Origin of the sequence: Planobacterium oryzisoli, assembly GCF_015354315.1 — a bacterium.
In the GTDB taxonomy this organism is placed as follows: domain Bacteria; phylum Bacteroidota; class Bacteroidia; order Flavobacteriales; family Weeksellaceae; genus Planobacterium_A; species Planobacterium_A oryzisoli.
Genome location: NZ_JADKYY010000002.1, coordinates 115343 through 230685, shown reverse-complemented (window position 1 = coordinate 230685; position 115343 = coordinate 115343). Strand labels below are relative to the sequence as shown.

Annotated in this window: 99 protein-coding genes, 1 tRNA gene and 1 pseudogene (2 of these 101 running past the window's edge); 27 read left to right on the top strand and 74 right to left on the bottom strand. The window is 41.1% G+C overall.

Features of this window, described 5'->3' with window-relative positions:
* The 3 genes in view from IC612_RS02635 to IC612_RS02625 are tightly spaced (at most 36 nt apart) and all read right to left on the bottom strand, a layout consistent with a single transcriptional unit that may run on beyond the window.
* Positions 1 to 1293: the 5' portion of a recombinase gene (locus IC612_RS02635; protein ID WP_194738619.1), read on the bottom strand. It extends 741 nt beyond the left edge of the window; the window shows 1293 of its 2034 coding nt (coding positions 1-1293); it begins with the start codon at positions 1291 to 1293; its stop codon lies off the left edge, out of view.
* Between the two features lie 10 nt (positions 1294 to 1303).
* Positions 1304 to 1948, bottom strand: a complete 645-nt coding sequence (mtgA, locus tag IC612_RS02630; RefSeq protein ID WP_194738618.1) for a monofunctional biosynthetic peptidoglycan transglycosylase — start codon at positions 1946 to 1948, stop codon at positions 1304 to 1306.
* Positions 1949 to 1984: 36 nt separating this feature from the next.
* A complete protein-coding gene (locus IC612_RS02625) occupies positions 1985 to 2815 on the bottom strand; it encodes an ABC transporter substrate-binding protein (protein WP_194738617.1) in 831 nt (276 codons plus the stop codon).
* A gap of 261 nt (positions 2816 to 3076) precedes the next feature.
* On the opposite strand from IC612_RS02625, the gene IC612_RS02620 reads away from it, so the two are divergent.
* Positions 3077 to 3150: transfer RNA gene (locus IC612_RS02620), tRNA-Arg, on the top strand.
* A 232-nt stretch (positions 3151 to 3382) separates the two neighbouring features.
* On the opposite strand, the gene IC612_RS02615 is transcribed toward IC612_RS02620, so the two are convergent.
* From IC612_RS02615 to IC612_RS02535, 17 genes are all read right to left on the bottom strand, one after another.
* Complete coding sequence (locus tag IC612_RS02615; protein WP_194738616.1) at positions 3383 to 3568, bottom strand: GyrI-like domain-containing protein; 186 nt, start codon at positions 3566 to 3568, stop codon at positions 3383 to 3385.
* Between the two features lie 682 nt (positions 3569 to 4250).
* Complete coding sequence (locus IC612_RS02610) at positions 4251 to 6353, bottom strand: heavy metal translocating P-type ATPase (protein ID WP_194738615.1); 2103 nt, start codon at positions 6351 to 6353, stop codon at positions 4251 to 4253.
* A 49-nt stretch (positions 6354 to 6402) separates the two neighbouring features.
* The gene (locus tag IC612_RS02605; protein ID WP_194738614.1) at positions 6403 to 7638 is read right to left on the bottom strand and encodes an efflux RND transporter periplasmic adaptor subunit; all 1236 of its coding nucleotides are present in this window, start codon (positions 7636 to 7638) and stop codon (positions 6403 to 6405) included.
* 20 nt (positions 7639 to 7658) lie between these two features.
* Positions 7659 to 11987, bottom strand: a complete 4329-nt coding sequence (locus IC612_RS02600) for a CusA/CzcA family heavy metal efflux RND transporter (RefSeq protein WP_194738613.1) — start codon at positions 11985 to 11987, stop codon at positions 7659 to 7661.
* A gap of 112 nt (positions 11988 to 12099) precedes the next feature.
* Positions 12100 to 12420: a DUF6660 family protein gene (locus IC612_RS02595; protein ID WP_194738612.1), complete on the bottom strand. Its 321-nt coding sequence runs from the start codon at positions 12418 to 12420 to the stop codon at positions 12100 to 12102.
* A 273-nt stretch (positions 12421 to 12693) separates the two neighbouring features.
* Positions 12694 to 15570, bottom strand: a complete 2877-nt coding sequence (locus IC612_RS02590) for a multicopper oxidase domain-containing protein (protein WP_262892248.1) — start codon at positions 15568 to 15570, stop codon at positions 12694 to 12696.
* A gap of 43 nt (positions 15571 to 15613) precedes the next feature.
* A complete protein-coding gene (locus IC612_RS02585) occupies positions 15614 to 17740 on the bottom strand; it encodes a heavy metal translocating P-type ATPase (protein ID WP_194738611.1) in 2127 nt (708 codons plus the stop codon).
* A gap of 37 nt (positions 17741 to 17777) precedes the next feature.
* Positions 17778 to 18350: a DUF305 domain-containing protein gene (locus IC612_RS02580; RefSeq protein WP_228512839.1), complete on the bottom strand. Its 573-nt coding sequence runs from the start codon at positions 18348 to 18350 to the stop codon at positions 17778 to 17780.
* A gap of 46 nt (positions 18351 to 18396) precedes the next feature.
* Positions 18397 to 18957 (bottom strand): AAA family ATPase, encoded by a 561-nt coding sequence (locus IC612_RS02575; RefSeq protein ID WP_194738610.1) that lies wholly within the window; start codon positions 18955 to 18957, stop codon positions 18397 to 18399.
* A gap of 9 nt (positions 18958 to 18966) precedes the next feature.
* On the bottom strand, positions 18967 to 20340 hold the full coding sequence (locus tag IC612_RS02570; protein ID WP_194738609.1) for an MBL fold metallo-hydrolase RNA specificity domain-containing protein: 1374 nt from the start codon (positions 20338 to 20340) through the stop codon (positions 18967 to 18969).
* Positions 20341 to 20353: 13 nt separating this feature from the next.
* Positions 20354 to 21196 (bottom strand): ATP cone domain-containing protein, encoded by an 843-nt coding sequence (locus IC612_RS02565; protein WP_194738608.1) that lies wholly within the window; start codon positions 21194 to 21196, stop codon positions 20354 to 20356.
* Positions 21197 to 21222: 26 nt separating this feature from the next.
* Positions 21223 to 22278, bottom strand: a complete 1056-nt coding sequence (locus IC612_RS02560) for a class I fructose-bisphosphate aldolase (RefSeq protein ID WP_194738607.1) — start codon at positions 22276 to 22278, stop codon at positions 21223 to 21225.
* 146 nt (positions 22279 to 22424) lie between these two features.
* A complete protein-coding gene (locus IC612_RS02555; RefSeq protein ID WP_194738606.1) occupies positions 22425 to 23456 on the bottom strand; it encodes a type II glyceraldehyde-3-phosphate dehydrogenase in 1032 nt (343 codons plus the stop codon).
* A gap of 69 nt (positions 23457 to 23525) precedes the next feature.
* Complete coding sequence (locus IC612_RS02550; protein ID WP_228512838.1) at positions 23526 to 24032, bottom strand: YncE family protein; 507 nt, start codon at positions 24030 to 24032, stop codon at positions 23526 to 23528.
* 74 nt (positions 24033 to 24106) lie between these two features.
* The gene (locus IC612_RS02545; RefSeq protein WP_228512837.1) at positions 24107 to 24562 is read right to left on the bottom strand and encodes a YncE family protein; all 456 of its coding nucleotides are present in this window, start codon (positions 24560 to 24562) and stop codon (positions 24107 to 24109) included.
* Positions 24563 to 24691: 129 nt separating this feature from the next.
* Positions 24692 to 25033 carry a four-helix bundle copper-binding protein gene (locus IC612_RS02540; RefSeq protein ID WP_059333872.1) on the bottom strand — a complete coding sequence of 114 codons (342 nt, stop codon included), beginning with the start codon at positions 25031 to 25033 and terminating at the stop codon, positions 24692 to 24694.
* Between the two features lie 230 nt (positions 25034 to 25263).
* On the bottom strand, positions 25264 to 25449 hold the full coding sequence (locus tag IC612_RS02535) for a hypothetical protein (RefSeq protein WP_194738603.1): 186 nt from the start codon (positions 25447 to 25449) through the stop codon (positions 25264 to 25266).
* Between the two features lie 724 nt (positions 25450 to 26173).
* Between IC612_RS02535 and IC612_RS02530 the strand changes: the two genes are divergently transcribed.
* Positions 26174 to 26317 (top strand): hypothetical protein, encoded by a 144-nt coding sequence (locus IC612_RS02530; protein WP_194738602.1) that lies wholly within the window; start codon positions 26174 to 26176, stop codon positions 26315 to 26317.
* 205 nt (positions 26318 to 26522) lie between these two features.
* Here the strand turns inward: IC612_RS02530 and IC612_RS02525 are convergent, their stop codons facing one another.
* The 9 genes and pseudogenes from IC612_RS02525 to IC612_RS02485 form a co-directional block, all read right to left on the bottom strand.
* Entirely contained in the window at positions 26523 to 26969 is a 447-nt protein-coding gene (locus tag IC612_RS02525; RefSeq protein WP_228512836.1) for a heme-binding domain-containing protein, read from the bottom strand.
* Between the two features lie 16 nt (positions 26970 to 26985).
* Positions 26986 to 28191 (bottom strand): efflux RND transporter periplasmic adaptor subunit, encoded by a 1206-nt coding sequence (locus IC612_RS02520; protein ID WP_194738600.1) that lies wholly within the window; start codon positions 28189 to 28191, stop codon positions 26986 to 26988.
* Between the two features lie 11 nt (positions 28192 to 28202).
* The gene (locus IC612_RS02515; RefSeq protein ID WP_228512835.1) at positions 28203 to 29453 is read right to left on the bottom strand and encodes an efflux RND transporter periplasmic adaptor subunit; all 1251 of its coding nucleotides are present in this window, start codon (positions 29451 to 29453) and stop codon (positions 28203 to 28205) included.
* The gene (locus tag IC612_RS02510) at positions 29450 to 30697 is read right to left on the bottom strand and encodes a TolC family protein (RefSeq protein ID WP_194738599.1); all 1248 of its coding nucleotides are present in this window, start codon (positions 30695 to 30697) and stop codon (positions 29450 to 29452) included. The genes IC612_RS02515 and IC612_RS02510 overlap by 4 nt, the downstream gene beginning before the upstream one ends.
* Positions 30698 to 30714: 17 nt before the next feature.
* On the bottom strand, positions 30715 to 32673 hold the full coding sequence (locus IC612_RS10060) for an efflux RND transporter permease subunit (protein WP_194738598.1): 1959 nt from the start codon (positions 32671 to 32673) through the stop codon (positions 30715 to 30717).
* Positions 32674 to 32675: 2 nt separating this feature from the next.
* Positions 32676 to 33959: an efflux RND transporter permease subunit gene (locus IC612_RS10055; RefSeq protein WP_194738597.1), complete on the bottom strand. Its 1284-nt coding sequence runs from the start codon at positions 33957 to 33959 to the stop codon at positions 32676 to 32678.
* A gap of 14 nt (positions 33960 to 33973) precedes the next feature.
* Entirely contained in the window at positions 33974 to 34597 is a 624-nt protein-coding gene (locus IC612_RS02495; protein ID WP_194738596.1) for a DUF3347 domain-containing protein, read from the bottom strand.
* Positions 34598 to 34622: 25 nt separating this feature from the next.
* Positions 34623 to 35006, bottom strand: a complete 384-nt coding sequence (locus IC612_RS02490; protein ID WP_194738595.1) for a hypothetical protein — start codon at positions 35004 to 35006, stop codon at positions 34623 to 34625.
* A 703-nt stretch (positions 35007 to 35709) separates the two neighbouring features.
* Positions 35710 to 36322 (bottom strand): annotated as a pseudogene (locus tag IC612_RS02485) (site-specific integrase); the annotation flags it as partial.
* Here IC612_RS02485 and IC612_RS02480 point away from each other — a divergent pair.
* Positions 36284 to 36472: a hypothetical protein gene (locus tag IC612_RS02480; RefSeq protein ID WP_194738594.1), complete on the top strand. Its 189-nt coding sequence runs from the start codon at positions 36284 to 36286 to the stop codon at positions 36470 to 36472. The pseudogene IC612_RS02485 and the gene IC612_RS02480 overlap by 39 nt on opposite strands.
* Positions 36473 to 37157: 685 nt before the next feature.
* Here IC612_RS02480 and IC612_RS02475 read toward each other — a convergent pair.
* From IC612_RS02475 to dnaE, 6 genes are all read right to left on the bottom strand, one after another.
* Complete coding sequence (locus IC612_RS02475; protein ID WP_194738593.1) at positions 37158 to 37421, bottom strand: hypothetical protein; 264 nt, start codon at positions 37419 to 37421, stop codon at positions 37158 to 37160.
* Positions 37422 to 37628: 207 nt separating this feature from the next.
* Positions 37629 to 40784 carry an efflux RND transporter permease subunit gene (locus tag IC612_RS02470; protein WP_194738592.1) on the bottom strand — a complete coding sequence of 1052 codons (3156 nt, stop codon included), beginning with the start codon at positions 40782 to 40784 and terminating at the stop codon, positions 37629 to 37631.
* Between the two features lie 22 nt (positions 40785 to 40806).
* Positions 40807 to 41862, bottom strand: a complete 1056-nt coding sequence (locus IC612_RS02465; RefSeq protein WP_194738591.1) for an efflux RND transporter periplasmic adaptor subunit — start codon at positions 41860 to 41862, stop codon at positions 40807 to 40809.
* A gap of 11 nt (positions 41863 to 41873) precedes the next feature.
* Positions 41874 to 43202 carry a TolC family protein gene (locus IC612_RS02460; RefSeq protein ID WP_194738590.1) on the bottom strand — a complete coding sequence of 443 codons (1329 nt, stop codon included), beginning with the start codon at positions 43200 to 43202 and terminating at the stop codon, positions 41874 to 41876.
* Between the two features lie 7 nt (positions 43203 to 43209).
* On the bottom strand, positions 43210 to 43806 hold the full coding sequence (locus IC612_RS02455; RefSeq protein WP_194738589.1) for a TetR/AcrR family transcriptional regulator: 597 nt from the start codon (positions 43804 to 43806) through the stop codon (positions 43210 to 43212).
* A 108-nt stretch (positions 43807 to 43914) separates the two neighbouring features.
* The gene (gene dnaE / locus IC612_RS02450) at positions 43915 to 48495 is read right to left on the bottom strand and encodes a DNA polymerase III subunit alpha (RefSeq protein ID WP_194738588.1); all 4581 of its coding nucleotides are present in this window, start codon (positions 48493 to 48495) and stop codon (positions 43915 to 43917) included.
* Positions 48496 to 48640: 145 nt separating this feature from the next.
* Here dnaE and IC612_RS02445 point away from each other — a divergent pair, with 145 nt between their 5' ends.
* Positions 48641 to 50713, top strand: a complete 2073-nt coding sequence (locus IC612_RS02445; RefSeq protein ID WP_194738587.1) for an alpha-ketoacid dehydrogenase subunit alpha/beta — start codon at positions 48641 to 48643, stop codon at positions 50711 to 50713.
* A 70-nt stretch (positions 50714 to 50783) separates the two neighbouring features.
* Here IC612_RS02445 and IC612_RS02440 read toward each other — a convergent pair whose 3' ends face one another.
* Genes IC612_RS02440 through IC612_RS02425 form a run of 4 tightly spaced genes read right to left on the bottom strand, consistent with a single transcriptional unit; the run spans position 50784 to position 57564 of the window.
* Positions 50784 to 52382 (bottom strand): calcineurin-like phosphoesterase C-terminal domain-containing protein, encoded by a 1599-nt coding sequence (locus IC612_RS02440; RefSeq protein ID WP_194738586.1) that lies wholly within the window; start codon positions 52380 to 52382, stop codon positions 50784 to 50786.
* On the bottom strand, positions 52379 to 53119 hold the full coding sequence (locus tag IC612_RS02435; RefSeq protein ID WP_194738585.1) for a glycerophosphodiester phosphodiesterase: 741 nt from the start codon (positions 53117 to 53119) through the stop codon (positions 52379 to 52381). The genes IC612_RS02440 and IC612_RS02435 overlap by 4 nt, the downstream gene beginning before the upstream one ends.
* Before the next feature lie 4 nt (positions 53120 to 53123).
* Complete coding sequence (locus IC612_RS02430; RefSeq protein ID WP_194738584.1) at positions 53124 to 54575, bottom strand: SusD/RagB family nutrient-binding outer membrane lipoprotein; 1452 nt, start codon at positions 54573 to 54575, stop codon at positions 53124 to 53126.
* 10 nt (positions 54576 to 54585) lie between these two features.
* A complete protein-coding gene (locus IC612_RS02425) occupies positions 54586 to 57564 on the bottom strand; it encodes a SusC/RagA family TonB-linked outer membrane protein (protein WP_194738583.1) in 2979 nt (992 codons plus the stop codon).
* Between the two features lie 231 nt (positions 57565 to 57795).
* On the opposite strand from IC612_RS02425, the gene ligA reads away from it, so the two are divergent.
* Positions 57796 to 59799, top strand: a complete 2004-nt coding sequence (ligA, locus tag IC612_RS02420; protein WP_194738582.1) for an NAD-dependent DNA ligase LigA — start codon at positions 57796 to 57798, stop codon at positions 59797 to 59799.
* Here the strand turns inward: ligA and IC612_RS09970 are convergent.
* Positions 59796 to 59996, bottom strand: coding sequence for a hypothetical protein (locus tag IC612_RS09970; protein WP_228512834.1), 201 nt, complete (start codon positions 59994 to 59996; stop codon positions 59796 to 59798). The two genes, ligA and IC612_RS09970, sit on opposite strands and share 4 nt — an antisense overlap.
* Positions 59997 to 60307: 311 nt before the next feature.
* Between IC612_RS09970 and IC612_RS02410 the strand changes: the two genes are divergently transcribed.
* Together IC612_RS02410 and IC612_RS02405 are read left to right on the top strand one after the other, a co-directional pair.
* A complete protein-coding gene (locus IC612_RS02410; protein ID WP_194738580.1) occupies positions 60308 to 62449 on the top strand; it encodes a S46 family peptidase in 2142 nt (713 codons plus the stop codon).
* 129 nt (positions 62450 to 62578) lie between these two features.
* Positions 62579 to 63151, top strand: a complete 573-nt coding sequence (locus IC612_RS02405) for a hypothetical protein (RefSeq protein ID WP_194738579.1) — start codon at positions 62579 to 62581, stop codon at positions 63149 to 63151.
* 84 nt (positions 63152 to 63235) lie between these two features.
* On the opposite strand, the gene IC612_RS02400 is transcribed toward IC612_RS02405, so the two are convergent.
* The 9 genes from IC612_RS02400 to IC612_RS02360 form a co-directional block, all read right to left on the bottom strand.
* Positions 63236 to 65311 carry a M13 family metallopeptidase gene (locus IC612_RS02400; protein WP_194738578.1) on the bottom strand — a complete coding sequence of 692 codons (2076 nt, stop codon included), beginning with the start codon at positions 65309 to 65311 and terminating at the stop codon, positions 63236 to 63238.
* 113 nt (positions 65312 to 65424) lie between these two features.
* A complete protein-coding gene (feoB, locus tag IC612_RS02395; protein ID WP_194738577.1) occupies positions 65425 to 67599 on the bottom strand; it encodes a ferrous iron transport protein B in 2175 nt (724 codons plus the stop codon).
* Positions 67592 to 67828, bottom strand: a complete 237-nt coding sequence (locus IC612_RS02390) for a FeoA family protein (RefSeq protein ID WP_194738576.1) — start codon at positions 67826 to 67828, stop codon at positions 67592 to 67594. Before IC612_RS02390 ends, feoB begins: the two co-directional genes overlap by 8 nt.
* Positions 67829 to 67916: 88 nt before the next feature.
* On the bottom strand, positions 67917 to 69161 hold the full coding sequence (locus IC612_RS02385; RefSeq protein ID WP_194738575.1) for a CinA family nicotinamide mononucleotide deamidase-related protein: 1245 nt from the start codon (positions 69159 to 69161) through the stop codon (positions 67917 to 67919).
* Between the two features lie 9 nt (positions 69162 to 69170).
* Positions 69171 to 69689, bottom strand: a complete 519-nt coding sequence (locus IC612_RS02380) for a lipocalin family protein (protein WP_194738574.1) — start codon at positions 69687 to 69689, stop codon at positions 69171 to 69173.
* A gap of 26 nt (positions 69690 to 69715) precedes the next feature.
* Positions 69716 to 70549 carry a dienelactone hydrolase family protein gene (locus IC612_RS02375; protein ID WP_194738573.1) on the bottom strand — a complete coding sequence of 278 codons (834 nt, stop codon included), beginning with the start codon at positions 70547 to 70549 and terminating at the stop codon, positions 69716 to 69718.
* A gap of 87 nt (positions 70550 to 70636) precedes the next feature.
* Positions 70637 to 71509, bottom strand: a complete 873-nt coding sequence (lipA, locus tag IC612_RS02370) for a lipoyl synthase (RefSeq protein WP_194738572.1) — start codon at positions 71507 to 71509, stop codon at positions 70637 to 70639.
* 10 nt (positions 71510 to 71519) lie between these two features.
* Positions 71520 to 72068, bottom strand: coding sequence for an RNA polymerase sigma factor (locus IC612_RS02365; RefSeq protein ID WP_194738571.1), 549 nt, complete (start codon positions 72066 to 72068; stop codon positions 71520 to 71522).
* Between the two features lie 91 nt (positions 72069 to 72159).
* Positions 72160 to 72375: a hypothetical protein gene (locus tag IC612_RS02360; protein ID WP_194738570.1), complete on the bottom strand. Its 216-nt coding sequence runs from the start codon at positions 72373 to 72375 to the stop codon at positions 72160 to 72162.
* A gap of 148 nt (positions 72376 to 72523) precedes the next feature.
* Here IC612_RS02360 and tyrS point away from each other — a divergent pair, with 148 nt between their 5' ends.
* From tyrS to IC612_RS02345, 3 genes are all read left to right on the top strand, one after another.
* Positions 72524 to 73819, top strand: a complete 1296-nt coding sequence (tyrS, locus tag IC612_RS02355; RefSeq protein WP_194738569.1) for a tyrosine--tRNA ligase — start codon at positions 72524 to 72526, stop codon at positions 73817 to 73819.
* An 86-nt stretch (positions 73820 to 73905) separates the two neighbouring features.
* Positions 73906 to 74673: an acyl-CoA desaturase gene (locus tag IC612_RS02350; RefSeq protein WP_194738568.1), complete on the top strand. Its 768-nt coding sequence runs from the start codon at positions 73906 to 73908 to the stop codon at positions 74671 to 74673.
* Positions 74674 to 74679: 6 nt separating this feature from the next.
* The gene (locus IC612_RS02345) at positions 74680 to 75327 is read left to right on the top strand and encodes an alpha/beta hydrolase (protein WP_194738567.1); all 648 of its coding nucleotides are present in this window, start codon (positions 74680 to 74682) and stop codon (positions 75325 to 75327) included.
* A 3-nt stretch (positions 75328 to 75330) separates the two neighbouring features.
* Here the strand turns inward: IC612_RS02345 and IC612_RS02340 are convergent, their stop codons facing one another.
* The gene (locus IC612_RS02340) at positions 75331 to 75789 is read right to left on the bottom strand and encodes an Lrp/AsnC family transcriptional regulator (RefSeq protein WP_194738566.1); all 459 of its coding nucleotides are present in this window, start codon (positions 75787 to 75789) and stop codon (positions 75331 to 75333) included.
* Between the two features lie 151 nt (positions 75790 to 75940).
* Between IC612_RS02340 and IC612_RS02335 the strand changes: the two genes are divergently transcribed.
* Both IC612_RS02335 and IC612_RS02330 read left to right on the top strand, forming a co-directional pair.
* Positions 75941 to 77143, top strand: coding sequence for an aminotransferase class I/II-fold pyridoxal phosphate-dependent enzyme (locus IC612_RS02335; protein WP_194738565.1), 1203 nt, complete (start codon positions 75941 to 75943; stop codon positions 77141 to 77143).
* A 22-nt stretch (positions 77144 to 77165) separates the two neighbouring features.
* Complete coding sequence (locus IC612_RS02330; RefSeq protein WP_194738564.1) at positions 77166 to 77990, top strand: alpha/beta hydrolase; 825 nt, start codon at positions 77166 to 77168, stop codon at positions 77988 to 77990.
* On the opposite strand, the gene purE is transcribed toward IC612_RS02330, so the two are convergent.
* Entirely contained in the window at positions 77987 to 78487 is a 501-nt protein-coding gene (gene purE, locus IC612_RS02325; RefSeq protein ID WP_194738563.1) for a 5-(carboxyamino)imidazole ribonucleotide mutase, read from the bottom strand. The genes IC612_RS02330 and purE overlap by 4 nt on opposite strands.
* Positions 78488 to 78629: 142 nt before the next feature.
* Between purE and IC612_RS02320 the strand changes: the two genes are divergently transcribed.
* The gene (locus IC612_RS02320) at positions 78630 to 79535 is read left to right on the top strand and encodes a DMT family transporter (protein WP_194738562.1); all 906 of its coding nucleotides are present in this window, start codon (positions 78630 to 78632) and stop codon (positions 79533 to 79535) included.
* Positions 79536 to 79541: 6 nt separating this feature from the next.
* Here the strand turns inward: IC612_RS02320 and IC612_RS02315 are convergent, their stop codons facing one another.
* The 12 genes from IC612_RS02315 to IC612_RS02265 form a co-directional block, all read right to left on the bottom strand.
* Positions 79542 to 79970 carry a CBS domain-containing protein gene (locus tag IC612_RS02315; RefSeq protein WP_194738561.1) on the bottom strand — a complete coding sequence of 143 codons (429 nt, stop codon included), beginning with the start codon at positions 79968 to 79970 and terminating at the stop codon, positions 79542 to 79544.
* A gap of 43 nt (positions 79971 to 80013) precedes the next feature.
* Positions 80014 to 81120 (bottom strand): 5-(carboxyamino)imidazole ribonucleotide synthase, encoded by a 1107-nt coding sequence (locus tag IC612_RS02310; protein ID WP_194738560.1) that lies wholly within the window; start codon positions 81118 to 81120, stop codon positions 80014 to 80016.
* 18 nt (positions 81121 to 81138) lie between these two features.
* Positions 81139 to 81570: a nuclear transport factor 2 family protein gene (locus IC612_RS02305; protein ID WP_194738559.1), complete on the bottom strand. Its 432-nt coding sequence runs from the start codon at positions 81568 to 81570 to the stop codon at positions 81139 to 81141.
* Between the two features lie 2 nt (positions 81571 to 81572).
* Positions 81573 to 81983: an SMU1112c/YaeR family gloxylase I-like metalloprotein gene (gene gloA2 / locus IC612_RS02300; RefSeq protein ID WP_228512833.1), complete on the bottom strand. Its 411-nt coding sequence runs from the start codon at positions 81981 to 81983 to the stop codon at positions 81573 to 81575.
* Entirely contained in the window at positions 81956 to 82375 is a 420-nt protein-coding gene (locus tag IC612_RS02295; RefSeq protein ID WP_228512832.1) for an LOG family protein, read from the bottom strand. The genes gloA2 and IC612_RS02295 overlap by 28 nt, the downstream gene beginning before the upstream one ends.
* On the bottom strand, positions 82311 to 82460 hold the full coding sequence (locus IC612_RS10050; protein WP_262892247.1) for a hypothetical protein: 150 nt from the start codon (positions 82458 to 82460) through the stop codon (positions 82311 to 82313). Before IC612_RS10050 ends, IC612_RS02295 begins: the two co-directional genes overlap by 65 nt.
* 86 nt (positions 82461 to 82546) lie before the next feature.
* A complete protein-coding gene (locus tag IC612_RS02290; RefSeq protein ID WP_194738558.1) occupies positions 82547 to 83602 on the bottom strand; it encodes a diphosphomevalonate/mevalonate 3,5-bisphosphate decarboxylase family protein in 1056 nt (351 codons plus the stop codon).
* A gap of 5 nt (positions 83603 to 83607) precedes the next feature.
* Complete coding sequence (locus IC612_RS02285; protein WP_194738557.1) at positions 83608 to 85371, bottom strand: AMP-dependent synthetase/ligase; 1764 nt, start codon at positions 85369 to 85371, stop codon at positions 83608 to 83610.
* Entirely contained in the window at positions 85368 to 86384 is a 1017-nt protein-coding gene (locus IC612_RS02280; protein WP_194738556.1) for an SDR family oxidoreductase, read from the bottom strand. The genes IC612_RS02285 and IC612_RS02280 overlap by 4 nt, the downstream gene beginning before the upstream one ends.
* Positions 86385 to 86444: 60 nt before the next feature.
* Positions 86445 to 87233, bottom strand: coding sequence for an alpha/beta fold hydrolase (locus IC612_RS02275; RefSeq protein WP_194738555.1), 789 nt, complete (start codon positions 87231 to 87233; stop codon positions 86445 to 86447).
* Between the two features lie 11 nt (positions 87234 to 87244).
* On the bottom strand, positions 87245 to 87967 hold the full coding sequence (locus IC612_RS02270) for a pyridoxine 5'-phosphate synthase (RefSeq protein ID WP_194738554.1): 723 nt from the start codon (positions 87965 to 87967) through the stop codon (positions 87245 to 87247).
* A 21-nt stretch (positions 87968 to 87988) separates the two neighbouring features.
* Positions 87989 to 89242 (bottom strand): mechanosensitive ion channel family protein, encoded by a 1254-nt coding sequence (locus tag IC612_RS02265; protein ID WP_194738553.1) that lies wholly within the window; start codon positions 89240 to 89242, stop codon positions 87989 to 87991.
* A gap of 70 nt (positions 89243 to 89312) precedes the next feature.
* Between IC612_RS02265 and IC612_RS02260 the strand changes: the two genes are divergently transcribed.
* Positions 89313 to 89801 carry a DUF456 domain-containing protein gene (locus tag IC612_RS02260; RefSeq protein ID WP_194738552.1) on the top strand — a complete coding sequence of 163 codons (489 nt, stop codon included), beginning with the start codon at positions 89313 to 89315 and terminating at the stop codon, positions 89799 to 89801.
* On the opposite strand, the gene IC612_RS02255 is transcribed toward IC612_RS02260, so the two are convergent.
* Complete coding sequence (locus tag IC612_RS02255; protein ID WP_194738551.1) at positions 89790 to 90464, bottom strand: uracil-DNA glycosylase; 675 nt, start codon at positions 90462 to 90464, stop codon at positions 89790 to 89792. The two genes, IC612_RS02260 and IC612_RS02255, sit on opposite strands and share 12 nt — an antisense overlap.
* A 119-nt stretch (positions 90465 to 90583) precedes the next feature.
* Here IC612_RS02255 and IC612_RS02250 point away from each other — a divergent pair, with 119 nt between their 5' ends.
* The 6 genes from IC612_RS02250 (at position 90584) to IC612_RS02225 (ending at position 97225) form a co-directional block, all read left to right on the top strand.
* A complete protein-coding gene (locus IC612_RS02250) occupies positions 90584 to 92731 on the top strand; it encodes an endonuclease MutS2 (protein ID WP_194738550.1) in 2148 nt (715 codons plus the stop codon).
* Positions 92732 to 92958: 227 nt separating this feature from the next.
* Positions 92959 to 93288: a PadR family transcriptional regulator gene (locus IC612_RS02245; protein WP_194738549.1), complete on the top strand. Its 330-nt coding sequence runs from the start codon at positions 92959 to 92961 to the stop codon at positions 93286 to 93288.
* A 5-nt stretch (positions 93289 to 93293) separates the two neighbouring features.
* Entirely contained in the window at positions 93294 to 94976 is a 1683-nt protein-coding gene (locus IC612_RS02240) for a PspC domain-containing protein (RefSeq protein ID WP_194738548.1), read from the top strand.
* Positions 94977 to 95254: 278 nt separating this feature from the next.
* Entirely contained in the window at positions 95255 to 95827 is a 573-nt protein-coding gene (locus tag IC612_RS02235) for a 1-acyl-sn-glycerol-3-phosphate acyltransferase (RefSeq protein WP_194738547.1), read from the top strand.
* A 1-nt stretch (position 95828) separates the two neighbouring features.
* Entirely contained in the window at positions 95829 to 96263 is a 435-nt protein-coding gene (locus tag IC612_RS02230) for a PaaI family thioesterase (RefSeq protein ID WP_194738546.1), read from the top strand.
* Positions 96263 to 97225 carry a chorismate-binding protein gene (locus tag IC612_RS02225; protein ID WP_194738545.1) on the top strand — a complete coding sequence of 321 codons (963 nt, stop codon included), beginning with the start codon at positions 96263 to 96265 and terminating at the stop codon, positions 97223 to 97225. The genes IC612_RS02230 and IC612_RS02225 overlap by 1 nt, the downstream gene beginning before the upstream one ends.
* Positions 97226 to 97433: 208 nt before the next feature.
* Here the strand turns inward: IC612_RS02225 and IC612_RS02220 are convergent, their stop codons facing one another.
* The 8 genes from IC612_RS02220 to IC612_RS02185 all read right to left on the bottom strand — a co-directional run bounded on the left by IC612_RS02220 (position 97434) and on the right by IC612_RS02185 (position 105418).
* Complete coding sequence (locus tag IC612_RS02220; protein ID WP_194738544.1) at positions 97434 to 98036, bottom strand: MarC family protein; 603 nt, start codon at positions 98034 to 98036, stop codon at positions 97434 to 97436.
* Positions 98037 to 98084: 48 nt separating this feature from the next.
* Positions 98085 to 99818, bottom strand: a complete 1734-nt coding sequence (locus IC612_RS02215) for a BatD family protein (protein ID WP_194738543.1) — start codon at positions 99816 to 99818, stop codon at positions 98085 to 98087.
* Positions 99818 to 100537: a tetratricopeptide repeat protein gene (locus IC612_RS02210; RefSeq protein WP_194738542.1), complete on the bottom strand. Its 720-nt coding sequence runs from the start codon at positions 100535 to 100537 to the stop codon at positions 99818 to 99820. The genes IC612_RS02215 and IC612_RS02210 overlap by 1 nt, the downstream gene beginning before the upstream one ends.
* Positions 100538 to 100614: 77 nt before the next feature.
* Positions 100615 to 101625 (bottom strand): VWA domain-containing protein, encoded by a 1011-nt coding sequence (locus IC612_RS02205; RefSeq protein ID WP_228512830.1) that lies wholly within the window; start codon positions 101623 to 101625, stop codon positions 100615 to 100617.
* Between the two features lies 1 nt (position 101626).
* A complete protein-coding gene (locus IC612_RS02200; protein ID WP_194738541.1) occupies positions 101627 to 102622 on the bottom strand; it encodes a vWA domain-containing protein in 996 nt (331 codons plus the stop codon).
* Positions 102615 to 103523 carry a BatD family protein gene (locus IC612_RS02195; RefSeq protein WP_228512829.1) on the bottom strand — a complete coding sequence of 303 codons (909 nt, stop codon included), beginning with the start codon at positions 103521 to 103523 and terminating at the stop codon, positions 102615 to 102617. The genes IC612_RS02200 and IC612_RS02195 overlap by 8 nt, the downstream gene beginning before the upstream one ends.
* An 11-nt stretch (positions 103524 to 103534) precedes the next feature.
* Positions 103535 to 104398 carry a DUF58 domain-containing protein gene (locus IC612_RS02190; RefSeq protein WP_194738540.1) on the bottom strand — a complete coding sequence of 288 codons (864 nt, stop codon included), beginning with the start codon at positions 104396 to 104398 and terminating at the stop codon, positions 103535 to 103537.
* A gap of 15 nt (positions 104399 to 104413) precedes the next feature.
* The gene (locus IC612_RS02185; protein WP_194738539.1) at positions 104414 to 105418 is read right to left on the bottom strand and encodes an AAA family ATPase; all 1005 of its coding nucleotides are present in this window, start codon (positions 105416 to 105418) and stop codon (positions 104414 to 104416) included.
* A 224-nt stretch (positions 105419 to 105642) separates the two neighbouring features.
* Between IC612_RS02185 and IC612_RS02180 the strand changes: the two genes are divergently transcribed.
* From IC612_RS02180 to IC612_RS02155, 6 genes are read left to right on the top strand one after another with little or no spacing between them, the layout of a single operon-like run.
* Positions 105643 to 106113, top strand: a complete 471-nt coding sequence (locus IC612_RS02180; RefSeq protein WP_194738538.1) for a DinB family protein — start codon at positions 105643 to 105645, stop codon at positions 106111 to 106113.
* 3 nt (positions 106114 to 106116) lie between these two features.
* Positions 106117 to 106872: a 23S rRNA (guanosine(2251)-2'-O)-methyltransferase RlmB gene (rlmB, locus tag IC612_RS02175; protein WP_194738537.1), complete on the top strand. Its 756-nt coding sequence runs from the start codon at positions 106117 to 106119 to the stop codon at positions 106870 to 106872.
* Positions 106873 to 106879: 7 nt separating this feature from the next.
* Positions 106880 to 107923: a DUF6263 family protein gene (locus IC612_RS02170; RefSeq protein ID WP_194738536.1), complete on the top strand. Its 1044-nt coding sequence runs from the start codon at positions 106880 to 106882 to the stop codon at positions 107921 to 107923.
* Positions 107924 to 107927: 4 nt separating this feature from the next.
* A complete protein-coding gene (locus IC612_RS02165) occupies positions 107928 to 108140 on the top strand; it encodes a hypothetical protein (protein WP_194738535.1) in 213 nt (70 codons plus the stop codon).
* Positions 108121 to 110655, top strand: coding sequence for a YfhO family protein (locus tag IC612_RS02160; protein ID WP_194738534.1), 2535 nt, complete (start codon positions 108121 to 108123; stop codon positions 110653 to 110655). The genes IC612_RS02165 and IC612_RS02160 overlap by 20 nt, the downstream gene beginning before the upstream one ends.
* Positions 110655 to 111962: a glycosyltransferase gene (locus IC612_RS02155; RefSeq protein ID WP_194738533.1), complete on the top strand. Its 1308-nt coding sequence runs from the start codon at positions 110655 to 110657 to the stop codon at positions 111960 to 111962. Before IC612_RS02160 ends, IC612_RS02155 begins: the two co-directional genes overlap by 1 nt.
* Here IC612_RS02155 and IC612_RS02150 read toward each other — a convergent pair.
* The gene (locus tag IC612_RS02150) at positions 111959 to 112945 is read right to left on the bottom strand and encodes a PLP-dependent cysteine synthase family protein (RefSeq protein ID WP_194738532.1); all 987 of its coding nucleotides are present in this window, start codon (positions 112943 to 112945) and stop codon (positions 111959 to 111961) included. The genes IC612_RS02155 and IC612_RS02150 overlap by 4 nt on opposite strands.
* Before the next feature lie 41 nt (positions 112946 to 112986).
* The gene (locus tag IC612_RS02145) at positions 112987 to 114216 is read right to left on the bottom strand and encodes an ABC transporter permease (protein ID WP_194738531.1); all 1230 of its coding nucleotides are present in this window, start codon (positions 114214 to 114216) and stop codon (positions 112987 to 112989) included.
* Between the two features lie 3 nt (positions 114217 to 114219).
* Here IC612_RS02145 and IC612_RS02140 point away from each other — a divergent pair, with 3 nt between their 5' ends.
* A protein-coding gene (locus IC612_RS02140; RefSeq protein ID WP_194738530.1) for an exo-beta-N-acetylmuramidase NamZ family protein crosses the window boundary here: on the top strand, positions 114220 to 115343 show its 5' portion. It continues 79 nt past the right edge of the window; the window shows 1124 of its 1203 coding nt (coding positions 1-1124); the start codon lies at positions 114220 to 114222; the stop codon falls past the right edge of the window.

Sequence of the window (115343 nt, the reverse complement as noted above, 5' to 3'; positions counted from 1 at the left end):
TTGTGTACGGAAAAGACGTGACACGATGTGCGCAAAGTCCCTGTAGTTCTTTTGGGTATTATGATCCTCACTTAATACTTTTGCCATAGTGGCAGCAGTCATGGCCGGTTGCTTTGTAGCAAGGGTGAAACCCATCAAATAAATCATTATAAATCCCATCGCATAATTAAATGCATACATAAAAGCATGGGAGAACTCAGATCCTGGCGCAAAGCTGTACAGCATCTTTAACACACAGAGGGCTCCTACAATGACCCCACCACCACTTGCATTCCAAAACATCACAGAATATTCCTTGAAAGTGGATGTTATGTAGTGGGCTCCTGTTTCTGCCGTGTGGTTGGTTATCAAATGAGACTTTAATCTAGTGGAATCATTGAAAAGCTCGGAAATATTATTTTTGTGTGATTTGTATTCCAATACATTCATTACCAGCTTCTTAGAATTCCTAAGCACATCCTCCGGTGAATCCATTACCCAAAGGGCGAGTATCTCTGATACCCTGACGATTTGCTGCTTAATTTTTAAGAGAGACTGATTAATTTTTCCAGTGATACCGTAACGTGATGAATTCTTGAAAGCAGTCTCAATAAAAACCAAACACTGCTCTAAATAGATTTTGATCTGCTTATACTGCGGATCCTTTGAAGTGAAATGAAAATCTGGATTTTTTCCAAACTCCACTTTTAATAAGTCCATTTCGTCTTGGAGGGCAAGAAAGGGATTATCATAGTTCCGGTATTCTGGCACCATATTCATCACTCCGGTATCCAGAGCATTTCCTACCGCTCGCCACGCTAAGATATTGGCCGAGAATAAAAGCTCCCGTTTTACACTTCTGGAAAGAATAATACTATCCATGCGCAATAGTCTGAATAATTCATCCAATTGCTCCTGGGGCACTTCTCTCATATAGCGAAAATCACTACCAGGCCGTACAAAGATGTAATCCACCAAGAACCAAACGGAGTTCTCATTACCTACAGGTGGAAGAACAATATCCAAGGCCCGTTTACGAAGTTCTGGAAGAAACGCATTTTCAGATAGAATATTAGCCTCCGTCAAAGAAAGATTAAACGGTTTGTCTTTAAAAAGATTTGTAAGATACGTGCTGAAGTTGTTGGTGATGTCGGGATTTTCCTTAAAGAATGCCAGCACACTACTAAAAGGATATCTTTTGACACTATGGAAAATCTCATAGAGAGGCTCCAGGGATTTAGTCTCATTCTTGAAACTGAAATACTTTTTGAATAAAGTACCAAAATCAACCTTGGTCCTGGTAAATAGTGCCATAGTTTACTTTTTACTTAAGTTGGACGTACTTCATTTGCCTTAATATCCATTGCTGCCTTTTTCTTAAGTAAGAAGAGGGGTTTTTTGGATCGTACTTCTTAGGACTTGGCAGCACCGCGGCAATCATAGCAGCTTGCGCCCGGGTGAGATTTGAAGCCTTCTTACCGTAATAATAATGCGAGGCAGCCTCTATTCCAAAGACCCCCTGCCCCATCTCTATACTATTGAGATAGCGCTCTAGTATTATATTTTTTCCCCAAGCATATTCTATGACAAAGGTATAGAAAGCTTCTAGAACCTTTCTTAGATAACTTCTTTCCTGCCAAAGAAATACATTCTTTGCGGTCTGTTGCGAAATAGTACTACCTCCCCGCAATTTTTTTCCTTTTTCGTTATTCTCCAATGCCTTTTCAATAGCTTGGTAATCAAACCCGTTATGAGAATAAAATTTTTGATCTTCGGCAGCTATTACCGCCTTCTTTATGTGCGTTCCCATCTCTTCACTAGAAATGTAGTCACGGTCTAATTTGCCGTATTCTAAAAACCCCTCGATTTGCGTGATGGTTACCGGGGGGTTAAAAAATCTACCGAGAAGGATACCCAACACATTTGCCCAGAAGATAATCCACAAAAGTTTTTTAAGAAGTTTCCACATAGTTAGCAGCAAAAATACTAAAATACCAAGGAACCTTTATTTAATTTCTTTTAAATAAAACAATTGCCCACCTGGCACAAGGTCGGGATGAAAAATACGAATATAATCCTTTAGGACAATATCAGCTCTGACGACACCGGACTCAAAAAAGTCATTGGATTTACCCTTTATCCTCCCCGTTATAGAGTATATTCGACCATTGTTGAACACATCCAATTTTGAATAGAGCGGATTAAGTGCGAGCATTTGCTTTCGGGATAAATGGTTTCCGGCATTAATCCAGACATTCGCGCCATTGGATTCCACAAGTACCTGTTCAAAACTAAGAGGGACAGCCTGCTCTCCAGGGAGTTTACTAAAAATGTATTTGCCTCCTGCATGGGCAATGAAATTGGCAAGTTGCGATTCATTACCTGGCACGAACCAATGGTTTCCGTACATTTCATTTACAAGCACTTGCGGCATATTCGATTTATCCTGAATCTTGGAACGCATTGTATTATAGGAAGCAGTCACACTTTCTAGAAGCGTCTGTGCCTGCTTCTCTTTGTTAAAAAGTTTTCCAAAAAGCAGTAAATACTTCGTTTTATCCAATGGAACAGATTCTTTATATTCATCAAGAAAAATCACAGTCACTCCATTGTCCCGCAACATTTTATAGGTAGATTCAAAGGAGCTTAGGTAGTTGGTGAACACAGCATCCGGTTGTAAGGAAAGAATTCTTTCTACATCATATTTTTGTTCATTTCCCACATTTTGAATTTGCTGTTTCTCGACTGCTGATCGTAATACAGAAGAATAGATATACTCTGGACTAGAAACACCCACAACCGAGCTTTCCAGATGCAAAGCAGTGATATATCCCAAAAGACTTGCATTTAGAAAAACGGTTCTTTTAAAAGGTAACTTGCTTCTAGGTATTTCAATAGTGTGTTTACCAGAATATACTTCTAAATGAGAATCAAGTTCGCTATACCTTAGAGACTTTGTAATTATTACGGCAGATTCGGATGCAGAATCTGCTTTTTTTGAACATCCCACCAAAAAAATAGTGAGTAAAAAAATAAAAAAATTCGCTCTCATCTTTCAAAGGAAACAAAAAAGTGTTATATTTGCAAACCTAAAAACGGGTGCATAGCTCAATTGGATAGAGCGTCAGATTACGGCTCTGAAGGTTGGGGGTTCGACTCCTCCTGCGCTCACAGTTTTAAAACGCAACAAGCTGAAATAATGCATGTTGCGTTTGTTTTTTTTATTGAACTACTCTAAAAATAATGCTTCTGAAATGGTAGCATTCAACGGACATAATTTAAGCACCACACAAGGTAGAAAACATTAAAAATATAACTTAGTTCACGCTATAAACAACGTGAAATCAAAGAATTATCTTCGGTTCATTTAACATCCAATTCATCAAAAGAAAAAATTTCTACACTAGTTTTTATGCACTGGGATAAAGAAATCGACAATACATTTTTGCTCGGGATGTTCCTTATAGTTGTTGTAAATAATTTCGAAAGGTCTTTGTTCCGTAGAGTGGTATCCATTTGCATTCATCCATTCGTATATGGCAGTCCACGAAATTGCAAAATCCTGTAGAATTATTTCAAATCTTCCCACAGGGAGTTTTTGTTTAAACCAATAAAGCAATGTAGGTCATCATATTGCTCACAATAAGTAAGTTAGATGATTTTATAAAAGTATAAAGCATCGTATAAACCATTAAACAATCCCCGATTTAGTCACTGATTTTAGATGTAGGGACTAAACACACTCAAATCTCAAACCTTCACAACGTTAATTATTACATTTTGTCACCCGCCAGCGGATTTTCGTTTTTAAATGTCAGTTGAGAGAATACGGAAAATTGATGCAGGTCTCCTTAGCAAAGTGACCAACGCGAAATCAGTTTGAAATTGACTCTGGGTAATTTTTTTAGTATAAAACGACATCTTTGTAATGGTATCTTATTCAGAACATTGGAGAACAACTGGTATACAGTTGTCATGGCGGTACGTCCACCGGCACAGACGGAATATTGCTGTGCGCGGTGCTGTAGGTGAATAAAATCACTATATCATTCCGCTGAGACAAGCATTTATTGAATGAATTTACGGGCTCAACTGCCAACTCTCTGACCCTTTTTTCTGCATCCTATAAAAGGGTGTCGGAAACTGCTGGTTTTCTAGAGGGAGACAAACTTTTTAAATTATAACTATCCTAACGGCTGGCTGGGGATTATACGCAACACATTACTGTTTGATCCCAACACGCAAAAAAAACGGACCGAAGCCCGCTTTGTTTAAAATTTCATTTTCTGAATCCTTACTGCATTTAAAATGGCGAGAAGAGCTACGCCTACATCTGCAAAGACGGCTTCCCACATCGTGGCCAAACCTCCCGCCCCCAGTACTAAAACCACGGCTTTTACCCCAAAGGCCAACGCGATGTTCTGCCAAACAATTTTTTTGGTTTGCTTGCCAATATTAATGGCCATAGGGATTTTTGAAGGTTTGTCGTCCTGAATTACTACATCAGCGGTTTCAATGGTGGCATCACTCCCAAGGCCACCCATCGCTATGCCGATATCACTTAAAGCTACAACCGGCGCATCGTTGACTCCGTCGCCAACAAATGCAACCGTTTCATTCCGTGCTTTTATTTCTTTGACTTTATTCACTTTATCTTCCGGCAATAAATCGCCAAAAGCATTAGGTATGCCCAGTTTTCCTGCCACAGCTTTGACCACGGTTGATTTATCACCGCTCAACATGGTAACTTTTACTCCTAAACTTTGAAGTTTCTGTACAGTTTCGGCAGCGTCTTCTTTGATGCTATCCGCAATGGTAAGGTATCCCGCAAATTTGCCTTCATAAGCAACGGCAATCAATGTTTCTACAATATCATTTGGATTTACATCATATGGGATGTTGAATTTATTCATCAGTTTAAAGTTTCCTACGAGTAACTCTTTTCCCTGATATGATCCTTTCAGGCCATGTCCCGCTATTTCCTCTACATTGTCGAGAATAACAGTATGGTCGGGTTCACCGAGGTGTTCATGAATTGCAGTTGCCACCGGATGGGTTGATGAATTTTCGATTACATTCACTAATTTTAGAATTAAATCCCGCTCGAATTCCGGTTTCAGATTTACGGTCTGTACTTTGAATACACCTTCAGTCATGGTTCCGGTTTTATCCATTACCACATTTTTGACCTCTGCTAACGCATCCAAAAAGTTACTACCCTTAAATAAAATTCCATTTCTGCTTGCGGCACCAATTCCACCAAAGTATCCGAGTGGAATACTAATCACTAATGCACATGGACAGGATATTACCAGGAATATAAGGGCGCGATATAACCAGTCCCGGAAAATATATTCATCCACAAAAAAATACGGTACCAGACAAATTGCCACGGCGAGAAACACCACAATTGGGGTATAGATGCGCGCAAATTTCCTGATAAACAATTCAGTGGGTGCTTTCTGGGCAGTCGCATTCTGTACCAATTCCAGAATCTTTGAAAGTTTCGAATCATTGTAGAGGGTATTGACCTGCACTTTTGCTACCGTATTCAGGTTAATCATTCCTGCAAGGACGATATCGTTTTTCTGTTTTGTATCCGGTTTGCTTTCGCCAGTAAGTGCTGAAGTATTGAACGAAGCACTGTCTGAAATTAAAATTCCATCCAGGGCCAGTTTTTCTCCCGGTTTCAACTGAATAACCGAATCCAGTGCAACGTCCGCAGCTTTTACCGTTTGTGGGCGGTTATCAACCAAGATGGTCACTTCATCGGGACGCTGATCTAACAGTTTCGCAATATTACCTTTTGCGCGCTGAACCGCTAGAGTCTGGAATACTTCGCCCACGGAGTAAAACAGCATTACCGCAACCCCTTCCGGATATTCATCAATGGCGAAAGCCCCAATCGTGGCGATGGACATTAGGAAAAACTCCGAAAATACATCTCCCTTCCTGATACTTTCAAACGCTTCTTTCAGAACCGGTAAACCTACCGGCAGATAGGCTGCGGCGTACCAAATAATACGCACCCGATCTTTAAACCAAAATTGAGGAATCAGATGATCCATCGCTAATCCCACCATCAAAATCACGAAGGAAATAATTGCAGGCAGAAACAGCTGAAAAGTTGATTTCCCCGCTATGGAATGGTCGTGACCATCATCCTCCGTATGTTCATCATCCTCGGTCAGTTTCTTAGACCCTGACGGTGATTTTTTTGCGGAACTATATGCTTTGTCAGTGACACTGCAACAGCTGTCCTCGATCAGAACTTTAGCGCCTGCATCTTTGTATATCTTGCCTTCCTGCGGCGTGCAGCACAATTGATTGCCATTTTCGTCGTAGGTATGTATATGTAATTTATTATTTGACATAAGTTATATTTAATAATGTATTGTAGTTTTTATTTTGACGTACTATTTCTTAATGTCCATGACCTTCCTCTCCCTTATTATTCATTTTAGCTAAGATAAAGAAGGCATTTTTAACTACTACTTTAGCATTGCCGGGAATTATTTTTAAAGGTGTAATTTGAGTATAGCCCAAATCTGTAACTCCTTTCGCAACCGGAATTTTCTCAAAGCTTACTTCCTTTTCCTCAGTTGTTTTTTTGTTACTTTCCTTTTTTAAAGCTGATACTTTTTCGTTTTTTCCTTCTTCTTCGGGCTCGTTCTGTATAATAAAGATAAAATCCTGACCCTTATCATTCACTATAGCTTCGGTAGGAACGGATGCAGCAGTTTGATTATCAAGACTTATGACTGCGGCAACATTCATGCCATCAATAAGACCTGTCCGGTCTCCAACGACTTGCGCGTGAACAGGAACAGTTTTACTTTCTCCTTCAAAGGCTGTACCTATTGAAGTTATTTTTGCATCGTACTCCTTTCCTGGACTGTTTGTTAATGTAAAGTGAATGGTTTGCCCCGGTTGTACTTTACCCAGATCTTTTTCATATACATAGATATCCAAATGAAGCGCTGAGTTGCTTACAATTTCGGCAATTGGCGAAGCCATGTCCACATTACTCCCTATTTGCGCTATCACTTTACTTACCGTTCCGCTGATGGGCGCGCGAACAGAAAGGGACGAGCTGTAACCCTGAGCAGCCCCAATGCTGCCCAGCTGTTTCTGCAGTCCGGAGCGCTGGCTTCTTAATGTTGCAAGATCTGTCTGTGCCTGCTGAAATTTCTTTAGCGGCGCGGCATTACCTTTATAAAGCTGCTGGGCACGGGTAACTTCCAGTTCTGCCATTCTGATCTGACCATTAACCTGCTGAAGCTGCTGCTGCATCACAATTAAATCGGGGTTTGAAATGGTTGCTATAACTTTTCCCTTTGATACATAGCTTCCAGGCTGTACGTACAGGGAGCGTACTATACCGCTGTACGAGGGCGTAACAAATGCCTTATTCTGGTTAGGCACCGTCAGCATACCGCTTACTTTTATGGTATTAGAAAGTTCCTTACTTTCGATACTACCCATTTGAATTCCAACAGTCTTTATTTGTTCCTCCGTGAAATGTGCGACGTTCGGATCTTCATGTTCATCAACCTTCTCCACTTCAGGTGTATTTTTGGTTTCAGTAACTTCTGATTCTTTTTTACATCCTGTCAACAAGACAGAGACTGCAAAAATAAGGGTGATATATTTTTTCATGTTATATTCTCTTTTTGAACTTAATTTTTAATGTAATAGTTATATTGAATTACGGCCATGTTGTACTCGTTTAATGCAATCAGATAATTTTTTCTGATGTCTATTGCCTGGGTAAAGAACTGGTGCATTTCAGAAAAACCTATTTCACCTGCTTTGTAACTTAACATTGCCGCATCAAAGATCTGGTCTGCCTGTTTCAAACCTATACTTTCATAATATTTAAGCATTTCAGAAGCTTTTAGAATTTCGGTGTAGCTGGTGCGCGTTTGTGCAGCGAATTGGCTTTCCTGATAGCGCAGCTGCGACTGCTGAATTTCAACTTCTGCTTCGGCAGCCTGCAATTTGGCTTTATAGGCAGTTTTTCCAAAAATGGGAAATTCTACCGCTACAGAAAAGCCGGTTATGGGATCTTTCATTCCGTATAATCTCTGGGAGAATACCCGGCCGGAAAAGTCAGGTTTATTCTGCATTTTCTGAACATCTATATTAGCTCGTGCAATTTCGATATTTTGCTGCTGCAGTGCCAATGAAGGATGCAAACTGTCTGAGGGAAAATCATCCACATCCAGTTTCCGCAAATTGGTGTCTTCCGGTAAGTACAGCACATGAGTATTGAGAAAAAGGCTCAACTGCTGCTGCTGTGCTGAAATATTCTGTTGGTTTTGCTGTCTCTGCGCCTGCAGCTCCTTCATCCGTGCTTCGGCAGCAATGTTTTCTAGTCCTGCAGCTTCGCCAGTTTTGAAACGAAGATTAGCTGCTTTGTACATGGACGTATAATACTCATTCAGTTTTTGGTAGAGTTTACCCACATCCTGAAGGTACCATAGCTGGTAAAAAGCGGTATTTACTTCCCTTTTTATCACCGCGTCCAGCATGTTTTTGTTCAACTGGTGAAATTTCAACTGCTCCTCAAAATATTTTCTTTTAGCTTTATATAACCCGGGCCACTGAATGGACTGCTGGATTCCAATTTTAAAATCGCCGTCCGGATCACTTGGTCTCATATCTTCGTTCTCCACGAAGATGCCGGTCTTAGGGATTTCACGCGCCGTTCTGGTTTCCAGTAAAGCTTTAGTTACCTGCGCCGTGTTTACAGTGTACTGTAGATTGTTTTCTAACGCTATTTTCACTGCGTCATTTGGTGAAATTCTTTCCTGCGCACTGAGTGCACCTACGGAAGAGCACAGTAAAATTATTAGCGTTAAAAACGATTTGTTTTTACTATTTCTCAATTTGTTTTTGATTTGATTCTTAGAATTAAATATGATATACAGCAGAGGCAGGACAAATAAGGTAAGGAAGGTGGCTGTTACGAGACCTCCAATTACCACGGTTGCCAGCGGTCTCTGCACTTCTGCGCCGCTACCATTTGAAAAAGCCATAGGAAAGAATCCGAATGATGCGACTGCCGCCGTCATCAACACAGGACGAAGCCTGGTGGTTGTACCCTGAATGACTCTCCTGATAATATTGTTAACGCCGGATTTCTGTAGATCCTTGAAGGTGCTGACTAAAACAATTCCATTAAGTACTGCCACCCCGAATAGCGCAATGAAGCCGACTCCCGCTGAAATACTGAAAGGCATATCCCTAATGAGCAGAGCAAAGACCCCACCGATAGCACTCATTGGTATTGCGGTAAAAATAAGTATGCCGTCTTTGAAGTTACGGAAGGTGAAGTACAGTAAAAGAAAAATAAGAGCTAGGGCTACCGGGACTGCTATTTGCAATCGGGAAGAGGCCTGCTTCAAATTTTCGAATGTTCCACCATATGTAAAGTAATAGCCGGCGGGTAAGATGTTTGCATCATTAAGTTTACTCTGAATTTCAGTTACTACACTTTCTACATCTCTATCTTTTACATTAAAGCCTACAACAATCCGGCGCTTGCCATCTTCACGACTGATTTGCGCCGGTCCGTCTTTATATTCAACCTTTGCTACCTGAGAAAGAGGGATTTGCACGCCGTTTTCAGTTGGAATAAACAGGTTACTCACATCGTCGATAGAACTTCGGTTAACACTGTCGAGCCGTGCGACCAAATTAAACTTTCTTTCGTCCTCAAATACCACCCCAGCGGTTTCGCCCGCAAAAGCGGTGCTCACTGTATGGTTTATATCCTCAATATTCAATCCATAAGAGGCCAGCCTGGCCCTGTCGTAAGTAATGGTTATCTGGGGTAAACCCACCGTCTGTTCAATTTGTGGTTCGGTGGCACCTTCTACTGTTTGTACTATTTTGGCAACTTCCGGTGCCAGTTTCGCAAGGGTGTCTATGTTTTCACCAAATATTTTAACTGCTACATCCTGCCGAACCCCTGTCATCAATTCGTTGAAGCGCATCTGTATTGGTTGGGATACTTCGAAGAATACTCCCGGAATCATTTCAAGCTTCTCCATCATCTCAGCGCTCAAATCCTCATAAGATTTACCACTGTCCTTCCACTCTTTTTTTGGTTTTAGGGTTACGATAAGGTCAGTTGCTTCGGGCGGCATTGGGTCAGTGGGGACTTCCGCACTACCGGTTTTACCCACCACTGTGTTCACTTCAGAAAAAGATTTCAGAATACGGCTTGCCTGCATAGAGGTCTCAATGCTCTGAGAAAGAGAAGTACCTTGTGGAAGTATACAGTGCACAGCAAAATCACCTTCCTGCAATTGGGGTATAAATTCACCACCCATCCGGGAAAACAGAAACAGCGAAACCGCAAGCAGCGCCACCGCACCGCCAACAACTGCATATTTAAATGCAATAGCTTTCTGCAAAAGGGGCAGATAAAAATTCCTGATCTTCGCCATTATTTTATCTGCGAAAGTTTTTTTGGCGCTTATATTTTTAGACAGAAATAAGGCGGACATCATTGGTATATAGGTCAGCGAGAGTATTAATGCCCCTATAATTGCAAAAGACACCGTCTCTGCCATTGGGCGGAACATTTTACCTTCAATCCCCTGAAGTGAAAGGATAGGGAGATATACAATGAGGATAATGATCTGGCCGAACACCGCCGAACTCATCATCTTTTTTGCACTTGACTGTACAGCCTGGTCCATCGTATGTTGAGACAGTTTCTGGGAACGGTGGTGGACAGCAAGAAAATGCAGGGTAGCTTCAACAATAATTACAGCACCATCTACAATAAGTCCAAAGTCAATTGCACCAAGACTCATCAAATTTGCACTAACGCCAAAGACGTTCATCATCCCGAGTGCAAAAAGAAGCGATAATGGTATTGCCGACGCAACAATAAGCCCTGCCCGAAAATTGCCAAGAAACAGAACCAGCACAAGAACGACTATAAGTGCTCCTTCTACCAAATTTGTTTCTACGGTGCGTATAGCACGGTCAACTAAACTCGTCCGATCCAGAAAAGGTTCCACGATAATATCCGGGGGCAGCGATTTTTGTATGGTGCTCATCTTTTCTTTAACCCGGCTCACCACTTCCGCCGAATTTTCACCTTTCAGCATCATAACAATACCACCTACCGCTTCTTTATCGCCATTATAAGTTAATGCACCATATCTGACAGCACTGCCAATTCGGGTTTCCGCAACATCTTTTATAAGTACCGGAATGCCATTAACAGTTTTAATAACGGTATTGGAAATATCATCTAAAGATGAAATAAGGCCGATTCCCCGAATAAAATATGCATTGGGTTTTTTATCGATGTAAGCACCACCTGTATTTTCGTTATTTTTCTGAAGGGTTGTGAAAATATCGGCAATAGTCACATTCATAGCTTTAAGTCTGTACGGATTGATTGCCACCTCGTACTGCTTAAGTTTACCGCCAAAACTGTTAATTTCAGCTACGCCCGGTGTACCGTAGAGTTGGCGGGCCACAATCCAATCCTGCATGGTTCGCAGATCAGTAGCGGAGTATTTGTCTTCTGACCCTTTTTTAGGGTGAATAACATATTGATAAATCTCTCCTAAGCCTGTGGATACCGGAGACATTTCTGGCGTACCGATACCTTGTGGAATGTTTTCCTCGGCCTCTTTCAGTTTTTCAGTAATCAGTTGACGGGCAAAGTAAATATCCACGCTTTCATCAAAGACTACAGTAACCACGGACAATCCAAATCGTGAAATAGACCTCATTTCGGTAATTCCCGGTATGTTGGCGAGGCTCTGTTCAATTGGATAGGTGACCAACTGTTCTGTTTCCTGTGCGGCTAATGTGGGTGTACTGGTAATGATCTGAACCTGATTATTGGTGATGTCAGGTACAGCATCCAATGGGAGTTTAGTAGCACTATACACGCCCCAGATGATTAGTGCGAAAGTCATGAGCCCAATAATGAGCTTATTCTTTACACTAAACTGTATAATTTTATATAGCATTTGTAAAAATTAAGGTTAATTGAAGGATAAAGCATGTTCCGTATTGTTCACGGAAATGCACGACTATTTAATAGCCGTATAATCCTACGAATATAAATCCGAAGGAAAAGTATTAACCTATTTTGGGGGGTTGCCAGACGCCGGCAGGTTCGGAAATCGTGTAGATGTAATTCTTCTCAGGAAGAATATCTTTAATCAAAACAACAATTTTCTCAGGAAGTAGTTCCGTGATCTGCAAAACGGTCATTGAGATTCCACAACAGTTGCAGACGCAGAAGGGCGTACAAAGATCTGCATGTTGATCCTGATTTTGTTCCAAATGAATATCTTCTGCCAGACACACTTTTTCACCCAGGCCCTTCGCACTATCATTGCATGGCACCACCGTGAGTACCATGAAGAACAAGGAAAGAATAAAGGCGAAGATTTTCACAGGGCTAATTTAGGAAAATATTTTTTGACTGAAGCATTTGAGAAGGATCGGACTGAATTAGGATGTTGTAGGCACGATATAGAACTGTCGTTATGTTACTTGCTGTGGCAAAGCAAGCATTACTATCCGCGTAAGCTTACACGATGTCACTGTACTTTTATTAAAAGAATATTCATTAGTAAACCTAGTTGACCTGATACGCATAAAAAAAGAGTGCAACCGGTCTTTATTTTACCTATTGCACTCCACCAAAAGTTACTAGTCAATAACTGTTTAATAATTCAAAGTAATCCCTGCACCCCAGCTCATATCGCTGTCGTAGTGGGTTGAGATTCCGATATTTTTTGTGACGATATATTTAAGACCTGCCATATATTCTTTGTCGGTATTGACCATGAATGCCCCACGCAAACGCGCAGTCAACGGAATGTCTTCACGTGTCAGCTGGAACCTTACAATTCCGTCTGTAAATATTTCTGCCTGCAGGTCCACCAACATCGGGAGTTTATACATGATACCAGCGCTGAAAGTTTTTCTTTCATCTTTAGTAGATGCCTGTCCAAAAAGGTTTTTTTCAATATTATTCCTGTCAATCTTTCTATAACGATAGTTAAATCCGATAAATGGTTTCAGCCACTGCATACGGTCCACATACCTGCCGAGTTGGGTTTCCACCTCGTAGCCGTGATGGGAATTGTAACCTAAACGCCATTCTGTTCCCAATTCCCAGCGGGCATTTGAAATTCTCGCCATCCCGTCGTTACCATTGGTGGCGAAATCGTTTTCGGCCATCAGGTGCCACATGTTACTTTCGCGCTGAAGCTTTTTGTAAGCTGAAGCTTTATCGGGAAGCAAAGGATTCTGATAATCACCAACAGCAAAAACACGGTTCATCCCCGCCATCATGTGATAGAGGATGTGACAGTGGAAAAACCAGTCCCCATCAGTTTTAGCTTCAAATTCGATGACATTAGTTTCCATCGGCATAATATCCAACACATTTTTGAGGGGTGCCTGAAGGCCATTTTTGTTGAGTACCCGAAAATCAAAACCGTGCAGGTGCATCGGGTGACGCATCATTGAGTTATTGAAAAGGGTAATGCGGAGAATTTCCCCTTTTTTTACCAATATTTTGTCCGATTCTGCCAGGACTCTATCGTCCATGCTCCAAACGTAGCGGTTCATGTTTCCCGTAAGGGTAAACTTGAGCTCGCGCACGGGACTGTCTTTCGGGAGTGAAGTGTCATAAGGCGATTTCATCATCCCATAATTCAATGTGGTAATCCCGGAAGCAGGCATCTGATGCTGTGAGTGATCCATTTGCGCATCGTTGTTGTCCATCTTGTCCATCGGCATTGCTGCATTATTTTCAGCACTAATTTCAGGATACATCACCTGATTCATATCCATCGTCTGATAACTCATCTTCATGCCCATATCTTTCATGTCACCATTCATCTTCATCATGTCGTTCATCATCTTCATCCCTTCAAAGTATTTGAGTTTGGGTAATGGATCATGGGATTTCTTAGCTCCTTCTCCAATAAACACTGACGCAGATTTTGTGCGGTCTTCAGGTGTAACAAGGAGTTCGTAGGAGGTGTTTTTTTCAGGAATTTCCACTACGATATCCACTGTTTCAGAAACTGCCAGAATAAGACGGTCCACTTCTACCGGTTCAATGTCCAATCCATCACTGGCCACTACTTTAATTTTTCCTCCTGCATAATTGAGCCAAAAATAGGAGGAAGCACCGCCGTTGGCGATTTGAAGCCGCACTTTGTCACCGGCTTTGTATCCTGCGAGCTGGCTTTCTGTTTTACCGTTAATCAGAAAGGCGTCATAATAAATGTCACTCACGTCCATGGCAAGCATCCGCTTCCATTCGTTGGTGAGTTTTGTCTTAAAGTGTCCCTCTTTTATGGCTTCTGCATAACTTTGAGTACTGCCTTTTTTTATTGCGAACCAGTCATTGGCGTTGCGAAGCATCCGCTGAACATTATTGGGGTTCAGGTTTGTCCACTCGCTCAGGATAATGTGCTCTGTGGGCAAATCATCAATCCCCGGCCGGAAAGTAGGATCTTCGGGACGTTTTTTCAGAATCATCATCCCATACATTCCAATCTGCTCCTGCAGGCCAGTATGTGAGTGATACCAGTGGGTTCCGTTTTGGATGATCGGAAACGAATACGTGTAGGTTGAATGTGGTGGAATGGGTTTCTGGGTAAGCCAGGGAACCCCATCTTCTTTATTTGGAAGATGAAGACCGTGCCAGTGCAGAGAAGTTTCTTCGTCCATTAAATTATGGACAATCACTTCCGCCGTATCGCCCTCATAAAACTCCAGCTTTGGCATCGGAATCTGCCCGTTTACGGCAATGGCGCGTTTCTGTTTGCCCGCGAAATTTACCAGGGTGTCTTTCACATAAAGATGGTAGGTCACTTTGCGCCCGCCTTTTAGGTTTTTTTCAGGCATGGGCATGACCATTTTGTGTTCACCATGTATCTGCATGTTTCCGTGTGCAGAATGATCTTCTTTTTTTTCTTGAAGGACCAGATTCATACCGCACTTGGGACACTTTCCGGGTTTGTTCGATATCACCTCGGGATGCATCGGGCAGGTGTACATCTTTTGCGCTTCTTCATGCTGATGCGCATCTGAAGTTTGATGTTCCGGGGTTTTGCCGGTAGCCTGATGCCGGCCGCTTTCCTTCTGAGGGACCAGATTCATACCGCACTTGGGACACTTTCCGGGTTTGTCCGAAACCACCTCGGGGTGCATCGGACAAGTGTACATCTTTTGCGCTGCTTCATGCTGATGCGGAGCAGGTGTTGAATGTTCCGGCGTTTTGATGCTCGCTGGGTCTTTCGGTACTGCTTTAGTCTTTGGCATCACCGGTTTTTTAACTTCCGTTACCGTCTTTGTTTTTGCAGCGGTAATTTCAGGTTTCTTACCCGTAGTTTTTTTAACTACGGTGGCCTTTTTAGGAGCGGGCGCGGATTTGGCCGCCGTTTTTTTCTCAGTAACGGTTTTCTTCACCAAGGTCATACCGCAAATGGGGCAGTTACCGGGTGCTGATTTCACGACCTGCGGATGCATCGGGCAGGTGTACACGGTTTTGGTGCTCTGTGAATAACTGTTTATGGACATTGCCATAAATAGAAAAAGCGAAAATATATATTTCATCTTGTGATTATTTAATTTTTAACAAACTTGCATTAAGTGCGACCACGATGGTACTGACACTCATCAGCACCGCGCCCATGGCGGGACTCAGGACAAATGTGGGATACAGAACACCTGCAGCAAGTGGAATAGCCACGACGTTATAGCCCACTGCCCATACGAGATTCTGGATCATCTTGCTGTAGGTTTTCTTTCCAAAATCTATCATTTTCACCACGTCTCGAGGGTCACTGTTGACCAGAATAATATCTGCGGTTTCGGCAGCAACATCAGTTCCGCTGCCAACTGCAATGCCTACATCTGCTGCTGCCAAAGCCGGTGCATCATTTACGCCGTCACCTGTCATGGCAACGATTTCTCCTTTATCCTGGAATTCTTTTACTTTTTCCTGTTTGTGGTGCGGAAGTACATTTGCCAAATATCCTTCCATTCCTAATTGCTTTGACACCGCCGCCGCTACCTTTTCGTTATCACCTGTAAGCAGGAATGATTTAATGTTCATGCTTCGAAGTTGGTCAATAGCTTCTTTTGCGCCTTCGCGAATGGTATCTGCTAAAGAAACAATACCCACGGGCACGTCATCAATCAAAATAAAGTTCACTGTTTCTGCATCCTGGTTGATTTCTTCCGGAATGGCAGGTACCTGTTTATTGTTTTGAACGAAATAATTAGGACCAGCCGCGACAACCGATTTACCGTTTACGATTCCTGTCACTCCAATTCCTTGCATGTAGCGGAAACTGTCTGACTTCCATAGCTCCAGTTTTCTCTCGGAAAGGGTCTGCATGATTCCTTTTGCAATGTGATGTTCGGAGTTCTGCTGCACTGCTGCTGCATACTGGAGTAAATCGTTTTCCGAATAGTGTTCCGTTAGAGGAATGATTTTCTGCACAGTGTGGGAGCCTTTCGTAAGGGTGCCGGTTTTATCGAAAATAATGGTCGATAATTTTCTGGTGGTTTCAAAAGCCGTGCGGTTTCTGATGAGTAAACCATTTGTCGCTGAAAGTGTAGTGGAAATAGCCACCACCAGAGGGATTGCCACTCCTAAAGCATGAGGGCAGGACGTTACCATTACCGTTACCATCCGTTCCAGAGCAAAAGCCAAATCTCCCATGGTGATGTACCAGTAAGCGAAAGTTCCTACTCCCACCACAATTGCTACTATAGTAAGCCATTTGGCTACTTTATCCGCCAGATTCTGAGTGTTCGACTTTGCTGCCTGCGCATCCTGAACCAAATTAATGACCTTATTGAGGTACGAATCCTTTCCAACCCCTGTTGCTTTTATCTTTAAAGCTCCGTCTCCATTGATAGACCCTGCGATAACCTTTCCACCGGACTCTTTTCTTACAGGAACACTTTCTCCGGTCAGCATGCTTTCATTTAAATAGGAACTGCCCTCGACAATCAGACCGTCAGCGGCGACTTTTTCGCCCGGTCTTATGATTACGGTATCTCCGTTTTTCAGCTGTTCCAGTTTTATTTTAACCGGACTTCCGTTATGCTCGACGGTTACGTCATTTGGTAGCAATGCCACTAAGGATTGTAACGCTTTTGAAGCTGCCATCTGTGAACGCATTTCGAGCCAATGACCCAGAAGCATAATGACAATTAGGGTGGCGAGCTCCCAAAAGAAATCCATGCCCGGCAGCCCGAATACGACGGCAACGGAATAGACATAAGCTACGGTAATCGCCAAAGCAACGAGCGTCATCATCCCAATAGCTCCGGCTTTCACTTCGCCCAAAAAACCTTTGAAAAAAGGCATTCCACCGTAGAAATAAATAATACTTCCCAAAACCAACAGCACGTATTTATCGCCTTGAAAAGCTATGGTGAAACCAAGCCACTGCTGAATCATGTGGGAAAGCAGCAGCACCGGGACAGAAAGTACCAGTGTAATCCAGAATCTTTTTAGAAAATCCGAAGTATGATGACCTGCATGTTTGTCAAATCCCGCCGCTGAACTATCAGATTCTGAGTGATGATTATGATTCTGATGATGATGGCTGTGTTCGTCTTTTTCAGGTCGGGCGGTTCCTCCCAAGGGAATTAAGTTCATTCCGCAAAGTGGACATTTCCCCGGTTCGTCCTTCAATATCTGGGGATGCATGGGACAGGTGTATTTTTTCATAATTCAATTTTTTTGCGTTAAATTCTGCTATTTGAGATTACTTCCGGGTTTGAAGTTCCTTAATTTTCGCCCTCATGACGGCAATTTCTTCCTCCTGTGCTTTGATAATTTCCTCGCCCAACTTTCTCACTTCCGGATCGACCAGATTACTTTCTTCGACCATAAGAATAGCCCCTGCATGGTGTGGAATCATGGACTTTAGAAACTGGACATCTCCCACGGCTGTCTGCTGCCGGATCCCGGACCAAAACAGCACCATCATCAGCACTCCGAGGCCCATAAGAATTTTATTGAGTTTTTTGTTGGGATACATCTTCCCCATTAACAGCAGTTCGATGATTAACATAGGAGAAGCCATCAGGCCTGCCATGTATAACTGGTTTATGTTTGGAATTACATTAGTCAGCTTGTCCACCATCGCATACATTAGTATAAACATTGAAATAAAGGAAATCAGAAGCATCCAAAATAACTTTTTGTATGCAGAGGTATGGCTTTTTTGCGCGTGCTGGACAGACTCCTTGCCCGATTCCATTTCATGTTTGGAATGATTGCCTGTTGCTGAATCAGTATTCTTAAGCATGTTGTGATCATGTCCTGAATTTTTCATAATAATAATTTCTTATATGTTAACAATTTGGATGAATATTTTTTGTTCATAAATTATCTAAAATGAATTTCACTCTTTCTTCGGGAGGCAAAACCGGAACAAAAACGATAGTGAAACCGAGATTGGTATAGCTTTCTATTATCAACTGATGAATTAGTTTTTGATCGTCTTCATTTTCGGTTCTCGCATAGTCTTTGATAAACGGCAATCGGTCTAGAATAAAGATTTTTTTGTAGGAAACCCCGTTGACGGCATTAAGTAACTTTTCATCATAATCCAAGTTTAAAAATTGATAATAAGCCATTGCGTCCGGGATAGCCCTGTCCAAAAAAACCATATCCTCCTTATTGAGCGATTCTTCTTGGGCAATCTGCATATCTAACACGCCCAATTGAAATTTCTTTTTATTGCTTCGGATTTCTTCAACAGAATTTCCTTCATTATGCATGGTATCAATGTAATGCCTGGCGTGTTCAATTGTCGTAAGGTAACCTTGCTTCTGAAGCAAATCAATGGTCGTTGTTTTTCCGGTACTGGGTCCGCCGGTAATCACATACCAGTTGGTCTCATTTGAATGCTTGATTTTACTGTCCGTTATATGATTCATCTCTCCAAATTATAATTCTTCAATATCATAAAGTTGCGGTATTTGCGAATCCCAGCCGTAGGTTTCTTTTATGCCCAGCTGCAGCGCTTCTGCGCCTTCCTTTTCCCCATGTACGATGAAAATTCTTTCAGGAATATTTGTTATTTCATTCATCCAACCAATGAGTTCATTGTGGTCTGCATGTGAAGATAGTCCTTCAATTTCCGCTATTTCCATATTGAAAGGAACCCATTTTCCATACACTTTTAGTTCTTTCTCACCATCCAATAGTTTTCTTCCACGGGTTCCTTCGGCCTGATAGCCGACAAAAAGCAGGGTATTATCAGGGTTTTGTGCCTGGGTTTCAAGATAGTTGAGCATTCTGCCCCCGGTGAGCATCCCGCTGCCGGCGATAACAATTTTTGGTTTGTTGTCGGACCGCAACTCCATGGTTTCCTGATAGCTGCTGACCACCGTGAAATGATCGCACATTTCATCACATTCGTCGGTTGTTAACCGGTGCCAATCTCTGGTACGGTAAAACAGATCGAGTATGCTGGCTCCCATCGGACTGTCCATGATTATCGGTACTTTGGGTATTTTATTTTCGTTAAGCAACCTCCATAAAATAAGCATCATCAGTTGAGCACGTTCAACCGAAAAACTGGGAATAAACACGCTGCCTCCACGGTTAATGGTATCGTTGACTAATTTTTCAATCTCCAGAACCGCTTCCACTTCATCCGGATGAAACCTTCCTCCGTAGGTTGACTCTATGAAAAGAACATCCGCCTTTTCGGGTTTCAGGGGTGGATATAGCAGTAGATCATTGGTACGTCCAATATCTCCGGAAAAAACAAAACGTTTGCCATGTACATCCAACTCAATGAAAGCTGCACCCAAAATATGCCCATTGTACTGAAACCGTGCATTGATACCATCAAACAAAGGAATCCACTGTGATGGCGGAACCTCCTTAAAATGGGGCAATGTTTTTTCTACATCCTTCAGGCCGTACAGCGGTTCTGCGGGACTGTGTTTGGAGTAGCCTTCCTTATTGGCTCGCGCTGCTTCCTGTTCCTGTATTTTGGCACTGTCGTTCAGAACGATTGTGGCAATATCCAAAGTTGGATTTGTTCCGTAAACTAATCCACTAAAACCATATTTTACCAATCGGGGAAGGTATCCTGTGTGGTCGAAATGGCCATGAGTCAATAAAACGGCATCAATGGCTGAAACGTCCACAGGCGGATATTCCCAGTTTTTAAGCCGTAATTCCTTTAATCCTTGAAAAACTCCGCAGTCGATTAGGAGTTGATGTGCTCCTGTATCGATTAAATATTTGGAACCCGTTACTGTACCCGCAGCGCCCAAAAAATGAATGGTAATTTTTGTGTTTTTCATTGGTCAGATTGATCTAGTGTTGAGTGCATAATTCTTTTGCGTCTTCGATAATGTTTTTATGGCGTGGTTTTGCAAGTCCGATTTGGTTTAAGACCCCCGGGTTTTCGTAAATTTCTCTGCAAAGAACAACACCAAGGTCTAACAATTTTGTTTTCTCGTTTTTTGTCAGGGTCGTTAATGCGGTTAATGGGTGCAAACCGGATTTGTCTATTCTCTCTTTTAAACCGTTCCCAAAAGGATAGTCCCAGCTTGCCATTAGTAAACCTGCACATTTCCCATATTGTGTGGCATCAGAAGTGAATCTTGTATTGGTGTACACACCTCCTTTAGATATTTTTCCTTCGTTACTTTTTTGTTTTTTCCACTGTTTTTCTACATCCAGAAATCTGGAATTGACATACAGAGGAATTTTTACATTGCAAAATCTCCCTTGGTCGCTGTGAAATTTACATTCAATAAAACAGTGCTGGTCGTCTTTTTCAGCGATGACATCTATTTCATGCGACACGCAATTTCCCTGAACAATGACCCCAACCTGGGTGGAAAAACCTTCATGAGCCATCAGTTTGCCCACTAATTTTTCAAAGGGAAAACCGGAGGGACCCAATTCAAAGAGTGCGTTTTTGAGTTTGTATTTTGAAGCACTTACGCGGGAATATTTTTTTAACAAATCAAAAGCAATTTTATAGATCTGTGAGGTGGTCATGCCTTCGTAAATCGTGGACTGAACCTCACCAACAATTTGCTGAATGATGTTTTCCCCAGCAGACGCGCGCCTAAGTGAATTAGTGAGTTTTTCGACATCAAATACGACAATATCTCCGGACTTTTTTACGATGCTAATGGGAATCTTCATTTTCTGATAGTTTGTTGAAACTTACTTTAGGCAACTGTTATTTTATTATCGAGATATACATTCTGTACCCTTTGTAGCAAGTTCACACCGTCTTTAAACGGGTGCTGAAATGCCTTCCGACCCATAATCAGTCCAGTGCCGCCCGCTCTTTTGTTGATGACCGCTGTTGTAATGGCCTCAAGCAGATCTGACTCACCTTTTGAATCGCCACCGGAGTTAATTAATCCGATTTTGCCCATGTAACAGTTCGCTACCTGCAGCCTGCAGAGGTCAATCGGGTGGGGAGTTGTTAGTGCCTCATACATCGCGTCATCGTATTTACCGAACTTAATGTTTTTGAATCCAAAATTATTTGTCGGCAATTTTTGTTTAATAATATCAGCTTGAATTGTTACTCCGATATGATTGGCTTGTCCTGTCAAATCCGCAGCGGAATGATAATCCTGATCTGCTGTTTTAAATGCCTCATTTCGAAGATAGCACCATAATATAGTCGCCATACCGAGCTGATGGGCATGCTCAAACGCCTCGGAAATTTCTGTGATCTGCCTGTCACTTTCGTCGGAACCAAAATAGATGGTTGCTCCTATGGCAAGGGCCCCCATATCCCAGGCGTTTTTAACTTTTCCAAATAGCGTTTGGTCATATTTATTTGGAAAGCTCAGTAATTCATTGTGATTAATCTTTACAATGAAAGGGATTCTGTGCGCATATTTTCGGGCATTCAAGGCTAACCCGCCGAAGGTAGAAGCCACACCGTTACAGCCGGCTTCGAGTGCAAGTTTTAAAATGTTTTCAGGGTCGAAATAGTCGGGGTTTTTATAAAATGAGTACACAGCACTATGCTCAATACCCTGATCAACGGGAAGAATGCTCAGATAACCCGTGCCGCCAAGATTACCCTGACCGTAAAGTTGAGCGAGACTCCGCAGAACCTGCGGGTTTCTGTTGCTATCGCCAAAGACCTTTTTTAGACTGTATTTGCCTGGAGTCAGCAGTTCATCTTTTGTAATTTTTTGGCAAACGTGATCCAAATAGTAGGCTGCCTTCTTGCCTAATAAGTCTGCAATGTTATCGTTCATTTTTTTTAAACTTTAATCCCTAAATTTCTATATATTTTAGAAATAGGCATTTGCGGAAGTGCGCGTCTTACAAATATTTGCAGGGTACAAACCATTTTCCTTAACATCCCGTTTTATTAATTTGATAATTTACTTTTTGCTTACTCCTAATAAAAACTCTGTTTAACTCCAAGGCTTTCGTTGGTCTTAAGTATCGACTTTTCAGCGTCTGGTTCAATTCCGGTTAGGGCACGGATAGCGTCAATGGTTTCGGGGATTACGATAGCCTGATTATCGACTAAGTAAGCATAGAACACTTCATCTCCAACCACTTTCAGCATGTCTTGCCACAAGGCTACTTCATACATATCTCCATAAGGGCGGCCTATTGCAAGCATTAATTCCTTAACTGTATTATTAGCTGCTAACTCATCGCTGTATTCAATCATTGCAATTCTGGTAGATTTATTGAACGCATCCAAAACTTCTTCCTTATCAGTTTTTCTGGTCAACTGTACATTCCAGTAATGTAGATGGCTTAACGTTTCCGGCACTTTAACTGCCGATGTGATAACGTTAAAAGAGGGGTCAACAGATTGCGCATCCGGTCCCTGATGGCTGGGTATATCTTTTTCGGGAACCAGGGTATTCATAATCCCGGTCAAATGGCTTTCCCATGGGTCGGTTGCACGACGAAGTAAAGTGCCTCTTGCTTTTAAGAGCAAGCCTGCATTCTTCAGTGCGGTTAGTGTTCTTACAATGGAAGTAGTGTTACAGGAAACTACTCTTGTAGCATCAAGGTTAATTGCAGTTGCATAATTATTTTCGGCACTAAAGGAATGACCGGTTGCTTCATGCTTTTCACCTCCTTGTAAGATAAACTTTTTACCAAGTTTTTTATAAAGCTCTATATTTTGAGCCGCAATTTTTTTGGGCGTACAATCCACAATAATATCTGAGGATGCAAGCAGATCGTTCAACGTGCCTGATGAATTTATGCCTGCTTCGTTCATCTTTGTTTTAAACATGTCATCGGAAGCAAACACGGGATATTTTTTCAATACTGCCATTTGAATGCGCCAGTCTGTTATTACATCGCATACACCTGCCAGTTCCATATCTTCTTGCAAATGCACTGCATCGGCAACTCGTTTGCCAATGACACCATATCCGTTAATGGCAACTCTTATTTTTTCCATAATATATATATATATAGCTTATCGATTAAATTAAAAGGTTTCCGATGTGTATTTCCCTTAATATTCTGTTTATGGCATTCCACCAGTTTCAAACCAATAGCTTATTCCATTAGGGCCTTTGCCAACCGGGATTGTGTGGATCACTCTTTGACTTGGCACATCAATCACAGAAACGGTATTATCTATAGTATTTGTTACAAAAACTGATTTACCATCGTTGCTTACTACTACACCGTGAGCCTTCTTACCAACTTTAATGGTACTTATCACTTTTGCGTTTGGTATGTCTATTACATAAACTTCGTTTGAAACCGGCCTGCCCAAGAGTTCACCCTGGTCTGCTACATAAAGTAATTTACTATCCGGGGTTGCGTACAACTGAATAGGGCCCTGAGCGGTGCCAGGTAATGGTATTCTTATTATTTGGCCATTTTTAAGGTCATACTGTATCACCTCTTTTGTATCGTACAAAGAGACGAAAACAAATTTATCGTCACGGGTAACGGCTACCTGTGGAGCTATACCACCAAGAGGGATATCAGTTACTTTACCATCAGCTATAGTAATGACAGACATACTTTTTCCGTCCATATTGGCTACATACAATTTGCCATTAGCGTAGCGTAAGCCATGAGGTGCATGTTTTTCTCCTAAATTAAATTTCGTACCACTTGATAGGTCGTTGCATCTACTTGTATGCCTTCATTCGTTTCACCTGCGGTTACAAATGCATTCTTTGATTGATCGTCTAAAACCACATGGGCCACGTGTAGATCTTTACCTAACAGCACACGCTCTTTTATTGTACCGCTGTTTGGGTCAATAACTATTAAGTAATTTGTTTTACTGCTGTCCATACCTGCTGCCGCCACCCAAACAGATTTTCCATTGGGGGGCACCTGCACATTATGGGCCATAAACATAGTTCCGGCGCTATCACTGAAGTCAATGCTTGTGGTTTTTAAGCTATCCTGAAGATCTATAACTGAAACACTGCCTCCGGCTTCGTTGGCAACATATCCTTTAGCCAATGGCAATGAAGGTGGTTTGTCAGTTTTACTACTATTGGTATTGCTATTATCGTTATTGCCGCAACTGCTGACCATAGCAAATAGCATTGTCATTATGACAACCAATGTCGGGGTAAAAAATTTTTTCGTTTAATAGATTTTAATTTGGTCGTTAGGATGTAGATAAAAAGAGTGGCAATCATTAAAATCACCACCCGTTTTAAATTACGCTGCCATTTTCCGGCATTCTTCGGCGCATTTTCTACAAGCTTCTGCACATTCACGGCAATGATCCATTCCATGTTGTGCATGTTTTTCACATTCTGCAGCACATGCTTCACAGATGTCGGCACAAATGCGGCAAATTTCTTTTGCTTTGTCGCTGCCGAGGCTCATTAACTGTGCTGAGGCATAGCAGATCGCTGCGCATTCCATGTCTAATTGAATGCATCTCGCCATCATTTTTACATCTTCTTCCTCAGTGCATGATGAAGCACAGTGATTACATATTGCAGCACATTTTAAACATGCTTCAATACAACTTTGGTACGTGTGATAACCTGTCATAATTGTTGGTTTTTATGTTAATAAATAGGTTAGTTTTTTCAATAAATATGCAGTTCCTGAGCTGATCCTGTCGCAATCATAAGTGCGTTTGATCAGGCAAGCTATTGCTGGCTACTTTGATTTTTTTTAAAAAATTTATTTGCTTCTTTCACTTAGTTTTCAGCGGAGCATTTCTACCGTTATCGTTCACATCGTACTAACGTTATACTTGCCCGCCCAGTTCATACTTTTCAACAGCAACAGGAGCCACCAGACTTTTTTAAATTCTCATCTACGGAAGCGCCGGCAATACTATAACCTACTTTCGCCAAGGCTTGCGTTAACTGCGCTGTATTAATCGATTTCTCTGCTTCAATAACTGCGCGTGGTGGATGCAGACTCGCTTTTACATTCTGTACGCCATCAATTTCTTTCAAGCTTTTTCGACATTTTTAACGCAGCCTTCGCAGGACATTCCTGTTGTTTCATTTTGTTTGATTTTATTCTTTTATATATTGTTACTTTCCGACTATCCGTTTTAAAATACGTTCTGTGAGCCTTACTTGGCCAAACTAGTGTTGCAATAAAATAGCTTTTTGAAAGCGAGCTGGTTGTAATTACTACTGTAAAAGTACAAATTTCTTAAACGGATGTTCTTCATAATTTTCGTTAGTTTCTGTATAATTTTGCTTTGAAAAAAAGGCCAAGTAACATCAAAACTATACCTGAAGTTTATCGAGAGTTGCGCAAACGTCTCTGTGATTGCCGTTTCTATTTCGCAACTATTTCCTATTTATAATTTCGTACGCCTAAGTTCTAAGGTTAACTAATTTCATCATAGGATCTTCGATTGGCTAGTTCAGCATTTTTATACTCTGTCATGCTCTCTCCGGTAATCTATTTAAACTGTCTCGACAGATGGTTGACGCTGCTGTAATCCAGGAGATGCCCTATTTCTGAAAAGGTGTACTGCCTGAGTTGAATAAGTTGTTTTATTCTCTCAATTTTTAATTTAATAAAATATTTTTCCAGCGTTGTATTTTCAAAGTGTGAGAACAACTTGCTCAGTGACTTATATTCGTGGTTGAACTCCGTGCTTAAAATTTGAGATTGGTTTACCGTGGAATCGAGAGGGGGCTCTTCTATTTTACAAAGCAAAGAATGTTTAATTTTTTCGACGAGCACTTACTCTGGACTATGGATTATTTCAAATTTATTGGTATGGAGAACGCTTTCAATTTTCGCCATGATTTCAGTATGATTACCAGCCATCTCGTCGATTACCAATACCCCGAGTTCAATTGATGAAACATTAATTCCTAGTTGTTCAAGCTCTTGCCTAAGCACTTTGAGACATCGGCTGCAAACCATATTTTTAATATTTAATTTCATCACGTTGTTATTAATTTGTTGATTCTACAGCATGGTATTTTCCGATCCTTTTTTATTTTAAACGGCCATTTCTGATACTCTAAAGACCAAGGTCGAGCGTAATTTCTGATGTTCTGCGTTACTTACTATATTCGTTGTCACGAAAAAAATCTAACAGTTCTTTTTTTTTATCTGCTGATAATCTGGCGTTTCCGTGCATCATGCGGTAAGATTTTAAAGGCATTTCATCTTTTTCAATCTGGCTGATGATGCTTCTTATTTTTGCTTTTTTGCGTCTTTTTGAATAATTATTGAACTCATCAAAATTGAGTTCTTCTTTGCCTTTTTTAATATGCCGGGCCATGAACCACGCGCCCGGCTGTAATTCCGAATACCAGGGATAACGGGTATTATTTGAATGACAGTCATAGCAGGAAACTTTAAGGATTGCAGCCACGTTGGCGGGCACCTTTTCAGTTTTTTCAAAACTTTGACCTGGCGCAACGGTGGAGACATTACGCTCCACCGGTATGAACTGAATGACTAAAACAATAGCCACCACTAGCACCGCCAGCCAGCCTATCATATTCAATTTTCTCATATTACATTGTGCTCATATCGTGACCCGCCATGGGATCTGCCCCTTTCTTAAATATATATTCGCTGTTCAGAAGGTAGGCCCCGGAGACCACTACTTCGTCTCCCGCCTTAATTCCTGATGTGATTTCTATTCTGTCTTCATATTCGAGACCCGTTTCCACCATTCTGTTGACGAAGGTGTTCTTCGCGGTTTTCACCCACACCGTGGAAGATTTGCCATCCCTGATTACCGCATCCACAGGCATTGAAAGACCATCACGGGATTTGTTTTCCACAAGAACATATACCGGCATACCGGGTTTCAGCAGATTTCCTTGGTTGGGGACGGAAACGCGGACCAGATTTATCCTGCTTGAAGCGCTGATTTCCGGATTTGTAAAATCAATCTTCCCATTAATCTTCAAATTATCCAGATCGGGAATATATACGGTGACCTTGCTGTCTTTCTGAAGGAGAGCCATTTGGGACGAATACATCTGCGCCTCCGCCCAAAGTGATGAAAGATCTGCCAAATTTACGATGGTGCCACCTTCAGCAAGATAATCACCTTCCGCAATGCGCAGATCGGTGATGTAACCGGCTGCATTGCTGAACACGGTGGTGGTAGGTGTGGCTTTTCCTGATCTTTCCAGCTGTTTGATCTGGCCTTCGGACATTCCCCATAAATAAAGCTTGTTTCGGGAACTTTGGAGTAGCTGGTCAAAATCAATGGAAGTATTGCCGACGAACAGCTTGCGTCTTTCCAATGCCAGCAAATATTCCTGCTTTGCATTATTGAGTTCTTCACTGTAAATATCGACCAACGGCGCCCCCTTCGGAACAAAATCGCCAATGTTTTTATAATACAACCGTTCAACTCTGCCCATTACTCGGGAACTTACTGCCTGCATTTGGTACTGATTAAAATTGAGTGTTCCAGTCAGCGTAAGTTTGTCGGCCATAGACCCATCAGATAGTGCGACTGTTTCTATATTCCCCAGTTTTATCTGCTCATCATTCAGGATAATTTCATTTGGATCCGCATTCTTTTTCTTCTCCACCGGCACCAAATCCATGTGACAAATAGGACATTTTCCCGGTTTGTCAGATACCACCTGTGGATGCATGGAACAGGTGTAGTAGATATCGTGGCCGGCATGAGGATCTTCCTCCTTTTTACAGGAGTAAAGAAAAACCAGCAAGGCAAGCATTAAAATATTGAATTTCATCTTATCAATTTTTATCTGTTAATTTTTATGAAACTTTCGCTGTCCATCAGGTACTGTGCATTTTCGGCAACTCCATCTTCAGGAAGCAAACCACTGACGATCTGAATTTTATCGCCTACCACCGCGCCGGTAACAACTTTATGGGCAATAAAACCGCCTTCTACTTTTTTGAACGCGATTTTATCAATCCCTAAAGAAACCACCGCTGATTTCGGCAGCCAGTCTGCCATTCTGTTGTGGCTCATAATCTCCGCTTTAACCAGACTTCCGACAGGAATTTTTGCGGTGGAATTATCAAAATAGACGCGCGCCGTTACGGTTTTGCTGCCCTGCCTGAAAAACGGCTCAATAAAACCGATGGTTCCTTTGAAGCGGTTATCCGGATTGGCTTCCGGGATGATCATGACTGACTGTCCTTTGCTGACCAGTGCAATGTCTTCAGAAAAAATATTGATCTGGGCCCAGGTTCTGTTGGGATTGTAGACACTGAAAATATTCTGTCCTTTCTGGAGGTACATTCCCTCTTTTAGGGGTAGTTCAGCGGTGACTGCCGTATTTGAAGCCATTGCGGGTGCAGATTGTGGTGATGACCCCATGCTTCCGGCCGATCCTGCCTGCTGAATGTGTCCGCTGTAATTACTGAAAACCGGAACTGTGAGATCAGGTTTCCCTCGCTGGATGACTTTCTGAATCTGTGAAGCCGGCATTCCCAAAAGAAGGAGTTTCTGGCGTGAAGCATCAATCATTGTTTTGTTTGAGCGGTCATTTTTAATAGCGAAGAGCAGGTTTTGCTGTGCGGTTAAAAGTTCCGGGCTGTATATATCTAAAATACGCTGCCCTTTGGACACTTTCTGGTATTTATACCGCACATAGAGTTTCTCGATACGGCCCGCAACGCGTGAGGAAATACTGCCAATCTGTCGAGTATCGTATTCTACCGTCCCTAAAGCATCAACGGTGGTGGGAATATTTTCCTTTTTTAATTTTACGACCGGCAATTCCGAGATCACAAATTCATTGGTTGGTTTCAGCAGATCGTCGAGTTTAATCCCCTCTTCCTTTTTTTCAGGGGCATCTTTCAGGACCAAATCCATCCCACATTTGGGACACTGACCGGGTTTGTCTGAGATCACTTCCGGGTGCATCGGACAGGTATAAGTATGCATTGCAGCTTCTGCCGAGTGCTTATCTTCCCAGAACTTAACTTTGTCACACGCCGTCAAACCAAATAAAAGCATAGTGAATATTATAATTTTTCTCATCTTCTTTCAATTAAGCGGTCAATTTCAGTTTGCGTCTGCAGTGCTTTGGTCAGGATCTCGAAATATTCCAATTGGGTCATATTCAGCTGTTCCCAGGCATCGTACAACATGAAGAGTTCTTCCGTATTCTGCTCGTAGCCTAACTGCATGGATTTGTAGTTGTTTTTTAAGGCCGGAATAATGGTGTCTTCATAGAGTTTGAGCTGATTTTTATTCAGGTCCAGTTCGTTGCGCATACCGTAGGCCATTCCACTGTATTCGTTCACCATCATTTCTTTCTGTGCCTGCAAGGCCTCTTCTTTCAGTTTGAGACTTTCAATATTGGCTTTATTCATGCCTGAAGCCCAGGAAACAAACGGTAGCTTTGCCATCAGCATGAGTGAAAACTGCATGGGCTGGCCGCCAAAACCAAACATGTTTTCGAACTTTACGCCAAATTCCGGCTTTAAATTCTGCTTTTCCAGATCCTGTTTGAGTTTGGCAATATTGATTTCCCGGTCGATGCCGCGGAGATCACTTCTGTTCTGATAAAATAGATCCTGACCAAAAGTCTCGAGAGAATAATCATTCAGGTTGTATTCCGGTTCAATCTCCAGTGGCGCGAGCGGGTCTCTTCCCATGAGGGCATTCAACCGGATCCGGTTGACGCGGAGGTCATTCTCGTACATGAGCTGCATGTTTTTGGAGCTTCCGAGGGCGGCTTTGGCTTTGTAATATGCAGATATTTTGGAAAGCCCGTTTTTGTACCGGATCTCGGCGTTTCTGATCATGAAATCCAGCATCTTTTCGTTTTCCTTTACGACCTGCAGCTTTTTATCCAGGACGATTGAACTGTAATACAGTTTTTTCGCATCCTGAAAGTTTTCATTGAGGGCGGCATAGAGTTTTTCCTTTTCTACGGAAGACATCGCCTTCATCAGATTTTCGTTTGCATCAAGTTTCCTTGTGTTGGGAAACATCTGCTCCACAGAAACTGCTACTGAGCCCATACCGAGCATATCGCCGTCGCGTTGCCAGAGTTTTGGATTATAGGGTGTCATAAACAACCCGGCTCCAACGGTTGGGGGCATCCAGCTTCTTGCGCCTTTGGCCGCAGCGTCCATTGACCGGACTTCCGCATTATACATTTTAACCACAGGATTGTTGGCTGCAATACTGTCCATTACTGCCGTTAACGGCATCCGCTGAGCATAACTGGTGGTATAAAGCAAGGTAAGTACTCCTGTTATTATGAATTTTTTCATTTTGTAATAATTAGGGATTAATGGGAAGCGTCCAGGACGTCAATTTTCCCCAGTTTATTCAGCTCCCATTCTTTCTGCATGTAAAAGATAATGGGGGTTACCAACAGAATGTGAATTGCGGAAGTAAAAACGCCACCCACCATGGGTAATACGATTGGTTTCATCATATCACTTCCAACGCCGTGACTCCACAGGATGGGAACCAGTCCGAAAAGGGTAACACACACTGTCATAATTTTAGGTCTTAATCTTTTCGCTGCTCCATTGATGACATACTCCCGAAGTTCTTCATTGGTAATGGTCTCCCGTGAGTTGCCGTTCTTCGTGGTAAGTTGAATCATGGCATCGTTCAGGTAAATGACCATCACAATTCCCGTTTCTACCGCAAGTCCGAACAACGCAATAAAACCAACTGCTACGGCTACGGAAAGGTTCACCCCCCAAATCGAAATCATAAAGACACCCCCGATTAGGGCAAAAGGAATACTGATGAGATTAAAGAAAGCTTCACGGTAGGAATTGAATGCAAAGTACATGGAAATAAAGATCACGATTAATACGAGGGGCATAATCATTTTTAAAGTCTGCTCTCCGCGAATCAGGTTTTCGTACTGACCGCTCCATTCCACGAAATAACCTTTTGGCATTTTGTTCACCATGTTATTGAGTTTTTCCTGGGCTTCTTTTACGGTACTGCCTAAATCCCGGTCGCGTACGTTGAATAGAACAGATCCACGCAACATTGCATTTTCAGAATTGATCATTGGTGGTCCTTCTGTAAGACGAATGTCAGCCACTGCACTTAGCGGAATGGAACCAAATTCCATCGTCTGCATGGGCAGTCTTCTCAGAGATTCCACATTATTTCTGAAATCCTGGCCGTATCTGGCATTTACCGAAAAGCGCTGTCGGCCTTCCACGGTGGTGGTGAGTTTCATTCCGCCGAGCGCACTTTCCACGACGGCATTTACATCATCCACACTTAGGCCGTATCTTCCTATTTCTTCGCGTTTCACTTCAATATCCACATATTTTCCGCCGGTAATGGGTTCTACGTACATGTCTTTTATTCCTTCAATACCGGTGAGTTCCTTTTTTATTTTTTCGGAAAGGACCGCGATACTGTCCAGGTTCTGTCCGTACACTTTTACGCCCACATCCGTTCTAATCCCTGTTGAAAGCATATTGATCCGGTTGGAAATCGGCATGGTCCAGCCATTAGTTACGCCCGGAATCTGCAGTTTAGCATTCAATTCATTAATAAGATCGTCTTTTGTAAGGCCGTCGCGCCATTCGTCCTGAGGTTTCAACAGAATGATGGTTTCAATCATTGAAATGGGTGAATTATCTGTCGCCGTGTTTGCTCTTCCGGCTTTTCCGAGGACATGATCCACCTCCGGAACTCCTTTAATGATTTTATCCTGCACCTGCAGTAATCTTTTAGCTTCGGAGTTCGAAATATCAGGCAAAGTGACCGGCATAAAGAGCAAAGATCCTTCATCCAAAGGTGGCATAAACTCGCGTCCCAGATTCATAATTAAAGGGATGCTGACCAAAAGAGCAAGAATATTAATGCCAAGCGTTGTTTTTTTCCATTCCATGCACCAGCGAATGATGGGTTCGTACACCCGCTGCAAGCCACTGTTTATTGGGTTTTTATTATCGTCTTTAAACTTTCCCTTCATAAAAAAGGAGATAAGTACCGGCGCAAGGGTAAGTACCAAGATCGCATCAACGATCAGGATAAAAGTTTTGGTGTACGCTAACGGGTGAAAAAGTTTACCTTCCTGACCTGTCAACATAAATACGGGGAGAAAGGAAACCACGATAATCACCGTAGAAAAAAATACGCCTCTGGATACCTGTAAGGATGATTTTTCGATAATCTTCAACCGAATGTCTTCGGGAATTTTAACGTAACTGTCTTTCTCCTTATCTTTCTTTCTGAATATATTATTTAACCAGTTGGTTTTCATTGTTATGGGTTTTTATTTTGTTGATGGTTCTGCCAATCGGAGAGATTTTTATAGGCATTTTCGGACATGATAATTCCGTTATCAACGATCACCCCAATTGCCAGTGCAATTCCGGTAAGCGACATAATATTGGATGAAAGTCCAAACGCATTGAGCAGAATAAAGCTGATGGCAATGGTTACCGGAATCTGAATAATGATACTGAATGCACTTCGCCAGTGGAACAGGAACAGAATAACAATGATAGCGACCACGATGATCTCTTCGATCAGCTTGGTTTTGATATTGTCTATTGCCCCTTCAATAAGGGTACTGCGGTCGTACGATGTCTTGAAGGTGACACCTTCAGGGAGTCCTTTTTCAACGTCCTTCATTTTCTCTTTCACATCGTTGATGACCTTATCTGCATTTTCGCCATACCGTGCCACTACGATACCGCCCACGACTTCGCCTTCACCGTCTGCATCAAAAATACCCAGACGCAAATCACCACCCATCTGTACAGAACCAATGTCTTTAACCCGCACAGGAATTCCGTTGTAATTTCCCAAAGCAATTTCCTCGATATCGGCTACGTTCTTGATATAACCCAGGCCGCGAATGACATAGGCCATATCGGCCATCTCAAATTTACGTCCGCCCACATCATTATTGTTGGCTTTCACTTTGTTCATGACATCCATCAGAGAGACGTTATAGTACTGGAGTTTTACAGGATCTACAATGAGTTGGTACTGTTTTTCGAAGCCGCCAAAGGAGGCTACTTCCGCCACACCGGGAACCGTCTGCAGAGCAAATTTCACATACCAGTCCTGGAGGGCGCGCTGGTCTCCCAAATCCATTTTAGGTGCATCGAAATGGTACCAGAAGACGTGACCAACGCCGGTACCATCCGGTCCGAGCGTAGGCGTTACGTCTTGCGGGAGTAGGCGTTGGGCATAGTTGAGCCGTTCCAGCACCCGGGTTCTGGCCCAGTAAATGTCCACGTTATCTTCGAAAATAACATACACGAAGCTCATCCCAAACATGGAAGAGGCGCGGATGTTCTTAATTTTCGGAATTCCCTGAAGGTTGCTTACCAGAGGGAAAGTCACCTGATCTTCAATAATCTGGGGACTTCTGCCCATCCACTCCGTAAAAACGATGACCTGGTTCTCACTCAGATCCGGAATGGCATCGATGGGATTGTCCCTTACCGCAAAAATACCCCAGATAAAAAGGCCGATTGCTATCAGCAACACGAAATACCTGTTGCGGAGGGACAGTTTGATTAAATTTTGAATCATGGTTCTGTACGATTTTACTTAATTTCTTCCTGAACCTCGCCACATGACTGCATTTCTTTGCCGTAATAAGGATTCTTCACCTCACGTGAATCGCTAAGCCAAAAAGCGCCTTTGTTATCGTTATACATTGGACAAAATACTTTGTACACCGGTTTTGGAGTTCCGAAATCTTTCAGCAGATCGTAAAAATCGGCACTCATTAAATCCAGATGTTCCCGCTGATGATCAATATTCCCAGCGTTATCTGCAATGTGCTCGGCGTGTTCACTGATGCTTGATTCCAAATCCGCAAATTCTTTCTTCTGTTCAGCGGAAAAACCGATTTTGTCTATTTTGGGAAAGGACGCCAAGATTCCTTTTGCTGCACTTACCGCTTCCTTATCATCATCACCGGACAACGCGAATGTAAGGTGGGTGTAATGAGAATAAAGCTCCGTAAGGTCAGCGGAAGTTTTTTTTGCGTCGGTAACGGTTACCTTAGCATCCATTGCCATACCGCCAATCGCTGAACTGTCGGACATTGTACTCATGTCATGCTGCATGGTTGTACCAGTGGTTATTTTCTGTTCTTTGTTTTCCTTACAAGAAGTGAATGCAAAAGTGCCGATTGCCAAAAGGCTGAATAGTATTGTTTTCATTATTTTATCAGTTAAAGGTTATTGATTATTTTTTAAAAAAGGCTTCGTAGTTTGCTTTATTTTCGAAGTACACGACATTATCATTTTTATCAGAGATCGCAATAATTGCGGTTGCTTTATCGATGAGTTTATGAGATATGGGATCGTATGCCATGCGGGCATTTTCTTCCTGTGGGATTCTGAGTTTGCAGTTTTCACAGCAACCGTAGTAGGTTTTGCCGTCATGCTTTACTTCGAGCTGCTTTTTGCCCATGTAGGCGTTGTTTACCATACAGACCTGGTCGTGGGGGACAATATCGCCGGTCTTGAACTGTGCATTGGTAATTTGGGTAGTTTCTGCTTTTGAATTGGTGCAGGAAACGAGGAACACTGCTACAGAAGCCAGTATTCCTAAAAGAATATTCTTCATTAAATTATCGTTAAAGGTTAATATTGAGCCTCCGTCTTGAGAGACTGTGTACGAAAATCCTGATCTTCAAGTTGTTCTTTAAAGAACATTCTTTTTAAAAGATTACTTAAACGAGAAGTGGAAGTTCGAAGGGACATTCAGCACCGCAAAATAATCTGCGGAAAGTGTCATGAACACTTCACGACCAGACACAATTCGGGCTGTAAAAGAAGATCTTAAACTATTTTGGGCGGTTCCCAAATGGTATGGAATGCACCGGAGTAATGGGGATTCTGATAAAAGAAATTAGAATTTTTGTCATCATAACCGGACGCTTCGTTATTACAATCCTCTAAAAATTTGCTATCTGCTAGAATGGTATACTGAGCAGTGCTGCAAAGGTTACCGCTGCAATTTCCTGAGCATCCATCGGTTTGACAATTATGTGATTTTGGGTGACAGCATTCTTCTTTGCAATCGCCGCTGTCGCAAGACGGCTGTATCTGTGCGAATGACTGTTTTATGAAAGTTTGCCAACTGGTCGCGGTTTTAATAACCTGCTTCTCCTTTTTACTGCAAGCCTGAGAAATCTCTGGCGCCAGAAATAACGCGAGTGTAAGGGAAAGAAACAGTATTTTAAAATTTCCGACCATTGTAAGTAAACAGCACAAAGATAGGCAATTATTTTAAAATCTGTAAACTACTTCCTTAAAAAAGTTAGGGTTTACAACATATTAAACTTTGCCATAGCATTTATTTTTGTTTGATCTGCAATATCAATATAGGGCTTCATCGCAGCATAATCACTGTGACCAGTCCACTTCATCACGACCTGCGGTGGAATTCCTAAAGCCAAAGCGCTGCAGATAAAAGTTCGTCTGCCCGCGTGAGAACTCATAAGTGCGTATTTTGGGGAAACTTCATCAAATTTTTCATTACCCTTATAGTAGGTTTCGCGAATAGGTTCATCAATTTCCGCCATTTCCATTAGTTCCCGTAAATATTCATTCATTTTTTGATTGCTAATCACTGGCAAAGCTTTAGATTTTTCATACACTTCATCTTTATATTTTTCAAGTATGGCTCTGCTGTGGTCATTAAGTTCAATAATCAAACTATCAGAAGTTTTTACCGTTATTATTTCGATGAAATTATCTTTAATGTCGCTTCGTTTTTAATTTTTCTACGTCCGAATATCTCAAACCGGTAATACATTGGAACATAAAAACATCTCTCACCCTTTCTAAATATTTTTTCTCTTTTGGAATGTCAAAATTCTTCAATTGACTTAGCTCGGGTTGAGTAAGAAAAATTATCTTTTTCTGAATAGTTTGCAGGCAAAACAGGCGAGATATTTAGAAGCGATGAAAAAAGGAGCAGATGTTTTAGACTTTTCGGATATCAGTACACAGGAACTGAAAACTTCGATCATCACCAATCCCGAAACAAGAGCGAAAATTGAAATTGAAATGCTGAAAAAAAATTAGAAAGTGAGAAGAATAAATTTCTTGCAGACAGTGCTTTTGTTTTAAGAAAATACGAAGATTTCACAAAGGTACAGTCCGGAGTTCATAAGGCGGAAAAGGCCTATGACCGTATTTTAGGATATTCAAAAAGTAGCGAAGACGTAAACTCGAATTATTGGCAATCCCAATTAGCATCATACCAAAAAAGTATAGATTTAGCCAAAGCGGCAGTCCATAATACAATTTTAAAATTATCTGAGAAAGGCGTGAATGTGACGGAGATAGAAAAGCAATCTCAAGCAACCGCAGAGAATATATCCAAAATAGATAGGAAATTGGAAGCATTGCCCTTTACAGAAGGTTTTAATTGACCAATATGAAGAAGAAAAAAAAGTGCGAATGAAATTAAATAAGGATGTAGATTATGTGAAAGAGAGAAAGATTTAAAATGAAATCCTTTTTCAGACAAGTGTTTCTATTGACAGCAAAAATTTTTGAAAACAAATAGACAATGATCGAGCAAAAAACAATTACCTAAAAACCGAACATGATTTTAGAACTTCGGCTCGAAGGTAATTGTCATAGTTTAGACCCAAAAACTTTTAAAAGAAAAAAATCAGGAACGTTAGTCCCTGATTTAGTCCCTAATAATCGTAAAGTACTGATTAACAGTAGTTGTTTGTAGACCCACTACACACAAACCCGGTTAAATTTCCTTATAAAGGAATTCCGGTCCGGGATCCAATTCAAGTGTTAATGATACTCCAATATCCATTCGCACCTTCTCCGAAGGAGTATTTCTAAAACTCTCATGATATATCCGAATCAGTTTCAATTCCTCTTCAAGTACCACACTTTTACTTAGAGCTCCATTGATTACTTTGTAAAATGCCGCTTGCAATCCCTGTAAATTTACTTGTCTCACGAACATCATTTTAATTGGATTGATCTCTTCTACTGTTACATTCATAACACTTTTCATGCATTTATTTCACTTGAAGATACAGGTTTCTTTCTATTAGCAGCGTGCAGCCTGGTACATTCAGTGTCAATTATCTCTTCCCTCACCTAAGGAAGAAGTATGAATAAGATAAATATTTTAAAGTCCTAACGCACAACATAAACTCTCATCTAAGAAAAAGGCACCTACATAAGTAAGTGCCTTTAATATATTGATTTAGAACTCAATTTCCTGTTCGGGATGAATATGCGTATAATCCGCTGTCATCTCTTTTTCGTAATCAACTTTATCATGTTTTGAATATCTATATTCCAGTTTTACTACAATATAGTATACAACAGGAACAATAATCAAAGTCAAGAAAAGGGAGGAAATAAGTCCACCAATGATGACAATTGCAAGTCCATTATTCATTTCGGCTGCAGCACCAGACGCCAATGCTATTGGTAGCATTCCAAACACCATCGCAATGGTAGTCATCAAGATCGGCCTTAAACGTGCATGATTGGCTTGCACAAGGGCATCCTCAATGGATTCCCCATGGTCCATCCTATGGTTGGCAAAATCCACAAGTAAAATTGCGTTCTTTGCTACCAGTCCAATGAGCATAATAATACCTAATATTGTGAAAATATTCAAACTCTGGTTTGTGAGCGCCAAGGCCCAAAGGGCACCAATGAACGATAACGGTATGGAGAATAGAACAATAAATGGTTTTACAAAGTCGTTATAAAGCACAACCATAATCATATAGACAAGCATTATAGCAGCCATCAATGCTACTCCAAGGGTTCCAAATCCCTCACTCTGGTTTTCCATATTACCACCCCAGACCCAATTTACACCAGCAGGCTTTTTCACCTCATCCATCTTGGCTTCCCATTCACCGGCAACAGCACCTGTTGTTTTGCCCACGACCTGAGCCTGTACTGTAACTGAAGGACTTCTATTGTACCGCTCTAAAAGCGCCGGGCCAGAGCCAAATGTTATATCTGCAAATTGGGATAATTGAATTTTTTGACCGTCTGCATTCAGGAAATTAATATTACGAACATCGTCTATGCTGGTTCTGTTGGCCTCGTCGAGGATAATATTTATATCGTACTCATTGCTTCCTGTACGAAACTTATTATCCGTATTACCACTGAAAGCAGTACGCAAAGTCTGTCCTACGCTGGCCACATTGAGTCCCAAAGAAGTCATTTTATCACGGTCAACACTTACGGAAATTTCCGGATTACCTTCCTCTACACTCAATTTAATTTCCGATGCTCCGTCAATAGTTTGAAGTTGTGCTTGGGCCTGTTTGGCGTAGTTCATCGCATCATCAAAGGTGTTGCCGGTAACTGTCATCTGGAGAGGAGCCATTTCTGCACCCATAAACCCTACAGGTACAGTAGTTACTTTAGCTCCAACGAGCTCCTTTTCAAGTTCACGCTTAAGCTTTGCAGCATACACCTTGGTGTCGTCCTGCCTTTCGCTTTTATCCACGAGCTCCACATTGATCTCTGATTTGTAGTTGGTGGACTGCATTGCCCCCATACCTCCACTAACTTGGCCGACCGAAGTAATCATCTGAACAATTTCCGGCTTTTTCTCTAGAAATTTTTCAGCCCTCTGGGTCATAAAATTAGTTTCTTCAATGGACTTGTCTTTAGGAAGCTCAAGCTGTACCAAAAATTCACCCTTGTCTGTACCTGGGAAGAAGTCCGACCCTATATAGCCAAAAACTAAAAGTAAAATTGAGGAAACAAAAAGAAGTAAAGTTATTCCAAACGTCTTAAGCTTGTGGTGCAAACTCCATTTCAAAATACCTTCTATTTTTTTTGTAAACCAAGTCAGACCCTGTTCAAACTTTTCTATTATTTTACCAAACCAGGACTTATTACTGATAAGCTCCAGTTTCCCATAGCGTGAGAACAACCAAGGTACGACCGTAAAGGAAACGACCAAGGAAAGCATCGTGGCTATTACTACTGTTACACAAAATTGCTTGATAATATCTGAAACCATACCTGAACTTAGAGCAATCGGTAGAAATACCACCACTATTACCAGAGTAATCGCAGTAACAGTGAAGCCAATCTCTTTTGATCCATCGTACGCAGCACGAACTTTGTTTTTTCCCATTTCCATGTGACGGTGGATATTTTCTATAACCACGATTGCGTCATCTACAAGTATACCAACTACTAATGAAAGCCCCAGTAAACTCATTAAATTCAAACTATATCCAAGTAGGTACAAACCAATAAATGTGGCAATAAGGGAAGTTGGAATAGCTACCATTACTATAAGAGCATTCCTAAAACTGTGCAAAAAGAAAAGCATCACAAAGGCCACGAGAGCCACAGCAATCAGTAAGTCTTTTATTACTGCATTTGCAGCCTCCAAAGTAAATACGGAAGTATCACTGGCAAGATCAAGTTGTACGTTTTGGTCCTTGTACTGCGCTTGAATTTCCTGCATCTTCACTTGCACGAGTTCACTAACTTCCACCGCATTAGCTTCGGTCTGTTTCACAACCTGTAGCATTATCGTATTTTGTTGGTCGATTCGGGCAATCTTATCTACCTGCTTTTGTGTATCCTGTACTTCGGCCACATCCGTTAGGCGTATATTCTGTCCGTTTTTTGAATAAATGGTAAGATTTCGCAATTCATCCACCGACCCTAGTTTACCAGCCAGTCGTATAAGCGTGGTATTCTCTCTAGTTTTAAGATTTCCCGTCGGAAAATCCAGATTTGACATTGCTATCATCTGCTGAACCTGCGGTATGGTAAGTCCGTAACCTTCCAGTTTTTCTAAATTCAGGTTGATGCGGATTTCTCTCTCCTGTCCACCGATGATATTCACCTGTGCTACCCCTGGAATACGGGAAAGTTCGGGCTGAAGCCTCTGGTCAATCAAGTCATAGAGTTCGTTTTCCGTAAGGTTTGCTGTAACTCCCATGTTCATAATAGGCATGTCAGATAAGGAAAACTGAGAAAGTGAGGGCTCGTCTATATCTTCCGGTAGATCTGATCGGATGGCGTTAATTTTTCTCTGCGCCTCATTAAGGGCATAGTCTACATCCGCATCACTACGAAACTCTATGATCACTACCGAAAGACTTTCGTAGGACTTAGACTGGATCTTTTTAACCCCTTCCAAGGAGGAAACGGCATCCTCAATTTTTCGAGACACCGTGTTTTCCACCTCGGCAGGCGAAGCGCCGGGATATACTGTAGCTACCGTTACTACCTTAACTTCGAACTTAGGGATAAGTTCGTAACTCAGTTGCGAGTAACTGAATAGACCCCCAATAATCATTAGGGCAAGCATAACAATTACAAGACTGGGTCTTTTTATCGATACTTCTGCTAATTTCATTTTATAGTGTTTTCCGCAAAGGTTATTTCAAAACCTTCACTTTGGTTTTATCTGTTAAATTGATTTGTCCACTAACCACCACCTGATCAGAAGCTTTTAGTCCACTTACAACTTCTACCTTCTCTCCATAGTTAATGCCACTCTGTATCTTGGTGAGATATGCTATGCCATTCTTTACCACAAACACCAAATTATCACTAACACTACCCACAAAAGCAGTACGTGGTATGGTAAGTACTTTTGCATCCGAGGCTCTAGTAAATACCGCACTTCCGTACATTCCGGCTTTTAGCTTGTTAAAGCTATTTGGTACTGTAATCTCTACAGGAAACTTTAAAGCACCAGAAGCACTCGGTGCTATAAAAGTGATACGACCATCCAATGCTCCTTCAATAACGTCCGGTTGCACTTTTACCGTATTTCCAAGCCCTAGCTGCGTAACAATAGATTGGTCAACATCTACTTTTAGCTTTACTGAAGATATATCAACCACTTCAACAATTGGCGTACCTGCGCCCACGACACTACCTACTTCCACAAATTTCTGGTTAACAATACCACTCACTTTAGAGATGACGTTGGTATCGCCTGAAGTAAGTTGTGCAGATTGAAGCTGTGCACGGGCATTTTTTACTTGTAGGCGCGCCTGATCCAACTGCAGCGCAGTCACCCCTCCTGTCTTGTAGGCCTGCTCATATCTGTTTAGTGCCATCTGTGCATTGTCCAGGTTAGCTCGAGCACTAGAAATATTGACATCAATCTTATCACCAGCAAGACGCCCTATACTTTGTCCTGCACGCACGTAGCTCCCCTCTTTTACATACAAAGCAATGAGTTGTCCACCCATTTCTGCAGAAATCTGAGCCTGGCGGTTAGGCAAAAATGTTCCGTTGACCTTTATTTCGCCACTCATATCCTCGGCAAGAACGGGAGCTGTCCTAACAGCCACGTCCGAGTTCTTTTCTGCAACAACTGCTACTTTTTCTTCGTTGTTTTTCTTATTGTTTTGTAGAATTAGGAAAAACACTATACCTATCCCGAGTACGGATAAAAGTGTAATAAGTGTATTTTTTTTCATTGTATTATTAGTTATTTAAGAGTTGTAAGTTTACCCTGAGATTTCAGGAGGTTAATTTCAGCGAGTTTATAGTCTAGTTTAGCTTTCGTCAGATTGTTTTTAGCTTCGGTTAAATCCCTCTCTGCATCCAGAATATCGTTCAGCGTAGCCAAGCCGTGTTGGTAATTACTACGTGTATTGGAAAGCACATTTTCTGCAAGTTCAACATTCTCACTCTGCATGGAAATCATTGTACGGTTATTATCCAACTGGGTTATTGCATTCTTAAATTCAAGATCAAGTCCAAGTTTGGTATCCTTAAGGTCTGCCTGCGCTTTCTCAATTTCAATCTTATTAAGTTCTATTCGGCTCTTAGTTGCAAATCCGTTAAATATGGGAACATTGATATTAAGACCTATCGAAGCCATGTCGGACCAAAAAACACCATTTTTTTGTCCGTTCCACCAGGGCATTTTCTCTCCTTGCCCTAGAAATCCATAATTTGCAGAAAGGGCCACCGTTGGATAATATTCCGCCTCCGTAGCTTTTTTCTGCCATTCGAGTAGCTCTAACTGCTTCTCGGCAAGACGAAGTTCCGTGCGTCCCGAAAAATCTTCCTGCCCACTATGCAAAACAGCCGGTTCAAAACTTTGCTCCGGAAGTTCTATTTCTGCAGACATAGGCATCCCTATTATAAACTTCAAGGCATTTTCCGACAGGGCCACTGCATTGGAAGTTTGCTGCACTGCTGAGCTCAGATTATTTTGTGCTACCACCACCCGGTCGTAATCAATTTTGCGCGCCAGTCCGGCATCGTACAGTCCTTTGATAATGCGTACTGTTTGCTGGGTAATTGCAAAGTTGCTCTCCGCATTATCAAGCATTTGTTCTGCTTGGTAGACTTGAAAATACGCATTAGCGACCTTTTCGATGATTTGCTCTTCAGTTAGTTCGGCGTTAATGAGATAAAACTCCTTAGTGGATTGTGCGGCTTTCAAGCCGGTGAAAACAGACTGGTTGAACAGTACCTGGGTAAGTTGCACCATATTACTGGATGTCCATTTTTGTCCAAAGGAAACTTTTATTTGCTCCCCCGGGACTCCAAAGATTTCACCAGGAAGCACCGTCTGCTGTAGCAGAGGGTTGTACGAAGTACTGCTGTTGAAGCTGATGTTTGGGTAGGCGCTAGCTTTTACTTCCGCAATTTGCGCATCACCACGCCGTATATTTAGACGTGCCTTCTCTGCTTCAGCCTTATGTTCAAGTGCGTGGGCAATTGCCTCTGGCAGGGTCAATATGGTTTCCTGCTGCGCATGAGCATATCCCGACATTAGCACAAGACTTATAATCAATTTTTTCATTGGTCTGTTATATTATACTTTTTAGATATTGCTTTCCTTTTTCGGTGGTTATGGCCTGTAAATAGAACTCCATTACCCCATTTTGATACTCTAACCTCTCAATCTCACTCACATCTACAAAAGTGGAACTATCGTACGACATGATCAGTTGAAAAAAGAACTTCGAATAGATTCTCTCATCAAAGTCATCACGATAAAAACCTTGCTTGCGACCTCTCTGGATGTTATGAATGAGCACGTCTGAGAATTTCTCAAAAAAGTTCTGCATATGCGTGCTGAAAATAGAAGGATAGTAGCGTAGAAGCTGCTTTATAAGCACCGTATTAGTTGAATCCACCGCTTTATCTATTACCTCATCCCTACAAAGCATGCGGTCGATCGCATTATCGATCTCTAGATCTAATTGTTGCATCTTATCAATTATTTCCTGCAGTTTCAGATGGAGAACATCCTCCAAAAGGGCTTCTTTGTTGCGGTATCTTTGGTATAAAGTTTTCTTGGAGATGCCAAATTCTCTTGCCACCTCATCCATTGTAAGTGTCTTGGCTCCAAACTCCAAGAACAACTCCGCTACACGGGTTAAAAATTCAGTCTTAAATTCCATTCATTAGTATTTCGATGCAAAGAAAAACAAATGAAACTAAAAAACCAAACTAGTTTCCTGGTTTTTACAGAAATAAAAAAAATCCCTATCATTGACAGGGACTATTAATTAGTTTATGAAGAATTCTATACTGCTATTTTCTCCAATGACTTGCAGTAAATCGCGCGTAATATGTACGCCCACTTGCGAAGCTTTGAGCTCCACGTCTTTCTCTAGCGTCGCGGACTTTAGGTGAATGTGCAATTTGTTTTCACCCGGATACTGAAAAATCCTTTCTTTTAGCGACAGGATTTGAGACTCCTTAACTACATCGGCATCCACCACCACGCAAAGCTTGCGAGCAAATTTTTCAAAAGCTTCCTTCAAATCGCAAACTTCAGTGATATTGACAAACACCCGGCCAGATTTAGCTATGGAAAACTTTATTTTTATTATTACAAATCTTTGTAAATCAATCTTATCCCTTAAGCGAAGATAGTCTCTGTCGCCTAAACGAAAAGAATAACTTGCAGAATAATCTTCTAACGTCAAGAATGCCTCCTTCTCCCCACTGATTCTTCCATCTCGCACAGTAAATTCTGTAATTAAACCTGCCACTGCATACTCCTTTGCACTGGAATTAAATTTCTGTTTCTCTCGATAGTCCTGAATTTGTTCAAACAACTGAATTTGTTCCGGCCCGTAGTTCTGGTCTCTGAAAAGATCAATTTCGTCCAGATGCAAAAACTGCATAGGGCCACGGGGTTGCACTGTATTAAAGGGATTCTCCACGGTAAATTCATCTTCCTGACCAACCTCTGGTACCATTACCTCCATCTCCGAGTCTACTAAACCTTCATCCAAAGATGATTCTGGCAATACCAATTCGCTCTGTTCGGATTTATCGGAAAGCACTTTTGCCCTGGAATAGTTACCACTTAAAAAATCAAACTCATACCTGAATTCATCTAATGGGTGGGCAGAGATATAAAACCCTATAGTTTCCTTTTCCTTGTTAAGCGCATGCATATTCTGCCAATGAGGCGCACTGTTAATTTTAGGCTGTTCAATTTGCACTTCTTCTGCAAAATCCGCAAATAGCGAATGTTCCATTTCATTCTTACTCTCCTGGAAACTTTGTCCATAGCGTATTAACCGTTCGATTGTCGTTCTACCACTGATATCCTGTTCAAAATACTGTGCACGGTGAAACGCATCCACCTCATCGAAGGCGCCTGCCATAACCAAACTTTCCACCACCCGTTTGTTTACAAATCCTGCAGGCACCCTTTCAAAAAAATCGTAAACGCTAGTAAAGGGACCTTCACTAGCAGTACGAACGATAGCCTCACTGGCTCCTTCACCTATTCCCTTTATAGCACCCAACCCAAAGCGTATCTGTCCTGCGGAATTTACGGCGAATTCATAATGACTTTCATTGACGTTAGGGCCTAAAACATCTACTCCCATGTTTTTACAGTCTTCCATAAACATAGTGATCTGCTTGGTGTTATTCAGGTTGTGCGTCATTGCACTTGCCATGTATTCTGCTGGGTAGTTTGCCTTTAGATATGCAGTATGGTACGCAATTAGAGCATAACAGGTGGAATGGGACTTATTGAAAGCGTAGGCAGCGAATGCCTCCCAGTCTTTCCATATCTTATTAAGTTTCTCAGGATCTAAATTATTAGCCTTTCCTCCTTCCAAGAATTTTGGATACATGGTGTCGAGAACGTCTTTAAGTTTTTTCCCCATGGCCTTACGTAAAGTATCGGCCTCACCCTTAGTAAAATTGGCAAGTTTTTGCGAAAGCAGCATTACCTGTTCCTGGTATACGGTGATACCGTATGTTTCAGCCAGATACTCCTCGGTTTCAGGCAAATCATAAATAATTTCCTCTACTCCGTGCTTTCGGTTAATAAAGTTTGGGATATACTTAATTGGACCCGGACGGTACAAGGCATTCATTGCAATCAAATCAGCGAATACAGACGGTTTAAGTTCACGCATATATTTTTGCATCCCTGGACTTTCGTACTGGAATATACCTACCGTTCTTCCTTCTTGGAAAAGCTTGTACGTCTTCTCATCGTCAAGGGGAATTTTGTCGGGATCAATCACAATACCGTGATTGGCCTTAACTAGTTTGATAGCGTCCTTGATGATGGTAAGGGTTCTTAGACCCAAAAAGTCCATTTTAAGCAGTCCAGCATTTTCTGCAACAGAGTTATCAAACTGCGAGACAATGATATCGGCATCTTTGGAAGCAATGGTCACAGGTACTAAATTACTGATGTCTTCGGGAGTAATAATGACACCACATGCATGAATACCCGTGTTTCGAATAGCCCCTTCCATCTTTTGTGCTGCGCTTAGCACTGCATGACGCTGATCCTGCTCATTATCGAGAATGCTCTTCATCTCGGTAACCAGACTTTGGTCCTCTGGAGCAAGTTTATCAAACTTAGAAAGTGCCTTTCCAATATTCATCCCGGGTGTGGCGGGCACCAGCTTGGCTATAGCATTGGTCTCAGGTATGGAGACATCCAGAACGCGACCTGCATCTTTGATAGCAGACTTACCACCAAGCACCGAATAGGTGATGATTTGTGCGACGTTCTTTTTTCCGTATTTTTCTACTACCCACTTAATGACCTCATCCCTGCCTTCATCATCAAAATCAATATCAATATCGGGCATGGAAACCCGCTCAGGATTCAAAAAACGCTCAAAAAGCAGATCGTATTTAATGGGATCCACATTGGTGATCCCTGTACAGTAAGCCACAGCAGAGCCGGCAGCCGAACCCCTTCCAGGTCCCACCCAAACGCCCATTTCTCGTGCCTGATTACAGAAATCCTGTACAATCAGAAAATAACCTGGATAACCCGTCTTAGCGATGACTTGCAATTCAAAATCCAGCCGTTCTCTGATTTCAGGAGTAATCGCTCCGTATTTTGCTTCAGCACCTTTATACGTCAAATGTCGAAGGTAGGCATTCTCTCCCCGCTTTCCATCATCTTGTAAATCCTGGGGGTCCTGAAACTCTTGTGGGATGTCGAACTGTGGCAAAAGCACATTACGCTCCAATGTGTAAGGCTCAAATTTATCAAAGAATTCCTGGTACGCTTCAAAAGCTTGAGGATACTGCTGGAAGCTAACGGAGATTTCCTCTCGATTTTTAAGGTAGTACTCAGTACTTGGCAGCTGTCGACGCTTACCAAAGCCTCTTCCGACAGGAGCAGAAAGTTTCTCGCCGTCTTTTATACACAAGAGAATGTCTTGAATATGGGAATCCTCTTTGCTGCGGTAAAAAGTTTCGTTCTGCGCTAAGATTTTTACGCCGTATTTATTTGCCCATGCGATCAGTACACCATTGATATAAGCCTCTTCTTTCAACCCGTGGTTTTGTACCTGCACATAAAAATCCGCCCCAAAATGCTTCTGCCACCATACAAACAACTGCTCGGCCTTTTGTTCCCCATATTCCAATAAGGTATGCGGAATGTCACATGCAATCCCCCCCGACAGTGCAATTAATCCTTCCTTGTGTTCTAGAAGCATTTGCTTAGAAATCCTAGGTACACCAAAGTAAAAACCTTCCAAATAACCTAAACTGGAAAGTTTGGCTAAATTCTTATATCCTGCGAAACTTTTTGCTAGTAGGACGGCATTGGTTCTTCGGTCCGGGTCGTCTTTTGTAAACTGTTTTTGCTCGGGCCGTTCCGACAGATAGAATTCACATCCCAGAACTCCGACCAAAGGGTGTGGTCTTCCATGCAAATCTCCGTTAGAGCTTTGTGCTTTGTTGAATTTAGCAACTTCCGATAGAAATTTAAACGCACCCATCAGATTTCCAAGATCCACCATTCCTACCGCAGGAAATTGGTTCTCTTGGGCATGCTTTATAAGATCCTGTATATGAGATGAAGCCTGCAGAGCTGAATAAATGCTGTGGTTATGAAATGGGAAATAGCTCCCTAAGTCAATCTGTGCATTTTGAGTATGTATCGTGCGTTCGCCACCTAGTTTACGGACTTGATTGCGAATCTTGACCGGGAAAGGCATTATAGGATCGGGATGCACCCGAATAAAATTCTGCAGGTCCTGTGCATTCCAAAAGACCTCTTCTGCATGTACTGCACCCACTCGCAGAAGCTCAAAAAAGACCTGTGCGGTAGCATTTACATCCGCTGCTGCATTGTGCGCCTCTGAAAAACCTTTTCCAAATAATCTATGATACAGCTCTTCGAGTTTGGGACTTTTGAATTTCCCTGGACGTCCTGAAGGCAATGCACAGTATTGGGTTCCCAGCTCCATGGTATCGGCGATCGGTAGGTCTTCAAAAGGATCCCTCTGACCAGTCCGAAGAAACTCAGCTCCAAGTATATTGTAGTCAAATCGCAAATTATGCCCTACCCCCACTTTGGTAGCTTCTAGCACCCTTTTCAACTCCTCAAGCACGTGCGCTAGAGGAACACCGTGTTGCTGCGCCATTTGGGTTGTGATACCATGTATTGCTGCCGCTTGGTAGGGAATATCAAAGCCTTCTGGTGTTATAATATAATCTTTATAGTCCAGGAGGGAACCGTCCTGCCCGTGGAGTTGCCAGGCAATTTGTACCAAACGTGGCCAATTGTCCAGATCACTTACAGGAGCGCTGTTATTCTTTGGTAACCCTGTGGTTTCGGTATCAAAAACTAAGAACATTAAGTAGAAAATTTTTGTAAAAATAAAGCTAAAATACAGGAAATAAAACTACACCTATTGGAAGTAAATACTTAATGCTGCTGCAAGTACCCAACGTATAGGGTCTTGTTTAGTAATTTAGGTTTAATTATTATATTTACCAAGCATGAAAACACTCAAAGACCCTAATACTAAAAAGCAGATTGCATTAAAGGCATTCAATGATATGATGCTTGCAAAAGCAATGGCAGATATTTACGAAGACAACCGTTCTATCTGCAAATATGTACACAGTACTTCCCGAGGACACGAAGCCATACAGCTTGCAACAGCCTACCACTTGGGTCCTGAAGACTGGGTATCACCGTATTACCGGGACGAGAGCTTGATGCTTGGACTTGGATTCACACCCGAGGAATTGATGCTGCAGCTACTTGCTAAAGCGGATGATCCTTTCTCAATGGGAAGGTCTTACTATTCGCACCCTTCCAACAAGTCTTCTGACCGCGTACAGATCATCCACCAAAGTTCCGCCACCGGAATGCAGGCAATACCCACTACCGGAGTAGCCCAAGGGATAAAGTATATCGAGCGCTTTGGGTTGAAAAAATATACATTGCCACCCGTTGTGGTTTGTTCCATGGGAGACAACTCCGTTACTGAAGGCGAAGTATCGGAGGCCTTTCAGTTCGCAGCGCTCCATGAGCTTCCGATTCTATTCCTGGTTCAGGACAATGGCTGGGGAATATCAGTAACAAAAGAAGAGGCGCGAACGGCAGATGCCTATGAATTCGTGGAAGGATTTATCGGACTCAACAGAATGCGCATTGACGGTACGAATTTTATTGAATCCTATGAAAAAATGGGTGAGGCTATAGCCTATGTCCGTTCCGAGCGCAAGCCTATAGTTGTATGCGCAAAGACCGTTCTTATAGGCCATCACACTTCAGGCGTACGGAGAGAATTCTACAGGGAAGAAAGTGAGTTGGACCTACATAGAGCAAAGGACCCAGGAAAAATACTGCGTGAGGAACTACTGCACTATACCGATGCTGCAACATTGGAAAGTATCGTAGAGCAAACCCGAGGTCTAGTGGAGCACTCCTTCAAAAATGCACAGGCAGCTGCAGAGCCCGACCCCTCCACTGTCTCTTTGCATGTATTTGCTCCCACGCCAATTACAGAGGAATCAGGAGAAAGATCGCCCGAGGGTGTTAAAGAGAAGATTGTAATGGTGGATGCGGCGGTCCATGCTTTGCAAGAAATCATGTATAAGCATCCCGAGGCACTACTCTATGGCCAAGACGTGGGCGCAAGAATCGGCGGAGTATTTAGGGAAACCGTGACTTTAGGTCAGAAATTTGGACCCGAGAGGGTTTTTAACACGGCGATTCAGGAAGCCTACATCATTGGTTCCACGACCGGGATGAGTGCAGTTGGCCTTAAACCTATCGTAGAAGTCCAATTCGCGGACTACCTATATCCAGCAATCAATCAACTAATAACAGAAATATCCAAATCTTGCTATCTTTCGGGGGGTAAATTCCCAGTATCCACACTCATCCGTGTTCCCACCGGTGCGTACGGTGGTGGGGGACCCTACCATAGTGGAAGTGTAGAAAGCCTCTTATGCCACATAAAAGGTATTAAAGTTGTGTATCCGAGTAATGCAGCCGATTTCAAAGGTCTATTAAAAGCTGCCTACTACGATCCAAATCCTGTAGTGGTACTGGAGCATAAAGGTCTTTACTGGTCAAAAGTTGCCGGGACCGAAGATGCCAAACGCGTTGAGCCCTCACAGGATTATATCTTGCCGCTAGGGAAAGCCTTAAAGGTACTAGAGGCCAATCCTGAACAAATAGCTTTAGGTCGAACGTTGACCATAGTGACCTACGGCATGGGTATATATTGGGCAAAGCAAGCAGCAGAAGACTTTCCAGGACGGATAGAAATTATCGATCTACGCACCCTGGTTCCACTGGATGAAGAATTAGTCTTTCAGAGCGTGAAACTCCATAGTCGATGCATCGTCTTAAGTGAGGAATCAATTACTAATTCGTTTGCTCAGGCGCTTGCACATCGTATTACTTACAATTGCTTTACCAGTTTGGATGCGCCGGTGGAGGCAATTGGCGCATTAGATCTCCCGGCAGTTCCTATAAACCTTGCATTAGAGAAAGAAATGCTACCAAATGCCGATAAACTTCGCCAGCGCATTCAAGCCCTTTTGCAAGAATAGCTTCAAAGAGACCATAATAACAAAAGGCTGCCCTATGAGAGAGCAGCCTTTGTATTTTATAGTAAATGCCTTAGGGGATAGGCTGAAGTTCCTGGACTAAAAACTTTTGGGTGTTACTAAAAGTTTTACCGTAGCGGTCCGTGGCGCGAACTTCAACAAGGTGATCACCTACCGTAAGGTTACGCGGAAATCCAGCACTCCATAAATGGGTGGAAACTTCAGGATTGGACGGCCTTCTACCTTCCGGCAACTTTTCAACTGTATCCCACATGAGTACGTCACTCACATAAGCAGGATCATATGAAACTTCCCTTGTCATTTTTTTCCATTCACCTTGGTCTATTCTATATTCTAGAGTATCGTGCGCTCCACCAGTAAAGAAATTGGCAAAGAAACGTGCAGAATTTCTGGTCCTGGTAATAACCTTCGGTACGTGCAATTCCACCATAAAATCATCCGGTTTACCCGCAACCTTATAATCTACATTATAACCTTTCTGTGAAAAATCAATAAATGAATAGCCACGGTATGTACCATCACGCATTACCGACAATGGAACACCCGTTGAATCTACAGTACCTGAATACCAATCTCCAGAGGTAGTACCCATATTAAGCTCATGCAGAGGAGTGGCACCCAACCAACCTTCTTTTCTAGTATAGAATATCTGCTCTTGCTTATGGGTATGGGCAGAAAGTAGCAGCACTTTGGAAAAGGGGCTAAGTAACTCAAACAAACGGTCTCTGTCAGAAATCCTGAAATGGGGGTTGTCCTGGTCTTCAATTTTCAAGTGAATATGGAAAGCAACTACTATCTGGTGGTCCTTGGGAACATGCTGCAAATCTTGTGCAATAAACTGTAGTTGGTCCTCTCTAAGACCACCCCAATAGCCCTTTTGATCACGCGGATCCGGATACAAAATGTTATCAAGTATGACAAAATGGACTTTGCCATAATTGAAAGCATAGGTGGAGGGTCCGAAATGCTGCTCGAATGTTTCGTCCGATAAGAAATCCTGCTTTGCATCGTAATTCATGTCGTGGTTTCCAATAACGTTGTACCACGGCATTTCAAGTTTTTCCACAGAACGGATATAGGAGGGATGCAGAGAGAGATCATCACCTACTAAATCTCCCAGACTTATACCAAATACAGCTTTTCTTGGATTTCTACGTACTTCTTCTATAATCCCTCGGCGAAAATAATCCATCTCATGCTCTGTATAGGGCTGCGGGTCTCCAAATACGAGTATTTGAAATTCTTCTGCTTCAGTTTGCGGATATAGAGCGAAGTTCACTGAACGGGGTAATTTACCAGTAGCAGGAGTTCCTTTAAATTTAAATTCCTTAGAGGAATCATTAGGTTTGTAATGGTAGTAAAAATCAGGCAAATTACCCTTCTTCAAAGGGGTGGAAAATCCACTGGGCTTGATCACAAATACACTGGACTCCGCCCCTACAGGTAAGGAATAAACGCCGTTTTTATCAGTAATAACTACATTTTTTCCATTGGATACACCAACGCCTCCCAATCCTTTTTCTCCACGGTCTAATATCCCGTTCTTATTAGTATCTAAATAGACGGTGCCTTTCAGCTCTTGCTGACTATATACTGAAATACTGGCGGTTATTAGCGCCAAATAAAGTAATCGCATTATAGAATGTTTCATTTTGTAAATTTATTTGGGTAGTCGGTGGTGATATACTCTACACCAAGCTCTACCAATTGATTAAAAATTTTTGGATCATTTACTGTCCATGCATTGGTAGTAAGTCCTATCGAGCGCGCCTGCGCACTCCACTTTTCATTCTTCTGATACAGGCTGAAATGGTAGTCTATGCCATTCCATCCATTCTGTTGTACCTCTATGGGAGAAAGATCTCCGCGTAAGTATTGGACACTGCTGGCAGGGTTTTGTTGTTTTAATTCCCTGCAGACATTGGCACTAAAGGAGATGTACTCTACCCGGCTCTCTAGTCTCTTTCTTTTCACTAGTTCCAGCGTCTTTTCAACGAGCAATTTTTCCTGTAGCTGGGTAGGTCCAGGCTTTAATTCCACAATTAATTTTAAATTAGGATACCTCCTAGCCACTCTAAAGAAACGTGCAAGGCGTGGAAGAGCCTCCCCATTACTTAAACGGCCCGACCGCCTTAAAGCGGAATACGAATGATCCGAAATAGCTTTACCGTGAAATACAGGATCGTGATTAAGTATAAGGACTTGGTCTTTAGTTAAGTGAACATCAAACTCAGTTCCGTAAATAGGAAGCGATCCTGCCCGTTTTAATGAGGCTATGGAATTCTGTGCCGATCCCTCTACGGTCCAATGTCCACGGTGGGCAATAATTTTGGTTTGTGCCTGTAGACACATTCCAGAAATAAGAAAGAAGAGGAGAAATACGTTCATATAATTAGGGTTTATTCCACCATACAGGTAGGTTAATATCATCAGATCCTAGGCGACTCACTGCCTCGTTGTAGTTCGATGTATTCATTATGCGGGGATTCGTAGGATACTGCATCCTCTTAGGCATTTTTCCGTCATTAAAGAGTCCACCATTATTAGGAAGCCTCGGATATCCGGTACGACGATGCTCATACCACTGTTGGTGGTCCACAAAAAACAACGCTATATACTTTTGGGTCATTATCTGGGACAGTGTACCATCAAAAGCGACCACAGGATTCTCTAAATAGTCTTCAGGCACTGACTGCTTCCATTCCGCTAAGGTAGCAAGAACTCCTTCATTATAAAACTGCTTAGAATCCCCACTAATTATTCCTCGTAGCGCGAGTTCACTTAATGTAAACTGCAATTCGGCGTAAGGATACACGAGCACCGTAAGGGGAGCTTTAGCAAGGTTTTGGTTCAAGTTGGAGGGCTGAAAATCAAATACGGTTCCCAGCGCATAACCCGATGGAGCGCCTTTAAACCCTATGGTTTTATTGTCTGCAAGCGAACGTGCCTGGGTGAAAAACATGCTTATCCGCGGATCGTTATTTGCAGTAAGAAGTTCAACAAAAAATGCACCTGCAGCCCTGTACGAAGTAAAGTCCTGAGGCCGTGCTAATGGTGGTAAGTACGGAGCCTGACCAGAAATGTGGATTTTTGTCCCATCATCCACCGATGTAAAAATGGGATACTGTGCCGGGTTGTTTACAATTTTTTGAATACGTTCTTTGACATTCACTTCTCCCTCACGTGCAAGTATTCGGGTCAAAAGTCTAAGCGATAAGGAATTGGCAAATTTCTTCCACTTTAAGATACCCTGTGCCGACTGCTCTGCTTGGTAGAATAAATCCAAATCGTTCAGTGGTTTGCTGGTATCGAATAGTCCATTAGCTTTTTCCAAATCATTAAGAAGTTGGATGTAAATATCTTTCTGATGATCGAACTTAGGCTGCATAATATTATCTTCTAGACGTAGTGCTTCCGAATAAGGAATATCCCCAAAAGCATCCGTCAGGTTTGAGCTGATCCAAGCATCGAGAACCAAGGCTATGGCGTAGTAATTATTGTTCTGCTCCTTTTGCGCATACATTTGCATTTCGCGCGCTTGTTTGAGCCATTTATAGCTTGTATTCCAATAGCCATTCCCAGTGCTTTCCGTCATATAATAACGGCTTAGGGTGTTGCCCTCATTTGGAAAGGGAAGTGCTACTTGCATCAATTGGAAAGTAAAATCGTCTGCACGGTTGTACCCATAGGTAGACATTTCGTACTGAATAGGTGCAAGCAGACTGCCCGCCGTTGGAGTTTTGATACGACTCGTATCGGTATTGATCTGCTCCATAGTACGGTCGCAGGAAAAAAGCAACGTAGCTAGTATAAGAACTAAAAATTTGGTATAGTGTATTCGCATTTCTGGTTTATTAAAATTTAACATTCAGTTGAAATCCAACGGTACGGGCACTAGGTAATTGTCCGATTTCCACGCCCGGAGTAATAGTACTGTTATCAAGGGTTGCTACCTCAGGATCAAATAGAGGGTATTCCGTCCACATCCAGAGGTTTTTGCCAAATAAGGCCATTGTTATTTCGTTTAGTCCCAGTTCCTGAGTGACTTCTCTCGGAAAAGAGAAGGATATGCGGGCATCGCGCAGCTTTATAAAAGAAGTATCAAAAGTGTTGGTCTCGACATTAGCTCGTCGGTAATAATCACCGTAGTACGAACTTAATGATACTGGCTTGGTGTTAGCCACATAGGAACCATCTGCGGTAAGTACTACTCCTTCCCCTACGATCTGACCATTGGGATTGTCCCTTCCCATCAATGTGTGTCTCAATTTTCCTTGCTCCGACATCTTGTGGTGGGACTGTGAGTAGGCCATTCCGCCCAACTGACCATCAAATGAAAAGCTAAGCGTAAAATTTTTATATCTAAAATCGTTTTGCCATCCAGCCCTCCAGTCTGCAAAAGCATTACCCACCTTTTCAATATTGGCAGGTCGGGCAGGAAGTCCGTTCTCTCCGTATACCACTTCACCCTTATCGTTTCGCAGTAACTTATAGCCGTATAAATCCCCTAAGGAGCCTCCAACCACTGCATTGAAATATACTACACCTCCAACGCTTGACATGGTATAGGGCTCGGAACCGAACTCAGGAGGTAGGGTGAGAATACGGTTTCTATTCAAAGACCAGTTCGCAGAAGTCTTCCACGTAAAATACTTGGACCTGGCCACTGTGGCATCCAAGGTCATTTCCACTCCCCTATTACGTATCTTACCTCCATTTATAATCCTGTACGAGTAGCCGGATTCATAAAGAGCAGGTATGGAAAGAATCTGATTTTCGGTATTATTCTCATAGAGTGTAAAACTGTAATTAAGACGGTTCCTGAAAAAACCCAGGTCCATTCCCGCCTCAAGGTTGTTGTTTTTCTCGGGTTTTAGACCGGGATTAGCAAAGGTGTTTGGCATAGTGACGCTTCCCGGAAAGTCACTGGGTGAATAATACTTATCCAATTGGTAAGGAGACCCATCTATTCCTACCTCCGCCCAGGAGGCCCGCAGTTTCCAAAACGACAAGCTGCGCTCGTTAAGGTTCAACACTTCAGAGAGTATTACACTTGTACTGACCGACGGATAGAAGAAGGAACGATTGGCCTTTGGTAGGGTACTACTCCAATCGTTCCGTCCTGTGACGTCAACAAAAAACACATTGTTGTAGGACAGACTCAGAAGACCATACATACTATTCACCTGTTCGTCAAATGGTTTGGGAACTTTTGTGAGTAATGATATTGCATTATTCAGACTATATTCTCCTGCAAGCCGTAAACCTTCCGCACGATAATCATTCATTACATACTCATTGTACCTAATACTTGCTCCCACCGAGGAGTTTAAATTGAGCTTCCCCCATTGGTTTTTGTACGTAAGTAGTAAATCGTTATTGTATTCTTGATTCTTTATGTACTGTTCGCGGTAGAAGCCTTGTCTGAAATTGGCAGAACTGTACGGCCTTTTTGTAGTGCGGACTTCATTGAGCATTTCCACACCGGATCTAAGTAACAAACTTAAATTATCCGTAATCTGGTAATCCGCCGAAATGTTTCCAGTAAAGAGACGTTTGTCCACTCCATTGAGCATTTCGTAGGCAATGAGGTACGGATTATCTATGTACGAACTGAACGGATGTATCTGATCGACATTTTCTTGCCCTTTTTTCCAAATTGGGCGGTACCAACCTAAATCCACATTAGGATTTTGAAAGATCATGAAATACGAAATCGATTGGTTGTTGTAGCCCGTAGCGGGAAGATTGTCACTTTTTGTACGGTTAAAGGAAAGTTTCGTGTTTATCTTAAGTTTATCTGATAGCTTATGAGATATGGATTGTGCCACATTTAGTCTGTCAAAACCTGTATTGGGCATCATCCATTCATTCTTCAAAAACGTAAGGGATGAGCGAAAACTTGTTCGCTCATTGGAATGCTCTATAGCAAGATTATTGGAGTATGTAGATCCCACTTCCCAGAAACTTTTTATATTATCTCGGTAGGGTCTCCATAGCTGCCTTTCAGCGCTTTGTCCCTGTACTAAAGGATCGTACTGGAAATAGTATTGATTCTCAAATTTTGGGCCATAAGCACTGCTGGTTGAACCGGTGTTAACCCCATCGGCTGAGGCCCCGTAGGAATAATAGAAATCACCCTGTTTGTTCTTTTGAAGAGTTCCTTGTCCGTATTCATATTGATAGTCAGGCCACTTTAAGACACTGTCAAAAGAAGTATACGAATTTAAGCTTACCTGCATTTTTCCTTTACGGCTCTTCCCTGATTTTGTGGTTATCATCAATGCTCCGTTGGCCGCCCGCGAGCCATACAGCGCTGCTGCAGACGCGCCCTTTAAAACCGTAACCGACTCTATATCGTCTGGGTTGATACTGTTCAGCCCGTTTCCTAAATCAATGGGAAGATCTCCTCCGGAACCGGCACCGTATGCAGGTGTCCCGGTACCTGAGTTTACTCTAGGGCCATCGCTTAAAGGAATTCCATCCACAACAATCAGAGCATAATTGTTGTCCATTTGCATAGATTTTTCACCTCTTAGCGTTATTCTTGCTGATCCAAGGGGACCAGCACCACTTGTCTGGATTTTTAAGCCCGCAACTTTACCCTCCATCGATTGTGCCCAGTTATTGTTCTGGGTTTGCTCAAAGGTTTCCGATCCCACCGTTTCAGCCACATATCCTAAGGAACGGTCAGCCCTTTTAATTCCTAATGCGGTAACTACAATTTCTTCAATTTGCTTCTCTTTTACCGAATCTCTGATTTGCTGCGCACTGACGGTCGGAAGTAAACCTGTGGCCACGACCATTAGTACTGCTTGTACTTGCTTTTTCACAATTAATAATTTTTTTACAAAAGTACTTTGCACGAGTGCCGGTGGCCTTTAACAAAATTTTAACAATCATTAAACAAATTCTATCTTGAAAGTGAACCCAATATTATCTAACTAGTTAATACCATTACTAACAGCGTTTTAAAGCGTTACAATAATTTAATATCACGAATTTTGGCTTACAGTTAAAAAAATCTGTATAGTAATGGTTATTTTTGCCTAAAGCCTACTCGTATGCCTGAGGAAATCCTGCAAAAAATTCTTGCTCTGCGCGAAGAATTACACCAGCACAATTACAACTACTACGTACTGGATGAACCCACAATTACTGATTTTGAATTTGATGAAAAACTCAGTGAATTGCAGGCGTTGGAGCGGAATTACCCTCAATTCTACGATGCATCGTCCCCCACCGAGCGCGTCGGCGGGAGTATCACTAAGGTATTCCCTACCATTGCGCACGAAAAAAGAATGTACTCACTGGACAATTCTTATAACTTCGCCGACTTGAAAGATTGGGAAACCCGTGTTACAAAAGCTTTAGGACAACCCGTAGAATACGTTGTAGAACTCAAATACGATGGGGCGTCTATCTCCATCCTGTATGAAAACAACAAGCTGATTAAAGCTGTAACACGCGGTGATGGATTTCAGGGAGATGAAGTTACAGGCAATGTAAAAACCATACAGGATATACCCTTGCAAATTCCAAGAAGTACCTCACAACGCTTTTTCATGCGAGGAGAGATTTTTCTTAGTAAAAAGAACTTTGAACGGTTAAATAAAGCTAGAGAAGAGGAAGGCTTAGACCTATTCATGAATCCCCGGAACACAGCCTCCGGCACATTGAAGCTTCAAGACAGTGCGGAGGTAAAGAAGCGGAAACTCTCGGCAGTACTCTACCAAGTAGTTTCTGACAATTTGGAGCACTCCACGCATTGGAAGACTCTGGAAGCTGCCCAAGAATGGGGGTTTAAAACTTCTGCATTTTCTCAATTATGCAGTTCGCTGGAACAAGTAGAGCAGTACATATCCTACTGGGAAGAAAAAAGGCATACACTAGACTTCGAGATTGACGGAATTGTAGTAAAGATTAACCGTCTCGACCAACAAGCTAAGCTGGGCTATACAGCAAAATCTCCCAGATGGGCAATTGCTTATAAGTTTAAAGCCGAGAAAGCCTTATCACAACTTCTCAGTGTCTCCTATCAAGTGGGACGAACCGGAGCAATAACCCCTGTGGCAAATCTTTCCCCGGTTCTACTTGCCGGTACCATAGTGAAAAGGGCTTCTCTTCATAATCAAGACATTATGAATAAATTAGACCTACACGAACAGGATTTTGTGTATGTGGAGAAGGGGGGAGAAATCATACCCAAGATTGTGGGTGTTGACACTTCTAAAAGAAAACCTGCGACGCAGAAGATTGAATTCATAAGCCACTGCCCCGAATGCCAAGCACCACTTTTTAAAATCCCAGAACAGGCCATTCATTACTGCCCTAATGAAGACCACTGCCCTCCTCAAGTCATTGGCAAATTGTACCATTATGTGTCAAGAAAAGCTCTAAATATTGAAAATATCGGCCAGGAGACTATTGAACAACTATATAACGCACAATTAGTGGAAAATCCAGCCGATTTTTACGCCCTTACTAAAGAGCAGTTGGTAACGCTGGACCGTATGGCGGATAAATCTGCAACAAACATCATAGAGGGTATAAATAAATCTAAGCAGATACCTTTTGAAAAAGTTCTGTTTGGATTAGGAATCAAGCATGTAGGGGAAACTGTAGCCAAAAAAATTGTAAGAAAATACCCAACTATAGATCTTATTCAATCCGCAAAAGTGGAAGATTTTACTGCTATTGATGATGTGGGAGAAAAAATTGCACGAAGTATATGGAACTATTTTCAAAAACCCGAGCATTTACTTTTAATTGAACGCCTGAGAAACTACGGTGTGCAGTTGGAACAGCACCAAGCTCCAAACAGATTACAGAGTACAATACTAAGTGGTAAAAGCTTCTTATTTACAGGTAAACTAACGTTATTCACTAGGGAGCAGGCACAACTTATGGTGGAAGAACATGGGGGGACCAATGCTTCAGGAGTTAGTAAAAACCTACACTATCTTGTTGCTGGAGAAAAAGCGGGCAGTAAATTAAAAAAAGCACTCGCGCTTGGAACTGTACTAGTTATTGACGAGAATGAATTTCTAAAATTGCTTGAAGACTAATCTTGCTTCTTTTCTTCCAATAGTTCTTCCTTAAGGTTTCCGGTTAATTTCTCCACCTTTAAACTTTGGCGTAGAATACCAAATAGTGTCATGTACACATTCGCTATCCAAACCAGAGCAAAAAAACCAATAAGGTAACCCGTAACTCCTCTCTGTAGAAGTTGGAAATTGGTTAGAAGAACGAAAATTAGTGCCACATAGTGACTGAAGCAATACTCACATGTAAATAAGTAAAAAAACTTGCGCTCCCAGATGGATTCTGAATGTCTGCTTTTCTTCACGCACAATTCTCTAGGTTCACGAAAAATTTCTTCGTGTGTTACCGTCCATGCCACGCAAGCTACAGGTAAGGCAAGTAATAACAAATCAGTAAATTGATAATATTCCATGGTGTTTTCCAAAACGGCTTCAAACCCAATGCCATTTTTCTAAAGCTCCCTCAATAGCACCATACTTTTAAAGAATTTTCCTTATTTTTAGGGACTTGTAACATACAATACTGAATTTTATGATAAACAAAAAGTTTTTACTCTCCGCGGTATTACTGCCCGCTGCCATGGCTTTCGCGCAGCAATACGGAGGTATGTGGATACCAACGGAAGTTAATGAAAAGGAAATGAAGCAGATGGGAATGAAATTGTCCGCCAATGATATCTTTGACCCATCCAAACCGAGTTTGGAAGATGCCGTAGTACAATTTAATGGAGGATGTACGGCAGAAATAATCTCACCCAAAGGTTTACTTCTTACTAATCACCACTGTGCTTATGGTCAGATTCAAAGACATTCCACTATGGAGAACGACTATCTAAGTGAGGGTTTCTGGGCAATGAATCAAGGAGAGGAACTTCCAAATCCTGGTGTAACAGTTGATTTTGTTACCGATATAAAGGAAGTTACTGAACAGGTTCTTGCCCAAACACAGAATCTTTCTGCTGAAAAACTAGACAGAAAAATTTCAGAGAACATTGAAAAAATCTCTTCTTCCTTTAAGACGCTTCCCTACCAAAAGGTAGTTATTAAACCAATGTATTATGGGAATAAGTACTATGCGTATACTATTGACACGTATAAGGACGTACGTTTGGTCGGCGCGCCTCCAAGTTCCATCGGTAAGTTTGGTTCAGACACCGACAACTGGGTATTCCCACGACATACTGGTGATTTTACAGTTCTAAGAATTTATGCGGACAAAGACAATAAGCCCGCAGAATACAGTCCCAATAATGTACCGTTTAAGCCAAAGCATTATTTACCGATTTCCATAAAGGATAAAAAAGAAGGCGATTTCACTATGGTATACGGTTTTCCTGGAAGGACTACAGAATATCTCCCTTCCATAGCAGTAGAGAAGATCCGTTCTGAAATAGATCCGGCCATGATTGACGTACGCGATGTAGCTTTGAAGACTTTGGATGAGAAAATGCGTACAGACCCTGCTGTAAAATTAAAATATGCATCCAAGTTTGCTAGTGTGGCCAACTACTGGAAAAAATGGAAAGGAGAAGTGGAGGGGTTAACCAAGTCTAAAGCCGTAGAAAAGAAAAAGGAATACGAAACGTACCTAATCTCCAAGAATCCGGCTATCAAAAAGACCATTGATCAGTTCAACGTACTCTATACTCAACAGGCACCTTATGCACTCAATAGAGCCTACTATACGGAAGTAATCCGGAATGCGGAAACGTTAAGTTTAGCAAGCTTCTATTCCAACATCGCAGATGCTGTCAAAACAGGAAAAATTGATGAGAAAGGACTGCAGAATGCAAAGAATCGCCTAAAAAGCTTATACGCAAATTACGATCCAGAGCTGGATGCGAAAGTAACAGCAAAGGTGATTGCTTTATATGCCAACAGAATGGATGCCTCCTTTTTACCACCGGTATTAAGCAACTACAAAGATGAAAAGAAGAACCAAGAGGTTTTTGAACAGATGTCTAAGAGCTCTGTAATCACAGGTCGTGGGGCGTTTAACGGGGCTACTGCAGAAAAAGATATCGATAAGGTATTCTCAAACCCTATGCAATTGGCTCAAGAAATCAAAAGAGATCCTTTCGTTCAACTTTTTGAATCATTAAGAGACTCGTACCTAAAAACTACAGATAAGCAGTTTACTTCGTACCAGAACCAAATCGACGCACTACAGAAGCTATACATGAAGCAGCAAATGGAGACAGACACTAAAAGACCATTCTTTCCAGATGCCAATTCTACGCTGCGTGTAACGTATGGTAAAATTGCAGGATCCAATCCTAAGGATGCACTGTACTACGGATATCAGACGCACCTTGCGGGCGTCATGGAAAAGTACGTTCCAGGAGACTACGAATTTGATGTACCGGAGAAACTAATTGATCTGTATAATAAGAAAGATTTTGGAATTTATGCTAATTCTACTGGTGATGTGCCCGTTAACTTCACTGCAACAAATCACACGACAGGTGGGAACTCAGGATCGCCTGCGCTAGATGCCGATGGAAATCTTATTGGACTTAATTTTGACCGCCAGTGGGAAGGTACAATGAGTGACATCAATTTCGACCCACGCTTCAGTAGGAACATAATGGTGGATAGTAAATACATTCTTTTCATAATAGACAAATTTGCAGGAGCATCGTGGCTACTGGATGAAATGAAGATAATTAAGTAAATCTTAATTTTTAATTCTTATTTGTGCAGTTAGAAATAGCTGCACATTTTTTATGCATAACATTTAAGAAGAGACGTTCATTTATGATACCAAAAAAAGCCTAACTTCAATGCAATAAAATCAAACGCCATGAAAATTAACACATTAAAACTATTTAAAATTGCATTACTGCTAGTTAGCGCATGGATGTTCATCTCCTGTGACAATGCATTTTATAAGAACGAACTTTTCACTCATGTCCCTATCACTCATGAATTGCCCTCGGGAATGACCGGTATTTATGCCAGTGAGAGCAACGACACTTTGCAAATAAACCGTTCGGGCAAAGATGTGCGGCTAATTCTGTCATCGAAATACGATATGGAGGATTATGATCTAGCCTTTAACCTTAGATACTCCCAACCGCATCAGATAAAGAAGCTTGAGCACCACTATTTAGCAGGGATTAAAAACAGAGAAGGCAATGGTTATTGGGAGTATTTTCTGTTTTGTCACCACCCAGATCAAAGCCTCATTAATGTATTTCACTTTAATATTGATGATTTGGATGCGGCAACGATAGCAAAAATACCCTCTATCAGCAAGTTGGATGGAGACGAATTGGAACAAGATTATCTGTTAAATTTTGATGACGATCTATTCCTGCAAGCCTTTGAAAAAGGGTATTTTAAGAAGTCAATAATATTTAAAGCGATCGACTAAAGTATAAAAAAAATGTCCCTGTAAAGTATGCGCTCTACAGGGACAGAAAATTCACATTGTGGCCGGATCCACAACTAAGACTATCTACCAGATTTTAATTCGCTCCTCTGGTGCTTTATAAAGTTTGTCTCCAGGTTTAGTATCAAAAGCTTCATGGAAGGCGTCAATATTGAGCAACGGAGCAAAGGCTCGATAGTATCCAGGAGCATGAGGATCGGTTTTAACCTGGTTCTGTACATACTGATCAGTCGATTTTGTCCGCCATACCGTCGCCCAGCTCATAAAAAACCTCTGGTCTTGGGTATACCCACTTATCAACCCAGGATTACCATGGTCTTTAAGATACATTTGTAAGGCTTCATAGGCTACAGCTACCCCTCCAAGGTCACCGATATTTTCTCCACTAGTAAATTTACCGTTAATAAAGCTTCCTTTTACTGCTTCGTATTGATCGTATTGCGCTGCGAGCTCACCAACCTTTTCATCAAAGTTCTTACGGTCGGAATCCGTCCACCAATTCACTAGGTTTCCGTCACCATCAAATCGTGATCCGCCATCATCAAATCCGTGCGAAATTTCGTGGCCTATAACCGCTCCGATCCCTCCAAAGTTTACGGCCGGGTCAGCCTTAAAGTTAAAGAAAGGTGGTTGTAGGATAGCCGCTGGAAACACGATCTCATTGTTGGAAGCACTGTAATAAGCATTTACTGTCTGTGGTGACATACCCCACTCCGACTTGTCGACTGGCTGGCCGATCTTACTTAAATTTCTTTTGTAATTCCAAGTGGAGAGGTTCTCCATATTCTTGTAAAGGGATCCCCCTTCAGACTTCCTCTCCATTCTAAGTTCCGAATAATCACGCCACGTATCAGGATATGCAATCTTCACTTTAAACTTAGAGAGCTTGTCCTGGGCCTTTACTTTGGTCGCCTGCGACATCCAATCAAGCCCTTCGATTCGTGCAGAAAAAGCTTTCTTCAAATAATCTACATACGTCTGCATCTGGGCTTTAGCCTCTTTGGGAAAGTACTCCTCTACGTAGAGTTTCCCGAATGCTTCGCCCAATACACCGTTTATCATTTGTAATCCGCGTTTGTCCATGGACCGCTGCTGCTGCTGCCCCTGGAGGTAGCGGGAATAGAAATCAAATTGGAGATCATCCATTTCTTGGTTAAGGTAGCCCATACTACCGCGTAATAAGTGCAACTTTATATAATCTTTTAGAAGTGTCAAATTCTTCTCAGAAATGATAGTATCTAGATTCTCGTAGTATTTCAGCTCACTTAGAATCACCCTATCGGTTTCCACTCCAACAGACTTTAAATAGCTTGGTAAGTTTACATTCTTGCTTATAGTAGAGAGCTCCTGTATTGATTTAGGATTATAGCGTAGATTCGCATCCCTACCCTGCTCATTAGTTAGCAGATACTGGGCCAGCTGTTTTTCAAAATTTACTAGTGATGAAGCCTTTGCAGCAGGGTTACTATAACCCAGAGTGGAATAAAGCTTGGTCACAAAGGCTTCATACTGCTCCAAAGTTCTAGTGTTAGCTTCGTTAACCTTCTGGTAATAATCTTTTCCAAGACCTAACGTAGGTCCACCAAGGTATACCGCATTCATAACCGAGTTCTTTAAATCCGGCCCTACTCTCCAACCGTACAGAGGGTTATCTCCTTTAAGAGTAGCCTGATTCAGATAATTCTGTAAGTCTGAAACGGATTTAATGGCATCTATCTTAGCCAAGTCCGATTGGATAGGAGCAAGCCCTTCCTTGTTACGTGCGTCCCAATCGATGAACGTTCCGTACAGGGCCTGAATTTTTTCTCCTTCGGAATTGGGACTATATTGGGTAGACAGTATTTTATTTAGTATTGTCAGGGAGGCATTGTCTGTATCTTCACGTAGTTTGTTGAAAGACCCCCATGATGCTTTATCGGACGGAATTTCAGTGTTTTTGTACCAGTTACCGTTAACAAATCCAAAGAAATCATCCTGTGCACGCACTGAAGTGTCCATATAATCGAGATTAAGCCCTTGCTCAGAAACTACTTGAGTGACTTCCTTACTTTCCGCAGAAGGATTTACCGGTGTATTGACTGTACAGGAGCTTAGGAATAAGATACCTGTAAGTGCTACCACACTAATAGTTGTTTTTTTCATATCACGAATCAATTTTAAGTATAAGTTATTGAAATCGGACTGAAGTTACAAAAATGATAGGAAATTACTAGCAGGGAATTCTGTATTAGGTGCAATAAAGGATTTGAGAGCATTCACAATTTCCATAAAAATGCCACCGCTGCACACACGATGATACCATAAATTATTGGTAAAATCGTCGCGATTGACGTCCATTTCACGCTGCCGGTCTCTTTATAAATAGTGTAGATGGTAGTACTGCATGGATTATGGAGTAAACTAAAGAGCATGAGGTTAATTCCAGTGAGAGTCGTCCACCCAGCGGCTTGAAGAAGATTGCTTATAACTAGTTGGTCTGCCTCAAATAATACTCCTGAACCTGCGCCTAACGCTGGAGTACCAAGCACTAATACAGTAAGCATAAGGATGGTCGGGATCACTATTTCGTTCGCAGGTATCGCCACAATATAGGCCAATAAAATTACTCCATTAAGGCCAATAAAGAGACCGAAGGGGTTCAACCACTCTACAATCCAAACGGCAACTGTCTGATCGTGCACCATAATATTGGATATCAACCAGATTACTGCGCCCGCAGGAGCGGCAAACACCACTGCGCGCCATAAAACAACAAGGGTTCGGTCAATGAGTGAGGTATATAACGTTTGCCATAATTGGGGCGGCCGGTAAGGTGGAAGCTCTAAAGTGAAGAAGGAGGCTTTTCCTTTAAGTAGAGTTAAAGAGAGTAACCAGGATGTAAAGAAAGTAAATGCAATACCTAAAATTGCGATTGCTATTACCCCGAGCATTGCCACGGTACTCGACCATGCAGGAGGCACCAAAACACCTAAGAAAATGGTCGCAATAAGAATTTGTGTAGGCCAGCGTCCGTTACAAAGAGAAAAATTATTGGTGATAATGGCTAGTAACTTCTCTCGTGGACTATTAATAATACGGGTGGATACCACACCAGCTGCATTACATCCAAAACCCATACTCAAGGTAAGCGCCTGCTTTCCATGAGCACCCGCTCCTTTAAAAAGTCTATCAAGGTTAAAGGCGACACGCGGTAAATAACCAAAATCCTCTAACAAAGTAAATAAAGGAAAAAAGATAGCCATAGGTGGAAGCATCACGGAGACTACCCAAGCAGTAGACTGGTAAACTCCGTCTACGAGAAACCCACTCAACTCTGCGGGCGTTCCCAAATTCACAAAGAAAGATTTAAGGAGCGGTAGGCCAATATCTAACAATAAATGGCTCAACCATTGCGATGGATAATTGGCCCCGGTAATTGTCAACCAGAGAACCGTAGCAAGTAGTAAGAACATAATAGGAAAACCCCATAGGCGGTGGGTTACCAAATTATCTAATCGTATATCAAATAAGGAAAGAGAAAAAGAAGTGCTTGCTTTTACGCACTTTTTTACTAACTCAGTACTACGTGAATAGAAAGCAGAGACCAATGTGTCTCTAAAACTAGATTCCACCTGATCTTTCAGTTCATTTATCCAAAGTGAGAGAGTTTGCGCGTGAGGATCGGAAATTCGGGAAGAGAATTTCCCTGAAAGGAGAGCTTGAAATACCACCCCATCGCCTTCCAATAAACGCATCGCAATCCATTGAGCACTGGGAAGATCAGGATCAAGCATGCGTAATCTCTCTATTAAAGTACTGATTGCTATTTGCGGTCCTTCGCTCATTCTTATCTGGGGTAGGTCCTGTATGTTCCATTTCCCCTCGGCAATCAAATTAACGGATTCCAGCAAGCGGTCTAATCCTTTTTTACTACGGGCACTTGTTTTAACCACAGGAATCCCCAGCTCCCTAGAAAGCAGTTTAGCATCCACATCTACACCATGTCTCTGAGCTTCGTCTATTAGATTTAAACATAGTACAACATTTGGAGTTATCTGCATTATCTGAAGCAGTAGATTCAGATGCCGTTCCAATCGCGAAGCGTCTGCAACTACTACAGTAACATCGGGATTTTCAAAGAGTAAGTAATCCCGAGCTACCTGTTCGTCTTCCGAATTTGAAAGAAGAGAATAAGTACCCGGCAGATCTACAAATTGAAAACGTGTTTCCTTGTAATAGGCTGTTCCAGTAGCAGATTGCACTGTTTTTCCAGGCCAGTTTCCCGTGTGCTGCTTTAGTCCTGTCAAAGCGTTAAATATGGTGCTTTTTCCCGTATTTGGGTTTCCTGCCAAAGCCACACGAATCCTACCCTTTCCAGTAATATTAGAAACGGCACTATGCACGCAACTCCCACAGTCGTGACCAAAAGGGTTAGGACTCTTATTATTCATTATTTTCTATAAGTATTACTTCGGCATCTTCATGGCGAAGTGATATAACAGTGTTATGCACACTATACGCTACAGGATCTCCTAATGGGCTTGTACGTATTCGGAACACGCGTGTGCCGGGAACGAACCCCAGATCCAATAGTCTGTCTCTCATCACTACATTGCAGTGTTGGGAGAATCCTTTAATTATCGCACTGTCTTTATTTTTTAATGACGTTAAATCTTTCATTCAATCAAAGATTTCATTTGCAAAATTACAAAATTAGACTAGTCTAACAAATAATGCACCAGAATTTCTTTTTAAGTAAAAGTTCTAATTATTTCTGTAAGACTTGAATTAAAAATTGAAGAGCCCGTTGGGATATAAAGCGCATAAAATCTTCTCTATCCAAGTGGGAAAGGTGTACTTTCTCAACGCTTGTCCCTTGGGAAGTACTAACTGCTATATAGGCTAACCCTATAGGGTTATTATACGAATCGCTTAAAGGGCCGGCTACTCCTGTTGTTGCTATAGATACAGAACTGTTAAAAAGATGGCGACATCCTTCCGCCATCTGGCTTGCAACTTCAGGACTTACCGTTGTGCATGTTGCAATGGTGTGTTCCTGCACATTTAATATTCTCGACTTTTGTGCTGCTTCGTACGCAACAACCCCGCCTTTAAAATAAGAAGAACTCCCACTAACACTAGTAATCAAACCACTCAGCAATCCGCCAGTACAACTCTCGGCAACACTCAGCGATAAACTTTTCTCCAAGATAACATCTTTTAGAATATCCTCGATTTTATCCTTGTGCTTTCCAATAATATTCGGACCAATTAAAGTTTGAAGCATTGAAATATGATATTCCAGCTGCTTTTCCAGTTCCATGGCAACTGGACCTTTTGCAGTAAGTCTTAGCTTAATTCGGTTTCCAACAGGAAGATAAGAAAGTGTAGTATTTGCAGGCAATCTAAGCTCCCAATCTTCAAGTATTTGGGCCAGTTTACTTTCAGGAATCCCAACTACAGAAACTGTTCGGGTATAAAATTGGGTATTCAGTCCGTAGCGCTTTAGAATAGTCGGCAGGTTTTCTTTTATCAAGGGCTTAACTTCATATGGAACGCCCGGAAGTACAACTGCGGTGCGTCCGTTTTTTGAAATCACTTGACCCGGTGCTGTTCCATAGCGGTTTAAAAGCACTTGAGCATCTGAAAACACCATAGCTTGTCCCCGGTTCATTTCCAATAGTTCCAAACGGTTTCTTTGTCGAAACAACTCCTTAAGATGGCTATAAGTTCCACTGTCAAAAACCAATTCAGTACGAAAAAATTGTGAAATAGCACTTTTGGTTTTATCGTCCTTAGTAGGACCTATACCTCCAGTAGATATAACCAGTTCCGATGTTTGGAAGCAAAATTCCAGAGCTTGCTTTATGGTGCTGACTTCATCCGAAACCGTCAAAATTCGGTCGATGTCCACTCCCCATTTACGAAGCTCCAGAGCGATGAAACCTGAGTTTGTATCTTGAGTAGCTCCGGCCAGAACTTCGTCACCAATAATAAGTATACTTGCTTTCATTTAAAGATCTCAATCATGATTAACCCAGATCAATCGAGACGTGTCGTAACCAATCCTTTGTGCGTGTGTTAAAAACCTTTCCTTTACCTCACCAGGAATCGTCTTTTCTCTAGATAGGATCCACAAATAATCTAAATTTTTGCCAGCCACCAATGCATACTTATAGTCAACCATATCAATTACATTGTATCCTGCCCAAAAGGGTTTAAAGAAGGACACTTTTAAACGTGCCTCACTGGGATCATTAACAAACCTTGCTTCTCCAACGGATTGTTTCCATACTTTATCAATAGTGTGGAATCCGCGGTTAACAACTTTGATATGGCCATTTTCTTTTTTAGAGTATTCCGCAGTTACATTATCTAAATCACGTTCAAATTTAAAATCAAAGCGAGCAATCTCAAACCATTTTCCTAGGTATTTTTCACTTTGAAAATCACGGATAGCAGATGCCCCGTCCGGAATTCCAACCGAGCAAGAGGTTAACACGATTAGTGCTAAACACATCAGATACATGTTTAGTTTCATAATATTATAGATTTCAAATTAGTTGGTTATCGAAGTACTTTCTGCAAAAACTGTACTGTTCTATCCCAGGACGATTTAGCAGCCTGGGGATTATGTGCAATATCCAAATTATATTTTTTGGCGATTTCATCTGCCTTGGGATTACTAAAAGCGTGCTTGGCTCCCTCATACCCAATAAACTGCATATTAGCACCTGCAGAATCCATCTCCTTCTTGAATCCTTCTACTTCCGATTTCGGTACAAAGGAATCCTCATTGCCATGTAGGACCAAATATTGGACTTTATTGTTCTTTGCCCGTATTCCGGTTTGCAAATTACCATGAACGCTCACTACCCCTTTAAAGTCATCGGATAATCTTGCCATGTTGAGCGCCTGCGCACCTCCAAAACAGTATCCCACAATCGCCATCTTGTTAAAATCGGCATTTGGAGAAATAATAATTTTGTTCTTTACTGCGTCAAACATACGTCGCGCATCAATTGGAATGTTATAAAAATGAGAGGACAATTTGCTTGCTTCTGCAGGATCCTCAACCTCCTTTGCCTCCCCGTAATAATCCACTGCCACCGCGTAGTAGCCTAGCTTGGCGAAAGCGTGCACTTTTTCTTTGATGAAATCCGTCATACCCCACCATTCGGGAAGTACAATAACTACAGGTAGGGAAGTTCCTGCCTGTGCATCGTATGCCGCATAAGATCGGTGAGTTACTCCATTAATATCGTAGGATAGTTCTTCAAGGGTAATACCATCAGTAGTCTCTGTTTGCGCAACAGACTCCTGCGAGTGTTCTTTCTTTGAACAGGAGACTAGCAGACCAAGCAATACAAATAAGATAAGGGCAAAATTGTAATAACGCATTTTATGTAGTTTTTATTTCACTAATATACTGTATCGGCAATAAAAAAGCGAATTTTTAAATTCGCCTTCTAAAAGTTGTACTTCCTGTTAATGAATGTGTTTTTCTGCATGGTACGAACTTCGAACCAACGGAGAACTCTCTACATGTCTGAAGCCAAGAGACTGAGCAAAAACCCTATATTCTTCAAATTCTTCTGGTGTGACAAATTTTTTAACTGCCAAATGGTTTTTAGTGGGTTGTAGATACTGTCCAATAGTAATTACATCCACTTGTGCTCCTCGAATGTCTTCAATGGTTTGGAAAACTTCGTCCTTAGTCTCGCCAAGTCCAAGCATTAATCCAGTTTTGGTTCTCTTTTGACCTGCCGATTTAAGGTAATCAAGCACTTCTAAACTGCGCTCGTATCGTGCTTGTATACGAACCTCACGGGTCAAACGTTTTACCGTTTCCATATTATGAGAAATCACTTCCGGGGCTACAGCGACTAACCTGTCGATATGTTTATGAATTCCCTGAAAATCCGGGATTAGCGTTTCCATTGTAGTTCCAGGGGAAATCCTTCGGACCGCTTGAACAGTTTCTGCCCAAAGTATGGAACCCATATCTTTCAAATCATCCCGATCCACAGAAGTTAGCACTGCGTGCTTAATCTTCATCAGCTTTATTGATCGTGCCACTTTCTCCGGTTCGTCCCAATTAACTTCAAGAGGTTTTCCGGTTTTTACTCCACAGAATCCACAACTTCGAGTACAGACATTTCCTAAAATCATAAAGGTGGCAGTTCCCTCTCCCCAACACTCTCCCATATTAGGACAGCTGCCGCTCTGGCAAATGGTGTTAAGCTTATATTTATCCACTAAACTTCGTAACTCCCTATAATTTTTACCAGTGGGTAGTTTTACCCTTATCCATTTAGGTTTTTGAACTAAAGCAGTAGGTTCTAAAATTGGATTTTCCATAATATCTGATCTACTCAGGTTGTTTTAATAATGAAGCCAAAACTTTTTTCGCTCTCATAATTCGTACTTTGGTATTGGATACAGAAATATTCAATTGCTCTGCAATCTCCTTGATTGTTCGTTCCTCAAAGAAACGAAGCCGAATTATATCCCTATAAGACTCATCCATTCCTTCTACTATAGTCTGTATGCTATTTGCCTCTTCCTCAGAAATCATTAGCTCTTCGGGACTCATAGCAAATTGCCCGTGTAGATCGGACTGTGTGTCGTCCGCAGTGGGAAGTTCCCTTCTGCGTTTTCTCCAAAAGTCAATGATCGTGTTTTGTGCTATAGTAAGTACCCACGTTTTAAATTCGAAGGCGGGATCGTAAAGCTCTAGTTTGGATAGTACTTTAGAAAATACATTGACAGTGATTTCGTCAGCATCATTTTGGTCTTCTACTTTCTTAAGTACAAAACTAAATACATCGACCCAATACATGTTGATTAATTTGGTCTGTGCTTTTTGATCCTTCTGCCTTGCACTAAGTATCAAACTATAGAGTGATGCATCTATCATTGGACTACAAAATTACAAAATAAAAACGACCCTATACACAGGGTGTAAGGGTTAAGGCTGCAAGAGGATTCAAAACTTGTATTTATAGGTATTATGGGCTTTTTACCTCTGTCTCTGCAAAGACGGAATCTGATATTGTGGAATCAATTGTAGTGGAATCGATTACGAGTAAAGAATCCACAGCTGTGGACACAATATCGCCTGTAGTATCTCCCAATGTATCGGTAAGAACTTTGGACTGTTTAGTACATTGGGAGGTAACGGTGCCAAACAAAATAAGAGTTCCCAGAAAACGTAACGTGCGCATAGAATTTCGATTATTTAGAACCTCTATTCAAATTGCATTCCAATTAATCTACCTACAAAAAATCACTCTATATTTATTGTACCAAAGCTTACAACCAAACCCGTGAACACTGTTTTTTTTTGTATTTTTGCACCTTAAAAAATCTGTAATGAATTCATTTATTGAAGAACTAAAATGGCGTGGTCTAATTGCAGACATGATGCCTGGAACCGAGGAGCAATTGAATAAGGAAATCACAACCGCATATATTGGCTTCGATCCTACTGCAGATTCATTACATATAGGAAGTCTTATTCCTATCAAGATTCTAGCACATTTTCAGCAGCACGGACATAGGCCGATTGCACTTGTGGGAGGAGCAACAGGCATGATAGGTGACCCATCAGGCAAATCCTCTGAAAGGAACCTATTGGATGAATCTACTCTTAATCATTATGTGCAGTGTATACAGCAGCAGTTGGAGAAATTCCTTGATTTTTCCTCGGACGCTCCTAATTCTGCTGAGCTCGTAAACAATTACGACTGGATGAAAGAAATTTCATTTCTGGATTTCGCAAAAGACATCGGCAAACACATCACCGTAAATTACATGATGTCAAAAGATTCGGTTAAGAAACGCTTTTCAGGTGAAGAAGGAGTTGAAGGTATGAGTTTCACTGAATTTACTTACCAACTCTTACAAGGTTACGATTTTCTCCACCTCTACAAAGAGAAAAATGTAAAACTTCAAATGGGGGGATCTGATCAGTGGGGAAACATTACTACAGGTTCAGAACTGATACGACGGAAGGTCCAGGGGACTGCGTATGCACTTACAGTCCCTCTAATCACCAAATCCGATGGTACTAAATTTGGCAAATCGGAAGGTGGAGAAAACATATGGTTGGATCCCAAAAGGACCTCACCTTATAAATTTTACCAATTCTGGCTTAATGCAACAGACCTCGATGCAAAACGTTTTATTAAATTCTATACATTTCTTTCTAAAGATGAGACTGAACGGCTTATTAAAGAGCACGATACAGAACCTCATCTTCGTATATTGCAGAAAAGACTGGCAGAGGAGCTTACTATTTGGGTACATTCCCAAAGCGAATACGAACGCGCTGTAAAAGCTTCAGAAATCCTTTTCGGCAAATCTACCGCGGAGGATTTAGGCAGCTTGGATGAACAACTCTTCTTAGAAATATTTGATGGAGTACCTCAAAAAGAAGTTCCACTGAAAGATCTCCTCGAATTGGATATCGTGGACATTTTAAGTACCCAATCAGGATTTTTAAAATCTAAAAGTGAAGCGCAAAGAGAACTTACAGGTCAATCCATCTCAATCAATAAAACAAAAATTGACAAGGAATTTCAAATCACCCAAAAAGATTTGATTGCAGGAAAATTTATATTACTTCAAAAAGGGAAAAAGAATTACTTTATCATCAAAGCGGTCTAACGTACTTCATAGTTAAATTTACTTAAAATTTATTTTTTAATCATTTTTAACTATAAAGTGACGTATTTTTACATTTTACTACATTCATGGCTATTATTATTTTCATTATAGTACTCTGGTACTCAGGTTTATTCTTCCAAACGTTCTTTTTACACAGATATGCAGCGCACCAATCTTTCAAAATGTCTCGTTTTGGAGAGAAATTGTGCTACGTGCTCACTTGGATTACTCAAGGTTCTAACTACTTAAGCGCGTATGGTTACGGCGTAATGCATAGGATGCACCATGCATTTGCGGATACAGAAAATGATCCCCACTCTCCAAAATACGACCCGCATCCATTTGCAATGATGTGGAGAACGAAAAACATCTATCAAATGATTAACAAGGAGAAGATCCGCGTAGAAGAAAAATTCACCAAAAATGTACCTCAGTGGAAAAGTTTTGACCGCTTTGCAAGCTCATGGGTCTCCCGAATAGGATGGGCTGTAGCCTATACGGTATTCTTTATTTTCTTTGCCGACGCATGGTGGCAATGGCTGTTTTTACCGGTAGCATACATGATGGCTCCAATACATGGAATGATTATAAATTGGTTCGGACACATCTATGGTTATGTTAACTTTAAGGTGTCGGATACTTCTAAGAACCTATTCCGTTTCGATTGGTTAATGATGGGCGAAGGATACCATAACAACCACCACAAATTTGGAGGACGTCCTAATTTTGGAGGCGTACGGTGGCACGAAATAGATGTGACCTACATAATCATGCTAGGATTGGAAAAACTTGGATGGATTAAAATGAATAGAGTAATGGCGACGCCAAAGCGTGAGATTCTACCTCGAAACTAAAATCCGATGGAAAGCTTGCCACTCTTTTACTCTACAAAAAGTCCGTCAGAAATTACTTCTACAACCCCCCTTCTTATTTTACTTCATGGATACGGAAGTAATGAAGAAGATTTACTTGCATTCAGCGATTCACTGGACGAAAATTTCCTTGTGGTGAGTCTGCGAGGACCGCTAGTCCTTGACCCAGTCTCCTACGCATGGTTTGATATCAACTTTTTGGATCAGTCCCCAAGTATCAATACACAGCAGGGTATAGATTCTCTGAACGACATTTTAAATACGATAGTACAAATTAAAAACCACTACGGTCTAAATAACCAAAAAGTTCATTTATGTGGTTTTAGCCAAGGAGGAATGCTGTGCTACGCACTGGCCTTAAGAAATCCAAATCTTTTCGGGAAAGTAGCATGCTTGAGTGCATACCCGGAAGAATCACTGCTGCAATTAGGTAGCATCTCAAAAAAAGAACTAGAACATCTGCGATTTTTTATATCGCACGGCACAGAAGATGGAATAATTCCTATAGAATGGGCCAGAAAAGCAGCCGACCTACTGTATGATTTAGGATGCTACTTTTCTTTTCGGGAATACATGAGCGGCCATGCAATAAACCCAAAGAATTACAAAGACCTTATGGACTTTATAAACAGTTAGAATTTACAACGTAAACGCAAATTCTCGCTTTACTTCCTTGATCGTAAAAGAACTATGGGTACTAGCTATATGCTTTAAGGTGGTTAGCTTCGACACCATAAATTCTCGGTACTCCTCCATGCTTCCAACCACTATTTTTAAAATGTAGTCGTAATCTCCACTTACGTGGAAACACTCCATTACTTCCGGAAGCTCCACAATTTGTCTTTCAAAAGTAGTGATGTACTCCTTACTGTGTTGCAGGAGCTTAACATGGCAGAGTACTGCAAAATCCTTTTCTAATTTTTTCGGATCCAAAACTGCAACATAACTTTTAATAACACCATTTCTTTCCAAGCGCTTTACCCGCTCAAACACAGCAGTGACGGACAGATCAAGCTGCAAAGACAAATTTTTGGTGGTTTGTTTCGCATCGTTTTGCAGTAGAGTAAGTAACAATCTGTCTTTTTTATCTAATTCCATAGAAAATACTTCGGGTTAACACCTATACTAAAAGCAAATATAGAATAAAAATCTACCAAAATTAATAGTACTCCATTTTAATTCTACTAAAGGTAACATAGCTTGTTTTTAAATTTACATTTGTACATATTAGTAGAATAAATCCGACCCTATGAATAATACTACCGCTGCTGAAAGACTTGAAAAAACCTATGGAATAACAAGTGAAAAAGGGGTTAATCCTGCTATTTCCGACAGTTCTACTTATTTTTTTGACTCCGCCCAAGATATGTCAAAGACGTTCGAAGGGCAGACAGAAGGAATGTATTTGTACTCCCGTCATTCCAGCCCAAGCACCAATTATCTTGCACGAAGTCTTGCCGCAATGGAAAACATGCCCGCAGCCCTTGTGACTGCTTCCGGTATGAGCGCTATCGCCGTTACTTTAATGCAGTTACTGCAAAGCGGTGAGCATATTGTGGCGGGACGAACGATCTATGGGGGATCCTACGCACTGTTGAAGAATTTTTTACCAAGATATCAAATCGAGACTTCTTTTGTAAATATGATTAATCTCGAGCACGTTTCTCAAGCAATCAAATACAACACAAAAGTACTTTATTTTGAGTCCCTTAGTAACCCTCTACTGGAAATACCGGATTTTAATGCCATTAAATTACTAGCCCAAGAAAAAGGAATTAAAATTGTGGTGGATAATACCTTTACGCCACTTTTATGTGTGCCCAAAGAGTTAGGGGCAGACGTGGTCATTCATAGTCTTACGAAATTCATCAATGGTACAAGTGATGCGTTAGGGGGTGTTGTCTGTGGGGACACTGAATTTGTGGAAGCACTAAGGGATGTAAACTCAGGTGCCAGTATGCTGTTAGGACCTACAATGGACGCGCAAAGGGCCGCCAGCATTTTAAAAAACATGCGAACTTTATCAGTACGCATGCAGAAACACTCACAAAATGCATTATACTTAGCAACAAAATTGGAAAGCGACGGCTTCACCGTACTGTACCCTGGTTTACGCTCACATCCGCAGCACGCTCTGGCAAATACATTTTTTGACCCCAAAATAGGATATGGAGGCCTCCTAGCTCTAGACATGAAGACCCATAGCAATGCTGCCAAACTAATGGAAGGCATGCAAGAAAGAGGCCTTGGTTATTTGGCAGTTAGTCTAGGGTTTTCAAAAACTTTATTTTCAGCCTCGGGCAGCTCCACCTCTTCGGAAATACCGGAAAACGAGCAGCAAGCAATGGGACTAACGTCCGGCTTAATTCGTTTCTCCATTGGCTTGGATGAAAATATAGCAAAAACGTATGTCCAAATGAAAAGTATACTAGATGGTATTGCGGAAGCGTAGGAAAGTTCGCTACTTTTAACCTATGATTAAAAGTCTTATAATTTTGATTGTAGCCTTGGTATTGGCACCCTGTTTCAAGGCTCAAGCCACCAGAAAAGGCACCGTTCTAAAGGATTCATTATACGCTCCCCAACTTGGCTATACCAAGGGCATATGGATTTATTTACCACCTAACTACGATTTCGCCAAGCAAAGATATCCTGTTCTGTATCTCCAAGATGCCCAGAATCTATTTGACCGTAACACCTCCTACAGTGGTGAGTGGGGCATAGACGAAACGATGGACAGTCTCTATTTCAAAAAAAAACCTATGGCGATCATAGTTGGAATAGAACATGGCGGTGAGAATAGAATAAACGAACTTACACCCTTCCCGCATCCTAAATACAAGGGGGGCCAAGGCAAAGCTTATTTGGATTTTATCACAAACAGCTTAAAACCACACATTGACAAGAACTATCGGACCAAAACCAAAAAAAGACATACCTATATAGGTGGAAGCTCCCTAGGAGGCCTAATTTCTACTTTTGCTTTGGGTTATTCAAATGATTATTTTTCAAAAGCCCTAGTGTTTAGTCCTGCGTATTGGATTAATTTACAACCATTAGTCTCATTCATAAGTTCGAGCAGAAATTGCCATTATTCACGAAAGAGTCTATACATAATTCAAGGTTTAAACGAAAGCAGTACAATCGAAAAAGACACCAGAGAGGTGGTACAACACTTGCAAAACAACGGACTTAAGAGAAAGAATACAGCAATTTTATCAGATCCCAATGGGGTACATAATGAAAATTTTTGGAGAAGCGAATTTGCACGGGCTTACCTCTGGCTCTGGAGTCTTTAATCAAACCCGTTCGGATACGACTCTTTCAGAACTTCCACAGATTTCAAGACTTTGGCTTCCAATCTGCTTTGGTAGGACACCAAGCGTTGGCGTAATTGCGTATCAAATGAGGATAAGATGCGTGCCGCAAGTAAACCTGCATTAAGCGCTCCATTTAAAGCCACCGTTGCGACTGGAATCCCTGAAGGCATCTGCAGTATAGACAGGATTGAATCCCATCCATCAATAGAATTAGAAGAAAGTATTGGAACACCAATTACAGGCACGGTAGTAGAACTTGCCACCATGCCTGGAAGGTGTGCTGCCCCTCCAGCTCCCGCAATAATGACCTTGATACCTCTTTTACCCGCCGTCTGTGCGTACTCCAACATTCTATCAGGTGTTCGGTGCGCAGAAACTACGGTAAGTTCAAATTCCACTTCTAGTTCTTGTAGGATTTGCGATGCTTGCGACATAATCTTCAAATCACTTTCACTGCCCATTATGATACCAACCATTTTCGCTTTTTTTTCAAAGATAAGACAATTCCGAAATTATAAATAATCCTAAGGGATTTTGCTTGTCCTTACCGTCAAAATCAAATACCTTTGCCCTCAACTGTACTTAAATTATTCCCCCTAAAATTTCCCCCTAATTCCAATGAAGCAACCAGCTAACCTTTATTTGTATGTGGCCCTATGTATTGTAGCCGTCGTTTGGGGGACGACGTACCTCTCCATACGCATTGCTGTACACACTATTCCCCCTTGGTATGTAACAGGTATAAGACAGAGCATAGCGGCATCTCTCATTCTGGCTATCTTACTATACAGAAAAGAATTTGATTGGATTGGCTGGAAAAACCTTGCAGTACAAATCGTTCTTTCTGTACTTATGATCGTACTTGCCAATGGAATGACTACTGTAGCAGAAAAGCACATTTCCAGCAGCTTGACCTCGCTGTTGACAGCTACTTCTCCCCTTCTAGTCTTTCTAGGTAGTAGCCTTTTAGGGATGGAACGATTTACCATTAGATCCATTGTTGGCCTAGTGCTCGGATTCTCCGGAGTTGTATTAGTATTCTCTGACGGACTTAAAGACTTAACTAATCCAAGTTATATCAAAGGCATTTTAATCCTATTCGTAGGGATCATAGCGTGGGCATCAGGGACTTTATACAGCAAGACATTATCCAATTCATCAGGTTCCATTTTACTCAATTTATTTTATCAATTTGCTTTTGCTGCGGTTTTACAACTATTTATTGCCCGCATGGCATACCCGTCCGTTGACCCAAGTACCTGGAGCACCTTATCGCTTTGGAATGTAGTATATCTTGGAGTTTTCGGTTCAGTCGTTGCCTACTACGCATTTCTATATGCTATAAAGCGAGTCAAACCTTCCCAAATATCTACCTTGAGCTATCTTAACACGATAATAGCAGTATTTCTGGGGTGGGCAGTACTAGATGAAAGAATCAGTACAGGATTCATTTTCTCCACTGCACTAATTATCGCAGGGGTATTTCTAATGAATTACCGAAAAGGTATGTTTAAGAAGCAATAAGGTATTTTAACCGTGTATATAGTTCTGCAAATGTCCAATCATTTCCTTTTGCTGAAGTACCTTTTCCCGAATCACGTCAGTAATGGAAATAATACCGGCAAAAACATGGTCTTCCATGACAGGTAAATAACGAATATTATGCGTGGACATTAATGCCATACAGTGGTCTAGACTGTCGGTAGAGGAAACTGAGGGCAGATCACTGGACATCACTTCTTCTACCTTGGTCTGACTTGAATGCCGGTTTTTTAATATCACATTGCGGGAATAATCCCTCTCAGTGAAAATACCGTAGTATTTTTGTTCCGTTTTTACTACAACAGAACCCACGTTGTTGTCAGCCATTAGCCGCAGAGCTTCTAAAACGCTCGCTTGCGGCGCGATACTAATCATTGGCTTTACTTTGTGTGCTAATGCATTCGCTACGTTACTCATAATTAATTTTTTTGGGATTTGATACCAATAAAATTATTAAAAATTATGAAATTACACGCACCATCTTTTTGATTTTCAGTAGCATGTCGAGTAATTCCTCCCGCGAATCGCGTACTACATTGATATGCCCCATCTTTCTTCCGGGTTGAGTCTGTTCCTTACCATATAGATGTACATACGTTCTAGATAGGGTAAGCACCTTATCCAGTCCTTCGTATTGGACCCGACCAGAGTACCCTGCCGCACCTACTAAATTTAACATCCCGGAGTACCCAATCGAATTCGTATCTGCAAGTGGGAACCCTTTAAGGATACGGTACATCTGCTCAAACTGGGAATTGGCATTTCCTTCCTGTGTCTGATGTCCCGAATTATGCAATCGTGGTGCCACCTCATTTACCCATACCTTACCCTGTTTGTCCAGCAATAATTCTATTGCGAACAGACCTGGAGAATCTACAGCGGATAAAAATGCATCTGATATAGTTTGGATTTGTGCATGAACATCCTTAGAAATTTCTGCGGGACAGACATTAAAATCCAGTAAGTTGAGTTCTGGATCGGCAACCATCTCGGTAATAGGAAAAACAGCAGTTTCTCCTTTTTCATTTCTTGCCACTATCACGGAGAGTTCTTTTTCTATATCTATTAAACTTTCTATAACACTGGGCACGTCCCATAGTTTATGCATTTCTTCTTTACTGCGAATAATCTGCACACCCTTTCCATCGTAACCCCCAGTACTGGTTTTTTGCACAAAAGGTGTAGGGAAATTAATCTGGGAAACAGTTTGGATTGCCTGATACGAAGCCGTAGGTATTCCGTGCTGGACATAAAATGCTTTCTGCATAATTTTGCTCTGTATCATGGAAATTGCCTTCGCATTAGGAATTACTTTAATACCTTCCTTTTCAAGGTCTGCTAGGGCCTGGGCATTTACATGTTCAATTTCTATGCTCAATACATCCACCTTGCGTCCAAATTCAAGCACTGCATTGTAATCGGCAAAACTACCTAGGGTATGACGTGCAATATTTGCGCAAGGGGCATTTGCCGAAGGATCCAGCACCTCCCAAGTATCATCGTACTTAAGTGCTTGCTGAATCAGCATTCTACCCAACTGTCCACCTCCAAGAATTCCAATTTTCATATTTTATTTTTATACTGATTATAAAATGCATTTTTCCCTAGTATCTGTAACAGAAAGTATCTTCCAAGTCGATCCTATCCTTCCTAGAATAAATACGTTTTCTCCACAGTGCGAAAGTTTATTTTTATAATAAAACTGGTACTGCGTATGGACAATTGCTAGGGCATCTTTTACCGAAATATTCTTTTGCGAAATCAACTCTTTAAAATCCCCGGGAGCAGCGCTTGTAATGCTCTGTATAAATGAATCGGTGCTTGTATTGCGCACTTGCCCAACGCTGTCCAGCGTAGAGAGCTTCCAATCTTTATGGGTAAGAGAAAGTAGTCGTGAAGAATCCGCTTCATACATCGCAGCAAAGAATGAATTCACCACCGCACGGACTTCGTTTTCCTCTTGGGCTTTAATTCCAAACGGCGCTAATAGACAAAAAAGAAAAATAAATATTTTCATATTCATGTGGATTCATAAAATTCTAAAGGTAAAGAATCAGGATCTTGAAAGAAAAAGAACTTGCGTCCCGTGTAGGGATCTTCCCGCAATGGTTCGCAGTCTACACCATGAGACAACAGATACTCTCTCGCAGTAGTGATATTATCAACCGAAAAAGCCAAATGGCGAAGTCCCATTGCCTCAGGACGACTAGGTCTGGCAGGTGGATTCGGAAATGAAAAGAGCTCTATTTGCTGTTTTCCAATTCCAAGATCCAATTTATAGGAATCCCTATCGGAGCGGTATGCTTCGTGAAGAACTTTAAAACCTAAAAGTTCTGTATAGAACTTCTTTGACCGCTGGTAATTAGAACAAATAATGGCCACGTGGTGTATTTCCTTAACAATCATAACTGCTCTTCTTTCTGAATCCATTTTTTAACAGGAGGGGAAATAAAACCATCCATTGCCTGTAAGAGAGCGTCCGCCTCCTTTTCCACGACAAAGATTTTCCTATGCTTTGGTGTAATAAACCCTTCTGTTTCCATTGTATCAAACATATTAATAAGTGCATCGAAATACCCAAAAGCATTCAAAATACCAATAGGTTTTTGATGAAGACCAAGTTGCGCCCAAGTGAGCATCTCAAAAAATTCCTCCAGGGTGCCAAAACCTCCTGGTAGCATAATGATTCCCTCCGAACGCTCATACATTAAGGCTCTACGTTCATGCATACTGTCTACAATATGAAGCTCATCCAGACTAGGATGAGCTATTTCTTTGGTCTGTAAGAATTGGGGTAAGACTCCTATGGTATATCCCCCCATTCTGTTTCGCACCCTCTGCTAGCGCACCCATTAAACCTACTTGCGCTCCACCGTAAACTAGAGCGATCCCTCGAGCTGCTAGCATCCCACCTAGATATCTGGATACCTGCACTAATTCTGGCTGCTGCCCACTATTAGAACCACAAAATACACTATATGCTTTCATCTCATTTAGAAAATCATTTTATCCTTGACAACATGCCTGTTCTGGGCAAGCTCTAGCAATCCGTTTTCTATAAATTCGATGATTGAAGCCTCCTCTGGTCCATGAGGAAACAGCAAATGAAGGTTGGCTCCTGCATCTAAAGTGAAAAAGAGGGGCAGGCCGGTTTGCTCTCTAAAATTCCATACTCTATTGATGGCTTCTAAGGTTTGGGTCTTCATTAGAATAAAAGCGGGTGCGCTCACCATCATCATTGCGTGAAGTGTTAATGCTTCATGTTCTACAAGCGCTATGAAATCCTTCATTGCCCCTTCCCTTAGAATACGTGTTAGTGGAACAAAGTTATTGCGCGCTTCTTCAAATCGTGTTTTTGCATAGGGATTCGATTTCATTAATCCATGTCCTACAGTTGAACTAACCGATTTCTCGCCTTCATGAATGAGAAGGACCCAGTCGTTAAAGCTTCGAAAGATCGGATGGACTTTGTTTATATCGTACTCTACTCCATACAAGTCCGAACTTCCCTTCACATGGGGCGTCTCGCCCCACACAACAAGTCCATCGTATAGACTACGGCAGGCACTTCCGCTTCCTAGCCGAGCAAGGAAACTTGCTTTACGCAGACACGCTTCGGCAGATATCTGCTCTCCAAAACTTTGGTCCATTGCCATCAAGCATTTAGAGAGCGCACCAAATCCTGACGCTGAACTAGCTATTCCACTGCTATGGGGAAAGGTATTATCTGTATGAATTAGATAGGATCCTTTATCAATCCACGGAAGATACAAACTCAGGGATCTGAAATAATTTTCAATTTTTTTTGAAAAGTCTGACCGCTGTTCTCCACCTAGAAATGTTTTTACTGAAAATTCCTTGCCTGCATCAAATTTTATGGTGGTATCACTACGGCATGCACTTAACGTATAACTGATACTTGGGTTTGCAGGGATCTGATTTGGATATTTGCCCCAATACTTTATTAGAGCAATATTACTAGGACATGAGGCAGCTACCTCTAGTGAGGTAATATCATAATTTGTGTTACTGTAAAAAATTTCTTCCATATTTTTTAGTGGGCGTACATTCTTTCAATTAACTCTTCGTACTTCTTAAGGACTACATTTCTCTTTACTTTCAATGTGGGCGTGATCTCGCCTGTGCTCACTTCAAATTCAAACGGCATAAGTGTGAATTTTTTCACCTTTTCAAATCCAGGAAGGGATTTCTGAATTTGCTCTAATTTTTGATGGTAAAAGTCCTTGACCGATTCACTATTTAGTATATCTTCCCACGAAGTAAAATGGATATTCATTTTTGCGATCTGTTCACGAAGTGCATCAAAATTGGGGATTATTAAGGCGCTTACAAAAGGCCTTCCTTCTGCCACGACCATCGCCTGAGTTATATACTGATCATTAGAGAGCAAGTTTTCAATAGGTTGAGGAGTTATATACTTACCATTGGAGGTTTTCATCAAATCCTTAATACGGTCGGTAATAAATAAATTACCTTGTTCATCAAATCTTCCGGCATCGCCTGTTCTGAACCAGCCGTCGGCAGTGAAAACCTCTTGAGTTTCTTGAGGCTTTTTATAGTATCCTTTCATAATACCACTGCCTTTAGCTAATATCTCATCGTTCGCACCTATTTTGATCTGCGTATCACCCAGAACCTTTCCCGCACTTCCATGCTCGTAGCCAGTAAAAGGAAATGCAGTAAGTGTGGCTGTAGTTTCGGTAAGACCATATCCCACTGTGATGTGAATTCCCATGGCGTCAAAGAACTGAGTTACCTCAGGAGACAACGAGGCACCTCCACACGGCATGAACCACAATTTACCACCCATTTTCATCTTTATCTTTCCAAACACCAGCTTATCAGCAATCGCAAATTTTAGACGAACAGGAAGAGGAACCTCTTGCGCATTGCTTCGAAGGTTTGAAACTTGTGTGCCCACTTGTAACGACCAATTAAAAATTTTACGTTTTAGTGGGGAACCTTCTTTTACCATTTCATTCACAGCCGCATAAATTTTCTGGTAAAACCGTGGCACCGCACACATCATAGTGGGACGAACTTCCTGTAAAGCACTGGCGATTAGTTTGGTGTTCTCAAGAAAATAAACTTTTGCACCGCCATACAGCGATAAAAGTGTCCAACTCCTTTCAAACACATGAGACAGAGGAAGAAATGCCATTGAAGTCTGGTCCTGGAAATTCTTAAACTTGAAAAACTCGAAATGCGCCTCAATGCATTTATGAAAATTACCGTGTGTTAACATCACGCCTTTGGGGACACCTGTAGTACCAGAGGTATAGATTAACGTAGCCAAATCCTCATCCGACCGTTCGCAGACAGTGATTTGCTCACTACTATCCTTAATAAAATCCTCTAGGAACACCGATTTTTCGGGTTTAATCCAAATCTTTTTCTTGGACGCAACAATCAGCTGCAAGGCATCTAAACGTTCACTAATGCGGTAGACTGCATCGTACTGCTGCTGGTCACCCACAAGAATTATTTTAAGCTCCGAATCCTTTATAATATATTCAGCCTGCTGCTCAGTATTGGTACTGTAGATTGGCACCGTTACTGCTCCAAGGGATAATACGGCAAGGTCAAATACGATCCATTCTGCCGAATTGTCTGAATAGATACCTACCGTATCTCCTTCGCATACCCCAACGGATTGAAGGGCTCCTGCCGTTTTTGCAACCATCACTTGGAAATCCCTCCAGTTCAGTTCACTCCATTCATTCTGCTTCTTAAATCCAATTGCTGGTTTAAGCGGAAATTTGCGCGCATTCTCAGCAATAAAATTAACTATGTTCATTTATTGTAATTTTTTTTCCATTCTAAATACTTAGTAAAATGGAATTCTATACTTTGTTCAACGGGAATGAATTTATATTTTAAATCCCGCACCACTTTCTCATTGTTTAACTTAACCTGACTGTGTACAGCATCAAAATTTCCTTTTCGAAGTAACCTAAGGGAAGGTGCCGCCCAACTAAGAAATACGGACAGCAAATGCAACGGTCCCCTACTCCATAATGGTAGAATTTTAATAGGAGGCTTAGCAATTCGGGACCGCAGTTGGTTTGCCATCCAGTGATACGATTTATTTTCTGCAACTACCACATACCGCTCTCCTTCCACTTCACTTAGCAAGAGTACCACAGCAATATTTGAAACATCTCTCACATCCACAAATCCTGCTAATCCACTTGGAGCATAAGGTAGTCGCAATAGGCCTCCAAAAAGTGCCCCACTACTTTTCATCCAATTTCCGCTTCCAATTATTACTGACGGATTAATGATAACCACAGGCAAACCCTCTGCAGAGGCTCTTTGTACTTCCATTTCTGCCAAATGCTTGGATATTGCATAGTCCGAATGTTCGTTCTTGGCAATAAAATCACTATTCTCATCGCGGTACCCTTCCTCATTTATTGAGTCCAAGGTCGCTACAGAACTCACAAACAAGAACTTCTTTAGGTTTAATCCTTCGCAGGCATAAAGCAGGTTTTGGGTAACTTCAACATTACTCTTGAAAAGATTTTTTCTCTCAGAGGGATCAAAACTAACCATTGCTGCAGAGTGACATACATGTTCGATCCCAATTAGTGCCGATTGAAGTTGCTCAATATCATAGAAATCGACCTCATACCACTCCAATAGGTGTGTATATTGAGAAGCATCTAACTCATAGCTAGTAAAACTCCGCAGCGTCTCCTCTATAGGAGAATTTTTGCGCACCAGTGCACGAACACGGTGTCCTTTCACTAGAAGATCCATTAAAATCACTCTGCCTAGAAGCCCCGTAGCACCAGTTAATAAAACCATTGATAAATATTCTCTGTTTGCAAATATACATTTTGAAATATGGCAGTCAAAAGAACCATTTTATGCAGTCACCGAATCCAATAAAAAATCTTGTACAGTTTGATGAAAATCCTTAGGATTTTCAGCATGTACCCAATGTCCCGCATTATCAATAGTTGCGATTCTGTAGTGAGGAAACTGCTGGCTTAGAAGAAATTTATCTTGAGGCAGGATGTAGTTGGAGTTTTTGCCTGCGACAAATAATACAGGACCATTGAATACGCCATACTTTATAGCATTAGATACAAATTCGGTATACTTAGAATGCAAAACATCCAAGTTAAAGCGCCAGTCTAGTTTCTTTTCAGCGTTCCAGAACAAGCTTTTTGTAAGGAATTGCACCACGCCTTCTTCCGGAATAAACTCCATTAATTTTTCCTCAACTTCTCCTCGAGACTGCACCTGCGTAAAATCAATACTTTGCAATGCTTTGAAAATGCCTTGATGGTGCGCAGGATACGCTTTTGGTGCAATATCCACCACAATCATCTTCTCCACACGAACTGGATAGGTAATAGCAAACTGCATTACAGCCTTTCCTCCTAAGGAATGCCCTAAGATATTTGCACTGGTAATTCCGTGAAAATTCATGTAATGCTCTATATCCCGAGCCAAATCTTCATGGCTCATAGAATTGGAATGGAAACTTTTGCCATGGTTTCGCAAATCAATAAGATGGACAGGAAAAAAATCGGCAAAAATTTTTCCAAAAGTGGCCCAGTTATCTAGCATTCCAAATAAACCGTGGAACACAAGAAGCGGTGTACTATTGTGCTGGGTTCCTAATATTTTTGAGTGTAAAATCTCCATTCCTTATGTTTTTAGCTCCAAGTAGCAAGTCTCTTTAAATACGCCTGTATAGTGTTCTCAAGCCCCATATATAGGGCTTCCGAAATAAGGGCATGTCCGATTGACACTTCCAACAGACCCGGAATATGCGTTGCAAAATACTTGATATTATCTAAAGACAGATCATGACCGGCATTTATACCTAGTCCACATTGTGAAGCTAATTCAGCAGTTTGCACATAGGGCGCAATAGCACTTTGAGAATCACGTGCAAAGGATTTTGCAAAACCTTCAGTATACAACTCTATGCGATCGGTTCCTGTTCTGTATGCGTATTCAACCATGTCGGGATTAGGATCTAGAAATACAGATGTTCTTATGCCTGCTTGTTTAAAAGTTGCAACAATATCTGAGAGTTTTGACTGGTGGTTCCTGCAATCCCACCCTGCGTTGGAAGTAATGGCATCATCTGCATCCGGTACTAAGGTAACCTGATCGGGCTTAACATCCAAAACCATTCTGATGAATTCTGTTGAAGGATTACCTTCAATATTGAATTCCGTATAAACCACTTCCTTAAGATCGTACACATCCTTTCTAGTAATATGCCTTTGGTCGGGGCGTGGATGTATGGTGATACCTTGTGCCCCAAACTTTTGGATTTTCTCTGCCGCTTCTACCACACTGGGACTATCTCCTCCCCGCGCATTTCGAAGAGTTGCAATCTTATTTATATTTACACTTAACCGTACCATTCTTTATTTCGTTTACTATTACTAAATTCTATTAATCTGCATTATTTCGAGCTCAAACATTTCAGCGGCTACAAGAAGATGATCAAATATATCGGCTTGTATCTGCTCATAGTCAGTCATTTGCGCTTTGTTTGCGAAGCAGTATATTTCCAAAGGCATGCCTTGAGTTGTGTTCTCCAATTGACGAACCATTAGAAGTTCCTCAGTGTCTACATCAGGATCATGCCTAAGATAATTTTCAACATATTTGCGGAAGACACCAATATTAGTAAGCTGTCGACCATTGATTAACAGATCGTTATTCTCCATGTCTGCATTGGAGAGGTTTATTTCATCCGTTTTCTCTGTTAGATAGTCTTTAATTAAATTGATACGCTTTAATCTTTCTAACAGAGTGCTGTCCAAGAATTTAAAAGACTTTATATTAAAAACGATGGAGCGCTTTATTCTACGTTTGTTTCCTTCAGCCATAACCTGAAGATTTCGGATCTCTGTAGAAAGTAAATCGTAGGTAGGAATAGTAGAGATCGTCTTATCAAAATTTTGAATTTTAGTAGTAATTATATTAATCTCCATGATGGTACCTTCCAAGTCGTACTTAGGGATACCAATCCAGTCTCCTACTTTTAGACTTTTAGAGGTCGCCACATGGATTCCTGTCATAAATCCTAGGATGGTATCTCTGAAGACAAGTACCAAGACGGCAGTAATTGCTCCTAAGCTTCCTAAGATGGTAGTACTCTTTATTCCAAAGACCACACTAACGGCGATCATAGTAAAAATAAAAATACCAATAGTTTTTAAAGTCTGGGAAATGGCATTAATGGCAACTATTCGGTAATAATCCTGCTTATAAATATTATAAAATTTTATCGCTTTTAACAGGCGGTATGCCATATTTGCCACCACGACCACAATCAAAAGATCAATGAAACGCTCCAAATACAAATAACTTTCAGGATGTCTCCAGAATATGGAATAAAGCGCCATGTTTCCAAAAAGCAAAGCAAAGAGATGTGCTGCAGAATGTGTTATTCTTGACTCATGGACAGCCTTAAGTACAGGATATTTCTTTTCATCTGAAAACAGCTTGAATACATTATTAATAAGCAATTTTAGAAGAAAGTCAATGACGTATATCATTAACACTAGAAACACAAGCTTGGCTATTGCTTGCAACACCCATAGGTCATAGATATTCTCTGCAACAAAGTAGTGGATTTTGTCACTGATAATCTGTAAAAAATTAAGAGTTTGTTTAAATTCTTTTTCCATTTTTACAAAAATAGCAAAAACGATTGGCCAATTAGGTCGGTTTCGCTACTTTTAACCAACTTTAAATATTATGGACCAGGGAATAATTTATTTATTTAGCTTGCTTTTATTGTTTATAGGACTCTTAGGTACATTTCTACCGGTTCTTCCAGGGCTGCTACTTAGCTTGTGTGGACTGCTAATTTATAAGTACGGCGCTGAGAATTCCTTACCAACGATATATATTTGGATATTTGTCATTTTAACGTTGCTCTCTGTAATTCTAAACTATTTAATTCCTGCCCGAACAAACCGCAAATACGGTGGCACACGGTGGGGGTCGATTGGATCGGTTATTGGAACGTTTGCTGGAATGTTCTTTATTCCCATCCCATTTGGTTTCTTGATAGGCATGTTTTTAGGTGTTTTTATTGGAGAACTGCTTCACGATCGCACGGACCAGAAGAAAGCACTAAATTCAGTGAAAGGAGCATTCATTGGGTTTATTTATGGAACAGGCTTTAATTTTTTGGTAGGCCTAAGTATGCTTGCAGTGGTCCTTCTAGACCTAATCAAATAGGGTTAATTTGTCCTTTGCGCCCAGCCAGTTTATTGGGTCGATACTTTTCTCTTCAAGCATTCGGTTTATTTTTGAAAAAGGTGCACTACCAAAGAAACCACGGTATGCTGAAAGGGGTGAGGGATGCGCGGAACAAACTACCGCATGCTTCATCTTATCAATCAAAGGTAATTTTTCCTGGGCATGATTTCCCCAAAGTACAAACACCATAAAGTCTTTAGTTTTAGAGAGATACGAAATAACCTCATCCGTAAATTGCTGCCACCCCAAAAACCGATGTGAATTAGGCTGAGCTTTACGTACGGTAAGCGATGTATTTAAAAGCAAGACACCCTGTTGTGCCCAATCATCCAAAGATTTTTTAGTACGAGTTACACCCAAATCTAAATGCAATTCCTTGAGAATATTTTGCAGAGATGGAGGTGTCTTACAGGAATCGGAAACAGAAAAAGCCAGTCCATCTGCCTGCCCGGGTCCATGGTACGGATCCTGACCTATGATAATTACTTTAAGTTTCTCATAATCGGTCAAATTGAAAGCTCTATAAATTTGATCGGTTCTCGGGTAACATTCGTAACTAGTATACTCCTCCTTTAGTTCCATCTCGATAGTATTCAAGATAGTTCTAATTTCAGTTTGTTCAAAAAATGCGTTCCAACCCATTACCGAAAATTTCTGTTTTATATGTAAATATACGCCATGTGGAAAAATACAGCGTTTCAGGTTTTAACTCCCAAATATATACACAAATCAAACTAACCTATTTTTAGTATTTTTGTACTGTGCACATTTCCCATGACGATATCGTAGAACTGGAGTTTCCCGAGCTTTTAGCTCAAATAGCTCCCTTAGCATATTCTCCGCAAACCGCTGAGCGTATTCTTCATCTCCGCCCTCTTGACAAAGCAGGTGCAATCGATTCTTTGACAAAAACCACAGAGTATTTGACAAGTATTGAAAGCAATAATATAATCCCTTTCCATGAATTCCCTGATCTATCTGCGGAACTACAGGTTCTTCCCATCGAGAATTATCGTTTAGATGCGGAAGGATTTATCAAAATAAAATCAGTAACACAGCAAGTGGGCAGATTGAAAAAATTCTTCCCTTTGTTTGAACCTGCATTTCCCAGCTTATTAGCCCAGATTGAACAGGTAGAATTTCATAAAGAAATAGTAACGCTCATAGACGATGTGTTTAACAGGTTTGGAGAGATAAAAAATGAAGCGTCGGTCAATTTAAGGAGTATCCGTCAGGAAATCAGTAATGCCAGCAAAGCAATTCAGCAGAATTTCTCAAGAGCTTTAAGCCAATATTCACAGGGAGATCTATTGGACGACATTAGAGAAACAATCATAGAGGACCAACGCGTTCTTGCCGTAAAGTCAGGTTTCAAAAAAAGAGTCCCGGGACGTATCCTAGGTGTTTCTAAAACAGGATCCATTACATACATCCAGCCAGAGAGCGTTTTGAAGCACTATTTTAGATTAAGAGAAAGTAAGGAAGAAGAAAAGAAAGAAACGGATCGGATTCTGAGAAACCTTACAGCGGAAATGGCTACTTACCACGGGAATCTAATTCTATACCAGTCCTATCTGCTCCAATTGGATTTAATACGTGCTAAAGCACTCTTTGCCCATAGTATAGGTGGGGTATTGCCTAAAATCAATAACCATCGAACACTACGACTAAAAAACGCATACCATCCACTATTGTACCTTAGTAACCTGCACGAAAAAAAAACCGTATTTCCCCAAAGCTTAACATTAACGGCCGAAAATCGGATTTTATGTATATCTGGACCTAATGCAGGAGGGAAGTCCATCACACTTAAAACGGTTGGATTGCTTCAGCTTATGATACAATCTGGTATCCTCGTGCCAGTCCATCCCAAATCTGAAATGTTTTTCTTTGAAAAAATCATGACCGATATTGGTGATAACCAGTCCATCGAAAACCACCTTTCTACGTACTCTTCAAGGCTAAAAAAAATGTCTGGTATCATTCGGGAAGCAGACGCCGACACGTTGCTGCTAATTGATGAGTTTGGTACTGGCTCAGATCCGGAACTTGGTGGAGCACTTGCCGAAAGCTTCTTAGAGTACTTCTACCGAAAAAATGCCTTTGCCATCATCACGACCCATTACAGTAATATCAAAATACTTATTGAGCAGCTACCGCATGCTCAGAATGCAGCTATGCTTTTTGATGAGCACTCTTTGGAACCACTGTACAAGTTGGAAGTGGGGCAAGCGGGAAGTTCGTTTACTTTTGAGGTTGCGGAAAAAAATAAAATACCCGCACCAATTATACACTCTGCACGAAAGAAGGTGGAACGTGATGTGGTAAATCTCGACAAAACCATTGTAAAGCTTCAGCAAGAAAAATTTGAAGTGGAAAAACTCAAACAGAACCTAGAGGAGACGAAACTTTCGCAAAGTGAAAAACGCAATAATCTCCAGCGGTTAAACGAACAGTTGGAACAAAAACTTTACAATTTTCAAAAGCTCTATGAAGAAGAACATCGAAAATTGCAATTTGGAAACAAGATAGAAACTTTTATCCGCGATTATACTGAGGGAAAATCCCGCAAAGATGTCGTCAAAGAATTTGTAAAGCTGCTTGAACAAGAGAAATATAAAAAGTCGGATATCGATAAGGACCGAAGCAAACAACTTCAGATTGTCAAACGTAAGATCACGCAGCAGCTTAAAAAATCCGACGTCCAAGAAAAAATCCAACAGACTAACAAACAGCTTGAAACCGCTAAAGCAAGCGAACGCAGTCTTTGGATTAAACCAGGGCAGCGGGTTCGCATTGAGGGGTCGACCAGTGTGGGGACCATTGAGAAAGTGGAAAGGAATAAGGTTGTCATTAATTATGGAACTTTTAAAACAACCATCGGAAGCGATAAAATAGAGCGCATTTAAATTTTTAAGTGCTTCATACTTGTAGGCTAATAAACAATAAAACTTTGCAGTAAAAATTTATATCTTGATTATCAACGATTTATATTGTTGCCTTACATTTTTTTACTACTTTGTATTGCATAATACTAAATTTATTACATATCTTTGTATCGTAAAGTAAGAGATATAACTTATTTCCAGTTGTAACGCACTTACACTAATATGAAAATTTAAACCACTTTTAATCCATGAACACCGAAAACACCAAAGCGCAAATGCGAAAAGGAATTCTGGAATTCTGTATTTTAAGTTTGATCAATGATAGAGAAATGTATGTTTCCGATCTCATTGAAGAACTCAAAAAAGGAAAACTAGACGTCGTAGAGGGCACCCTCTACCCTCTTCTTACTAGACTTAAAAATGGAGAATTTCTCTCTTATCGATGGGAAGAATCCACGGGAGGACCTCCAAGAAAGTATTATCAAATCACTTCTCAGGGACAACGTTTCCTATCCGAACTCGAGTTCACCTGGAATGAACTTACAGAATCGGTAAACCAAATCACTAAAAAAGCATAAAAACCATGAACAAAACACTATCAATTGGACTTGCAGGATTTTCCTTCATTATTGAGGAACATGCCTACATAAAACTGAGCGACTATTTATCAGCACTTCGAAATTCTCTTGAGGCTTCAGAAGCTGATGAGGTTATGCACGACATTGAAATTCGCATGGTGGAAATATTCAAAGATTCACTTGGAAAAAGAGAAGTAATCAATGCCGAAGACGTAGATCGCGTTGTAAACCAAATTGGAAGACCAGAAGTTATCGAAGAACAAGAAGAAGCGTACTATTCCCAAACCACTTCCAATAAAACAAAAAACACAACCTATAATGGACAGAGGCAATTATTCCGCGATCCGGAAAGGCAAAAGATTGCCGGGGTGTGTGCGGGACTTGCACACTATACGGGAATGGATATTACTTTAATGCGTGCGATATGGCTTATAATAGCAATTTTAGGGCTTTTCACTGCAGCAATTTCAACTACTGTAGTGGTACTTCTTTATATAATCCTTTGGATTGTTCTGCCCAAAGCAGAGACAGCTTCAGATTTTTTAAAGATGAAAGGTAAACCAGTAAACTTCGATAATCTAAAGGAAGAATCTACTAAAATAGTACAGTTTGCAAACGAATCCACTCAACGAGTAGGCGAAATTTACAATGAAAACAAACCCTACATCAATCGCGCAGGAAGCAGTATATGGAATGTGTTCCGTTATATCGTCGGAGCCTTCTTCGCCTTCATTGGAGGGTCTCTTCTCTTAAGTTCTTTCGCAGTATTTGGAGTGAGCGCTTTTGGCAGCGGTGATATAAACTTTTTTGACAATCTTGGGTTTTACCTCCAGGACAGCAACTTAGGTTTTTTAGTCGTTGCTTTAGGTTTTCTAACCTTATTTATACCTGCCCTGATATTCTGCTATATAGCAATTAAACTATTTTCTCCAAAAACCAAACTTAATAACACCGGATATGTAATTGGAGCTTTAGCACTTATCTGGATTGCCTTAAGTTCTGCAGCTGGATTTAGTGCACTTAAGTATAAGTCTCAGTATAGTGGAGAAAATGAAGAGACGCAAAACGTCGCAATCACTACAGAGTCTGATTCCTTACTTTTAGATATAAACAAAGTTACAATCCCTGCCAATTTCAAATCATACTGGGACGATGTGTACTCAGACGGAAAGTCTATCTTCAAGGAAGATCACATCTATGTGGAAGTGAAAAGGGAGGACATTAAGGAACCCTATATAGTACTTAAGAAAAGAGCTGACGGATACAATCATCCGCTAAACATGGATGTTCCGCTAAAAATATCAGGCAATACTATCTCTTTCCCCAACTATTTTCGGTACGATTACAAAGATCGCTTCCGGGACTATCGATTGGATTATGAACTTGTGGTTCCACGCACAATGAAAATTATTAAACTAAAAGAATGGGGTATCAATGTGGATGATGAGTCGGAAGAATCTATTAATAATTCGGGCATACAAATCGAAAAGGATAAGGTAATAATTAACGGCCAAACAATCTCTTACGATTCTAACGACAAAGACAGTATCATTATCAATGATCGTAAATATCCAAAAGCCCAAGCAGAAAAGATGCTCGACTCTTTAAATATTGATTTGGATGAAATGAAAAACTTGAACATTCAAATTAACAACGGCGAAAAAGAAATATCCATTAAAACTAAGTAATTGTGATTTGGCAGCGGGTGAGGTTTTAATTGTTCAAGTTTTCCTTGCCTGCTCCTTTTTAAAAATTAACATTAACTTCTTTTATTTAAATACAGATTGTATTATCTTCGTCAAATCAAAACACAAAATCTAAATTCACTATGGTACAGGTAGTTATTGAGATCGTTATCAAAATAATGGATTTCGTTAGTAGTTTATTTTAAGAGCGTCAATATTTCAATATATTTGTGAAGTATAACCATTCTTATGGTTATACTTTTTTGTTTTAAAATCTCTATATGAAGAAAATTATTGGGGCTCTGCTTCTTAAAATAGTGGGATGGAAAGTGGTTTTGCACGGAGATGCAGATAATCTTAACCGGTGTATCTTGGTGGTAGCTCCTCATACCCACAATTCTGAATACATATTGGGTAATTTAGCCTATTGGAAGTTAGGTAAACCACTGAAGGTAATAATTAAAGACCAGCATACAAAAGCTTGGTATGGATCAGTTGTGAAGGCTTTAGGAGGAATTGGTATCGATCGATCGCAAAAAAACGATTTAGTGAATTTTGTGACTAAGCAATTTGAAAAGGATAGCTTCAGTCTAGTGATTACTCCAGAAGGCACAAGGAGTTGGGTTCCAAAATGGCGCAAGGGCTTCTACCACATGGCATTAAGTGCTAAAGTGCCCATCGTTCTTGCTGCTGGTGATTTCAAGACCAAGACGATTTATTTAGGTTACAAGATCTCGTACGAAAGGCTTACGCAAATAACCTATGAAGAGCTTCTAAAAGAGATTAGTGATTACTTTGTTGCACATGAAATCACTCCCAAAATCGCTGCAAATTGGAATCCTCATATTATTTAGCATGGAAGAAAATAAGAAGAAAGAAACTTTAGAGTACTTAAATAATTGGAGCAATAATTCATTGGGTAAAACCCTTGGAATAGTATTTACTGAAGTAGACGATGAGTCACTCACCGCCACAATGCCTGTGGGACCTGAGGTTCATCAGCCTTTTGGCATACTACATGGTGGGGCAAGTGTAGCACTGGCCGAAACGCTCGGGTCTTGTTTATCAGTCTTGCATGTTGATACCACTAAATATGTGCCAGTAGGCACCAATATTAATTCCAATCATCTACGCTCCAAACGTTCAGGGATCGTTACAGGTCGAGCCACTTTTATACGCAAAGGAAATACATTGCACGTCTCTCAAATAGAGATTACAGATGAACGAGGGCACTTGATAAATCACACTACAATGACCAATAATATTATTCCCCACAGCAAAATTAAATAATGCTTTATTTTAAACTGCCTAACCTTTCAACGCTTTATACTGTGGGACACACGCAATCCAGTTCGCCAGTACAGTTTGTTTCTTTTGACCAGAAGAAGATAGCGGCATTTAAGGGGTTTATCATTGAAGCAGATTCTGTCGATACCTGTAAGCAACTCAATGAGGCAGTCCTACCACATTTTCCTAAAGATGTACAAGACATAGTCAAATCGGACTATTTTGCTCTCGTGGAACGAACCAAAAATATACTTATAGATAGGGGGTTAAAGAAATTGGTGCTATCAAGAAGAAAACCGCAAAACATTAGTACCATTAAGTTGGGTGATGTTTTCTTTAATTTACAGCGGGCCTATCCTGAAGCATTCGTATACATTTTCACTTATGAAAACACTTATTGGTTAGGTGCATTTTCAGAAATTCTGGGAAAATACAACAAGAAAGATTCCACCTTTCACACCATGAGTCTGGCAGGAACGCTACCTCTAGACCAAGAGTGGAGCGGAAAAGAATATCAGGAGCAGGGTGCGGTCACCGAATACATTCAAAATATATTGCGAGATTATGCAATTGAAGTAAATCAGTCTCCTACCTACTCACATCGATCAGGTGCAATAAAACATCTAAGAACCGATTTTAAAATCAAATTGGAAGAGAACCAACTTGATGCTATAATTCAGGAATTACATCCAACACCTGCAGTTTGTGGGCACCCTAAAGCCCTCTGTCAAGACCTCATCCACTCTCTGGAAAATTCAGATCGGGAATTTTATGCCGGGTATTCCCGGGTGGAAACGCAGGACGAGATCTACTTTTTTGTCACACTACGTTGTGCAAAAATTTATCAAGATGGCGCCGTTCTGTATGTGGGGGGTGGAATTACTCCGCTAAGTGACCCACTACAAGAATGGGAAGAAACAGAGCAAAAAGCACAGGCCCTACTTTCGCATTTAGTCAGGATTTGATTTATCCTCTCTTTGATGAAATTTTAGACCACGTACTTAGTACATAAACTAACATTACACCTATAATTCCCGCAACAATAGAGAACACGAATTTAGTGTTGTACTGATGTAATATCCCAATTTCCCAATCCAGCGCGTAGACATTGATTCCGATAAAAATTACGAATACAACTAAAAAGATTTGATATACTTTAGCCATGAGATTTTTTTAAAAGTGAATATAAGTTTGCACAAGTTCCGCAAAATTTGCCGTAAATAACTTGATAGAGATTGCCAGTAGTATTATACCAAACACCTTCTCCACAACTTTCAACGTACCTTCCCCAATTTTGCGTTCTATCCAATTTGCGCTTTTAAGCACTATATATACAAAAATAGTATTAAGAATTATTCCAAAAATTATATTTATATCGTGGTACTGCGCTTTTAGAGAGAGGGTCGTTGTAAGTGTCCCTGCTCCTGCGATTAGTGGAAATGCAATCGGTACAATTGATGCAGCTTTCGCCTCAGTGTGTCTTTGAATCTGAATTCCAAGTATCATTTCCAGCGCAATTATAAAAATCACGAATGCCCCGGCAATAGCAAATGAATTTACATCTACACCTATGAAGTTTAAGATGGTTTTCCCAACAAATAAAAAGACAATCATTAGAATTCCAGCCACTATTGAGGCCTTCTCTGATTCAATATGACCAAATTTTTGTTTTAGGCTTACAATTATTGGAATTGATCCGATAATGTCAATAACTGCAAAAAGCACCATAAAACAGGTAACAATTTCCTTAATTGAAAAATGCTCGAATGCTTCCATAAATTTTACTTAATGAGGCTGTAAAATTATGAATAAAATTGAAGAAATCTACAGAATTTTGTTGAGCAAATCTTTTAATTGATAATAAAGCTCTAGCAAGTGCTCAGAAGAATGCTCTGGAGCGTATTTCTCTATCTCCATTTGCTGTTTGATACTTCTAAAGTCCTCCATAATTTGTGGACCTTTAGCTACCTTTAAATACTCCTTTAAATCCTCGAACCCCCCTGCAATACTGGCCGTATTAAGGGCAGTCACTAGATTTGCGAAGGTGTCGAAGTAAGAAGTAGAATGGTTGGCCACCGCATGATTGCGCATTTGAGCTAAATAGTCCTTCACTAGTTGTTGTAAGGAAGGGTCCATTTCATAAAGTCCCTTAGTAGTAGATAATATCTTCTCTTTAAACCTTGAATCTAAAGAAGAATGGCGCTTGTAGGTCGTAAAAAGATACAATAGCAAAATTAGGAACCCACCAATTAAAAGATAATTTAGAAAAAGTGCATTCCAATTGATTTCACTTTCCTCTTTTACCTGGAATTTCGCCGTTTCAATAACTGGAGTATTGACCGTCTCTAGAACATTGTTAGTGTACTCGTTAACCTTTTCCATAGCACTTTTGTTGCTAGAAACCTGTTCAGGTGATAACGCTGTTAATAACACTTTCGGAGTTTCAACGACCGTAAATTCTGCACTTTTAGGATTAAAGTAACTAAATGGTTCCATAAGGACTTGAAATTGCCCTTGTACTTTTGGGACAATCAGATACCGTGCAATATACTCCCCTTTTAATCCGTTAGAACCTTTGGATGGAATAAACTGTGTTTTAGGTGGATAAATACTGTAGGCATCACTGGCAATAATTTTCGGAAAATCTATATTTGCAAAATCCCCTTCTCCTTTTAACGATAATATTATCTCGGTCGGCTTGGACTGCTCCACGATACCGTCCACAGCAGCACTTTTGAGAGCCAAAATAAAATTCCCTACTGCGTTATTAAATCCTTTAGGAGTATTGGCAGGCAGCTCCTTAACCTTAAGGACGGGAGTTTTGGCTTTAATTGTTTCGGTTTTGCGGTCTGAATCGGTATATTGGACGCCTGGAGCAGGAATCTGTATTTTGCCAGAGGTTTTAGGGTGTATAATTAACACCGCCAAGACCTGACTGGCAGTTTCCCGTTCTTGTACTATATCTGCTTTCCGTAGTGATACAGGCCGTACCTGTACCTGTCCAGAAGATTCAACATGGACGGCTCCTACCTTACGAAGATTATTAAAATCTTTACTGTAAGCTCTTACGATTGCTAAGGTAGGTTGAAACAGGTATAAATCCTGCTGATCCACTTTCAGATCAAAGTATACCTTATCATCATCAACAACATCAACCTCCCGTCTGGTATCCCCTTCCTTGACTAGAACATCAATGGGGTCGGTCATGTAAATCTTGCCGTTTACTGTCACCAAGAATGATCCAATGCGAAGCTTTCCTGTCGTTTTAGGCTCTAGTAGAAATTCGTAGACAAGTTGATTGATGGCTGTATTAGTTGCAGGGTCTCCATATGTTTGGCGTACGGAACCTTGCCCAACAATTGTGAATTTGGATAGATCCGGGGTCCTTAATGGAGTTTCTTGGATAAGATCACTACCGTTCACCTCTTGGATGACATATAGTACGAAACGTTCTTTTACCTGCAGGACTTTCTTATCTGTATCCGCTAAGATAGTAACCTGAGCGCTAGTCCATACCGATGTAAGTAATGCTAAAAAGTAAAAAAATCGTGAAATCATTACCAATCTTTCTCATTGCTTTGTGGCATTGAGTACGTATCTTGGTTTAAAATTTTTCGTGCGGTTCTTTGTTCGCGACCCTCAATTCGATTTAAAAGAGCCTCCTGCTCTTCTTTAGGCATTCCACCCGGATTTGGGTTATTGGAAGGATTGGAAGAATTTCTCTCGCCCGAATTTTGAGAATCAGACGATCCATTGTTCATCTTTCCATCCTCGCTCTTTTCATTTTGTTTGGATGGATCAGAACCACCCTGCCCACCTCCACCTTGTTTGCCTTCAGAATCTTGTTGTTCTTTATCTTTTAGCATAGCAATTTCATAGTTGCGCCGTGCTTCCTCGTCGTATGGTGTGATTTTTAAAACTTGCTTGTAGAGTTGCGCCGCACTTTGAAAGTCTTCCAGTGCCATTAGTGCATTGCCATGGTTGTAGAGTGCATTAGCTCTTTGCGTTTCGTCTTGCGCTACGGACAAAGCTTTTTCATATTCAGCAGCTGCTTCGTTGTACAGTGCGCGTTTATAAAGGGAATTGCCGAGGTTAAAATGTCCCGCATACTGAGACGGATCTTTTGTGACTGCAGATAAGAAACGCTCCGAAGCCTGCCCAAAATCCCCTTTTTTAAAGGCTTTGTTCCCTTCATATACCGAAACAGCATAGTCATCCTGAGCCGCTACGCCTAGAGAAAAGAATAATGTAAAAAAGGTTAACAGTCTATAAATCATGTTTGCACAAAATTATTTCTAAATTTGCTAATAAAGTCCCCTCATTCAGTTAAAGTTTGGTTAAATAGTGCCCAATGTTAATAATTCAGCGGGTTTTTTGGAAAAGCCACAAAAATTACAAGTAAAATTAGTATTGCTCCACCTATGAAGAACTGATAGTATCTTATTGAATTTTGATTTTCCACCCATAAGCTTGCGCCGCCCTTTGAATTTTGAATTTCTTGAACGAGCAATTCTGCTGCATATTCAAGATTGTTACCATCTATGTAGTTACCACCAGTACCTGAGGCAATACTTTGAAGCGCCTGCGTTTCTCTGGAAGAGAGCACTGTGCTACCGGAACGATCCACTTTGTATCCCATCAACTGACCAAAAAGAAACTCAGGCACTGGGGCTCCTTCATCACTACCTATACCCACACTGGTGATTTTAATTCCTTCTTTCTTTGCCAAGGCTAACGCTTCATTAGCATTACCTTCGTTATCCTCTCCATCACTAAGAAGTACAATATGACGTGCCCCTTTGGGTACACTCTTAAATTTTTTGACGCTTTCTTCAACTGCTTTTAAAAAATCCGTGCCCTGTCTTTTAATCACTTCACTCTCGATAGCCTGAACGTATGATTCTGCGGCAACGTAATCGCTAGTTAAGGGCATAACCGAACGAGCTTCACCAGCAAATACAACCAGTCCCACTCTATGCGCGGCCATAGCATCTAAAGTTTGACTTACAATATTTCGTGCTTGCGCCAAACGTGAAGACGATACATCTTGTGCATTCATTGAATTACTAATATCAAGAACAAACATTACGCTTTGCACGCTCTGCCTATTTTTTTCAAGCTCTTTTCCTCCAACTATATTGCTTAGTGCAACGATAATCAATAAAAAAACAGTTAGAAATAGGTACGGCACTAACTGTGCACCGTGATTTGTTTCAGGGAAAAAACGGTTAAAAAAGCGAGAGGATGAAAATTGAGATTGTACATTGCGTCGCCATTTCAAATAAGACCAAATAAGTACTGCAAGTACTGGTAAAAGAACAAGTAGAAAAAGATACTCCGGATTTGCCATTCGCCAATCTGCCATACTACGTTATAAATTTATATATCCACCACCTAAAAAATGCGTCTAGTACCAAAAGTGCTAATGCAGCCCACAGCAGAAAAATGTAGAACTCCTTGTAGTTATACATCTTACTTGAATTTATCTGGGATTTTTCCAGCTGATTTATTTCCTGATACACCTGCTGCAATGTACTATTAGAAGTTGCTCGGAAATACTTCCCTCCCGTGGTGCGCGCGATATCCAGCAGTGCGGGCTCATCAATTTGAACCTCAGTCTCTGTAAAGACAAGATCTCCGAAAAGATCGACGTTTGTAGGCATGAGTGCCAATCCGTTGGTTCCAATTCCTATGGTGTATACTTTAATTCCCATTGAGGCTGCTAGCTCCGCTGCAGTCTGTGCAGGCATTGCATTTTCTATCGTGTTCACTCCGTCAGTCATCAGCACAATTACTTTGCTTTTAGAAGTACTGGTTCGTAGATGACTGACGGCAACTCCTAAACCCTCTCCTATGGCAGTACCAGGAGATAGTTCTAAAGGATTAATGGACTGAATTTCCTCTATTAACACCTGATGATCAGTAGTAACAGGCACTTTAGTCAATGCTTCACCCGAATAGGTTACCAAACCTATTCGATCTCCAGTTCTTTGCTTTACAAAATCAACCGCAATACGCTGTAAAGCACTCAGCCTGTCCGGTTCCAAATCTCTTGAAAGCATACTAAGCGAAACGTCAACGGCTAAAAGTATGTCTATACCTTTTTCCGGGTCTTCATTCTGTGAAACAGTAAATGTACGAGGCCTTGCCATGGCAAGTATCAGAAATGCCAGGACCATGTACTTAGTGAAATGTAGAAATCGCTTGATCCAAATAGCACTAGTACTCTCGGTCATACCTTGGGTTGCGGGTACTACGATACTTTTTTCTACGTTGCTCCTTCGAAGAAGAAACAGTGGTATAAATACCAGGAACAACAGTAGCCAGTAGGGATTGTGGAACTCAAAATTAAAATCAAACATCTTTCCTTAACTTTTCAAATTCCAAATCTTTAATGGAGTGTTTTACGAAAGTCTTGACCGCGCTAAAATCACTTTCCATTTGCAATACAGTAGGAAATGCTTTGGCAAATTTTACAAGATCACCGCGATGAAGAATCTCATGCACTACTTTTTCATTTTCCAATGAAATAGTCTGATTATCCCTAAGCTGATTTATTAGATCTTCTGTTAATAGCACATCGGCAGCTACATGGTACTGCAGCTTAATAAACTCTCTGGTAATGTCGCCTAGTTCTATGTAAAAAGCACGATAATTCAATTTTTCAATCAGACCCTTCTTTCTAAGCTTCTCAAGCTTCCTTAAGGTAATGTTAGATGGTGAGGCTGTTTCTTTTATTTTCCGTCTAAAAAACTTTCTAAGAACAAAATACAGTATTAGCAAAATAATAACTGCCAAAGCCATTAAAACATACCATTTATACATAGACCAGTAATTGGCAAGATCTAACGCTACTTCCTGGTTGGGCTTAATATCGTGGATCTTGTCCCCCTTTTGTGCTGTATTAATCACCGAAATACGGTAAGGCACAGTCCTAGATGTTTCACTACCAATTCCAACGTCAAAAGCAGGTATTTCAAAATCTCCTTCTTGAAAAACGGCAAATTCTATAACTCGCTCGAAGGTTTCACCGTCGGTCGTTGTACTGTCACTAATCTCTTCAAAATGGTAGGGTAAGAGCTCATTCTTTCCGGGAAGTGCCACGGGTTTTCCTTGTAAATTTTCTATGCGAATTTTATATACAGCGGGCTCCCCCAGAGCCACAGTTTTCTTCTCCATTACCGAATAGAGAGTCTGTGCCTGCAGGATAAATCCTAAAAGCAGTAAAAGGGCGGTAAAAGTACGGCGCCTGCTAATAATCATAATTGCTTAGTTTAAAATCTCGAGAAATAATTATATAGTTCCTTTGAATAATCTTGGGAGGTGGCCAAATTTAAAAAACCAGCTGAGGCGCTTTCAAATTGCTCTCTTTTTTCTTTCACCAACATGCGCTGGCGTTCTGCAAATTCATATCTCCAACGTTTACTGGACGTATTTACCCATATCGTCTTTCCCGTTTCACTGTCTTTTAATTGGGCAAACCCCATGGAAGGTATTTGCTGGTCTTTTTCGTCGTAGATCCTTAATGCAAGTAATGCATGCTTTTTAGCGACCACAGGCAATAATTTTTTACTTACGGGGTCTTGGAAATCCGAAAGGACAAAAACAAAACTCTTTTTTTTGAACACGTTCATCAAATACTGAAATGTAGTGTCTAAACTACTTTCTGCTGGCAAATAGTCCGCTTGCAGAATAGTAGCAATCAAAGAAAGCATATGCTTTCGACCTTTCCTAGCTGGAACAACTTTAACAATTCGGTCGGCGTATAGAATTAGACCCACCTTATCATTATTACCTACAGCAGAAAATCCAATACTGGCACATATCTGGGCCATATATTCCCGCTTAAGCTCACTGCCAGTACCGTAGTCCATGGAAGCAGATATATCTAAGACAAGTAGTACAGTGAGCTCACGCTCTTCTTCCATAATTTTAACGAAAGGCTCTTGAAAACGCGCAGTTTTGTTCCAATCCATCCTGCGAACATCGTCCCCATGTTGCAAAGGTCGAACTTCAGAAAAGGTCATACCTTGACCTTTAAGAGCACTGTGGTATTGCCCCATTAGCGCCGACTCCGTTTGACGCCGTGTGCGTATTTCGATTTGCTTTACTTTGCGAACAATGTCTTTTATCTGCACAGTGCTATAGTTTATCTAAGGTGCTTGAATTTTTGAAAGAACCCGATCTATAACCTCTTCAGCAGAAACTTCTTCAGCTTCGGCTTCAAAACTTAATCCAATCCGGTGTCGTAGTACATCCTTTGCCACGGATTTGACATCCTCTGGAATTACAAAACCTCTACCGTTTAAAAAGGCAGTTGCTCTTGCTGCTATAGCAAGATTTATTGATGCTCTAGGAGAGGCTCCAAAAGAGATGAAATTTTCTAATTCCGACAAATTATATACGGACGGAGTGCGGGTTGCAAACACCATATCAAGAATATACTTTTCAATTTTTTCATCTAAATACACCTTCTTTACCAACTCCCGGGAATGACGAATTGCATCAAGTGAAACAACTTTACGTACCATTCTTTGTGTCCCTTGAGATACCATGCGCATCACTTCCCTCTCCTCTTGAAAACTAGGGTAATCAATTTTACACTTTAGCATAAATCGGTCACTTTGCGCTTCGGGCAGTTGGTATGTACCTTCCTGATCAATTGGGTTTTGTGTGGCCAAAACTAAGAAAGGATCGGGTAATTGCATGGTTTCTTCGCCAATTGTCACCTGTCTTTCCTGCATGGCTTCCAGCAGGGCAGACTGCACCTTGGAAGGGGCCCTGTTAATTTCATCAGCCAAAACAAAATTTGCAAAAACCGGACCCCTTTTCACCGAAAATTCGTGGGAATGCATATTGTAAATCTGTGTCCCAATTACATCAGCAGGCAAAAGGTCTGGAGTAAACTGTATTCGAGAAAATGCACCATCCAGCGCCTCCGCCAGGGATTTTATGGCTAGTGTCTTGGCAAGACCCGGAACGCCCTCCAAGAGCACATGCCCATTTCCAAGCAAACCGATTAGTAACCGATCAATCATGTATTTCTGGCCAATAATTGCCCCAGAGAGTTCTTCGCGAAGTGAATCAAAAAGCAACTTTTGTTCTTGAATCTGACTGTTTAGCTGAACTATATCTTCTGAATGTTGTAAATCTGACATACTTTTATTCTTGAATGGTAAATTTGCGATAAATCCACGCACTAGTCAACACAAAGGGTGCCAACGGTTAGTTAAAAAAATGTTAAAGAAAGTACTTGGTTCTCCTCTCATAAACTCGACATAAAACTACTGTTTAAGCTATTTTGCACGCTCCTTTGCGTCTTAATCAGCACTTTTCCAAGTCAATTAAATAAAGTACTTTTGATTCTTTAAATTACTAATGGATGAATTACCATTTTCAAGCTTTTCAACAAGTTCGTAAAAACCTGTATAACCTGCTTGTAACAACCGACCCGAAAGAGTTAACCCTTATTCCTGACGGCTTTAATAATAACGTTTACTGGAATATCGCTCATACAGTGGCTACCCAGCAATTGCTACATTACTACTTAAGCGGAAATCCTTTCCGTATAGATCAGTATTGGATTGAAACCTACAAGAAAGGAACGCTTCCAAATTTAAATGTATCGGCCACTGAAATAGAAGATTTAGGTTTCTTACTGTTGGAAACCTCCAAAATTCTTATCAAGGACTACGATGCTGACTTTTTTCCAGAGTATACTCCTTATACCACCAGCTTTGGAATGGAACTTCGAAGTATTCAAGACGCCATTATATTTAATAATATGCATGAAAGTCTACATATGGGATACGTTTTGGCGCAAAAGCGTGCCATCCTTGGTGAAAAATATTAAACAATGAAAGAAGAAAAGCAATCACCAGATTATGCATTTGGTATTCGTCCTGTAATGGAAGCCCTACAAGCCGGAAAGACCATTGATAAAATTTTTTTGCAAAGTGGACTGCAAGGACCTCTTTATATAGAACTAAAAACCTTGTTAAGCAAGTATAAGCTTCGTGCGAATTATGTGCCTGTTGAGAAGCTTAACCGTATTACACGTAAAAATCACCAAGGCGTGATTGCGTTTATTTCTGATGTCCCGTTCTATAAGATAGAAGACATTGTCCCGATACTCTTTGAACAAGGAAAGACGCCTTTTCTCCTGATGCTGGACCGACTAACCGATGTAAGGAACTTTGGTGCCATTTGCCGTACTGCTGAATGCGTAGGGATTGATGCTGTCATAGTCCCTGAGAAAGGAGCAGCGCCAATCAATTCTGATGCGATCAAAACCTCCGCAGGTGCTATTTACAATATAAAGATTTGCAAGCAACCGAATCTGGCGCACACAGTGGATTTTCTGCAGCAAAGTGGCATCAAGGTTCTTGCTGCGACGGAAAAGGCGCAAGGATATATCTACGAAAGTGATTTCACGGAACCGTGCTGTATAGTTATGGGTAACGAAGAAACCGGACTTTCAAAAGAGGTATTGCATCATGCAGATGAGAAAATCAAGCTTCCTATTCAAGGAAACATTCAATCTTTAAATGTTTCCGTAGCTGCAGGAGCAATTATGTATGAGGCGCTACGTCAGCGTCTGAATAAAAAATAAAATGTAAATGAAAAAATATCTTACCACTGCCTTTGCAGTAATCGCTCTCTTTTCCTGTAATAAAAAGGAAACAACAACCGTTAGTGAAGCCCAATCCGATTCGCTACAAACATCCGTTGGCACCGCACCAGATAGCACAACCCCCAATACAATAAAACTTGCTATTGAAGACTCCGCAGGAATATATACCCAGCGCCTTTTTCTACAAAAGGGTCAAACCTATCCATTGGTCACCTACCAAAGAAATGTTCAAAGTATGACCGGACCGGATGGAAAAAAAGCTACCGCAACAAGTAATTCTACTGACGAGATGTCCTTTTTGGTCAATTCTGTGGAAAATGGTGTGTATGCCATTACTATTAACCTACTAGGGAAAAGCAGCTCGCAAACGGCTAACGGTAAAACAGTTCGTATTGACACCAGAACTTCTGCACCAAAAGAGCCGGAGCTGAAAATGATGTACGAAATCAATAAAGCTCTTGCTGGCAAAAAATTGCAGATGCAAATGGACCAAACAGGAAAAGTCTTATCCATTAAAGGATTTGAACCCATATACAACGAAATAAATAAATTAGCCACGACTCATATTAAGGATGCAGAGCAGAGGAAAGGATTTATTCAGAGTTTTCAGGCAAATTTCAACGAAAAAACCATTAATGAGCAATTCTCCAAAAATCTGATTGTACTCCCTAAAACCGGGGCTAAAATTGGACAGAAATGGTCTGAAACCGAAAATGCCTCTCAGGATGGCTCCTCTAAATTCACAACCCATTATACGTTGGATGAAGTAAAGGATGGCAAGGTAAAAATAACAGTTCGTGGGGGGATTCCACGTAAATCGGATAAAAGAACACAAGAAGGCATCACTCAAACTATCACATCAGAGCTTTCCCAGACGGGTAGTATTTTCTTGGACCAGGAAAGCGGATGGATCAAGAATCAAAATATCACAGTAAAAACAGATCAAACAGAGACTCTTTCGGACGGCAAACAGTCACAATCGCTTAAAAGTTCCAATACTGCGACAATCATAGTAAATCCTGAAAAATAATTACATGAAATTCATCCTTCTTACAATACTCTCGACGATTATAATTTTTTTTGTTTGGAATATTTTAAAGAGAATGTTCTTTAAGTCATTCTATCAGTGGCCAAAATCAGAGTCGCTGAAGAAAGATAAAAAAAGCACCCTGGACCAAAAGATTCAATGGGATGCACAAACTGTGGAATACGAAGAAATTAAAGAAAATGAAAATAAAGGCAAATAATAAGTGGATTATCTCAGCAGGTATTCTGCTGTTCTTTATTGGACTTAGCTATCTTTATTTTACCCCACTTTTTTCGGGTAAGGAACTCGTGCAACCCGATATTGTGCATTATCGGGGCGGCGCTAAAGAGCTTCTTGACTTTAGGGCAGAAAACCAAACCGAGACCTATTGGTCCAACTCCATGTTCTCTGGCATGCCCACGTACCAAATTGGCGCACAGTTTCCGGGAGACTTAATTAAACAGGTTGATTATGTACTGAATTTCTTGCCTCGCCCCGCAAACTATCTCTTTCTGCTACTTGCTGGATTTTATTTGCTGGGTATGGTTACCCTTCGAAACTGGAAACTTTCATTACTTGGGGCTACATTTTTCGCTTTTTCCACCTATTTTTTCATCATAATAGCAGCCGGGCATAACAGTAAGGTCCATACAATTGCCTATTTCGCGCCACTCCTGGCAGGTGTTATACTTATTTTCGTCAGGCAGAAATACTGGTGGGGGTTTCTTACACTCACCCTCTCCACTGCTTTACAGTTGAGTTCCAACCACCCCCAGATGACCTACTACCTTTTTCTGGCAGTAGGGATTTTCGTTCTCACTGAGCTCTACCGCACATTCAAAACCAAGGGACCTTGGAGGCATATCCTTATTTCATTAGCTCTACTGCTTGGAGCCATTGGATTTGGCTTGGGAATGAATGCCCAACGTATACTTACAAATGCCCAATATGTACAGGAAACGACACGTGGGAAACATGTCCTTGAAAATTCCTCGGAGAAAGCTAAATCAGGATTAAGCCGCGAAAGCATCACGATGTGGAGCTACGGCAAACTCGAAACTCTTAATATTTTCATACCCCGCTTAATGGGCGGAGGAAGTTCAGAACCAGAAGGTGAGGTAATGATGTCTGAAATACAGGACTTGGTACAGTCCAATGTATCATCACAAGAGGAAATGGATCAAATTTCCAGAGGGTTCGGATCTCTCACATATTGGGGCGACCAACCCGGGACCTCAGGACCTGCCTACCAAGGTGCTGTGGTAGTATTTCTAGCCATTTTAGGATTTTTTGCAGCAACCTTCCGTCACCGTATTTGGATATTAACAGCCACAATTCTTACTATTTTATTGGCTTGGGGCCATAACTTTTCCGTACTGACCGACTTTTTTATCGATTATTTACCCTTCTACAATAAATTTAGAGCACCTTCATCTATTTTAGTGGTAGTGGAACTGCTATTCCCTCTTATCGCCATCTTGGGTCTTTACAGACTTCTGTTTCTAAAAGATATGGTCGTAGCGGAAAAGAAAAAGCGCCTCTTATTTGCCACTTCCTTTGCGGTGTCTCTGGTACTAATACTACTATTGGGTGGTAAATCATTGCTTGGGTTTGCCACTGAGACAGAAAAACAATATTTACCAGATTACTTGCTGGATTACTTAACTACCGAAAGAAGTCAAATGTTTCAGGCAGATGCTATAAAGACTCTTTTGATGGTACTAGTTACTGCTGCTATTCTGTATTTTAATTTAAAAAGAAAGGTACCTTTAAATATTGCATTGATTTTAATAGGTGCCATTTCTCTACTAGATTTGTGGAGCGTCAATAAACGCTACTTAAATGAAAGCAATTTTTCTGATAGCGCTTTTTCTCAAAATCCATTTCTTACCGAAAGCTCACCTTATCTCACCGAAAAATCACAGGAAAACCCTTACATACAGGGCCTAATCAGTCAAATACCGGTAAATAAGGCTTTGGAAGAAATAAATGAAAAGGACTCCTCCCAATATAGAGTATACAATCAAACACTAGGTACTTTCAGCGAAACCAACACATCGTATTTTCACTCTTCAGTGGGAGGGTATTCCGCTGCAAAACTAAGGCGCTACGACGATGTAATTAACCGCTATTTTAACACCATGGATACGGTGGCAGTACCCAAAATACTCAATATACTTAATGCAAAGTATTTTGTCTTCGGAAGCGCTACTGAACCACAACTAATGCAAAATGCTGGAGCCAATGGCAATGCCTGGTTTGTATCTAAGGTGCATACAGTGCGTTCTGCAGAGCAAGAACTAGAGTCACTCGGTACGATTGATTCAAAAACAGAAGCAGCGGTACATCAGGATCAGATGGCTTATCTTCAGGGCAAAACATTGACCTTAGACTCGACCGCTACTTTAAATCTGGAAACGTATTTGCCCAATCACATTGTGTTCTCTGCACGCACTAAAACCCCGCAACTTGCAGTATTTTCTGAAATCTACTATCCGCACGGATGGCAATTTACTTTGAATGGAAGGAAAGTGCCCCATTTACGAGTTAATTATATGTTGAGAGGCCTGTATATTCCTGCAGGAACCCACCGGGTCGAGATGGTATTTGAACCTACCGTGTTAGAGACTGGCAAATGGATTTCTATGCTTACATTCTTCGGATTTTTATTGGTTATGATCGCAGCTTGGATACTGCAACGAAGAAAGCTAGGATTTAACTCCACTAAGCTCTAATGGGTTCTAAACATCTCCTACTAGTGACCTATTATTGGCCTCCAGCAGGAGGACCAGGTGTACAGCGTTGGTTAAAATTCACAAGGTATTTATGTGAGATGGGCTATAGAATCACCCTAGTTATACCTGAAAATCCAAGTTATCCTCTCACAGACGAAACGCTTTTAAAAGAGGTTCCAAGTGGACTAGACATACACAGATTACCCATATGGGAACCCTATACCATAGCTGAAAAATTCAGTCGATCCAACAAAAAATTTAAAGCGGGGCAATTTGATAAAACGCAGAACCAAAGCATATTGTCGCGGATCTCTATATGGATTAGGGGAAATTTCTTTATTCCTGATGCCCGACGGTTTTGGATTCAGCCCACAGTAAAGTATATTCAAAAAACAATCTTTACATCGCAACAATTACCTGTTCTAATTACTACGGGGCCTCCCCATTCGGTGCACCTGATAGGCTTACAACTGAAAACTAGCAATTCTACCTTGCAATGGGTCGCGGACTTTCGTGATCCATGGACGGAGATCTCCTATTTCAGTGAACTTAAATTAACAAATCTGGCCAGAAAAATTCACTACCAGATGGAAAGTGCGGTGCTTACACATTCCGATCTGGTGCTCGCAACTAGCTACTCTGACGCTGAGAATTTTAGAGCCAAAGGAGCCAACGCATATTGTATCACGAATGGTTACGACCCCGAAGACCTTCCTGAGGCTTCCAGCGAAGAGAAGGATAGGGCGCATTTTACGATTGCCTATATTGGAGTCCTAGAGCAGTTACGTAATCCGGTCATTCTTTGGGATGTTCTAGAAGAAATTTATCGGGAGATTGCAGAGTTCAGAAGTGTATTTCGCTTCGTATTTGTAGGGAAAGTTGACCCTAAAATAATTCTTAATCTACAAAATAGAAACTTTTCTTCTAACATTGACTATAAGGGGTATATCCCGCATAGGAAAGCACTTGAAGAAATGAATAGAGCTGATACTCTTCTACTAACTAACTTTCCTGATAGCAAGCACAAAGGAATAATTCCGGGAAAACTATTTGAATATCTTGCCTCGGCTGTACCAATCATATCGTTCGGTCCAAACAATGCGGATGTTTCTCGAATACTTTCATACACAAGTGGTGGCGCACATTTCGGCTATAAGGATACTAGCGCACTAAAAGAACATATACGAGAACTTTTCAATCAATGGCAAAATCAAGTTCCCCGAAGGAGCACTGAGAAAGTTTATGAATTTTCCCGAAAAAATCTTACGTTAGCTCTTACAAGCCTTCTCGAACAGGAGCTGAATTAGTCCTCTAGCCAACCTTGCTGCTTCATCCACTCGTCGTTGTAAATCTTTCCTACATATCGGGATCCATGGTCGTGTAAAAGTACCACTACAACGTCTGTACTGTTAAAAGTCTCCTTCATTTGCACTAATGCTGCAATTGCACTTCCAGCGGAATACCCACAAAAAATACCTTCCATTTTTGCTAGTTTTCTTGCGTACAATGCACCATCCTTGTCGGTGACTTTTTCAAAATGATCTATGACAGACATATCGTAATTTTCCGGGATTATGTCCTCTCCAATACCTTCCGTAATATACGTGTAGGCATGATCGAGATGTATCTGACCTGTTTCATGGTACTCCTTGAGGATGGAGCCGAAGGTGTCTACACCAATGATTTGTATGTCTTTATTTTTCTCTTTAAAAAACCTCCCACAACCCGTAATGGTACCACCAGTCCCTGCACCTACAACAAAATGGGTGAGTTTTCCTTCTGTCTGATCCCATATTTCTGGAGCAGTAGATTCGTAATGCGCCTGACGGTTGGACAGATTGTCGTATTGGTTAACATACCAACTGTTAGGTGTGCTCTCTGAAAGTGATTTGCTAACCGAGTAATACGAACGTGGATCGTCTGCCGTCACATCGGTGGGACATACCACCACCTCTGCACCCATCGCTCTTAGAATATCACACTTCTCTTTGGATTGTTTGGAATTGGTTACGAAAATGCAGTGGTACCCTTTCACAATTGCAGCCAAAGCTAGACCCATTCCTGTATTTCCAGATGTTCCCTCGATAATTGTTCCTCCGGCTTTAAGCCTGCCGTCTTTTTCGGCATCTTCAATCATCTTTAACGCCATTCTGTCTTTAACTGAATGACCGGGATTAAAGGTTTCTACTTTGGCTAGGACAAGTGCTGGAAAATCGTCCCCTAGCACTTTGTTTAGTTTTATCAAAGGGGTATTCCCTATGGTCTCCAGTATATTCTCAGCGTATCTCATAGTTGAATTTCAATTGGGGTGGCAAATATACCATTTTTACCTTAGGTATACTTTATCGCTTTCACTGGAGAAATCTTACTAATGAGGTAACTTGGAAGAATTAGGGCAACTGCCGAAACAACTAAAATTCCTAAAGAAATAGAAAGAATATAAATTGGATTCAAGTCTACAGGAACTTCACTTACATAGTAGTTCTCTGGATCCAATTTCAGAAATCCTGTCATTTTTTGAAGAAGTAGTAAACCAATCCCAATAAGATTGCCAAACAAAAGCCCGGGAACCATTATCAGCAGTGTATAGTTGATGAAAATTGTTCGTATCTGACCATTAGTGGCTCCTAAAGTCTTCAGGAGCCCTATGCTATTGGTACGTTCTATTATTAGTATTAGAAGAACCATAATAATGTTTATTATGACAACTACAAGCATAATTGTAATAATAAGTGCGATATTAGTATCAAATATATTTATCCAATCCACTATTTGGGGATACTTGTCCGTAACTTTCTCCAGATAATTTTTCGCACCAATTGCCTTCTGTAGTGCTGTAAAACTTTGTTCCAAAGCATCATTGTCTTGAAGGAATACATCGTAGCCACCTACCTGATCCTTCTCCATATCTTGAATTTTTCGTGCATGGTTGATACCTCCAATTACAAACAGGTCATCAATTAGCTTGATATCCGTTTTATAGATACCCGCCACTTCGAATTTCCTATAAATAGGCTTCTGATCTTCTTTGGAGAAAATGGTGACCACACTGTCTCCTACCCTTTTTGCTAAATCAGAGGCAATCTTCTCTGAGAGGATGACTTGGTTACTGTATCCTTGCTCGGTGACCACGGGCACTTTCCCGCTCACGATAAATTTAGCAAACCGGTGCGAATCAAAATCTTTACCTACTCCTTTGTAGATGATTCCGGCAAAGTTTTCTTCAGTGCGCATAATACCACTGACTGTTACAAACTTTTGCACGCCCGATACATTGGGCGTGTTTTGAACTTTTTCGATTTGAAAACCTTCAGTATTTAAAACCGTGGAATTGTACGAAGAATTAGATTGTTGAGATTTTATCTGAATTGCACCACCAAAATCTGCCAATCGATTTTTGATCGCATTTTTGGACCCAACCCCTGTGGAAACAGTTATTAGCGAGACTATAACCCCTAATGCAACAGAGAGTCTCCCAATGAAAATGATAATCCGTGAGAGATTATTTTTGTTATCTTTGGAAAAAGCGATTCTGTTCGAAAAATAAAGAGGAAACTTCAAAGCATGAATTTAAGAACCAAAAATAGAAATTTAGTACTGATCTGCCTAATATTTTTCCTTTCTCCATTTGTAGCACAAGCTCATAGTACGCCCACGTGCCATGAGTGTTTCCTCCCCGCTGCAGACAGACCGTCTCTTTACCTACCTCTGTTGAAAGGCAAAAATATAGCTGTTGTAACCAACCAAACCGGTCTTTTAAGAAGCGGTAAGCATGTGGTAGATTTTCTTTTGGAAGAAGGGATTAATGTGCGGAGTATTTTTGCACCCGAACACGGATTCCGAGGGGATGCGGATGCGGGAGAAACGGTTTTAGCAGGTCGAGATAAAAAAACAGGATTGCCCATCATCTCGCTTTATGGCAACAACAAGAAACCGACCTCTTTGCAACTGACGGGAATTGATATAATTCTCTTTGATATACAAGATGTCGGGGTACGTTTTTATACCTACATCTCCACACTTACCTATGTGATGGAGGCAGCTGCAGAAAACAATAAAAAAGTAATAGTTCTCGATCGGCCTAATCCGCACGACGGATATATTGACGGACCCGTCTTAGAAGAAAAATTCAGCAGTTTTGTGGGGCTCCACAAAGTTCCGGTGGTTTATGGCCTTACTATAGGGGAGTACGGAATGATGGTGAATGGAGAAAAATGGTTGAAAAATAAAGTGCAAGCAGATTATACAATGATTCCAATGCGTGGGTATAAAAAAACCCAACGGTACGATATTCCTGTCAGCCCATCCCCTAATCTGCCCAACGCGATGGCAATAAACCTCTATCCCTCCCTATGTTTCTTTGAAGGCACAAATGTTTCTGTAGGTCGTGGAACACCGAATCCGTTTCAAATCTACGGAAGTCCTTACTTAAAAGATATGCCTTATACCTTCACACCTAGGCCTTCCTATGGAGCGAAGGACCCTTTTCTAAATGGAAGGGAATCACATGGGGAGAATCTTACCAAAAACTATTCAGCACTATATAATTTAAACCTTGGTTATCTTCTAAAAGCCTACAATCAATTTGACCATAAAAAAGAAAAATTTTTCCTCCCAAATCTATTCTTTGACAAGCTTGCCGGAACCGACAAATTACGTCTTCAGATAAGTGCAGGATGGGACGAAAA

Coding starts and splice junctions, on each gene's coding strand:
- mtgA (WP_194738618.1), bottom strand. CDS start 1,948: ATGTGGAAACTTCTTAAAAAACTTTTGTGGATTATCTTCTGGGCAAAT.
- IC612_RS02610 (WP_194738615.1), bottom strand. CDS start 6,353: ATGTCAAATAATAAATTACATATACATACCTACGACGAAAATGGCAAT.
- IC612_RS02605 (WP_194738614.1), bottom strand. CDS start 7,638: ATGAAAAAATATATCACCCTTATTTTTGCAGTCTCTGTCTTGTTGACA.
- IC612_RS02600 (WP_194738613.1), bottom strand. CDS start 11,987: ATGCTATATAAAATTATACAGTTTAGTGTAAAGAATAAGCTCATTATT.
- IC612_RS02590 (WP_262892248.1), bottom strand. CDS start 15,570: ATGTCCATAAACAGTTATTCACAGAGCACCAAAACCGTGTACACCTGC.
- IC612_RS02585 (WP_194738611.1), bottom strand. CDS start 17,740: ATGAAAAAATACACCTGTCCCATGCATCCCCAGATATTGAAGGACGAA.
- IC612_RS02580 (WP_228512839.1), bottom strand. CDS start 18,350: ATGAAAAATTCAGGACATGATCACAACATGCTTAAGAATACTGATTCA.
- IC612_RS02575 (WP_194738610.1), bottom strand. CDS start 18,957: ATGAATCATATAACGGACAGTAAAATCAAGCATTCAAATGAGACCAAC.
- IC612_RS02570 (WP_194738609.1), bottom strand. CDS start 20,340: ATGAAAAACACAAAAATTACCATTCATTTTTTGGGCGCTGCGGGTACA.
- IC612_RS02565 (WP_194738608.1), bottom strand. CDS start 21,196: ATGAAGATTCCCATTAGCATCGTAAAAAAGTCCGGAGATATTGTCGTA.
- IC612_RS02560 (WP_194738607.1), bottom strand. CDS start 22,278: ATGAACGATAACATTGCAGACTTATTAGGCAAGAAGGCAGCCTACTAT.
- IC612_RS02555 (WP_194738606.1), bottom strand. CDS start 23,456: ATGGAAAAAATAAGAGTTGCCATTAACGGATATGGTGTCATTGGCAAA.
- IC612_RS02550 (WP_228512838.1), bottom strand. CDS start 24,032: ATGTCTGTCATTACTATAGCTGATGGTAAAGTAACTGATATCCCTCTT.
- IC612_RS02545 (WP_228512837.1), bottom strand. CDS start 24,562: ATGGTCAGCAGTTGCGGCAATAACGATAATAGCAATACCAATAGTAGT.
- IC612_RS02540 (WP_059333872.1), bottom strand. CDS start 25,033: ATGACAGGTTATCACACGTACCAAAGTTGTATTGAAGCATGTTTAAAA.
- IC612_RS02530 (WP_194738602.1), top strand. CDS start 26,174: ATGTTTAATTTTTTCGACGAGCACTTACTCTGGACTATGGATTATTTC.
- IC612_RS02525 (WP_228512836.1), bottom strand. CDS start 26,969: ATGATAGGCTGGCTGGCGGTGCTAGTGGTGGCTATTGTTTTAGTCATT.
- IC612_RS02520 (WP_194738600.1), bottom strand. CDS start 28,191: ATGAAATTCAATATTTTAATGCTTGCCTTGCTGGTTTTTCTTTACTCC.
- IC612_RS02515 (WP_228512835.1), bottom strand. CDS start 29,453: ATGAGAAAAATTATAATATTCACTATGCTTTTATTTGGTTTGACGGCG.
- IC612_RS02510 (WP_194738599.1), bottom strand. CDS start 30,697: ATGAAAAAATTCATAATAACAGGAGTACTTACCTTGCTTTATACCACC.
- IC612_RS10060 (WP_194738598.1), bottom strand. CDS start 32,673: ATGAAAACCAACTGGTTAAATAATATATTCAGAAAGAAAGATAAGGAG.
- IC612_RS10055 (WP_194738597.1), bottom strand. CDS start 33,959: ATGATTCAAAATTTAATCAAACTGTCCCTCCGCAACAGGTATTTCGTG.
- IC612_RS02495 (WP_194738596.1), bottom strand. CDS start 34,597: ATGAAAACAATACTATTCAGCCTTTTGGCAATCGGCACTTTTGCATTC.
- IC612_RS02490 (WP_194738595.1), bottom strand. CDS start 35,006: ATGAAGAATATTCTTTTAGGAATACTGGCTTCTGTAGCAGTGTTCCTC.
- IC612_RS02475 (WP_194738593.1), bottom strand. CDS start 37,421: ATGAATGTAACAGTAGAAGAGATCAATCCAATTAAAATGATGTTCGTG.
- IC612_RS02470 (WP_194738592.1), bottom strand. CDS start 40,784: ATGAAATTAGCAGAAGTATCGATAAAAAGACCCAGTCTTGTAATTGTT.
- IC612_RS02465 (WP_194738591.1), bottom strand. CDS start 41,862: ATGAAAAAAAATACACTTATTACACTTTTATCCGTACTCGGGATAGGT.
- IC612_RS02460 (WP_194738590.1), bottom strand. CDS start 43,202: ATGAAAAAATTGATTATAAGTCTTGTGCTAATGTCGGGATATGCTCAT.
- IC612_RS02455 (WP_194738589.1), bottom strand. CDS start 43,806: ATGGAATTTAAGACTGAATTTTTAACCCGTGTAGCGGAGTTGTTCTTG.
- dnaE (WP_194738588.1), bottom strand. CDS start 48,495: ATGTTCTTAGTTTTTGATACCGAAACCACAGGGTTACCAAAGAATAAC.
- IC612_RS02445 (WP_194738587.1), top strand. CDS start 48,641: ATGAAAACACTCAAAGACCCTAATACTAAAAAGCAGATTGCATTAAAG.
- IC612_RS02440 (WP_194738586.1), bottom strand. CDS start 52,382: ATGAAACATTCTATAATGCGATTACTTTATTTGGCGCTAATAACCGCC.
- IC612_RS02435 (WP_194738585.1), bottom strand. CDS start 53,119: ATGAACGTATTTCTCCTCTTCTTTCTTATTTCTGGAATGTGTCTACAG.
- IC612_RS02430 (WP_194738584.1), bottom strand. CDS start 54,575: ATGCGAATACACTATACCAAATTTTTAGTTCTTATACTAGCTACGTTG.
- ligA (WP_194738582.1), top strand. CDS start 57,796: ATGCCTGAGGAAATCCTGCAAAAAATTCTTGCTCTGCGCGAAGAATTA.
- IC612_RS02410 (WP_194738580.1), top strand. CDS start 60,308: ATGATAAACAAAAAGTTTTTACTCTCCGCGGTATTACTGCCCGCTGCC.
- IC612_RS02405 (WP_194738579.1), top strand. CDS start 62,579: ATGAAAATTAACACATTAAAACTATTTAAAATTGCATTACTGCTAGTT.
- IC612_RS02400 (WP_194738578.1), bottom strand. CDS start 65,311: ATGAAAAAAACAACTATTAGTGTGGTAGCACTTACAGGTATCTTATTC.
- feoB (WP_194738577.1), bottom strand. CDS start 67,599: ATGAATAATAAGAGTCCTAACCCTTTTGGTCACGACTGTGGGAGTTGC.
- IC612_RS02390 (WP_194738576.1), bottom strand. CDS start 67,828: ATGAAAGATTTAACGTCATTAAAAAATAAAGACAGTGCGATAATTAAA.
- IC612_RS02385 (WP_194738575.1), bottom strand. CDS start 69,161: ATGAAAGCAAGTATACTTATTATTGGTGACGAAGTTCTGGCCGGAGCT.
- IC612_RS02380 (WP_194738574.1), bottom strand. CDS start 69,689: ATGAAACTAAACATGTATCTGATGTGTTTAGCACTAATCGTGTTAACC.
- IC612_RS02375 (WP_194738573.1), bottom strand. CDS start 70,549: ATGCGTTATTACAATTTTGCCCTTATCTTATTTGTATTGCTTGGTCTG.
- lipA (WP_194738572.1), bottom strand. CDS start 71,509: ATGGAAAATCCAATTTTAGAACCTACTGCTTTAGTTCAAAAACCTAAA.
- IC612_RS02365 (WP_194738571.1), bottom strand. CDS start 72,068: ATGATAGATGCATCACTCTATAGTTTGATACTTAGTGCAAGGCAGAAG.
- IC612_RS02360 (WP_194738570.1), bottom strand. CDS start 72,375: ATGCGCACGTTACGTTTTCTGGGAACTCTTATTTTGTTTGGCACCGTT.
- tyrS (WP_194738569.1), top strand. CDS start 72,524: ATGAATTCATTTATTGAAGAACTAAAATGGCGTGGTCTAATTGCAGAC.
- IC612_RS02350 (WP_194738568.1), top strand. CDS start 73,906: ATGGCTATTATTATTTTCATTATAGTACTCTGGTACTCAGGTTTATTC.
- IC612_RS02345 (WP_194738567.1), top strand. CDS start 74,680: ATGGAAAGCTTGCCACTCTTTTACTCTACAAAAAGTCCGTCAGAAATT.
- IC612_RS02340 (WP_194738566.1), bottom strand. CDS start 75,789: ATGGAATTAGATAAAAAAGACAGATTGTTACTTACTCTACTGCAAAAC.
- IC612_RS02335 (WP_194738565.1), top strand. CDS start 75,941: ATGAATAATACTACCGCTGCTGAAAGACTTGAAAAAACCTATGGAATA.
- IC612_RS02330 (WP_194738564.1), top strand. CDS start 77,166: ATGATTAAAAGTCTTATAATTTTGATTGTAGCCTTGGTATTGGCACCC.
- purE (WP_194738563.1), bottom strand. CDS start 78,487: ATGGTTGGTATCATAATGGGCAGTGAAAGTGATTTGAAGATTATGTCG.
- IC612_RS02320 (WP_194738562.1), top strand. CDS start 78,630: ATGAAGCAACCAGCTAACCTTTATTTGTATGTGGCCCTATGTATTGTA.
- IC612_RS02315 (WP_194738561.1), bottom strand. CDS start 79,970: ATGAGTAACGTAGCGAATGCATTAGCACACAAAGTAAAGCCAATGATT.
- IC612_RS02310 (WP_194738560.1), bottom strand. CDS start 81,120: ATGAAAATTGGAATTCTTGGAGGTGGACAGTTGGGTAGAATGCTGATT.
- IC612_RS02305 (WP_194738559.1), bottom strand. CDS start 81,570: ATGAAAATATTTATTTTTCTTTTTTGTCTATTAGCGCCGTTTGGAATT.
- gloA2 (WP_228512833.1), bottom strand. CDS start 81,983: ATGGATTCAGAAAGAAGAGCAGTTATGATTGTTAAGGAAATACACCAC.
- IC612_RS02295 (WP_228512832.1), bottom strand. CDS start 82,375: ATGGGGGGATATACCATAGGAGTCTTACCCCAATTCTTACAGACCAAA.
- IC612_RS10050 (WP_262892247.1), bottom strand. CDS start 82,460: ATGCTAGCAGCTCGAGGGATCGCTCTAGTTTACGGTGGAGCGCAAGTA.
- IC612_RS02290 (WP_194738558.1), bottom strand. CDS start 83,602: ATGGAAGAAATTTTTTACAGTAACACAAATTATGATATTACCTCACTA.
- IC612_RS02285 (WP_194738557.1), bottom strand. CDS start 85,371: ATGAACATAGTTAATTTTATTGCTGAGAATGCGCGCAAATTTCCGCTT.
- IC612_RS02280 (WP_194738556.1), bottom strand. CDS start 86,384: ATGGTTTTATTAACTGGTGCTACGGGGCTTCTAGGCAGAGTGATTTTA.
- IC612_RS02275 (WP_194738555.1), bottom strand. CDS start 87,233: ATGGAGATTTTACACTCAAAAATATTAGGAACCCAGCACAATAGTACA.
- IC612_RS02270 (WP_194738554.1), bottom strand. CDS start 87,967: ATGGTACGGTTAAGTGTAAATATAAATAAGATTGCAACTCTTCGAAAT.
- IC612_RS02265 (WP_194738553.1), bottom strand. CDS start 89,242: ATGGAAAAAGAATTTAAACAAACTCTTAATTTTTTACAGATTATCAGT.
- IC612_RS02260 (WP_194738552.1), top strand. CDS start 89,313: ATGGACCAGGGAATAATTTATTTATTTAGCTTGCTTTTATTGTTTATA.
- IC612_RS02255 (WP_194738551.1), bottom strand. CDS start 90,464: ATGGGTTGGAACGCATTTTTTGAACAAACTGAAATTAGAACTATCTTG.
- IC612_RS02245 (WP_194738549.1), top strand. CDS start 92,959: ATGAACACCGAAAACACCAAAGCGCAAATGCGAAAAGGAATTCTGGAA.
- IC612_RS02240 (WP_194738548.1), top strand. CDS start 93,294: ATGAACAAAACACTATCAATTGGACTTGCAGGATTTTCCTTCATTATT.
- IC612_RS02235 (WP_194738547.1), top strand. CDS start 95,255: ATGAAGAAAATTATTGGGGCTCTGCTTCTTAAAATAGTGGGATGGAAA.
- IC612_RS02230 (WP_194738546.1), top strand. CDS start 95,829: ATGGAAGAAAATAAGAAGAAAGAAACTTTAGAGTACTTAAATAATTGG.
- IC612_RS02225 (WP_194738545.1), top strand. CDS start 96,263: ATGCTTTATTTTAAACTGCCTAACCTTTCAACGCTTTATACTGTGGGA.
- IC612_RS02220 (WP_194738544.1), bottom strand. CDS start 98,036: ATGGAAGCATTCGAGCATTTTTCAATTAAGGAAATTGTTACCTGTTTT.
- IC612_RS02215 (WP_194738543.1), bottom strand. CDS start 99,818: ATGATTTCACGATTTTTTTACTTTTTAGCATTACTTACATCGGTATGG.
- IC612_RS02210 (WP_194738542.1), bottom strand. CDS start 100,537: ATGATTTATAGACTGTTAACCTTTTTTACATTATTCTTTTCTCTAGGC.
- IC612_RS02205 (WP_228512830.1), bottom strand. CDS start 101,625: ATGGCAGATTGGCGAATGGCAAATCCGGAGTATCTTTTTCTACTTGTT.
- IC612_RS02200 (WP_194738541.1), bottom strand. CDS start 102,622: ATGTTTGATTTTAATTTTGAGTTCCACAATCCCTACTGGCTACTGTTG.
- IC612_RS02195 (WP_228512829.1), bottom strand. CDS start 103,523: ATGATTATTAGCAGGCGCCGTACTTTTACCGCCCTTTTACTGCTTTTA.
- IC612_RS02185 (WP_194738539.1), bottom strand. CDS start 105,418: ATGTCAGATTTACAACATTCAGAAGATATAGTTCAGCTAAACAGTCAG.
- IC612_RS02180 (WP_194738538.1), top strand. CDS start 105,643: ATGAATTACCATTTTCAAGCTTTTCAACAAGTTCGTAAAAACCTGTAT.
- rlmB (WP_194738537.1), top strand. CDS start 106,117: ATGAAAGAAGAAAAGCAATCACCAGATTATGCATTTGGTATTCGTCCT.
- IC612_RS02170 (WP_194738536.1), top strand. CDS start 106,880: ATGAAAAAATATCTTACCACTGCCTTTGCAGTAATCGCTCTCTTTTCC.
- IC612_RS02165 (WP_194738535.1), top strand. CDS start 107,928: ATGAAATTCATCCTTCTTACAATACTCTCGACGATTATAATTTTTTTT.
- IC612_RS02160 (WP_194738534.1), top strand. CDS start 108,121: ATGAAAATAAAGGCAAATAATAAGTGGATTATCTCAGCAGGTATTCTG.
- IC612_RS02155 (WP_194738533.1), top strand. CDS start 110,655: ATGGGTTCTAAACATCTCCTACTAGTGACCTATTATTGGCCTCCAGCA.
- IC612_RS02150 (WP_194738532.1), bottom strand. CDS start 112,945: ATGAGATACGCTGAGAATATACTGGAGACCATAGGGAATACCCCTTTG.